The organism is Akkermansia massiliensis (assembly GCF_023516715.1).
Classification (GTDB): domain Bacteria; phylum Verrucomicrobiota; class Verrucomicrobiia; order Verrucomicrobiales; family Akkermansiaceae; genus Akkermansia; species Akkermansia massiliensis.
This window is the reverse complement of record NZ_JAMGSI010000002.1, coordinates 1,151,892-1,267,234: the sequence shown is the minus strand read 5'-3', so window position 1 is coordinate 1,267,234 and position 115,343 is coordinate 1,151,892. Positions and strand designations below refer to the sequence as shown.

The window sequence follows — 115,343 nt, the reverse complement described above, 5'->3', positions numbered from 1 at the left end:
TCCTTCGCCGTCATCCGGGAAATCGGCGTGGAAACGGGCGGTTCCAACATCCAGTTCGCCATCAACCCGGCCAACGGCCGCATGATCGTCATTGAGATGAACCCCCGCGTTTCACGTTCCTCCGCTCTGGCTTCCAAGGCCACGGGGTTCCCCATCGCCAAGCTGGCCGCCAAGCTGGCCGTGGGCTACACGCTGGACGAACTGCGCAACGACATCACGAGGGAAACGCCCGCCTGCTTTGAGCCCACCATTGACTACGTGGTGACCAAGGTCCCCCGCTTCACGTTTGAAAAGTTCAAGCAGGCGGACGAGCACCTGACCACCTCCATGAAATCCGTGGGGGAAGCCATGGCCATAGGCCGCACGTTCAAGGAATCCCTGCAAAAGGCCCTGCGCTCCCTGGAAACGGGCCGCTGGGGCTGGGGTTTCGACACGAAGGCGCCGCAGAAGCCCACCGCGGAGGAAATCACGCGGAAGCTTGCCGTCCCCACGGCGGAACGCATTTTCTGGATTCAGACGGCGTTCAGCAGCGGCTTTTCCCTGGACGAGGTGCACCAGCTCACCCAGATTGACCCCTGGTTCCTGGCCCAGATGCGGGACCTGGCGAAGGCGGGCGACCGCCTGGACGCGCTGGACCTGCGGGAAGCCAAGAAGCTGGGCTTTTCCGACAGGCAGATCGCCCTGGCCCGCGGAACTACGGAGGAAAGCATCCGCAAGGAACGCCGCGAACAGGGCATCGTGCCCGGCTACCGCCTGGTGGACACCTGCGCCGCGGAGTTTGAGGCATACACGCCTTACTTTTATTCCACGTACGGGGATGAAAACGAGGCGCGCGACACGGGCCGGAAGAAGATCCTCATCCTGGGAGGCGGCCCGAACCGCATCGGCCAGGGCATCGAGTTCGACTACTGCTGCGTGCACGCCTCCATGGCCCTGCGGGAAATGGGGTATGAAACCATCATCGTGAATTCCAACCCTGAGACCGTCTCCACGGACTACGATTCCTCCGACAAGCTTTTCTTTGAACCCCTGACGCTGGAAGACGTGCTCCACATCTGCGAGCAGGAGAAGCCGGACGGCGTCATCGTCCAGTTCGGCGGCCAGACGCCGCTGAACCTGGCCAACGCCCTGGAAGCCCACGGCGTGCCCGTCATCGGCACCAGCCCGAAGGCCATTGACCTGGCAGAGGACCGCGAACATTTCTCCGCCCTGCTGAGGGAGCTGGGGCTGAAGCAGGCGGACGCGGGGACGGCCACCAACGTGGAGGACGCCGCCGCCATTGCCGCCCGCATCGGCTATCCGGTGCTGCTGCGCCCCTCCTTCGTGCTGGGCGGCCGCGGCATGATCATCGTGTACGAGGAGCAGGAGCTGCGCCGGTACATGAACGAAGCCGTGGAGGCCTCCGAGGAACGCCCCGTGCTGATCGACCGCTTTCTGGAAAACGCCGTGGAGATTGACGTGGACGTCATCGCGGACCGGGAGCGGGCCGTCATCGGCGCCATCATGCAGCACGTGGAGCCCGCGGGCATCCACTCCGGGGATTCCGCCAGCATGATTCCCGCCATGGGCATTTCCATGAAAATGCACAAGGAAATCACGCGCGCCTCCAAGGAGCTGGCACGGCGGCTGAACGTCTGCGGGCTGATGAACATCCAGTTCGCCGTGAAGGACGAACAGCTTTACGTCATTGAAGTGAATCCGCGCGCCTCCCGCACCGTTCCGTTCGTCTCCAAGGCCATCGGCAGGCCCCTCGCCAAGCTGGCCGCGCAGGTCATGGCCGGCAAGACGCTGGAGGAGCTGGGCTTTACCCGGGAAATCACGCCGGAATACCACTGCGTGAAGGAGGCCGTCTTCCCCTGGGGCCGCTTTCCGGGCATCGACGTGGTGCTGGGGCCGGAGATGAAATCCACCGGGGAGGTGATGGGCATCGACCCGGACCCGGACATCGCCTTCGCCAAATCCCAGATCAGCGCATTCAATCCCCTGCCGACGGAAGGCAAGGTTTTCATCTCCGTGAATGACCGGGACAAGGAGCGCGTGCTCCACATGGCCCGCCAGCTGGCGGACATGGGCTTCACGCTGTGCGCCACGCGCGGCACGATGATCCACCTGCTCCAGCACGACATCGAATGCGAACGCGCGTACAAGGTGAACGAGGCGCGCCGCCCGAACATCGTGGACCACATCAAGAACGGGGACATCGATTTCATCATCAACACGCCCGGCTCCCACGACGCGCGGGCGGACGACATCATCATCCGTTCCTCCGCCATCGCCGCCAAAACCTCCTACTGCACGAACCTGGCCTCCGCACAGGCCTGCGTGAACGCCATTGAGGCGCTGAAGAACAGGAACCTCCAGGTGTGCACCATCCAGGAATACCATGCCCAGACCGTTTAACCCCATACCAAACAGCATTTTTATATCATCATGAGAGCCATTCTCGCACTGGAAGACGGAAGCGTCTTCATCGGTTCGCACTTCGGAGCTACGGGCACGGAAGTGGGGGAAGCCTGCTTCAACACGTCCATGACCGGCTACCAGGAAGTCCTGACGGACCCGTCCTACAGCGGCCAGATTGTCACGATGACCTATCCCCTGATCGGCAATTACGGCGTCAACCCGGAAGATTACGAGTCCGGCAAGGCGCAGGTCAGCGGCTTCGTGGTGGCGGAGCTGGCGAAGGTTCCTTCCAACTGGCGCGCCACGGAAGCCCTGGGCCCGTGGCTGGAAAAGCAGGGCGTGATCGGCATTGAGGGGGTGGACACCCGCAAGATCGCCAAGCACCTGCGCTCCGCGGGCGCCATGCGCGCCTGCCTCACCACGGAGCTGACGCCGGAGGAAGCCGTGGAAGCCGCCAGAAAGGCCCCCTCCATGGAAGGCTGCAACATCGTAGACAAGATCGGCTCCCATCCCATGACCCCGGAGGAAGTGGACGCGCTGGTGACGGAAGGGGTACTGCCCCCCACGGAGTACGACATCGTGGCCTTCGACTTCGGCATCAAGTACAACATCCTGCGCCAACTGAGGGAAAACGGCTTCCGTGTGACCGTGGTTCCCGCCCACACGACGGCGGAGGAAGTGCTTGGCATGAAGCCGGACGGCGTTTTTCTTTCCAACGGTCCGGGGGACCCCGCCACGCTGACGGACATCCACCGTGAAGTAGCCGCCCTGATCGGGAAGGTTCCCATGTTCGGCATCTGCCTTGGGCACCAGATCATTTCCCACGCGCTGGGGGCGAAGACCTTCAAGCTGAAGTTCGGCCACCGCGGCGCCAACCATCCGGTGAAGGACCTCCGCACGGGTAAAATCAGCATCACGTCCCAGAACCACGGTTTTGCCGTGGATCCGGACACCGTGCCGGACGACGTGGAAATCACGCTGATGAACCTGAATGACAATACCGTGGAGGGCATCGCCCACAAAACGCTCCCCGTTTTCAGCGTGCAGTACCACCCGGAAGCCGCCCCCGGCCCCAGAGACCCCCAGTACCTGTTCCGGGACTTCAAGCAGATGATTGCGGCCAGCAAACGGCAAACCGCCCGCTGACAGTGGCATTCCTCTTCCATGACCAGAGCATTTTCCTCGTCACCATGGGAAAAATGCGCTATTTATGCCCGGGCACATGAATTGCGGCTCCGGCGGAGGTTTTTCCTTTCATTCATCAACCTCCCCAACCAACAAACCATCTACACACAGCACATGAGCAAAATCGCATTAATCTCCGGCATCACGGGACAGGACGGTTCTTTTCTCGCAGAGTTCCTGATTGACAAGGGCTATGAAGTACACGGCATCCTGCGCCGCTCCTCTTCCTTCAACACGGGCCGCATCGAGCATCTTTACCTGGACGAGTGGGTGCGGGACATGAAGAAAAACCGGCTGATCAACCTCCACTATGGCGACATGACGGATTCCAGCTCTCTGATCCGCATCATCCAGACCGTGCAGCCGGATGAAATCTACAACCTGGCGGCCCAGAGCCATGTGAAGGTCAGCTTTGACGTGCCGGAATACACGGCGGAAACGGACGCCGTGGGCACCCTCCGCATGCTGGAGGCCGTCCGCATCCTGGGCATGGAAAAGAAATGCCGCATTTACCAGGCTTCCACGTCCGAACTCTTCGGGCTGGTGCAGGAAGTTCCCCAGAAGGAAACCACGCCGTTCTATCCCCGCTCCCCCTACGGCGTAGCCAAGCAATACGGCTTCTGGATCACCAAGAATTACCGCGAATCCTACGGCATGTTCGCCGTCAACGGCATCCTGTTCAACCACGAGAGCGAACGCCGCGGGGAAAACTTCGTCACCCGCAAGATCACGCTGGCGGCGGCCCGCATCGCCCAGGGCATGCAGGACAAGCTTTATCTGGGCAACCTGAACGCCCTGCGCGACTGGGGCTACGCGAAGGATTACGTGGAATGCATGTGGCTGATTCTCCAGCACGACAAGCCGGAAGACTTCGTCATCGCCACCGGGGAGATGCATACGGTCCGGGAGTTCTGCACGCTGGCCTTCCGTGAAGCCGGAATTGAGCTGGAATGGGAAGGCGAAGGCGTGGAAGAACGCGGGCGCGACAAGAAGACGGGCCATATCCTGGTGGAAGTGGATCCCAAGTACTTCCGCCCCTCCGAGGTGGAACAACTGCTGGGAGACCCCACCAAGGCCAGAACCCTCCTCGGCTGGAACCCCACCTCCACCCCGTTTGAGGAACTCGTGCGCATCATGGTCCGCCACGACATGGAATACGTCAAAAATCCCGTCAATTCCTGAGATGGAAAAAAACAGCAGAATATTCGTGGCCGGACACCGCGGCCTCGTGGGCTCCGCCATCTGGAAATCCCTGGAAGACAGGGGTTATTCTAACCTGATCGGGCGGACGCACCGGGAACTGGACCTGGAGGACCCGGCGGCCGTGCGGGAATTCTTTGACCGGGAAAAGCCGGAATACGTCTTTCTGGCGGCGGCGTTCGTGGGCGGCATCATCGCCAACTCACGGTACCGGGCGGACTTTATCTTCCGCAACCTCCAGATCCAGCAGAACGTCATCGGGGAAAGTTTCCGGCACGGCGTCTCCAAGCTCCTCTTCCTGGGGAGCACCTGCATCTATCCGCGAGAGGCACCCCAGCCCATGAAGGAGAGCGCCCTGCTCACCTCCCCGCTGGAATACACCAACGAGCCCTACGCCATCGCCAAAATCGCAGGCCTGAAAATGTGCGAGAGCTTCAACCTCCAGTACGGCACCAACTACATCGCCGTGATGCCTACGAACCTGTACGGCCCCAATGACAACTTCCACCTGGAGAACAGCCACGTGCTGCCCGCCATGGTGCGCAAGATTCACCTGGCCAAGCGCCTGATGGAAGGGGACTGGGACGCCGTGCGGAAAGACCTGGACGCGCGGCCTGTGGAACAGGTGGACGGGACGGCGCCGGAAGAAGCCATCCTGGACGCGCTGGCCAAATACGGCATCACCCCCGGTTCCGTGGAACTGTGGGGAACGGGCACGCCCCTGCGCGAATTCCTGTGGAGCGAAGACATGGCGGACGCCTGCGTCCACGTGATGGAACAGGTGGATTTCAGCCAGCTGAAAGGGGAAGACCGGGAGGTGCGGAACTGCCATATCAACATCGGCACCGGAAAGGAAATCTCCATCGGCGATCTGGCGCGCCTGATAGCCGCCACGGAAGGCTACCGGGGAGAACTGGTATTCAACGCGGACAAGCCGGACGGCACCATGCGCAAGCTGACGGACGTTTCCAAGCTGCATTCCCTGGGCTGGACCCACCGGGTGGAGCTGGAAGAAGGCGTGGAGCGCATCTACCGGTGGTATCTGGGCCAGGCGGAAGCCGCCGGAAACTAAGCCGCCCAGCATCTCCGGCAGCACGCACTCCTCCATGACCCATTTTCCAGACAGCCAGGATACGGCGCCCGTCAAACCCAGCCTGTGGGCGCTGAGCCCCCTGCTGGTTTTCTTCCTGCTTTACCTGGTCATCTCCGTAGCCGTACAGGATTTTTACGCCGTTCCGGTGACGGTGGCCTTTACGGCGGCGGCAGTCTGGGCCGTGCTCATCACCCGCGGGAAAAGCATGGCGGAACGGGTGGACCTGTTTTCCTCCGGCGTAGCCAACCGGAATATCCTGATGATGATCTGGATTTTCGTGCTGGCGGGCGCATTCGCCCAGTCCGCCAGGGACATGGGGGCAATTGACGCCACCGTGCAGCTCACGCTGCGCCTCCTGCCGGACAATCTGCTGCTTGCCAGCGTCTTCATCGCATCCTGCTTCATCTCCCTTTCTGTGGGCACTTCCGTGGGCACCATTGTGGCGCTTGCTCCCGTAGCCACGGGGCTGGCGCACGCCACGCAGGTCAGCACCGGCATGATGACGGCCATTGTGGTGGGCGGAGCGTTTTTTGGAGACAACCTTTCCTTCATTTCAGACACCACGATCGCCGCCACCCGCACGCAGGGCTGCGCCATGCGGGACAAATTCCGGGCTAACGTGAAGGTGGTGCTTCCCGCCGCGCTGCTGGCCCTGGCCTGCTACACCCTGCTCGGATGGAACGTGCAGTCCCCCTCCATGGCGGACGCTCCCATTGAATGGATGAAGGTGTTCCCCTACCTGCTGGTTCTGGTGACGGCGCTGGCCGGAGTCCACGTGATGGCCGTTCTGACGCTGGGGCTGCTCGCCACGGGACTTGTCGGAGTAGGCATGGGGTATTTTTCCTTCATGGCCTGGTTCCGCGCCATGGGCAGCGGCATGACCGGCATGGGGGAGCTGATCATCGTCACCCTGCTGGCCGGCGGCGTGCTGGCGTTGATCCGCTTCAACGGCGGCATTGCGTACATCATCGGAAAAATCACGGCCCACATCCGGAGCAGGCGCGGCGCGGAATTCAGCATCGCCGGCCTGGTCTCCCTGGCCAATCTCTGCACCGCCAACAACACGATCGCCATCATTACGGTGGGTCCCATCGCGAAGGAGATCAGCGATAAATTCCATATCGCGCCCAGGCGCAGCGCCAGTATTCTGGACACCTTTTCCTGCCTGGTCCAGGGCGTCATTCCCTACGGGGCCCAGATGCTCATGGCCGCCGGAATCGCCCAGGTTTCCCCCCTGCTGATCATGGAATACCTGTATTACCCCCTGATTCTGGGCGTCTGTTCCATTCTTGCCATCGCACTGGCTCCCGGAAAAACGGGAAAGCGCAGGAAAAGCTGAGAAGCCATAAGGAAGAAGAGGCGTCAAAGACGCCCTTTTTGTTACCGACATGTTATCCTTGTTATCCTCATGTTACTCAACATATGGGGCTCCTATGTTATCATACATGCATGAGCCTTCATATAGAACCCACAGAAGACGCAGTGGAAACCCTGCGCAAGGAAAGGCGGAAAAATTACATTGCCGCATTGGCGACATCCATTCTCTCCGTCGTCCTGGCGGGAGCCATTCTCTACTCCCTGACCATCATCATCGCCCCCCCGGAAGAACCCAAGGTCGTCGGCTACATCACGCCGGACGAAGCTCCTCCGTCGGATACGCCTCCGCCGCCGGAAGTGCAGAGGGAAACCTCCTCTTCCTCCCATGCGGAAACTCCCGTCAAAGTCGTGGTAGCCGCGGCGGCAGCCCCGGTCAGCCTCCCCAAGATCGACATTGACCCGCCGGACGAACCCGTCATGCTGGAAGAAGGAACCGCCCTGGGCATGGGAGACGGCTTCGGCCCCGACCTGGGTGACGCCACCTCCGCCTTCGGCACGTCCCAGCCCTCCGGAAGTACGCTGGTAGGCACCTTTTACGATACCAAGCAGACGCCCGGCGGACGGCCCACCAACATGACGATGGACCAGTACCGCGCCTTTCTTTCCCGCTTTGTCAACAAAGGCTGGAATGAGTCGGAGCTGAATCGTTTTTACAAGGCGCCGCAGCAATTGTACGCCGCCCAGTTCTACATTCCCAGAACTCCCGCCAAAGACGCGCCCAAGGCCTACGGATGCGACGACAAGGTGAAACCCAGCCAGTGGCTTGCCATTTACCGGGGCAAAGTGCGCGCTCCCAAATCCGGCACGTTCCGCTTCGTGGGGCTGGGAGACGACTACCTGGTAGTGCGGTTCAACAACCAGAACGTATTCGACTACGGCTGGGAATCCGCCTCCCTGGGGAAAATGACGGCGAACAACGCCAAATGGCTTGATGCCATGGAAGGCAAGCCCGGCAACGACGACCTGAAGAAGGAACTCAAGGACGCGGGCATCAACGTCCCCCCCGTCACGTTCTACAAATACGGCCCCTCCGGCCACTGGAACAACACCATGCGCGGCGTAGCCGCCGGCAAGCAGTTCACGGTGGAGCAAGGCAAGGTGTACCCCATTGAAATCCTGGTCAGCGAAGGTCCCGGCGGCGAATTCGGCATGACCCTGCTGCTGGAGGAAGTGGGAATGGCACCCATGAGCAAGGATCCCAAGACGGGAGCGCCCATCCTGCCCCTGTTCCGGACCAACTACGGTGTACCGAAACCGGACAAGAACAAGGAATATGTGCCGTTTGATGAGATCGGCATCGTATGGGAATCCATCAAATAACCGGAAACTTCCCGATTTCCCTCTCTTCATGCCCGCAGGCCTCCTGCGGGCATTTTACTTGCCCGGCCGTAAAAGATGGCCTACGCTCCCGTTATTACGATGCAGCCTTTTCGATTCCATTCCATCTATCAGCCGCGCATCTGGGGCGGCCAGCACATGAGAACCATGCTGGGCCGGGAACTGCCCAACCGGGAAACGGCCTACGGGGAAGCCTGGGAAATCAGCGACCGTCCGGAAGCCATGAGCACGGTGAGGGAAGGCGAATGGGAAGGAATGCCCCTGCACCAGCTATGGGAAGAACGGCGGGAAGAACTCTTCGGGCCCGGCTACGAACGTTTTCCGCGTTTTCCCCTGCTCTGCAAAATTCTGGACGCCCGTGAGAATCTTTCCGTCCAGGTGCATCCCCCGGAATGCACGGCGGCAGCACGGCGGGGAGAGGTTAAAAACGAGGTATGGTACGTGCTGCACGCGGACCCGGATGCCCTGATTTACGGAGGAATGGAAGAAACCGCTACGCTCTCGGACATCCGCCGGGCGGCGGAAACGGGCCAAATGGAGCAACTGATACGCTCCACCCATCTGGAAAAGGGGGAACATCTTTACATTCCCGCCGGCCTGGTTCACGCCATCGGCGCCGGGCACCTCATTGCGGAGATCCAGCAGAACAGCGACACCACCTACCGCCTTTACGACTGGAACCGGACAGACGCTTCCGGACAGGGACGGGAACTGCACATGGAACAGGCGCTGGATTCCATCGCGGAATTCCGGGAGCTCTGCCGGCAGCCCGGCTACCTGACGGAAATGCCGCATTTCACCACGGAGGAATATCGGCTGGACCAGGGAGAACGATTCACCCAGCCGGACGCCTCCCGCTTCGCCATCTTCACAGTTCTCCGCGGCTCCGTGTCCTGGGACGGGAAAACGGCGCGGCAGGGGGAATTCATCCTGTCTCCGGCAAATGCGGACGCCGTCACCGCCGTGGAACCGGATACCGTTTTGCTCTCAACAACGGTTTGAACGGCCCAATATGACAAAAAGCGTGAAGAATTCGGCACAAAGCTAAAGCTTTCACACTTTTTCGTTGCAAAGAAGAAAGGTGAATCTTAGCGTGAACTAAACTTTTCCCGCATCCGTGCTGTAAATCCCTCACCTCCCGGCCGCCGTATGAGCAATATTTCCACCATCGCCACTTATCTTGCCCGTGTTTCCGGACAGCTCCAGCCCATGCTGGAGAAAGTCCAGGGCATGGACCGCAGAACCTTCCTGCTGGAAGCCGCCGCCCTGCTGGCCCTGACCAGTTGTTCGGAACCCTCCGGCAAAGCCGGAATGGCGCCCATGATTTCCTTCAAGCCCTCCGGTGTCCCCGTGGTGAAGCGCTCTCCACGGCAGCTGCTGGCGGAATGCAACGTCCGGCCTATGTTCATGCCCCGCTCTTCCCCTCTCCGGCAGCGCTCTTCCCGGATGAAGCCGCGCTTCATCACCATGCACAACACGGAAAACCCTTCCGCAGACGCCATGCAGCACGCGCGCGCGCTGAATAACGGAGCCCTGCGCTGCAACTGGCACTACACGGTGGATCCGTATGTAGCCATGCAGCATATCCCCCTGAATGAAACGGGACGCCATGCGGACCGGGGCGGCCCCGGGGACATGTATTCCATCGGCATTGAAATGTGCGAAAAGCGGGGACAGAGCATCGTCAAGACCTTTGACCGCGCCGCCAAGCTGGCCGCCTACAACATGTACGCCCACGATATTCCCCTGCGGAACGTCGTGCCGCATTACTACTGGACCGGAAAACGCTGCCCCCACCTGCTGCTGGACAACGGCAAGCCCGGTTTCAAATGGTCCTGGTTCATTTCCCGCGTGGATTATTATTACCGCTGCATCAGCTAAGCGCCATTCCACGCCTCCCGCTGCATTCCGGATTTGAGGATGGAGGAAGACTCCTGACCGGGGTTGTTCCCTTGCTTTTTGCCGATCGTGTTAAAGCGGCGGGCACAGCTTTTTTGAATCCATCATTCGCTGCCAGCCGGCAATGCGTCCGCGACGCGGCATCATGTAAGCGGATCAGGGAATCAACAGCCTCCGCGCCGTCCCCTTCCGGTAATCTCCGCAGGGTCTGCAACCCGGCGGCATGAAAAAACAGGACGGCTTTTATCAATCCCGCCTGTCCCAACGCGCCAGGCTTTGAAACGCAGCAATCTTTCACCAAGTAAAGATGACGCCTCAAACAGGTGGACCCCGCATTTATCCGGAGTCCGCGCTATACCCCCCCACCCTTCCGAAAGAATGATGCAAGGATCCTTGCGGAAGCATGCCTTTTCCCAAACGAAACGGAAGACGCAGGAATAACAAAATCCCCGGTCTTTTTATAAGAAGACGGGGAACGCGCAGGATTTCACGAAGCAACTTGGAAACACGGCATTCCGCGAATTCCGGAGGGGGAACGGAAAAGTCCGCCAGGTCTCACAAAGCCCCTTTTGGAAACAGTTCCGGAGCGGTCCGCGTTCATCCGCAACAGAAGCCTCCATCACGCTTCCGCCGTCCGCGGCGCAGCCGCCGGAGCATAAAAAAACTCCGCAGCCGCCAGGTCCACGCACAAACCTTGACAACTGCGGAGCTGCGCTTACACACACTTATTCATCCAACAAAAATCACTCAGCGTGGCTTCCATCAGGAGTGGTGGAAGGCCGTGCCTTCTTCCGCCGTCATCGGGGAAGTGACCGGGTGTTTCTCGAAGAAGGCCAGCATGCGCTTGAAGTCTTCCAGGAACAGGTCTGCCAAGTCCTTGGTGAAGCCCTGGCGGACCATCACGCGCATCACCACCGTATCCTGGCAATTGGCAGGGAGGGTGAAGGCGGGCACCTGCCAGCCGCGGGTTCTCAGCTTGTCCGAAAGGTCGAAGAGGGTATAGTTCGTCTTGGCTCCGTCCTTGATGAAGAAACAGACGGCGGGAATGCCCTTTTCCGGATCGCCCGTGCAAATGAATTCGTACGGCCCGAGCTTGGAAACCTCATCTGAAATGTACTTGGCCACTTCATAGGCCTGGGTATGGATGTTGGTATACCCTTCCTTGCCCAGACGGATGAAGTCATAATACTGGCAGATGATCTGTCCGGCCGGCCGTGAGAAGTTAATGGCGAAGTTGGGGATTTCACCGCCAAGATAGTTGACGTTGAAGATCAACCCTTCAGGCAGGTCGGCGATGTCTCTCCATACCACCCAGCCCACTCCGAGCGGAGCCAGGCCGTATTTGTGGCCGGAAGCGCTGATGGACTTGACGCGGGGAATGCGGAAGTCAAAGACAATGTCCGGAGCGCAGAACGGGGCCAGGAAACCGCCGCTGGCGCCGTCCACGTGGATGTCCACACTGATGCCGGTCCTGTCTTCGTAATCGTCCAGGGCCTTGGCAATCTCCGCCGGCAGTTCATAAGCGCCCGTGTAGGTCACGCCGAACGTGGGAACCACCACGATGGTGTTTTCGTCAATCTGTTCCAGCATGCTGTCCACATCCATCTTCCATTTTCCGGGTGACATGGGGATTTCACGCATTTCAATATCCCAGTAGCGGCAGAACTTGTGCCAGCAGATCTGGACGGGCCCGCATACCAGGTTGGGCTTGTCAGTGGGTTTGCCGGCAGCTTTCTGGCGGGCTCTCCAGCGCCACAGGGCGGCCATACCCCCGAGCATGCACGCTTCACTGGAACCGATGGTGGAACAGCCGATGGGTTTTTCATCCTGGCTGGCGTTCCAAAGGTTGGCAATGATGGCAGCACAGCGCATTTCAATAGCGGCTGTCTGGGGATATTCATCCTTGTCGATCATATTCTTGTTAATACTGATATTCATCAGCATCCTGACCTGCTTTTCATCCCACGTCTGGCAGAAGGTGGCAAGGTTCTGGCGGGCATTGCCGTCCAGCATCAATTCATCGGACACCAACTGGAAGGCGTCCTCCGCACGCATGGCGTAATCCGGGAACTGATCCTTGGGCAGTAGGTTGTCTGCTTCCGGAGAGCCGAAAATGGAATTTTCTGCCCGGGCTGTATCGGGTTTTTGATTTGGATCAAACATGACGGTATCTATTGTTTCATCATTTCCGGGCCAGCCGTGAAAGACCGCCCGCATGAAGGATAGAAGCTTCTACGAACAAAAGTGTTCATATTTCTATTGTCATTCACCCCCGCATAACTTTTCTACAAAAATACAGGAACAAGCTTTATTTTATTATCCATGCGTTACTAAAAATCATTAAATTACAAAATTTGTTATATTTCCTGACCTACACTCATAAAACACCCTATGTATGACACAGGCCATATTTTCACAGATGAGGGGCCCGGACGTTTTCAGCTTCAACGGCCAAGCGGAATAATATGTTAGAAGAGCCTTGCGCATAGCATGACATCCGTTGAGAAAAAACGCGCTCAAAAGACTCTTATAGTTTCCAGACACCGGTGCCAGCGCGCGCAAAAGCCCCCACCCGGGCGCCCGGGCAAAAGACGGCTCAGGTCTGGTACCTAACAAAGAACCTTACCGCATACTAATGAAACCAAAATTTGCAGTATCCGCCATCCTTCTCCTGATGACAGCCTCCCTGGCGCAGACGGGAACAGCCCAACAGGCTGAAGACCTCTATCAGGGCACCGTTGTCACGCGCCAGGAGACGCAGGACAGCATCACTTACACCTTGAAGGAGGACCTGAGCTTTTCCGGATTCCGGACGGAAGACACCGTCTTCGCAGGCAGCGTCTTCTTCAATCAGCTGGCAGACCACACCCGGCCCGCCAGCGAGTCCGTCATGACATTTACCGGCACGGGAATGTCCATGAGCTTTGACGATTGTTCCTCCATCCACAGCGACCGCTGGGTCAATGACAACGAAGGGGGAGGCGCCATCCGCGGAGAAACGCTCACCTTCACGGACATGGGCGACCTTTCCTTCAACAACTGCAAATCCATCGTGAATGCGGATACGAATGCCGGGGGCGCCGTGAACGCAAGGGGTGACATCACCTTCTCCCACATGGGCAATATTTCCTTCACCAACAACATGCTGGGTGACGACAGCCAGCAGGGGCAAGCCCTCGGAGGGGCCCTGTTCACGTGGGGAAAGATCGACTTTGAAAATACCAAGTCCATCCTGTTCAGCGGAAACTCCACCGGACACTCGCCCACGAGCGCCCACTCCAACATCGGGGGCGCCATTTATGCAGGCGCGCATGATTCCACTTCTACGGCAACCAAGGCTTACATTCCCGCCGGGGAATATGCGCTGACGTTCCAGAACGTTACCGGAAACATGACCTTTGAAAACAATTCCGCATGGATAGCCGGCGCCATTTACGCTTATGCAGGCGCCGTAGACGGCTACGATAATACCGGAGGCGGCATGAAGATAGCCGGCGTCACCGGAGACGTGATTTTCAGGAACAACCGGGCGGACGCCGGGGAACTGGCCTCCGACTGGAACGGCAACTTCGGCGCAGTATACAGCGGCCAGGACCTGGACATCTCCAACATCGGCGGAGACCTGCGCTTTGAAGGCAACCAGGCCAGCAACAGCGCCGGGGCATTCGGCGTCAGCGGAAACTTCAACCTCAATAACATCGGCTCCATCACCTTCATCGGCAACCACGCGGACAAGACGTATGCCGTAGGCTGGATCAGCAAGGACTGGAACGTCACCAATACGGGAAACATCACCATTTCAGGAAACAGCTCGGACAATCAAATGGGAGGTGTAGCCGTCTTCGGCAATACCACGTTCAGCAACAATGGGGACATCACTGTGGAAGGAAACTCCACCAAGGGTTCCAACGGAGCCCTGCGCTTTTACGGAACGTTCAGCGTGACGGATGCAGGGAACATTTCCCTTTCCGGAAACAGCGCGGACCAGTACAACGGCGCCATTGAGGTGACCGGTAATACCTCGTTCACCCGGACCGGAAACATCTCCATGGACAATAATACGGCGGGCTGGCACTACGGCGTGGGGCAGTTCCACGGGAACCTGTCCTTTGCCAACACGGGAGACATCTCCATTTCCGGCAACAAATCCACGGACTACGGTTATGGCGCCCTCCTGGTGGATGGGAAAACATCCTTCGTCAATACGGGGAAGGTCACCATCTCCGGCAACTCGGCCAAATGGGACGTTGGAGCACTTCAGGGGGCCAACGGCCTGGAGTTCATCAACAACCGCGGCGGTGTGCTTATTGAGAACAACTCCGTTGACGGTGTTGCGGGAGCCATGCTCCTCTATTACAAGGATGCCGTCTTTTCCGCTGACCAGGGGGACATCATCGTGAAAGGCAACACGGAAAAACGCGGCGGGGCCAACCCTATTCTGAACTCCCTGGTGTTTGGAACCAACGGAAGCGCTTCCATGGACAGCGTGGTGCTCCGCGCGCAGGAAGGAAGGACGGTCACCTTCTACGACCCCTTCCGGAATGAAGGCGACGGAGCGGAGTATGACAACATTGTCTATGACTTCAACAAGTCCGAAGGAGTGGATACCACTCCTTACAACGGAACGGCTCCGGAATTCACCGGAACCATCCGCTTTTCCGGAGCGGAGGCGGACAAGCTGATCACCCAGGCCGCCGGAGAAACGGAAGCCGACTGGCAAAACCGGCTGGCGGAGTCCAAGTACTTCAATGTCAGCGGAAAAACCACCTTGTACGATGGTACCCTGATTCTGGAAGACGGTGTGACATACGGCAACAAGGACCTCACCAAAGACTCATCCTTCACTGTGAATAAGGGCGTTCTGGAAATCACGGGAAACAGTTCCGTGAACAGCAGGAACATCACCATTGAATCCGGCGTGACCCTGAGAACCGGAAGGGGCGCCGCCTTCCATGCGGACACGATCGACATCAGCAAGGGCGTCATCTTTGACTTCCGCCCCTTCATGGACGATTACAGCTCCGGCCTCAGCATTGAGCAAGCCAACAGCCACACCATGGGCGGCTCCATGGGAGTAGCGGATTCCCTGGAGGATTACGCCCACAAGAGATGGGCCGAGAAGCAGCGCTTCCTGGCCATGGCCATCGGGGAAGCGGCCATTCCCGGAACTTCCGGGGATTTTGACGACATCTATTCCACAGCCACCGGAACCAATACGGTCAACTCCCCCTATACCTACGAAGGGTACTGGACCAAGGAATGGGAAGACCTGGACGGAGACGGAATCAACGACCATCTGTACGCCGTCTGGAACCCCACCGCCGGCATTGAAGAGATTCTCCCGGAACTGGACGGGGCGGACATCGGCAACTCCATGTGGAGCTCCGCTTCCAACATGAAGTCCGTTTCCAATGCCGCTCTGGGCCAGGTGGGCATCACCCGGTTCCTGATGGGTCCGAAGAATAACTTCTGGATCAAGGGAATGGGAGACTTCACCTACCATGCCACCCGCGACGGCATTGACGGCTACGACTACAATGGCGGCGGCTATGCCGTGGGTGCGGACCGCAGGTTCACCCCGAACACCATTCTGGGCGCCGCCTTCGGCAACCTGTACGGCACCAACAAGAGCCGCAGCTGGCCCAGCGAAGTGGACCAGACCTCCTACGTTGCCCTGCTTTACGGAGCATGGAGAAAGCAGCTTGCCCCCAAGGACATGCTGACCATCAGCGGAACAGCCGGCTTCGGATGGACAACCAACAAGCTGGACTCCTATTATGACGGAGGGGCTTCCCACGGCAAATGGCAGAACAGAATGGGCTTCGCCACCCTTCAGGCCACGTGGGACCACAGCCTGAACAAGGGCTGGACGCTCTCCCCCTTCCTGGGAATCGAGTACACCCAGGTCAACCAGAATTCCTTCACGGAAACGGGATATGACGCCCGGCACTTCGACCGCGGGAATCTGAAGAACCTGAGCCTGCCCGTGGGCGTAGGCGTCAGCAAGGCCCTGCAATTCAGCAACGGCGTGCTGTGGGTGAACAGCCTGTCCGTAAGCTACGTGCCCGACGTGGTGCGTGACAACCCGGAAACCAGGGCCACGCGCCTGCTGAACGATTTCAGCTGGACCGCGAGGGGTTCCCGCCCGGACCGGAACGCCGTACGCGTCAATTACAACAGCACCGTCGTCATCAACCCCAAATGGACGGCCTACGCCGGCTATGAATTCGAAGGCAGGAGCAAGTCAACCTACCACCGGGTCAACGCCGGGGTAAGCTACGCCTTCTAAGTCGCGCATGACGGCAGCGGGCACGTTCCGCTGCCCTGCGCCCCCTGCCCAGTCAACGGGCTGCATTCCTCCGGGATTGCAGCCCGTTCGATTTTTTCCGGAAACCGGCAGCAACAAGCGTAAAGAACGCACTGGCCATTTCACCGGAAATGCACGCGTCCGTTGCTTTCCAGGAGGCAGAACAATTAAAAAAATGGACCGGCCGGCTACACCGGAAACCCCGTCATGGAATCATGCGTGGGAAGCTTCCCTTACATACAGCACATGCGGATACAGGACGGAATCCGGAGCTACTTTGGGATGGTTGAATTCCGCCGTCTTCCTCATTCCGGCACGCTGCATCACGGCCTGGGAAGGAAGATTCACACAGACGGTGAAGGAATACACCCGGTCAAGGCCCAACCTGGCAAAACCGTGCTCCAAACAAGCCCTGGCCCCTTCCGTGGCGTAGCCATGCCCCCAGGCTTCCGGCACAAGCCGCCAGCCTATTTCCACACAGGGCGTGAAGTCCGCTTTAAAATCCGCCCAATGAAAACCAAGGAGGCCGATGAGGGAGCCGGAAGATTTCAGCTCTACGGCGTACACCCCGTAACCCTTTTCATCCAGTTCCGCCCGCAGGCGGTTCCACATGGCGCGGGATTCCTCCTCCGTCATGACGGCGGGGAAGAAACGCATCACCCGGGGATTGGCGTTCATGGCCGCAAAAAAGGGCCAGTCCCTTTCCCCCCACGCCCGGAATGCCAGCCGTTCCGATTCCGGCAAGAGCAGTTTTCCTCCCGGCATGGCGCTAGTTGTACATGGAAAGTTCCGTTTCCAGCTCCGGACAGCGGTTCACGCGGAACCGTTCGTCCAGCTCCAGTATTTGACTATGGCCCAGGCTGTCCTTGATCGTGAGATTGACCTTGGAACGACCGGGGTACCTTTTCAGGATGTCCCGTATCTGCTCCAGATTTTTCCTCGTGTGGCGCAGGGGGCTGACAATGATATTCAGAGGGCCCTGGTCCCCGGCCTTGGACTTGCGCCTCCTGCCTCCCAGCGGGTCCACGCTCTGCGCGGCCACGCTCTTGGCGGAAGTGCGGTCATCCTCCCGGATGTTGGCGCGCACGGAGACGAAGACGCCCGGTTCCAGGCCGCCTTCCATTTCCAGGGCCTTTTCATAGACATCCGACCACAGCAGCACTTCAATGCTGCCGGTAAAGTCTTCCAGTGTGAGGATGGCGAATTTCCTGCCTGCCTTGCTGATCTTGGGGATGATGGAGCGCACCATGCCGGCGATCTGGTGCTTCTGCTTGAGTTCGTGCGACTCCAGCGCGTCAATGAGACCGATGCGGGTGTATTTTTCCGCATCAATGACGCCGCGCATGGAGTCCAGCGGATGGCCGCAGAAGTAGGCGCCCAACAGGTCCTTTTCATCCCCCATGCGCTGCTCCTTGGACCATTCCAGAACAGCAGGCTCATCCTTCACCCTGGGAGCTTCAAAAGTCATGTCAAACAGGGCGCCCTGCCCCAGGGCCTTGTCCTTGTGCACCTGGGATGCGCCGCTGAGGGCCAGGTCCACCCGCTCAAACAGGGCGCAGCGCGGTTCCAGCGTCCAGTCCAGCGCTCCCGCGCGAATCAGGGATTCCAGAATCTTCTTGTTGACGGATTTGGAATCCAGCCTGTTGCAGATGTCCTCCATGCTGGTGAATTCCCCGTTTCTTTCCCTTTCCTCCAAAAGAATCTGCATGGCTCCTTCCCCCACATTCTTGATGGCCGCCAGTCCGTAGCGCACGGCCAGCTTGCCGGAAGGCGTTTCCTCCGGAGTGAATTTGAGCATGGATTTGTTCACGTTGGGGGGCAGGATTTCAATGCCCATGCGGTTGGCTTCCTGAATGAACACGCCGATCTTGTCGTTGTTCGCTTCATTGGACATCAGGCCGCAGAGGAATTCCACCGGGAAGTGTGCCTTGAGGTAGGCCGTCCAGTAGGAAATGTGGCCGTAACAGGCGGAGTGGGATTTGTTAAAGCCGTACCCGGCGAATTTCTCAATCTTGTCAAAGATGGCCGTAGCCGTCTTTTCATCAATCTGGTTGGTTTTCCAGCACCCTTCCACGAAGTGGGCCTTTTCCTTGGCCATTTTTGCAGGGTCCTTCTTGCCCATGGCGCGCCTCAGCAGGTCGGCCCCGCCGAGCGTGTAGCCCGCCAGCAGCTTGGCCGCCGCCTGAACCTGTTCCTGGTAAATCATCACGCCGTAGGTCTCTCCGCTGACCTGTTCCAGCAGCGGGTGTTCATACACCACCTGGCGCAGCCCCTTCTTGACCTCGATCATTTCATCCATGAACTGCATGGCTCCCGGACGGTAAAGGGCCAGCAAGTCAATGATGTCTTCAATCTTCTGGATGCCGTAGCGCCGGCAGGTATCCACCATGCCGCCGGATTCCAGCTGGAACACGCCCATCGTGTCCCCCCTGTTCAGCAGGTCCAGCGTTTCCCGGTCATCCAAGGGCACGGAATCCAGCTTGAAGTCCGGCACGCGCCAGCGGGCGTATTCCTCCGCATCATGCATGACGGTCAGGGTTTTCAGACCCAGGAAGTCCATTTTCAAGAGACCCACTTCATAAATCGCGCTCATGTCGCACTGGGCGACGACGGCTGCATGAGGATCAGACAGGTCGTCACGGGTGAGCGCCACATGCTCGTCCAGCGGACGGTCACCAATCACGACGCCCGCCGCGTGCACGCCCACGTTGCGGATCAGCCCTTCCAAGCGCGTCGCATAACCCCAGAGCTCCGCGTATCCTTCATCGGAGGCGATCAGCTCCCGCAGTTCCTCACTGCTCTTGTAGCTGGACTGGAGGGTTACCTTGGGACCGGGTTCAATCAGCTTGGAAATGCGGTCTCCATCCGCGTAGGACATGTCCATCACGCGGGCCACGTCCCTGAGCACGGACTTGGCGCCCATGGTGCCGTACGTGATGATGTGAGACACGGCGCGCTCCCCGTATTTCTGCCGCACATAGTCAATCACCTCCGGACGGCGCGTCTGGCAGAAGTCAATGTCGATATCCGGAGGGCTGACGCGCTCCGGGTTCAGGAAACGTTCAAAGATCAGCCCGAACCGCAGGGGGTCGATGTTCGTGATCTTCATGGCATACGCCACCAGAGAACCGGCGGCGGAACCGCGGCCGGGCCCCACGGGAATGTCATGGTCCTTCGCCCAGTTGATGAAATCCGCCGTAATCAGGAAGTAGGAGGGGAATTTCAACTGGTTGATAATCCCCAGCTCATAATCCAGGCGGTCGCGGAGTTCCTTGTCCTTAGCCACGCGTTCTTTGCCGTACCGCTCCTCCAGTCCTTCATAGCATACCTTGCGCAGGTAATCCTCACGCGTGGAGCCGTCCGGAGTGCCGAATTCCGGGTATTTTTCCGTACTGGCGGAGTCCAGCTTGATGGTGACGTTGCACCGTTCCGCGATTTTCAGCGTGTTTTCCACGGCGTCCGGATAGTCCCTGAACACCTCCCTCATTTCCTCGGGGGATTTCAGGTAGACTTCCGTGGAGTAGCGCATGCGCTTGGGAGAAGCCAGCTTTTCGTTGGTGCCGATGCAGATCAGCACGTCGTGCATGTCGTGGTCCTCCTTCCGGAGGAAGTGCACGTCATTGGTAGCTAGAATGGGGGTATTGGTCTTGCGGGCGATGCGCACCAGCTCCGGCAGGCATTTTTTCTGCTCCTCCATGCCATGGTCCTGAAGCTCCACAAAAATGTTGTCGTCCCCGAAGATATCCTTCAGCGCCAGGAGGGCTTCCTCCGCCTTTTCAGGCTGGTCATTGAGCAGCCATTCGTTCAGCGGCCCGGCAAGACACGCCGTACAGCAAATAAGGCCTTCATGGAATTCCCGCAGGGTTTCCATGTCCACGCGGGGCTTGTAATAAAAACCTTCCAGATGGGACCGGGATACCAGCTTGACCAGGTTCTGCCAGCCGGTTTCATTTTCCGCCAGCAAAAGCAGGTGCGTATATTTGCGGCGCCCGGGAAGCTGTTTTTTCACGCCGATGGGCGTGGGGGAAAGGTACACCTCGCAGCCGAAGATGGGCTTCACCTCCTGCTTCTGCGGTCCTTCCGGATGTTCCTTGTTCCAGGCGGCCACGGATTTGTTAAGGCTGTTCGCCTCCATGACCAGCTCAATGGCTCCGAAGAGGTTGCCGTGGTCCGTGATGGCTACGGCCGGCATTCCCATGCGGGAACATTCGGCAATGAGGTCCTTGATATGGACTGCGCCGTCCAGCAGAGAGTATTCCGTGTGATTGTGAAGATGTACGAAGGAACCGGGCATGAATGAAACCTGTAGGCAGTGAATAAGGAGAATCAGGAGTTAACGGGGCATTCAGCCTTCATGGCTTCCACGCATTCCCGGATGAGGTCCGGCCCGCGGTAAATGAACCCTGTGTAGAGTTGCACCAGGCTGGCCCCGACCTTGATTTTCGCGACGGCGTCCGCGCCGCTCATGATGCCGCCTACGCCAATGATCGGGATGCGCCCCTTCAATTCGGAGGCGAACGCTCCAATGACTTCCGTAGACCGCGCCGTCAACGGCGCGCCGGACAGGCCGCCGGCTTCTTCACGGCGCGGGCTGGCTTCCACCCCGGCCCGGGAAAGCGTGGTGTTCGTGGCAATGAGGCCGTCCAGGCCTTCATCCAGGAAAACGCGGCTGAGTTCCGCAATTTGCTCATCCGTCACATCCGGCGCCACCTTCATGAAAATGGGCACATTGCGTCCGGTTTCCACAGCCAGGTTGGACTGCTCCGATTTCAGGGATGCCAGCAGGCGCGCGGCGGGTTCGGCCGCCTGAAGGTCGCGCAGTCCGGGCGTGTTGGGAGAAGAGAAGTTGATGGCAATGTAATCCGCCACGGGCCATGCCGCACGCAGGCAGGTCAGGTAGTCCTGGGCCGCATCTTCATTGGGCGTCACCTTGTTTTTTCCGATGTTAACTCCCAGGACGCCATGAAAACGGGTGGCGGAGCGGATGTTCTCCACTCCGGCGGCAATGCCTTCATTGTTGAATCCCATCCGGTTGATAATGGCCTGCTGGGGAATCAGGCGGAACAGGCGGGGTTTGTCATTGCCCGGCTGCGGCCGCGGCGTCAGCGTGCCTACTTCCACAAAGCCGAACCCGGCCTGGCCGAAGGCGTTCACCGTATCCGCCTCCTTGTCCATTCCGGCGGCGAGACCCACACGGTTGGGGAATTTCATCCCCAGGATTTCCACGGGGTCGGAAGGAACCTCCCCCATCAGAAGGGGCAGTACGCGCATCTTTTCTGCCAGGCGCAGCCCCCACAAGGTCACTTTGTGGGCGGTTTCCGGATTCATCTGGAACAGTACACTTTTAGCGGCGGAATATAAGGCGGGTGACACGATGCGGGGAGTGTATCACACCCTCCTTTAGGGTCAAGAATGGGAAGCGTCTTGCCGGGATGATTTTATCCGGTACAATTCCCTGCCATGAACAGGAAGGAACGCCTCTCATCCTGCCGGCTATACGGCATCGCGGATATGGGATATACCGCTGAACATCAATTAATCTCCGTTACGGAAAAATTGCTGGCGGGCGGTCTGGGCATCCTCCAGCTCAGGGCGAAAAACCATGATCCGGAACATATCGCGCGCATGGGTAGCCGGCTTGCCCCGCTGTGCCGCGAATACGGCTGTCTTTTCATCATCAACGACTATCCTGAAATTGCCCTGGGCACAGGGGCGGACGGCGTCCATCTGGGCCAGGACGACGGGGAACTGGCTCCCGTGCGGGCCATGCTGGGGGCGAACGCCATCATCGGGCGTTCCACGCACAGCCCGGAACAGGCTCTGGGCGCGTTCCGGGAGCGGGCGGACTACATCGGATTCGGCCCCTTGTTTCCCACGGGCACCAAGCCGGGAAGGCCGGCGATCGGCCTGGAAGACATTGCAGGCGTGCGGCGGCAATTGCCGGAAGAGTTTCCCGTCTTCTGCATCGGAGGCATTAATGGAAACACGCTGCCCTCCGTTCTGGAGGCGGGAGCAAGCAGGGTCGTCATCGTTTCCTGGCTGCTTACACACCCGGATATAACGGAAACGGTCGCGGCGCTTAGAAAAAGACTGGGAGAAGCGTGAGGAAAGACGCGCCTTCCCGGGTATTGCATTCCACTTCCGCGGTTACCCCTGTCTTTCCTCTACCTCCGGAGAAAGAGCCGGACGGGAAATCAGCAGGACCGCCGTATCTACAATCATTTGCAGGATGCGGTCCTGATCCTTCATCCACGGCTCCTTGTCATGAAGTTCCAGCCGTGTGACGTATTTCCCCAGCGTGGCATGGAAAATGGAACTCATGATATGTATGTGCCAGGATATGGAAAGCTCATCGTCCCATGGGCAGAATCGGCGAACCCTCAACGTCATCTCCCGGATGAGCGGAGCATAGAATTCATCGTAAATCTTCCTTCCCAGGTATTCCGGTTCCTGGGGCAGCCGCCACAGCAGGCGCGCGTGATCCGGACCGCCCAGATTTTTATCCAGCAGCAAACGGAAAGCGGGCTCAATGAAGGCACGGGCATACGCCCTGAGGGACGGATGAAGGTCCGCTTCTTTCAGCATTTTCATGCGCTCCTCCATCAGGGGTTCCGCATATTGCCTGAAAACGGCCAGGTACAGTCCTTCCTTGTTTTCAAAGTAGTAAACAATGGAGGCCAGATTCACCCCTGCTTCAGAGGCAATCGCCCTCATGGTCACTCCGTCAAATCCCCTGAGGGCAAAAAGTTTCTGCGCGGCACGGAGAATTTTACCGCTGGTTTCCGCAGAGCGGTCCGACTGGGATTTGCGGATGGAAGCCATCGTTTCAAAAGATCAAACGGTGCTGCCGCTTAGCGGGAGGAACGGCTTGAACCAGCGGCTTTCACCAACTGTTCCATGTCCTGGGAAGACTGGATGGGCTTGCCGTCCTTATCCACCAGAATCATCGTAGGGATGCCGCGCGGAGCCACCTTCTTGGCAAGCTCCGTCAAATCCTGCCTCAGCAGGATGGGCCAGGGCATGTTGTTGGCGGCGGCCCATTTCTGGGCGGCTTCCAGGTTCTGGTCCAGATTGCACATGATCACTTCCACATCCGGGTTGTCCTTCACCGCCTTGTTGTAGGCCTCCACGCTGTGGGGCGCATTCCGGCAGCACGGGCCGCACCAGCTTGCGCTGAAATACAGGATGAAATGCCCGGGATTCAGCTTCCCGTCCTTCTTTTCAAGCTTGCCGTTTTCCAGCATGTAGGTTTTCCCCTTCATTTCCTCCGCCACGGGGCCGGACGGCACGGAGGACCATTCCGCAACAGGCTTGCCTATCACTTCCTTGTGTTCCTCCAGCCACGCGCGGTCTTCCTCGGAAAGCTTTTCCAACGGCATGGTGATGGGCTTTTTGGCCGTAGTTACCAGCTTGACGGTCTTCATGTTCAAGGCAATAGGACGTGCCTCCACCGTACTGCCCGTGCTTTTATTCGTCCAAATGCGGAGGGACGGATCCTCCGACGCTCCGGGAGCGTCCGCAAAACAGAAGGAGGAACCCGCTACGAATGCGGACACCAGCAGAATACGCCAGGGGGAAAATTTCATGCGCATAACGCTGATATACTACTTCTTACCTTCCATGTCGAGAAGCTGATTCCAAAATCTGCCTTGCCTGCGCGTGCCCAGGATCGCGGCGCAGGGCTTCCGCGGCGGCGGCGGCGGCGTCACGGTACCGTCCGTTGCGGTAAAGCATCACCGCCAGCGTGAACGGAATATCCGCATTCTCCTTGTCCAGGGAGGAACAGTTTTCCAGGTCCTGAAGAGCCTGTTCCAGCCGTCCCACCTTTTCATTCAGCAGGGCGCGGTTGAACAGGGCACGGATGAAGGAGGGTTCTATTTTCAGAGCTTCATTAAAGGATTCCAGCGCGCCCGGCTCATCGTTGTTTTCAATCTGGCCCAGGCCCAGCAGATACCACAGATTGGCATCCTTCGGAGCCAGCCGCACGGCCTCCCTCATCTGGTCCACCGCCTCCCCGCTGCGGCCCTGGGAGGCCAGGAAAACGGCATAATCCCGGTGCACCACGGAAGAGGTGGCATCCCATTTCAAAGCCTTGGCAAACCACTGTTCTGCCGCCTTCGCATCCTTGCGGCTGATGGCTATCTGGGCCAGCTTCATCGCCCCGGACGGCTGGTCCGCCTGGTGCAGGGCGGCGGCGGTCAGCTCCTTCATGCCGGGGCTGTCCGGCGGCAGGGAATCCCGGAGGGCCCACTCCGCCTGCAGGCGCACTACCTTGAAGGGATCATTGAGCAGTTTGCCCGCGGCGGGATTGCCCGCACGGCCCATCACCTTGGCGGCGGCGGCGCGCGTCAGGGAGTCCGGATCCTTGACCGCCGCTGCAGCCAGCTCCTGAACGGCAGGTTCATGCGCCCAGGCATCCATCAGATCCAGCAGCGTCGCGCGCCATGCGCCCACTTCCTCCCGCTTGAAGCATTCCATCAGGAGGGGCAGCACATCCTCCCGCCCTTCATAGGCACGCTGCACGGCCCGGGTGCGGTCCCTGTACTGCGCCATCTTGGGCTTGGCCCCGTAATATTTTTCCACCGCTTGCGCGGCCCATTCATTACTCTTTTCCCGGTGGCACATGGTACAGGCATTCGGAATGCCCAGCTCCACGCTCAGGAGGGGATCGGGAGAATTGAAGGAATGGTCCCTGCGCGGATCGCGGGCCATGTACAGGCTTTCCGGCATGTGGCATTCCACACAGCGGGCGCCCATGCTGGACTGCGGACACGGCGTATGCCTGGCCATGTCAATGACGGGGGCTTTTACGCCGTTTACCGCCTCCCCGGTGCCGTGGCACCGCAGGCAGAGCGTGTTATCCTCCTGCGGAAGCTTCAGCGTTCCCGTATGCGGGTCATGGCAGTCCAGGCAGGTGACGCCCGCCTTGCCCATGCGGCTCAGGCGCAGCCCGGTTTCGCAATAATCCTCATCCCTCTGCATGCCGTTGGGCCAGAAAACGCCGGGCTGTACGGGAAGCACGAGCTGGAAATGGTTGTCAAAACGGTCGCCAACGGCAAAATCGTGATCGAATTCATCCCGCCGGGCATGGCAGGACGCGCAGTTGTCGTGAATTTGCTCCGGCGTCAGCTTGTTTTTGGTGGAAATCATGCATCCCGTTCCCGCCTCCGGCTTATCCAGCAAGGGGCCGTGGCACTGGATGCAGGTCACGCCGGGTTCTGTCCAGGTGGAGGCATAGCGGTCCTTGACCGGATCATAATTTTTATGGAACAGGGACATGTGGCACCACGCGCACTGCGTGTTCCAGTTCATGCCGCGGCCCGTCCAGTGCCCCCAGTCCCCTGGTTGCCGGGCATCCTTGCCAAAGATATCAAACCATTCCTTGCGGTTCACGTCCCACGCGGCGCTCAGGGTATGATAACCGCCGTCCTTGGCGGGAACCAGGTACTGCACCAGGGGGATTCTCCCCGTGGCCCAGTCCGCGCGCCAGGAGGTTGAGGACTGGCCGTCATGCACCATGCGCCCCTCTGCATTTGTGGAGAATTGAAGAATGCTGCCGTGGGCGTTCAGCTTCATGTTATGGAACGCCTCAGATTCCCACTGGTCCCCCAGCTTGCGGAACGCCCAGGCGTGATCCGATCCGGCCCACTGCCGGAATTCCTTTTCATGGCAAGCCCCGCACTGCATGGAGATGGGAACTTCATTCTGGTCCCAGTGCTCGCTGCCGCCTGAGAAAACGGCCGGCTGGGCCTCCGCGCCGGAACGCCGGTCCATCCATGCCTTCATCATCGTGCCTACCCCGATCAGCGCCCCAAGAACAACAAGGAGAACAACCCACTTTTTCATGGAGGGGCGTTTCATGGAAGCATCGGCGGACTCAGGTTGGGACATGACGGAAAATATTCTGCCATATCATACGCGCTCCACCAAGGAACTTTTGCACAAAGCAACGCGGTTCCGGCGCATTCCCGCCTGAGTCCCGCGGATTATTCCTCTTCTTCCAAAGCTTCCTCCCGCATCAGTGGAGTAATCCGGGTTACGGTGCAGCGTTCCACACCGCCGTTCTCCGTCCGGGTCACCTTGAATTCCAGGCCGCGGTAGCCCACAGTGTCCCCTTCCTCCGCCGGAGCTTCCAGCAGATTGAGAATCAGGCCGCCCACAGTATCGATTTCCTCACTCTGCAAGTCCATGTCCATGGCTTCCCCCAGCTCCTCAATACGGGCGAGTCCGGACACGTCGCAGGAGAAGCCCACTGCGTCCCGCGGCAGGTCTGTCAATACTCTGATGCGGCCGCGGTCCCAGCCCATCACCTCGGAAAACACGTCCGTCAGGGTCAGCAGGCCGGAGGTTCCCCCATGCTCGTCCAGAATGATGGCAAGGCGCACATTGTCCTTCCTCATGATCTCCACCACGTTGTCAAACTTCACCGTCTTGGGCACCTTGGGAATGGCGTGGATGTATTCGGACGTCAGGGCCTTCCCGCGCAGCATGATGCGGAACAGGTCACGGGCATGCACCATGCCCACCACGTGGTCCAGGTCCCCGCGGTAGACAGGGTAGCGGGTACGGCGGGTGCGGCGCACGATTTCCCTTATCTGCTCATGCCCAGCTCTTTCCGGAATGGCGTCTATCCTGACGCGCGGAGTCATGACCTGGTGAACATACAGGTCTTCCAGGTCAAACAGGCCGTCCATGATGCGGCCGGATTCCTGCGGCAGGGCGCCGTTTTCATGGCTTTCCTCAATGATGTACTGAAGTTCTTCCGCAGAATGGTAATGGGATTTGGATTCATTCCTGTCCACGCCCAGCAGCCTCAGGAAGAAGTTGCCCAGGGTGTTCATGCCCACCACCAGCGGATACAGGCAGAGCTGAATCACGTACATGGGCATCGTAATGATGAGGCAGAGCTTCGTGGCGTACTGGAGGGAAAGAGCCTTGGGCACCATTTCCCCGAGCACGATGTGCAGGTACGTCAGCACCGCTACGGACAGAACGCTGGCTGCGCCATGCGCCACCAGCCAGGAGGCCCAGCCGTACTGGGCCAGCCATTCGTGGAGCCATCTGGCCACGGCATGCTCCCCGTACATGCCCAGCCCCAGGCTGGCGAATGTGATGCCGAGCTGGGCCGTGGCAATGTAGCGGTCCTGCAAACGGGGCGTTTTCAATATCTGGGAAACACGGCGCGCCACCATGTTGCCGGACGCCCCCATTTGCTCAAGAGCCGCGCGGGGCGCGCCAAGCAGCGCAAATTCCGCGGCCACAAACAGGCCGTTCAGTACAATCAGCAGCAGAATAATAAAAATCGTCATCATGATTCCACCCCGCTTTCCATGGCAGGTTCATCCTCCTTTTTCTCCGGAGGCAACAGAAGGATGGAGGAAACGCGGTTGTGGTCCATCTTTTCCACCACCAGCACGCGCCCCGCAATAATCAGGCGGTCCCCCTCCTTCGGAATGCAGGACATGTGCTTGATCACGCAGCCGCCCACTGTGGTGGCGCCGTTCATCAGGAAGGGCACCAGGCATTCCGCCTTATGGGCGCGCATCATGCCGGGAATACGCACGGAACCGTCCGGCAGGTATTCCACCTTTTCCCCGGAGCGGATGAATTCCTCATCAATATCCCCCACCATTTCACCCAGCAGCCGTTCCAGCGTCACCAGCCCCACGAACTTGCCGTACTCATCCAGCACAAAGGCTTCCTTGGCCTTGTCCTCCCGCAGACGAGACATCAGCATCTCCACCGTCTGCATCTCCATCACGCACGGCACCTGCCGCAGCATGGAGCGCAGGGGGGGCAGAACACCCTTTTCCGCATACGCGGCCACCATGTCCTTGATGTGCAGCATGCCGATGACGGCCTCCCGGTTTCCTTCATACACCGGAATATGGGTATGGGGCCTGTCCGCAATCATGTTCAGAATATCCTCCTGGGTAGCGTCCACATCCAGGCAGACGAGCTGGAAACGGGGAATCATGATCTGCTCCACCGTACGTTCCGCCAGGGAAAGCGCGCTGTGCAGCCGTTCGTGTTCATCCTCCTCCAGCATGCCGCCCTGGTGGCTTTCATCCAGCAGCATGTTGATCTCCTGCTGGGAGTGGATGTGCTGGTGGCCTCCGGGGGGCAGACGGAACAGTTTAAGCAGCAGAAGACCGCTTCCGTTCAGGAAGTCAATGAACCATGCGAAGAAGGTCAGCGTCCAGCGCATGGGGTAATACGTGTACAGGGCCGCCTGCTTGGGAAACTGCAGCGCCAGGGACTTGGGCATCAGTTCCCCCAGAATCACCTGCAGGACCGTCAGGACGACCAGCACTACAATGGCGGCTACGGAATTGGCCATCACGGAATCCATGCCGCCAAACCGTTCAAACAGGGGGAGCAGGTAGGCGGACAGTTCCACCTGGCCGTACGCACCCAGAATCAGGCTGGAAATGGTAATGCCGAACTGGCAGGCCGCAATGTAGCGGTCCAGTTCCTTCGTGTTTTCCAAAATCCTCAGCAAATGGGCAGCCACCTTGCTGCCGCCTTCCGCCATCTCCCGGATCATGTTGCGGCGCACGCTCACCGCTGCGAATTCTGCGGCAACGTAAAAGGCGTTGACCAGAATCAGGAAAAGAATAACGAAGATGATAAAAAGAATCATGTATGGCGGGGGTGTCCGTAAAACGCAACGGGCATCCGCATCATAGGAACCAAAAAAATCCTGTCAAGAACGGGAAACAAAAAAATCTGCCATGCGGACCGCGCACTTCATTCCTCCAGCATTGCTTCCCGCCCTTCTTCCATGATAGGCTGGGGAATGCCTTCTATCCGCTTTTTGCTGCTTCCACTGCTTCTTTTCAACCTTTGCGTGGCCTCCATGCCGGAAACGCAGCCGCCTTTCAGCGGCCAGTCCATGGAACGTCTGGCTTCCCTGCTGGACATCCCCTCCACTTCCGGAGCGGAAGCCCCCCTCCAGCAATTCTGGCTCAAGCACGTGGCGCCCCTGGCGGACAGTTCCGGCACGGACGCGCATCAAAATGCCTGGGCTACGTTCCGCAGCCCGGACCCGGACGCACCGGAATTGCTGATAGACGCCCATGCCGACGAAGTGGGCGTTGTCATTGCAGGCATCACTCCGTCCGGCTTTCTGAAAGTAAGGCCCGTCGGCTTTCCGGACTTCCAGTCCATGCTTTCCTGCCCTTACCGTTTTGACGGGGAACACGGCCCCGTCACCGCCTTTGCCGGGGCGGTTCCCGGCTGGTGGCTGAACCGCGAGCCCCTTCCGGCAGGAGGGGAATACATCCTGTTTGACGCAGGGGCATCCAGCGCGGAGGAAGCACGGGAAATGGGCTTGAGCGTCGGCCGGCGCGGCGTTCCCTCCACCAAGCCGGAATTGCTGCACGGCACGCGCCTGATGGCCCACGGCCTGGACTGCCGCCTCAATTCCTTCATGCTGATGGAGCTGGCCTCCTTCCTGTCCCGGCACAAAAAAGACCTGAAATACCACGTCACGCTCCTTTCCTCCTCCCAGGAAGAAACAGGGCTGGCAGGAGCCACGGCGTATTGCGGCAGGAACCGTCCCAAACTAGCTATTGTTATTGACTGCACGCTGGATACCGTCCAGCTGGACGACCTGCCGCCCCGTGAAGAAAACGAGCGATTGAGCCGCCAGGCCATGGGGGAAGGCCCCGTCATTTTTACTCATGACAAAATTTTTTACCAGCCTATCACTGCCCAACTGCTCCAACTGGCGGAAGAACACGGGATTCCGTTCCAGAAGGACGCCGCTTTCCCGCCCGGCATGGCCAATTTCGTCCCCGTCAAGCTTTACGGCGGCCACGCCGCTTTTCTGGGCCCCCCCATCCGCTACATGCATTCTCCCCGGGAGCTGGCGGACCTGAAGGAAGTGAAAGCCACGCTGGATCTGCTGGGCCGCTTTCTGTGCACGCCTCCTTCTGCTGAAGTGAAAACGGCGTCCGTGCAGAAAAAGGAACATCCCTGACGTCCCGCAGGAATGCCGTACGGCAAAAAAATCTTCTTACGGAAGGAACGGCAATAACGCAGGCGCGAATCCAGCCCGCGGTCCAGAAACATACCGCTGCAAAAACAAAACCGCCTTCCGGTTTCTTCCGCAGCCTGTTCTCCTTGGCTGCCTGATTTTTCCCGGCTCCTCCCTGAAACAGCAAAAAAACATCCGGAAGATCACGCGAACAGCCCTTCCCTTCTTACAGTCAACCCCCCCCTTAAACAATCAAACAGCCCCGCTCCCGGAACAAACCGGAAACGGGGCTGGAAGTTTAAAGGCTCAATGGAAAAACCGTTATTCCGTGATGCCGGCGGCTTCCGCTTCGGCTGCCTTGGCGTCGCGCAGAGCGGCGCGCACGGACATCTTCACACGGCCCTTGTCGTCGATGCCGATGCACTTGGCAGTCACCACGTCTCCCACGCTAACGACGTCTTCCGTCTTGGCGGTGCGGCCTTCGGCCAGCTCGGAGATGTGAATCAGGCCGTCCTTGCCGGGAAGCACTTCCATGAACGCGCCGAAGGTGGTCGTGGAAACAATCTTGCCGGTGTACAGTTCACCGATTTCAATGGTCTTGAACATGCGGGTGACCAGTTCCAGCGCACGGTCCAGGCCTTCCTGCTTGGAGGCGTAGATGTGCACGGTGCCGTCTTCCTCAATGTTGATGTCGGCGCCGGATTCAGCCTGGATGGCCTTGATGTTCTTGCCGCCGGGGCCAATCAGCTCGCCAATGCGGTCGGCGGGAATCTTGGTGGTCTCAATGCGGGGAGCATTCGGGCTCATCTGGGCCGGAGCCGCAATGGCGTCATTCATGACTTTCAGCACGTCCGTGCGTCCGGCCTTCGCCACGTGGATGGCTTCTTCCAGAATGGAGAGGGGGATGCCGGGCAGCTTGAGGTCCAGCTGGTAGCCCGTCACGCCTTCAGACGTGCCGCAAAGCTTGAAGTCCATGTCACCGTAGAAGTCTTCGGAACCGATGATGTCCAGAAGGGTCTTGTACGTGGTGATTTCATGCTGGTCATTCTGTTCCGTCACCAGGCCCACGGAAATGCCCGCCACGGGGCGCTTGAGGGGCACGCCGGCCGCCAGCAGGGACATCGTGCCCGCGCAGACGGAAGCCATGGAGGTGGAACCGTTGGATTCCATGATTTCAGAAGAAATGCGGATGGCGTACGGGAATTCCTGTTCACTCGGGACAACCGGAGCGATGGAACGTTCCGCCAGGGCGCCATGGCCGATTTCACGACGGTTCTGACCGCCGAAACGACCGGTATCGCCCACGGAGAAGGGCGGGAAGTTGTAGTGCAGGATGAAGCGCTTTTCATTCACGCTGCCCGTGTAGTTGTCCATGTACTGGCGTTCTTCCATCGGAGCGAGCGTCGCCAGGCAGAGGGACATGGTTTCACCGCGGGCAAACATCGCGGAGCCGTGCACCACGGAGGGCAGCACGTTGATTTCCGCGGTCAGGGGGCGCAGTTCCTTGAGGGCGCGGCCGTCGGCGCGCTTGTCCTTGTCCATGATGGAGATGCGGAAGGCCTTCTTCTGAATGTATTCAAAGACCTGTTCCACGTCAAAATCGGTAGCTTCCGGATGGCGTTCCTTGATGGCGGCTTCCACTTCGTCGCGCAGGGCTCCCACCTTCTTCTGGCGTTCCACCTTGGAGGCGGCATAGATGGCGTCTTCAATGCGGTCACCGGCGATTTCATAGCCGATTTCCAGCAGTTCCGGCTTGGCAAGGCAGAGTTCGTAGGAACGCTTTTCCTTGCCGCAGACGGCGCGGAGCTCTTCCTGCTTTTCGCAAAGAACCTTCACGTTTTCCTGAGCCAGGCGCAGGGCGGCGATGAAGTCTTCTTCCGGCAGTTCGTTGGCGGAACCTTCAATCATGATCACCTGGTCCTTCGTCCCGGCAAACACCAGGTCAAGCTGGCTGTTTTCACGCTGGGAATTGGTCGGGTTGATGATGAACTGGCCGTCAACGCGGCCCACGCGGACGGCGCCCACGGGTTCGGCAAAGGGGAGGTCGGAAACGACGCAGGCGGCGGAAGCGCCGTTGATGCTCAGAATGTCCGGTTCATTTTCACCGTCGGCGGAAAGCAGAAGGGTGATCACCTGCGTATCATAGAAGTAGCCCTTGGGGAACATCGGGCGCAGGGGGCGGTCCGTCATGCGGCACGTCAGGATTTCCTTTTCCGTGGGGCGGCCTTCACGCTTGAAGTAACCGCCGGGGAACATGCCCGCGGCAGCGGCCTTTTCCTTGTATTCCACGGACAGGGGGAAGAAGGTCTGGCCTTCCTTGACTTTGGTGGCGCTCACCACGGTCACGAGAACGACGGTATCGCCGCTGCGGACGACAACCGCGCCGTCTGCCAGACGGGCCATTTTTCCGGTTTCAATCGTGATGGGATTCGTACCAACGTTGCATTCAACTGAATGTATGCTCATTATATTTCTTGTCTTTCAGTCACCCGCAGCCTCATCAGCCCATTCAGACCGGCTCCGGGCGGGAAGCCTGAATGGCGTCAGGTACGGGCAGTGCCTCAGGAAGAGTGTTATCCGCAGCAGCCTTTTCCCAAAAATAAAGGGGAACACTGTCCGCGCGGCAGGGCGCACATCCCAGATGGATCAAACGCTCCGGCCCAGTCTTACCGGCTTGACAGCCTGTGAAAATCCGAAAATTTCTCAAGGCATGCCCGACAGAAACGCACCGGGAAACGAGTCCCCGAACGTCGGATGCCAGCATAAGCCCTGTCAAGGAGAATGCAAGCAAATAGTTTGATAGCCCCGCTGTTCCGTGCTTTTCCCCGCCACCTGCCGGGAATGGACATCCCCTCCCTTCCCTGCCGGAAAACTTCCTCCGGAGCAGATGGGGGCATCCCCGGCGGCAAGAACCGTTCCTCATGAGGAACCGGGGCGCCGCTGCCATCCGCCGCCGAGAGCCTTGCAGAATTTGACGACGGCATTCAGCCGCATCTGCGCGGCATCCGCCATGTCCAGCTCCCCGCTCAGCAGGCTCCTGTGCGTATCCAGGGCATCCATCAGCCCCACATACCCGGCCTCATACTGCCTGGACGCAATGTCCCAGCTGCGGCGCAGGCAGTTCACTTCATCAAGCGTGGCCTCGTAAACCTCCGCGCTTTTGCGGCGTTCCACCAGGGCATCCCTGATTTCCCGGAAAGCGTTCAGGACAGCCTGCTCATACGCGGCCTGGACGGCGGCGCATTTGGCGTCCACGGCGCGCACGACGGCTCGCTTCCTCCCCCCGTCAAACAGGGTCTGGAGAATGCCCGCTCCCAATTCATAATTTCTGGAAGACTGGTTCAGCAGTTCGTTCAACTGGGTGCTGACCTGCCCCAGCTGCCCCGTCAGCACCAGGGACGGGAACCTGTCCTTCCGCGCCGCCTCCCTTCCGTAAAAGGCGGCTTTCAGCCGGGATTCCAGCTCCCAGATATCCGGACGGCGTTCGATCATGTCACCAGGGAGCCGCGCCGGAATGACCGGAGGAGAAGCCAGCAGGGCGGCATTACCCCCGCCGGGCCTTCCGCCCTTCATCACCTGCCTGGGACTGTCCCCCACCAGCACGGACAGCACGCTTTCAGCACGGGACAGTTCGTTTTCCGACAGCCTGAGCTGGGCCAGCGTTTTGGAGCGCTCCGCCTGGACGCGGCGCAGGGCAAGCTCCGGGTACTGCCCCTGCACAAACCTTTTTTCATACATGGCGCAGGTCTGTTCATAAGAGGCATGGACGCGGCGGATGATAAGGCATTTTTCCTCCCACGTGCGCACATTGATGTAGGCGGAGGCCACTTCCGCCGTCAGCCGCAGATAAACCGCATCCCGAGCGGCGGCGGAAGCCAGCAGTTCCGCCCGGGCGACCTCCGTGCGCGCCCGCAACTTCCCCCACAGGTCCACTTCATAGGAGAGCACGCCGGACATGGACCACAAATCCCTCGCCCGGTCCGGCAGGTTGTTCATATAGCGTTCACCTTCGGACAGTTCCTCGCTGCTGGCTCCAGCTTCCAGTTCCGCCCGGGGCAGCATGGCGGATCCCGCCTGCGCCGCCAGGGCGGAGGCCTGGTCCACCAAGGCGGCCGCGCGGACAAGATCGCGGTTATGAGCCACGGCCTTTTCTTCCAGGCGGTCCAGCGCACGGTCATTGAAGATGCGCCACCACCCGGTCCCCACGGGAGAAGTCCGGGCCGTTCCCTCCGGCATTTCCATGACGGGCCTTTCAAATACGGCGGGACTGCCGCAGGAAGCCAGCAGTGCGGCCATGAGAAGAAGCATCAGACGTTTCATGAAGCGGCCTTCCTTTCCTGGCCGGATTTCAGGCAGAACAGGGCAAACAGCACACCTGCCGCCCCCACGATCACGGTGCAAAGATAAAAGGTATCCACGGAGAACACCTGGCTCTGGAGCGCCACGGCCTTTTGCAGCACCGCATCCACGGATGCATGGATTTCCCGCGCCGTGCCGCCGGTTTCCGCAAAGTGCCTCTGCCACATGTCAAGCGTATGCGCCGTTCCCGGGGAATCGTCCCTTACCTGTTCCGCCATGCTGAAGCGGAACCCCGTTTTCATATGGGCCAATACCGTGCTCACACTGCTGACGTACAGGGAAATAAAGATGTAGCGCACGGTGTTCAGCGTCCGGGAGGAAGCGGCGGCGGAACGCCCCTCCACCCCTCTCAGGGCAAGCGGCGTAGCCGTATTCAAACAGAAAGCATAACCGATTCCGAACAGCCCCAGGGGCCACGCCACGTCCAGCCAGGAGCAGCCCGCGTCCAGCCGGGACAGGAAGAAGGCGGAGGCGCCCAGCGCCAGCAGCCCCGCCATCATGCCCACCCGCAGGGCCAGCCTGCCCTTCTGCATCAGGGGGAGCACCAGCGCCGCGCCGCCGCAAAATCCGGCCACCAGAACCATGAACACATAGGCAATGCCCACCGGTTCATAGTTCATGACATTGCGCATGAACTGCACCGTCCCCACCCGCACCCAGCAAATGCAGAAGATGTTGCACAGGGACGCCAGCAGGCCGCACAGGAACCGCCAGTTGCCCAGCACGCGGACATCCAGCAGGGGGGTGCGGTGGGTCATGCAGGAAATGAAGGCCAAGGCAAAGGAACAAAATCCGCCGTACATCCAGGCCAGCACGCCGGGCGCCGTCCAGCCGTCCGTCTCCCCGTAAATAAGCACCATCAGCATGCACACGCATCCCATCCCCACCGCCAGGAAGGAAAACCAATCGAATTTCCCTCCCTTGGGAATCTTCTGGTTGGGAACGTACAGCGTCGTCAGCACGGCCAGGACGGCCGCGGCCGCACCCACGATGACGAACAGCCCCCGCCAGTGCCAGTACTGCACCAGCAGGCACCCCACTACCGGGCTGGCGCAGGAAGCCAGGCCAATGGAACAAAGTTTCACGCCCATCGCCACGCCGCGGCGCTCCGGCGGCAGGGCGGCATTCACCAGCCCCGTTCCGTACACCAGCGCCAGGCCGCCTCCGGCCCCCTGAAGGAAGCGGGCCGCAATCATGAGGAAGAAATGGTCCGCCGCCAGTCCCAGCAAGGTTCCGGCCAGCATGATCAGCAGGGCCGTGCGCAGGGACCTTCTCAGCCCGATGCGCGCCCACAGATACGCCGCCACGGTAAAGGAAAGGGCAGTTCCCAGCGGACACGCCGCACCCGACCAGGAAACATCCAGGGTGCCAACCACAAATGTGCCTGACAAATCCGGTGTGGCCGCCGTGATGCAGCCCATATTCAGAAACGTCAGCATCGTGCACGCGCAGGCCATCCCCGTCAGCAGGCGCCGTTTCCACGCCGGAAACATTGTTTGCATAACCGGACCGCTCATACTTTTTCCTTAAAAATCAATGGAAACCTTTCCCTGCATTCCCGGGCGGAATACTACGCCATCCTCCGGCTTCGGCAGGCTCACCTTGACGGGAAAGCGCTGCATGACCTTGGTGAAGTAACCGCTGACGTTCTCCGTGGAAATCAGGGAGAATGTCGCATAGGTGGCCGCCCCTATTTCATAAACCGTGCCGTGAAAAACCCTGCCGTCATAACCGTCCAGCGTGAACTGCACGTCCTGACCCTGCCGGATGCGCCCTATCTTGGTTTCCTCCACGCGGACGTTGAGCCAGACGTCCCCGCCGTCCACAATAGAAAATAGCTTCTGGCCGGAACTGACCATCTCCCCGCCGTTCACCAGCTTGCGGGCCACCACGCCGTCCACGGGGGATTTAACCACGCATTCCCCGCACAGCACTTCCAACTCCTCCAGTTCCGCCCGTGCGGCTTCCAGCTGGGCCTGGGCGGATCTTTTTTCCTCCTCGCGGTAACCTTCCAGCTTGAGGGCCAGATTCTCCTGCTCCGCCTTCTCCAGCGCCTGCGCCGCCAGGTAGGTGGCCCGTACGGCGTCCCGGTCCGCGGAGCTGATGCCTGCCTGCTCCCTCACCAGCTTTTCAACGCGCTCGTAATCACGCCGCGCATGTTCCAGGCTGGCGGAGGCCTGGGCCGTCCTGGCCCGCTGGGACTCGATTTCCTGAGGGCGGAAGCCGGCCAGCATCTCGTCATGCCTGGCCTGCATCAGCTTGACGCGGGAACGCGCGGCCATCAGGCGCGCCTGCATGGTGCGGCTGTCCAGATGGGCAAGCGTCTGCCCGCGGCGGACGGTTTCCCCTTCCTCCACATCCACGCTGGTGACGCGCTCCGCCAGCTTTGATCCCACGGAAACGATGCTCGCCTCCACGCGGCAGTCGTCCGTTTTCATGGTGCGGCTCTCCCGGAAATGCCAGACTCCCCAGCCGATGGCTCCCACGGCCGCCAGGGCCATGCTGCCCAGTGATATAGCCTTCAAATGCTTGCTCATGCGCCGCAGGATGTGCATTGCCGGGAAAATCCCTGAATGAACAGGCCAATGGTCAGCTTCATGGAGGCCACCTTGTCCTGCCATGCCTTGCTGTCGTCATTCAGGCAGTACATCAGCATGTAGCCGTGCAGGGTATTGACAAAGGCGCGCACCATGAGCCCCACATCCCCCTCCCTGACCTTTCCTTTTTCCTGCATGGCGCCCATGTAGTCACACAGGAAGGAATGAAGCTCCCGCGGGTCGCGCAAAAAATCATCTCCGTTCGTATCCACGGAGTCCAGCGCGCTCAAGTAGGCCCGGAAGGCGTTCCTTTTGGCCTTCGTCGCCTGGAAGTACAGGCGCGCAGCCAGTTTCAGGTCATGCGCCAGGTCCCACGTTTTCCTGTTCTCGAATTCCTTTTTCAGTTCGCTGGCATATTCCCGGTACCGGATGATTTCATCCAGCAGGGACTTTTTGGTGGCAAAGTAGCGGAAGACGGTCTTTTCACAAATACCGGCCTTTTTCCCTACTTCCTGAACGCTGACGCGGTGGAACCCTTTTTCACTCATCAGTTCAATGGCCGCCTCCACGATTTTTCTCAGCGTGTTCTGCTGGACCCGTGTCATTTGTTCCATAGATGTCTGTCAGGCTAACAGACATTTTTTAAAGGTCAAGGCCTCTTCCGGAACAAAAATACGGGGAACCGCCCTTCCCCCCGCGGCAAAAAAACGACCGCTGCGGAAAACCGCAACGGCCGAATCAAACGGGAATATGCTCCGCCGTTTAGCGGCGAAGGCCAAGACGCTGAATCAGGCTCTGATACTGGGCCAGATCTTCACGCTTGACGTAATCAAGAAGCTTGCGGCGCAGAGCCACCATCTTCAACAACCCGCGGCGGGAAGAAACATCGTGCTTGTTCGTGCTCAGGTGGTCGGTCAGGTGGGCGATGCGCTGGGTCAGGTGGGCGATCTGGTAGCTGGAGCTACCGGAATCCTTTTCATGCATCTTGAATTCCTGCAAATTGATTTCGTTACTCATAAGTGTTTTCTTTGAATGTATTTAGCTCGTGGCAGCGGCTAATCGACACTGTGAGGGCGCCAACTATGCACCATCCGTCCCCAAAAGCAATTCAAATTTCATCATGCAGGAGAATTTGCCTCCGTTCCTGCGGTAGCGGCCTCCCCACCATTTTCCACCGCACCCCAGGCCTCGCGGTCCTTTTCCGTAATGGGCCGTATCACGCGGCAGGGGTTTCCCACAGCCACCACGTTGGCGGGAATGTCCTTCGTCACCACGCTTCCCGCGCCTATCACGGAATTGCGCCCGATGCGCACGCCCGGGCCAATGGCCGTATGGCCGCCTATCCACACCCCGTCCTCAATGGTGACGGGAAGCGCAAATTCCAGACCGTCCCGCCTCAGCCCCGGGTCCACGGGGTGCGTGGCGGTGTAAATCCCCACATTGGGGCCTATCAGCACATCACTGCCGATCGTGACGGCGGCACAGTCCAGCACCACCAGGTTGAAGTTGGCATATACGCGATCCCCCAGCCGGATATTCGTTCCATAGTCACACCGCAGCGGAGGTTCCAGATAGCAGTTTTCCCCCATGCCGCCGAAGAGCTCCCGCGCCAATTCCCGGCGCAGTTCTTCCTCCTCCGGGGCGGACTGGTTGTAACGGAAGACGAGCTTGCGCGCCCGAAGGCGCCTGGCTGTCAATTCGGAATCCTGGGCATGGTACAAACGCCCGGCCAGCATGTTATTCCAGTCCTTCGAGTCCATGGGATGAAGAGGGGGTCACGGCGTCCGCGCCGGAAGAAGGCAGCGGCGCGTTTTCCTGTTCTCCAACAGGCGGCATGGCAGCGGCATCCTTCTCTACGGACGCCTCTGACTTTACAAGCTCCTTCTTCCCGGAGGAAGCTGAATTTGCGCCAGCCCGCTGGGCGGACGGCTTATGCACCGTTCTGAAAATACCGGACGGCTTTTTCTGAAGCTCGTGAATATTCCAATCCCCGTCTCTGACAATCACGCGGGTTCCCACGGGAGCCACTTCAAACAGGTTCTTCGCCACCAGATGGGGGATGCGGATGCACCCGTGGGAGGACGGGCGGCCGGGCAGGTACCCCTCATGAATGCCTACAGCCCCGTTCACCCTCATGAAATAGGGCATCTTGGCCGGTTCAAACCTTTCTCCGGGCCGTGCGGCATCCTTCCGTATATCCCCGTCCCGCAGCTCCCCGGCGGCATTGATGAACGCGCCGTAATAGGAATGGTGGTCCGCATCCTTGGAGGCGATGCGGAAATAGCCGGAGGGCGTCATGCCGGAACTCCTTCCGGAACTGATGGGCGCATACGCGATGCGGTGCGTCCCGCGGTACACGTACATCATCTGCTTCTTCTTGTCCACCACGACCAGGAGCTTTCCGGGCAGGGACGGATCGTCCTCCCATTTGAGCAGGTGTCCCGGAATGGTTCCGCTTTCCTCAAAATACCCGGTCATTTCCTCCACCGGAACATTGGAAGAGGAAGAAGGGGAAGAGCCCCCACCCGTGGTGCCGCAGGAGGAAAACAGGAACGGAACGCACAGGCAGGGAACCAGCAGATGGAAAAGGGGTAACTTCATCTCGGGGAGTCGCATCACTGCGTTAGACAACGGAAAGCCGGAAAAAGGAACCGCTTTTTGACAAAACTGTCAACCATCAATCAAAAAAATCTCTTCCCGGCCCCGTTTTCCTTCCATCACCACATCCGTGCGCGCCTGCCGCGGCCCCGGTCATTCCCGGGCCCGTGGAGCAGTCCATGGGACCACGCCTCTGCAAATGTGCGCGCGGCATCCGCCGTATGGGAATGTCCGTCATGCACGGGGCTCTCCACCACGGAACCGCCCGCACCCGGCGGCCTGGACCTGTACAATTCCAGATGTTCCACGCCGCCGGGCTCTTCCTCTCCGCGCACGCCGCGCACCCTTTCCTGGGTGCGGGCATGGAAGAAGCTGCGCTCCAGCAGTTCCCGCAGCGTATTGATGCCGCGCCAGACGTCCGTGGTCCTGGGAACGACGCGCACGTTCGCCAATCCCAGACGTGACATGTTCTCCACGTAGGAAATGCCGTGGGCATCCCTCCGCGCGGCGTCGTGGGGCAGCAGATGGGCCGTTACCGCCACGCCGTGCGCCTTCTCCCATTCCTTCATTTTTTCCACATAATGGGCCAGGGGCTGCTGGTTGGCGGCGTAATGGTCCAGCCAGTGGAAGCTGTCCCCCATCACCTGCACAAGCCAGATGGCCGTATGATCGCTCAACCCCAGGTCCCACGCCGTGAAGGTGGGGGCGTCCGGGTCCGCCGCAAACTCCGTCCCCACGCGCCCGCGTTCCCGCAGGGCCATGATGCGGCTGCCGTAAATGCTCCCCTCCTCCCCGGTGGAGAAAGCTTCCTGCGGCGTTCCCGGGTACTCCTGCTTCATGGCCGCCCCCATCACGCGGGCCATCCTGGCGTACCACCTTTTCTGGCCCGCATCCAGCGCCACCCCGGTTTCCCGTTCCAGGGAAAGGAAGTACTCGTCCAGTTCCCGGCTCCATCTGCCGCGCCCCGGCAACGTGTACTCCTCCTGGTCAAACCAGCTAAAGAAGAAGAACCGGAAATCCAGGGGAGAAAGCTCGCTCTTGCCCATGTTCTCCATGGCCTGGCGCGTCAGTTCGTAATTCACGCCGTACCGGCCGCCCTCATGGGTGCTCTCCTTCAGGATAAAGCCGCCGGGGGGCACCGTATTGATCGCCCCCGTGCGGATTTCCCTGGCACGCCACGGGGCGTGCACGGAAACATGCGCCAGCTCGGAAACGTGCAGGAACTGCATGGTGCCCCCGCGCAGGTTCGTCCCCACGCGCACGTCGCTCCCGTTGGCGAAAGCCAGGCGGTTGCGCGCAGACGTGCAGGGCCGCCATTCCCCCTTCTTCTCCACGCCGGACAGGCTCTTGATTCTCTCTCCCAGCCGGGCCAGGGCCACATCCATCGCGGAAGGGTCGGGCGGCACGTAATCCAGATGGTCCCAGGCGAAACGCAGCTTGGCAAGCTTCTGCTGGGCGTCCGGCAGGCTCTTATCAATAATGCCGCAATGGAAATTGGACCGGAACAGGCTCATGTCCAGCATCAGCATGGCCACATACGTGGAAATGCCCAGTTGGCGCGCCTTCAGGATGTCGTTCCTGTACCACAGCCGCTCATGCAGCCGCCGCTGCGCCCTGTTCAGGGAGAAGCGCTGGAGCTGCCCGGCCTTGTTTTCTATCCAGTACAGGTGCTCCAGCCTCCAGAGCTGGCTGGACAGGACAGACTGCCAAGGCTGGCTCCAGGATTCCGTCAGATGATTAGAAGTTTCCATGTTCCTCCACTAGTTCTTTCAGCAGGACTCCCTCCCTGGTCATTCCCTTCAGGGCCTCCGTCCCCTTGTCCAGGGGCAGGCGGTAGGCCAGGGGATCGTTCAGCACGTGGGAGACGAAGCGCAGAGCCTGAACCATCACGGGATCAAGCAGGTCAAGCTCCCCCCTCAGATAGCCTGAGCGTACCCCCAGCTCTTCATACAGCCTGACGACGTCTTCCATGAAGCACCCAACGGCCTGCTCCCTGTTCCACCACCAGCGTTCCTGCGCATCCGCATCCCCCAGCGTTTCCAGAATCCGGCCCAGGGACCGGGCGCGGCTCTCCCGAGCGGTTTCCAGAGAAGGCTCCTCTCCCGCGCCTGTGAAGCGCTCCAGCGGAATATAGGAATCCCGCTCGGACGCCGCAGGCAGACCCCGGCTGTCCAGGTAAACGCCGTTCCACGCATGCACCACATACGGAGCGCGCGCCTGCCGTACGGGGCTTTCCGGAATGCCCGGCATCAGGCGAACGGTATGCCCCGGATCGTCCGGGTCACGGTAAATCACGCAGTTGGCGTACATCGCGCGCGCCTCCTCCGGATCAGGCAGGAAGGGGAGCATGCCCCCTCTCATTTCCTCCTGCCTGCGGTCCAGAACATCAATCAGGGAGGCGGCTTCATCCAGGGGAAGTTCCCGGCTCCAGGCCGTTGCCACCCCTTCGGGGGCCGTCCAGGAATCAATCCGGTAGGTTCTTCCTTGCCAGATGACGCCGGACTCCGCGGCTTCCGGCCGGGCTGCAAAATCCCGCCTCACCACGTCCAGCGTTTCCACCGCACGGATTACCTCCGGACGGCTGCGCCATGCGGCAGGGGCAGGAACGCCGCTCCTGACGGAAAAATCCTCCTCCATATACAGGGGGGCCTCCAGAACAGGTTCCGGCAGGAGTTCTCCCATGGCTTCCAGAGAAACATCCTTCGCGCGCAGGGTTCCCTTCCCGGCCTTGAACGGCCGCTTCACCAAATGCAGGTACAGGCCGGGATGCTCCGGGTCCGGACGCCATGCATTCAACTGGGGAAACTCCTGAAGCGCCCGTGCCAGTTCCGTCATGCGGTGTTCCGCCAGCCGTTCCATCCTGCGGACGGACCCGCCCTCATATCCGTCCAGCGCGGCCAGAGAACGCAGCAGGTCCTCCCTCACGTGGTCCGGCGCGGTGGACAGCAGCCTGCCGGTCATCAGGCTATGGGCGTACCTTTCCATCATGGGAAGGCGCACCTCCTCACCGCCTGCGTCCCAGGCGCGTTCAGCCCGTATCCGGTCATTCATTCCCACCGTTTCACGGAGCATGCCCATGAATTCGGCGGTTTCCGGCCCCTCCTTCAGCGTTTTCTTCAGCAGCCCGGCGCGGCGCACCAATTCCTCCAGAGGTTCCAGGGCCTTGTCCGGGCTTGCGGCCCCGTAGCGCGCCCAGGAAGCTACCGTCTCCGGCACGGCGTCATGGTCCAGATGGGCAAAAAAATACTCCTTGGAGAGCTGGGAAAGCTCTTCAATCAATTCCGTTTCTCCGGGAAGCGCCCTGCGGCGCGGCACGCGGCCCAGACGTTTCAGCATCTCCCACGCGTCCTCCGGGGAAAGCTGGTCCGTGCGCATCAGCCGGTCCCATACGACCTCCGCCTTGTCCTCAATCAAGGCCAGGGGATTCTCCGTATTATGGAGCCGCAGCCGGTGCATCACCAGTCCCTTGGCCGAGGGAACGGGCTGATTGTCCGCATCCACTCCCAGCCGCTGCACGTCCCCCACGTACTTGCCGTGGATATCCATGCGTTCCCGCAGGGCGTCATGGCTCATCAGCGTTTCAGCGGCCACGCGGCCCCTGCCCGTCACCTCCAGACGGTCCCCTGAACCCACGGCGCCCCGCACGCCGTAACCGGCCTTCAGCATATCCGCCACCGCCATGGCCGTCAGGCTGTCATACAGGCAGGAAAGCCTTTCCCCCTGCACGTTTTCCAGTCCTGCGGTCAGCCGCAGATAATTGGTATCCCATTCCGGATGCCCGCTGCGGGCGTGCCATTCCCAGCTCCGGATCAAATCCCTCTTGGCCGTGCAGGCGGGGGAAAACATCATGGAGACATTGGCCATCAGGTCCGTTCCCGCCGCCTCCTGCGAAGGATGCCAGGCCGACCACCTGCCATTGGGATATTTTACCCGCCACAGCCTTTCCCCGCCTCCGCTCCCACGCGAGGACTGGAACAGGCGCGGAGTCAGGCGGGAAAGATTTTCCACCGCTTTCTGCGTACCCGGATAAACGCGCGGAACCGCCCGCTCCGGACCGGCATGCAGCCGCGGCGCATCCAGCACGGTGGCATAACGGGCCACGTGTTCCGGTTCCACTTCCAGAAAACGGGACAGCAGCCGCCCGTAACTCTCCACCGGCGTGTAGCCGCGCCCTACATGCACGTCAAACTCCTTCATATTGGGAAGCACCTGGTACAAGCTGTTCACATCCGCCTGGGTTCCCCATACCATGCGGTTCATCTCCCGCAGCTCCGGGCTTACCCGGTGGCGTTCCCGGTCCCCCAGGGAAGCCATCATGCCGCTCATCCTGGACAGGGCGGCGGCCAGGCCGTCCGGACCGGAAGCCCCGGCCAGCAAATCCGGAGCGTTCAGCAGGGAGCTCCCTTCCTCCAGCCAGCGGCGCGCCCTGGCACAGGAACCCTCATCACGGCAAAACGACTCCCACAGGCGAAGGGCCACATGCCCGGACACCTCCTCATGGGAAGCGCCGTGCACCCGTTCCATCACTCCCTCGTAAACATTGGCGCGCGTCCGGCGCTCCATTTCCACGGTGACGGCGTCCCAGTCCCTGCCGGAAAAACCGCTACGCCCCGCTTCCTCCGGATAAGCCAGCAGCAGCATCCTGTACGGGCGGTAGGCGCGCTTCTTCAGCCTGTCTTCCACAAACGCGCGGCGCAGGGCGTCCGCCTGCACGTCGTAATCCGCCGCATTCCTCAAACGCCACGGAATTTCCCTCCCGTTCCTGTTCCTGGCCAGCCCCAGGTCTTCCTCTTCCATACGGCACAGGGCTTCATACCAGGAGGAAAGGGCCTCTTCTACCGAACTCCGGCCCCGGGTTCTCTTCATCTCCATGCCGGGGGCCGGCTCCGCCTCATAAACGCGGCGGCCATCCGCCGCGGCGGACTCTCCCACGCGGGGCAGCCCGGCCCGCAACAGCCACTTGGTCCTGGCCGCCGCATGGTCCGGATGGGGAAAAAGTTTTTTCAACACCGCTTCCGACTCCGGAAAATCCCTCATCTTCCAAGGCTTCGTGCGCACGGGAGAAGGCAGTTCCAGAAAATCCCTCACGTCCTGTTCCGTCCTTAAAAAAGGCTCCCCGGCTTCATCCAGCGCGCGGGACCATTCCAGCGCCTTTCTGGAAATGTACAGGGATCCCCACAGGGGAGAATCACGCAGGGACTTCTGCAGCAACTCCCCGGCACGGCGCATGTCCTTCTCCCGCAGGATGCGGGTTACCGCTTCATCCGGAATGCCAAACACCTTCAGAGGTTCTCCGTCCCCCAGCAAGGTTCCGGCATGGCGGAAATGGTGCAGGGAAGCCTTTCCCGCGCCGATCAGCAGGAACGGCATCATCATGGCCGCCTCCCTCAACTGGTCGTCCACGGACATCTGCCGCTCCTTCCATCCCTCCCAGTCCACGCCGGACACCCTGTCCGTCAACGCTCCCACGCCTTCCTGGGCCACCATGGGCGTCAGCTCCATCAGCTTGTTCTCCGCCGCCATCTTCACGGCATCCGCCGCCATGGCTCCCGTTCCGGAAAGAACCGCTCCCACATTCCCGGAAGCGGACCTCATGGCCCGGAACGCGCGCATCCCCTGCCCCAGCATCCGCTGGCCCAGCTTCGTCATCCCGAAGGAAAGCAGGGTGTTCATCCCCCCGGACACGACCGCGCCACCCATCTGGGCGTCAAACACGCCGTCCGGATTCATGCGCCGGGCATCCGCCATGTGGCGGCCCGTCTCCCCGGCCATCAGCAGTCCCAGCCCGGCCGGGCCGCTGAACGCCAGCGCCGTGGATGCGCCCTGCTGGGCCATGTCCACCAGCATCTCCCGGAACCAGGGGGCATCCTTTCCTCCGCGCAGGGGAGCAAACTCCATCCTGGCAAAATTCCGCAGTTCCTCAAAACTCCGGGAATACCTGTCCAACGCCTCCTTCTCCCGGCCTTCCGGGAGGGCCCAGGCCGCACCGTTCACGGCCAGATGAGCCACATTTTCCGCTGCTTCCGCTGCTCCGCGTTTCAGCGCGTTCCCCAGGGCATCCCGGAAAGCGGGCCGGGAACGCAGGTAGGGGGCCATCATGCGGAACACCTTCCGCCGGTCCCCGTCCTCCAGGGACGCCAGACAATCCACGGCGCGAACGACGTCCGGAACTCCGGCAACCGCCTTCCGGTTCACCTGCACGGCGGGAAAACCTTCCGGCGCCGGGGCCTCACTGGCTACCAGCCCTTCCAGCCCCCTGCGGATAATTCCGGCGGCGTCCGCCAGACGGTTCCTGTCATCCAGGGCGTCGGACACGGCCCTGCTCTTCAACTGGTCCGCCACGGCCTGCATCTCCTCCGGCCACGCGGAAACAGCCTCTTTCCTCCGTTCGTCCGGAGCCGTTCCACTCCCGGCCAGCGTGCGGTCATACTCCTCCTGGTACAATTCAAACAAGGTCTCCCGCTGGGAAAGGCGCACCTGGTTGTGCATGGAGACGGCCACAAACAATTCGTCATCAGACTTGCCGGACGCTCCATACTGCCGCGCCACCTCTTCCCGGATACTCTTCCAGTCCCTCCGGATGCGTTCGCGGGGGATTTCCCCCGAATCCGCCACCCATGACTGCATCACGCACGCGGCAATCCTTTCCCGGTCAGCCGTTCCCGCCGGATACATCGCTTCCGCCTTCTGCCTGACCTCCCGGGGAATGGTCATCACATCTCCCGTCAGCACGCTGTTCCAGTACTCTTCCTTCGCCGCCGCCCCCTGCTCCGGGAATTCTCCCGCGCCGGAAGGGACTGCGGATACCGCGTTCTCCTCCTGCAACCGGTTTTCCTCCATCGTTGCGGAGGCCTTTTCCGGCACGCCTTCTTCTACCAAAAATGTCCCGTCCTGTTCCTGGTTCCTCTCATCTTCCATCATCACTTGCCTTCCTTTCCGTTATTCATATTCATATCCATAAAACCTACCCAGCCTGCATCCTGGAGGCGGTTTTCCTTCTCAAAAACTTTCTCCATCTCCTCCGCCGGCTGTTCCGGAGACCTCTGCACGGCCTCCGCCAACTCCATCTGGACGCGTTTCCATTCCTCCACCGCACGGGCGTCCTCCGGCGGTCCCCAGGCTCCGTTCCGGAACATGGAGGACAGGCGGCGGGAAGCCGCGCGGCGCAGCTCCAGGGGAACATTCATCATCACCTCCCGCCGCCGGAGGAGTCTTTCCACCTGCGCCGCAGGCAGGCCGGAAGTAGCCACTTCAATCATGGCGTCCGCATCCCCCTCTCCTCCGCAATCCTCATCAATCAGGGAGGCCATGCGGCACAGCAGCATGTCGTCTCCCGGAATACTGACGCCGGAAAACTCCGCCGCCTGCCTCCGGTCCCTGGAAGCCGTATAACGCCTCAACTGCTCGGAACTGATCAAGCCGTGCTTCTCCGCATTCGCCAGCCCGTCATCCCGCAGCAGGCCGCCGCCGGATACGGTAGCCGCCACAGCATCCGCATAACGCCGCTTCAGCTCTCCATATGCCGCAGAAGCCTCTTGCGCCACTCTTCTTTCCTCCGGGGTCTGAGGCATTTCCCGCTCCCGGGAAACGAGGCGCACTGCCGCGGCCGGATCACGGCGAACCTCCTCCACCGCCCGGTTCAGCGCCACACGGGCACGAGCTTCCTCCGCCATGCGGGAGGCTTCATCTCCGGTCACAAACACGCCGCGGCCTTCTTCAATCCTGCGTTCGGCCAGGGAATCCTCCCCCTGCTCTACGGCGGACTCCACCCCTCCGGCCCAGGACCGCCGAGCCTCCTCCAACTGGCCCAGCCGGGACATCTTCTGCAAATAAATGCTTCCGGCAGTCTCCAGGTTCTCCCTCGCCAGCTCCACGCGCTCCCTCACCGGGGCGGACATCCGGCCCGGCAGGTAGGCGGGAAGCCGTTCCGCCAAAGCCTTCTTCCACTTCTCCTGAAGGCGGTCCGGCTCCCCGCCGGCCTCCAGCTCCCGCATCACGTCCTGTTCAAAGCGGTACAGGCCGTCGCGGGCCTGCGCCCACTGCCCGGCATCCCTCACCTCCTGCATCTCCTTCAGCGCGGCACCCGCCGTTCCTGCCAAATCCATCGCGCCCGCAGCCAGGTTCCGCACTCCGGCGGCCTGCGCTTCAAACGCGTTCAACGGAATCACGCCGGACAAATCCGGAGCCACATGCAGCATTCCAAAATCCTGTATTCGTATAGCCATCTTTTTATGGCCTCCAAGCTAGGGAGCGGACGGAACGCACGGCATCCATTCCAAACCGTCACCGCACGGTACTTGCCGCTTGCCAAAACCGGACCGTTCCAACACAATCGGCCCCATGCCCCGCATCCGTTTCACCACCGCGTACGATGGACGCCCCTACCTGGGCTGGCAGAGCCAGCCGGGAGGCCGCACCGTACAGGACGCCCTGGAACGCGCCTTTTCCGCCCTCTTCGGCTCCGCCGTCCGCATCCACGGCTCCGGCAGGACGGATGCCGGCGTGCATGCGCTGGGCCAGGTCTTCCATGTGGATGCGCCGGACACCCACCGCATTCCTGCGGACAAATGGCCCACCGCCCTCAATACCCGCCTGCCCCGGACCATACGGATCACCCATGCGGAATACGTTCCCCCAGGCTTTCACGCCCGGTTCAGCGCGGCGGGAAAAACCTACCGCTACTGTATCTCCCGTGCGCCTGTCCTCAGCCCTTTTGACGCCGGGCTGGCCTGGCACCGTCCACTGGCCTGGAGCACGGACATTCTGGAGCAAGCCGTCCGGCTCTTTCTGGGAACGCATGACTTTACGGCCTTTGCGGCCCTGCGCGGCAATGAACCGCGCCCCATCCCGGCGGACTACTTCCTCCGCACCATCACGCAGGCGCAGGTGGTGCAGGAGGGGGAACGTGTCTTCATCACCCTCACCGGAACGGGCTTTCTCTATAAAATGGTGCGCCTCATGGCAGGAGCCGCTCATGAAGCCGCGCGGGGAAAAATCACGCTGGACGAACTGGCGCGCCTCATTAACTACCCACGCCCGGATGATAAAAGCCCGTTCTGCGCCCCGCCGGACGGGCTCACGCTGATGCAGGTCCACTACGCGGAGGAAGCCCCCGGAAACAAGCAGGAATGAGGTAAAAACAGGCTGCTTCCCCCCCTAGCTGCGCGCCGCGCCGTACAGGCCTTCCCGCCTGATCAGGCTCTCCACCTCCGGATTCAAATGAGGCACGGGGCATACGCCCGTACGCAGATCATGCCGCACACGGGTGGAAGAAGCGGGCTCATCCCCCTCAATGAAAACGGCGCGCACCCCTTCCCTGGGCGCCGGTTCACCGCCGCGGTGGTACACGATGAACGTCACCAGCCCGGCCAGGTGCTCCCAGCGGCCCCACTGTTCCAGGGAATCCCACTGGTCCTTGCCCATCAGCCAGAACAGCTCCGCGCCGGGATAACGGTCCGCTACGCACTCCGCCACTCTCCAAGACCACGAAGGCGGCGGAAGATTCAAATCCGTCCGGTCAAGCACGGCCCAATCCAGTCCCCGAAGCGCCAGATCAATCATCCGGCAACGCTGGTCATCCGTCACGGCGGGGGCCTGCTCCTTCAGCGGAGACAGGGAGCACGGCATGAACAGCACACGGTCCAGCCCGCAGTACTCACGCGCATGCGCAGCCACACGAACGTGCCCTTCATGCACGGGATCAAACGAACCGCCGAAAATGCACAGCTTCACCGTCCGTCATCCGTCAAAAAATCAAAGTCCTTCCGTGCCCTTGTAAGGCAGGAACCCGCCGATGGGCACGCGCACCATCCTCTTTTCCAGAGGCAGGCGGCGGAAGCGGGTGATGAAATCCGTCAGGCGGCCGTAATTGCGCTCCGTCTTGGGAATACCCTGCTGGCCGCAATTCACGTCCGGATTGTAATGCAGTTCAATATGAAGGTGGGCCGGATACATGCCGCGGTTCGTGCCGATGGTGCCCACCTGGGTGCCGCGGAGCACCAACTGCCCCAGCACGACGTTAATATCATTCAAATGGGCGTAAAGCGTCTGGCAGCAAAGAACCTTTCCGGACTTGGGCTCGCGGAAGGCATGGCGGACAATCACCACCTTTCCCCACGCGCCGCGGGCGTCCGCCGCGTAAGTCACCACGCCGTGGCCCACGGAATAAACGGGATCGCCCAGATCGGAATTGCCCCCGCTGTTGCCGTTCCAGTCCTCGCCCATGTGGCGGGGGCTTTTCACGCGCAGGCCGCGGGACCGGTAATAGCCGTTGCCGTCAGGCTTGCCTACCGGAAAATCAAAACCGTCGCAAAGAGGGACGAGCGCGAACTTGCTGTCCCGCCGGGCCATGTAAACGGGAGCGCTCTCGCTGATAAACGCGGAACCGGTCAGAAGAACCAGCGCCAGCAGTAAAAAACGGAAATAGGACATGGGAACAAAAGTCCTCTGTATGCTAAACGGACCCCGGTCCCGTATCAAGCGGAATTCCCCGCATGTCGAAGTTAGAGCCTGCTAACCCCCTTCGTTCCCCTTCCACCCTCCCTTTCAACTTGACAGCCAAGCCCCCGTATGAAAGAAGGGTGGAACATTCCCCGTATTTTTTAACACACGTTTTTTCTGCATGAACAAGCTTGCCTCCCTCTTCCTCGGAACGGTTCTCTCTTCTTCAATGCTGCCCGGCTGGGCCGCAGACCCTCCCAAGCCCTACGGGGCGGTGCCAACCCCCTCCCAGGTCAACTGGCAGCGCATGGAATTCTACGGCTTCATCCACTTTGGCCTGAATACCTTCACGGGCAGGGAATGGGGCTATGGCGACGAAAATCCGAAAATCTTCAACCCTACGGACTTCAATGCCTCCGACATCGTTTCCACCTTCAAGAAGGGCGGCATGAAAGGAATGATCTATACGGCCAAGCACCACGACGGCTTCTGCGCGTGGCCCACCAAGTCCACGGACCACAACATCACCAAAAGCCCGTGGAAAAACGGCAAGGGAGACGTGGTCAAGGAATTCGCCCTGGCCTGCAAAAAGCACGGCATTAAATTCGGCACCTACCTCAGTCCCTGGGACCGCAACAATGCGGACTACGGCAAGGAAGGCTATCTGGACGTTTACTACAAGCAAATCCGCGAACTGCTGACCAACTACGGCCCCGTCTTTGAAATCTGGTTTGACGGCGCCAACGGGGGGGACGGCTACTACGGAGGGGCCAAGGAAAAGCGCAACATCGGCGACGCGGAAAAGTACTACAACTTTGAAAAAATCGTGGAGATGATCCGCAAAATCCAGCCCAACTGCATCATCTGGGGCGCGGGCCACTACGGAGACGCCCGCTGGGGCGGCTCTGAAAAGGGCCACGTCAACTACCCCCATTGGAGCACCGTGGGGCTGAACGGCGGAGGCGGAGGAACCGGCAAGCGCGGCGGAGAACGCTGGGTGCCGGCGGAAGGGGACACCACCATCAACCATTCCGGCTGGTTCTGGCACCAGGGGCAGGCTTCCCGCGTCAAATCCCCGGAAGAACTCATGCAGGTATGGTTTGACTCCGTGGGACGCGGAGCCAACCTCATCCTCAACGTGGCGGCGGACAAAACCGGCAAACTGGACCCTGCGGACGTCAAATCCCTGATGGAATTCAAGGAACTGCGCGACAAGCTGTATGCCAGGGACTATGCCCTGGGCGCCACCGTCACGGCCACCCAGACGCGCGGCAATGACAAAAAATTCGCCCCCTCCAACATGACGGACGGCAACATGGAAACCTACTGGGCCGTGGAGGACGACAACCTGACGCCCACCGCCTTCATTACGCTGCCCAAACCCGCCACCTTCGACGTCATCCGGCTGCGCGAACAGATCCGCCTGGGCCAGCGTGTGGACTCCTTCAACATTGACGCCTTCATCAACGGCAAATGGGTCTGCATCGACAATGAAGGAAAGACCATCGGCAACCAGGTCATGCGGCGTTTGAACCGCCCCATCACCGCCCAGAAGCTGCGCCTGCGCATCACGGGCAGCCAGGCCACGCCCTGCATCTCTGAATTCTCCCTCTTCCGCCAGCCGGCAGGCGCCGTGCGGCCCTCCATCTTCCGCCGCGGAGACAACCTCATCATCCTTGCGGACGGCAAGAACAAAATCCTGTACACGACGGACGGCAGCGAACCCAAGGAAGGCTCCCCCGTCTATAGACAGGGCGCCAAATTTGCGGAAAGCGGCACTGTCAAGGCTCGCTGCCAATTCTCCAACGGCAAGCTGGGTCCCGTCAGCCAGGCCAAATTCGGCATCAGCAAAACCGGGTGGAAGGTGAAAAACGCCACTTCCGGAAACGCTGCGGCGGCCATTGACGACAATCCGGAAACCTCCTGGTTCGCCAAGGCTGAGGCGCCCCAATCCTTTGTGGTGGATATGGGCAAACCCTACCAGGTCTCCAGCTTCTCCTACCTGCCCAGGCAGGATGGAAAAACCTCCGGAATGACGGACAAATACCAGTTTGAAGTGAGCCCGGACGGAAAAACCTGGACGAAGGCGGCGGAAGGGGAATTCTCCAACCTCCGCGCCAATCCCATCGAGCAATCCGTCAACCTCAAGAACGTCAAGGAACCCGTACGCTACTTCCGCTTCACCGGCACGAACTCGCTGGACGGCAACAGTGCTTCCGCTGCGGAAATCAACGTCTTCGGCACGCCCGCAGGCAAATAAAATCCATTCACTTAGCTGCATGAAGGCGTTCCGGCTTTTTCAGGCCGGAACGCCTTTCTCATGACACGGCCTGTTTGCAAACCATGTTCCGGCGTGGAAAAGAAAAGCCATTCCTTCCCGGCTGGAAAACCGGAATGGAGAACGGGACCGGAGTTCAACTCCGCTTGCGCCGCATCAGCAGGCAGGCGATGCCGAACATGCCCAGCATGGCGGAAGACGGTTCCGGAACGGCCTCCGCCTTCAGAGACGCCGGCAAACGCAGCGTCTTGGGATCGGGAGAAGACGTCGGCACCGTATTTTCAGTAAGCAGGGAATCCAGAGAAAGCTCTTCCTTCCCGGAATCAGCCACAGCCTCATCTCCGGCCGCCTCTGTCCCTCCGTCGGGCTTCCTGTCCGGAGAAACAGGCGTCTCCTTGTCGTCTGACGGCTTGGAGCTGGCCTCATTATCCGGAAGACTTGGTTTAAGCTGGTTGGCGGCAAACCCGTTTCCCCTGCCGGGAGGCCCTCCGTAAAATCCTCCGCCGCCGCCATGGGAAACCATCGCGCCGGACAAGGGGCCGTACACGGCCTCCCGCACCAGGACTTCCTCACAATGGGGCATATAGGATCTTCCATAGGAAAACATGGCTACCACTTCCCGTTCCAGCTTCCAGGATACGTCTTCATCCAGCTCTTCCCGGGCCTTTACCTGCACGGGAAGAGCCATCCCAAGGGCCTGGAGCTGGTTTCTCTCCAACACGGAAAAAGCCTGCACTACATTCCCGCGGGAGGAAACAAAACGGTACACGGTATAATAACCGGAAGGAAAAGAGGGGGAGGAAATAGTCAGGGCTCCGCCTTCATTGATCTCCTTGACCATAGCGGGAGACAAGGACATGACGCCCTTCATTTGAACCACCTTCTCCTCACCAGGGGCGGCGGCTCCGGAGGGTGAACCGGAAGGCAGGGCGGCGCATGCCAGTGGCGCCGCTAAGGATAACAGGGCAATCACAATCTTGGTCATGATAAGTGTATTGAAACCATGACCACTCCGTAGCGCACAACGGATGACCCATAAATGACAATAGCTCACGGGCCGCGCCTTTCCGCTGCCCCATCATGCGGCTATCCGGCGGCAGATATAAAAAATAGCTAATCAAATGCAATCCAAACAAACATGGGGAAATCCAACAACGTTTTTTACTCCTTGTTCCCGGACCAACCGTGGCCGCTGCCTCTTTTTACCGGGCCGGCCATTTCTGTCATACGGTGTGGACCGGCGGTTCGGAATGCTCCAGATTCCAGTGAAGGGGCATGAAAAAGGACGCATCCCTAAGGATGCGCCCTGTGCAAATCATGCTAACGGAAAAAACTTATTCCTGGCCGCTGAAATCAGGCGTGAGAATCAGGAACTGGTCACTGACATCCTTGCCCCTTCTCTTGGGAATGAAGGTGTCCTGAAGGTTGTCGTTGTCATCCAGTTCCAGAGTCTTGGCGCTCTGGGCGGTCGTGAAAATCAGAACCTTGCCGCGGAAGCTTTCCGGGTCAAAGCGGACGGCGTTGCCAGCCACGACGGTGCTGCCGTCTTCACCGGGGAGCACGGAAGTAACCATCAGGGGATATTCACCCACGGAGCTGCCAATGCCTACCTTCTTGTTATTGTCACCCTTGCGCATGACGTAGGAGAAGCCCACTTCACCGGGGGTCAGGGCCTTGCCGTCATAGATTTCACCGTCGGGAGTAACGGTGGAACCGCCGGAAGGAGTCTGCACCTTGGCGTAGAAGTTGCTTTCGGAAACGGACTCATTGCCCAGAAGCTGGCGGAAGTAGTCATTGGAGGTATCCCCCTGGAGCGCGCCCAGGCCGCTCATGTAATTGTGCTGCGCCACCACGCGGTCCGCGGTGATGTCATCGGGGAAGTTGCCCAGCTTGCTGTTGGACTTGAACTCGTTCATCGCCACACCCACGTTCTTCATGTTGGTCAGGGCCTGCATCTGGTCGCCCTTGTTGATCTGGTTCAGAATCGGACCGTACGCCACGGAAGCCAGCAGGGCGATAATGGCAATAACAACCAAAAGTTCGATCAGGGTGAACCCCCTGCGTAACTGGCGTGTTGCAAAAGATACTTTCATTGTTGGATATGATGGAATGTTTACAGTTTAAGAAAACCGTACGTGGTTATCTATGTTCGTCTCTACTATTAACGTGATTTCCCAGTCAGGACAAGCATATTCTCATAAAAATGTTGGGCCTGGAAGGGCGCCGGGATTCCTCCGCGGCCCCCGTTTGCCGGGAGCCGGAACAATCCCGCGCCATGGGAAATTCATGCCTGCCTGCCGCTGCCGAAAAAGGCGCTCAGCCCTTCCAGCGCGTCGGCGTCCGGCTTGTCCGCATCGGCGATCACCTGGCGCTGAAGCCCGGCAATCTCTTCCAGGCCCTTGCGGCCCAGTTCCAGCATCCGGCTCATCTGGTCCGCCGTAAACACGGCCTCCTCCCCGGAGCCCTGCACTTCCACAAACTCACCGCGGTCCGTCATCACCAGGTTCATATCCACCTCCGCATCCTTGTCCTCCACATAGCAAAGGTCCAGCAGGGCTTCCCCGCCCAGCATCCCCACGGAAACGGCGGAAACCAGCCTCTTCATGGGAGACTCCGCCAGCTTGCCTTGCGCCACCAGCTTGTTCACGGCAATGGCCAGGGCCACGGAAGCCCCGGTGATGGAAGCGGTCCGGGTGCCCCCGTCCGCCTGCAAAACATCGCAGTCCACCCAGATCGTGCGCTGCCCGATCTTGCCCAGGTCCACGGCAGCCCTCAGGGAGCGGCCTATCAGGCGCTGGATTTCGCTGGAACGTCCGTCCAGCTTCCCTGCCGTAATATCGCGCCGCTTGCGGTCAAGCGTGGAATAGGGGAGCATGGAATACTCCGCCGTCAGCCAGCCGCCCTCCACACGCTGAACCTTCATCCAGCGGGGGACATCCTCCTCAATCGTAACGGCGCAAATCACCTTGGTGCGGCCGAAGGTCACCAGCACGGAGGCCGTGGCATTCGGGGCAATCCCCGTTTCAAAGCTGATCGGGCGCAACTGGTCCACAAGTCGTTTATCCTGACGTTCCATGCGGGGAATCATGACGGATGCCGCCATTTTTTTCAAATGGAAAGATGGAATTCCCGCATCAAACCGCTAATATCCCTTCCATGAAACTCCCTCGCACCCGTGTGGCCGTCATTGACGTGGTGGCCCTTTCCCGCCAGATGATGGAACACATGCCGCGACTCTCCGCCTGGGCGGAGGGGAGGCGCGTTTCCTCCTTCCCCCCTGCCTTTCCGGCCCTCACCTGCTCCGCGCAGAGTACTTATGTGACGGGGCTTTCCCCGCGGGAGCACGCCATCCCCGGCAACGGATGGTACAACCGGAACATGAGTGAAATCCAGTTCTGGAAGCAATCCAACAAACTGGTGCAGGGACCGCGCCTCTGGGAAAAGCTGCGGGAACGGTACGGACCCGGCTTCACCTGCGCCAAGCTCTTCTGGTGGTACAACATGTACTCCACGGCGGACTGGACCATCACGCCGCGCCCCATGTACCCGGCGGACGGCCGCAAGGTCTTCGACATCTACACCCAGCCCATGGAACTCCGGGAGACCATTAAAAAAGACCTGGGGGAATTCCCCTTCCCCACCTTCTGGGGCCCCATGGCCGGCATCCAGTCCTCCCGATGGATAGCGGACTCCGCCCGGTGGGTGGAACGGAAACACCGCCCTGCCCTCAACCTCATCTACCTGCCCTACCTGGACTATGACCTTCAGAAATTCGGCCCTTCCTCAATGCAGGCGGCCCGGGCGGCGGAAGCCATGGACGGTTTGCTCTGCGACCTGGTCGACTTTCTGGAACAGGAAGGCGTCACCCCCGTTATCCTCAGTGAATACGGCATTTCCGACGTCTCCCGCAGCATTGCCCTCAACCGCCTCTTCCGTGAACGGGGCTGGATCGCCGTCAAACCGGAAATGGGTACGGAAATGCTGGACTGCGGCGCCTCCCGGGCCTTTGCTGTGGCGGACCATCAGACAGCCCATATTTACATCAACGACCCTTCCGTGAAGGAAGAGGTGAAAACGCTGCTCGCCGCCACCCCCGGAGTGGAGGAAACCAGGGAAACGGACTTCTCCGGCCTGAATCCTGCGGCGCAGGAACGCCTGCCGGACTTCACTGCCGTCGCGGCCCCGGATGCGTGGTTCACCTACTACTACTGGCTGGACGACGCCAGGGCCCCGGACTTCGCCCGCTGCGTAGACATCCATCGCAAGCCCGGCTACGATCCGGCGGAAATGTTCTTTGACCCGACCCTCTCCTTCCCCATGTTCCACGCCGCCGCCTTCCTGCTGAAAAAAAAGCTGGGCTTCCGCGCACTGATGAAAATCATTCCCCTCAACGGAGACCAGGTGAAAGGCTCCCATGGCAGGGACCGGGTACCCGCAAACCAGCAGCCCGTATTCATCGGCCCGGCATCCCTGCCGGAAATCCGTTCCGCGCAGGACGTGCATGAGGCCATCCTCTCCGCCTTTGAAAAAGAGTGACGGCAGGAAGCCTGCCTGTCAGCGGGCGTCCGGGCGGGGATCATATTCCAGGCCCGGAACCTCCCGGTAATGGACACCATCCCACAGGACGGGAATACAGCAGAAAAACCAGCTTCTCTGCCCGTTGTCCCCCTTCCAGTGGCCGAACACGCTGCGTATCAGTACGCGGTTCAATCCCTTGCGGAGCTTCACCTTCACGGGGGGACGGAAGAAATACCCCTCCCAGGTCAGGGGGGCTTCTTCAATGCGGCCTTTTCCCCAATCCGTCCAGGGCAGGCTCCTGAACGGCCACCTGGGCGGATTCACGCGCTTTCCGTTCAGCCACACGTCCCCGCCGGAAAAATCCCAGCTCCCCTGCTCCGGAGCACGGGCACTGCGGTACCCGCCTGAATGCCCCCACATGCCGTTCAGGCCAACCATCAGCCACACTTCCTGATCCTTCGGGCTGCGGATGGAAGTCAGCGCATAGCAGGTTCCGCTGCCCTTTCCCACGTCCCCCGACATCAGCGTGGGCCAGTGGTCCAGCCGGTACTGGTTCCGGTGCATATTGAACATCGCAAAAAGGTGCCTGATATGCACGGCTCCACCGTAAACAGGCGTCTTCTTCCACTCCAGCGTCCTGTCCCCGTCCCGGTAGAAAGGCGCAATCTTGCGCTCCGGTTCAAAGGACGTGTCATTCTTACCCCGGTGGTCGAATGGCCCTATCAGGCTCCAGGCCATATCCGCCTGCTTCACGTACGCAAAGGGAACGTCCCGGAAAAACCGGTCACGGTGGGAAGCCAGCCGTTGTTCAAACTCCCGGAACTCCGCCCATCCGGCCGTTCCCCTGGGAGGGAGCTGCGCCATGTAATCCTTCCGCTTGGTGGCGCTCCCGCGCCAGACGCGCTCCGCAAACGTCAGTACGCAGGGGTAAAGGGGATACTGTTCCAGCACCCTCTTCTCACTGCTCAGGTTCCCGTCGCACCACACGGGCATGATGGCTCCCAACGCCTTCTCATCCCCCTGCGGCACCTCGCAGGGCTGCTGGAAAAACACTTGGTATACGCCGGACTGGGAATCAGCCCAGTCAATGTAAAAGCCATTGCTGTCAATGCGCTTCATTCCCTTGTCCATCCGGGCTCCGGCCTCGCTCTCGCCCCAGCACATCAGCACGGAATCCTTATCGTGCGGGCCACCCGGCGACCACACGATCACCTCCTTGCCCTTCCCGCGGATATACTCCGCCATGCGCGGAATAAAATCCTTCATCGTAATGTGCACCTCGTCGGACCCCATGTGAAAAAACCTTCCTGGAAACAGGGCAACGGTCTCGTCCACGACATCCTTCAGTATGGAAATGCCCTTCTCCGTCTGCATGCCGGTCTTCATGGCCTTGGCGAACGGCTGGCTGTGCCCCGGCATGTCGATCTCCGGAATCACCTGGATATTCAGCCGGGCGCAATAATCCGTCAGGTCCTTCAACTGTTCCTGCGTATAAAATTTGCCCGGTAACCGTGACTTCCAGTGAAAAGCGCGGTCTGTCAAAGCCGGATACTTCTTCACCTCCAGCCTCCACGCGGGATCATCCGTCAAATGCAGATGCAGCGTATTGATCTTGTAGCGGGAAACCCGGCGCATCAGCTCCTTGATAAACGCGGGAGACATGTAATAGCGCCCCACGTCCAGCATCATACCCCGCAGGGCGAAGGCGGGTTCGTCACTGATCTGCACGGACGGCATGAAAAAACCTTCCTTCTCTTTGGAAACCAGCTGCCGCAGCGTTTGCAGGGCATTGAAAAAACCGCCAAAGTCCCCTGCCCTGACAGTTGTCTTTTCCGGCGTGACGGACAGGACATACGCTTCTCCCTCAATTCCGGCGTCCAGGCTTAACTCCCATGTCAGGGAACCTTCCTCAAAAACATCCTTGCTCACGGCAGCCGGAATGCCGGATATCCTGAATACATCCTTCATTTCCCTCACCAGGTCATCTCTGCGGGGAACATCCCGGCCCAAATGTACATGAACGCTTTTAAAACGCGTGCTACCCTTACCCCTGACGACTTTGGAAGGATAGGGAATCAGCGCAGGGGAGGAAAACTCCGGCACAGGCGCAGTTACCACCTCCCCTGCCAGCAGCTCCCACGGGAAACAAACCAGCAGGGCAATAAAAAACCGTACAGGAATGCTGAAAACTCTGGACAAAAACATTCCTTATTTACGCCCTCCCGTCTCAATTCCTGTCAAAACAGGACTTCCGGAGCTGAAAACCTGTCCCTCTCCCCTGGTCTTTTAACACTACATGCCGGTTCCTCTACGCCGCCAGTTCACACCCTGAAACGAACGGGGAGGAAAGAGCTTCTTCCCCCATCTTCTTCCATCCGTCAAACTGCTACCGTGCTCAGCGCAGGCGTTCCATCAAGGCGTCAATGTCCATGGAATCCTGCCCATGGATCAGCTCGCCGAGAATGGGCGCGTCGGAAAACTCCTCCACCATGCTCCTGTTCGTCACGCAGGCCGTATCCCATTCATCCTTCACGTTATTAAACACAATGCCCAGGCATTCCAGGCCGCGCGCCTTGACCGCATTCAGCGTCAGCAGGGCATGATTGATGGCCCCCAGCTTGTTGCCGATCACCAGCAGCACGGGCAGCTTGAAATCCGCGGCCACGTCGCTGAAATTCCGGCCGGGGCCTATCGGGACTTCCCATCCCCCCACACCTTCCACCAGCACGCATTCATGCGCGGCGGCCAGGGCGTCATAGGCGCGGCGGATGGATCCTTCATCCACCTGCGTATTCTCCAGCCGGGCCGCCACATAAGGGCAGGTGGCGTTCTTCAGGAAAACGGGATTCAGCTCGTCCAGCGTCAGCCCCTCCGGTCCTGCCTCGCGCAGAAGACGGGCATCCTGCCTGTCTCCGCAGGCCACGGGCTTGAACCCGGCGGCATTGATGCCCGCTTCTCTCAGGGCCTTGACGATCAGGCAGCTCACATAAGTCTTACCGACTTCCGTATCGGTTCCGGTAACAATGAAATTCCTCATAACGGTAAATCTTCAGGGATGGGATCTTCTGATCTCCTCAAGCTGCCCACGGGAGGGCACGCCGTCGTTCGTGGTCACCCAGTGATTGATAAAAGACCAGATGATCACGGCCAGCACCAGGCAGAACAGCTTGGCCGGCCAGTTAAGCAATAGCAGTTTTTTCATTGGAAGGAGAAATATTCAATAGCTCTTCAAGGCGGCCCTTCAACTGTTCCGGCGTCAGGTTGCGCTCCAGCTTGCCGCCCACGGCCAGGGCAATCGCCCCCGTTTCCTCGGACACCACCACCACCACGCAGTCGCTCTCCTCGGACATGCCCACGCCCGCCCGGTGGCGCAGCCCCAGGGTACGGTCGCTCATCTCCTTCTGGGAAACCGGGAACACGCAGGCCGCCGCGGAAATGCGGTCGCCGGAAATCACCACGCCTCCGTCGTGCAGGGCGGTCTTGGTATGGAAAATCGTCAGAGCCAGTTCCGGAGAAAAAATGGCGTCCAGCTTCACGCCGGAATCCTCAATGGGCTTCATGCTGATGCTACGTTCAAAGGCGAACAGGGCGCCGAACCGCTGGTTGGAAAGCTTGCTCACCGCCTTGCAGAAATTGTCCAGAAAGTCAACCCGCTGAAGCTTGGCGAAGGAGGAGAAGAACGGATGGCTGCCCAGCTTCGCCAGCCCCACACGCAGCTCCGGCTGGAAAATCACCACCAGCGCCAGCGCCAGGCCGGGGGCGAAAATGCGCGTCAGGATCCATGAAATCACGTTCAACTGGAAGAAAAAGGCCAGCACCACCAAGGCCAGGAAACAGGCGAACAGCCCCACCATGATGCGCGCGCCGCGCGTTGCATGGAAAGCGCGGTAAATCTGGTACAGGAATACCCACAGGATGAAAATTTCAACGATCGCCCGGAGCGCATCCTTGATCATAATCCAGTCCCACATGCGCAACAAGCTACACAACAACCCGCATGATTGCAATACCGATCCTCTCCTTCCACGTTGCCGTTGGAGGCAGAAGAACAATACCGCCTGCGGCAGACGTAAATTCAGGAGCGCCCAGCACTTCCATTTTGTCTATCTCATGCAAGCATGCGATAGAGGACAGCCGGATATGAAACAGTTAATCCGCACCCCGCAAGGCGCTTTCAGAAATAATATCTCATGCTTGGAAAAGAGAAGACGGAAACTTCCGGAAAGCCACATACAATAACCATACAAACCCGCGTTTTCGAAATATACCGTACATGCGGTGAGTATTTCCCGCTCGACACAGGTTTGTTCTAGTGAATCCGAAAAACCGGATCATATCAAATACGACAGAAATAAATACTATTCATGAAAACATTACCTGATCTGCTCCGGCAAGAAGCAAAAGGAATTTCAGCATTGAAAGAAAAAATAGGAGAAAAACTTCAAACTACATCTTCATTCCCCATCCCGTCAGGATGCAGTTGCTATGGTTTTTATCTGGCAAAAGACGAACTTACGCCACCTTTCAACGACATAGATACACAAGGCATTAATATCGTGGTACATAAACCGGAACAAGAAATAACCTGCTATCCCATTCAACATGCGCGTGGAGAAAAAATATACGCCGTCAGCTTTGACTTCAGCGGATGCTTCATGGCCCTGTTTGAGCAAGAGGGTATCTTGTATGCTGCACATATCACCACATCCAGCGATGGAAAGGTGGACGGAAGAACAGCCTTTCAAAACCTTATTGGGAAAGAAGGAACAAATTATATTGTATATAATCCTTATAGCGGCATGAAAGACCACACGGCAGGAATTATGGAATTTACCGATTTTGACAACTTCCATTGCTATTCCTTTGGACAAAACAATCACCTTTTCATTGAAAAAAAGGTGGAAAAAAATGATGCCAATGCATTAACGAAATCCGTATCCCAAGGTAAACAAAGTGGATGCGCTATTCTCTAGGAATATAGGGCGGACTCTTCTGAATGCCGGACACCTCCTCATGGATATATGGTTCATCAGAAATCCCCCATTCAGAGTGATGCCCACTAGGAAGAAAAGGCTTCCATGACCCGCACATATGCTTTGCCACATTGAAATTGTCACGCCTGATGCGTATTGATATAAAGGGAGCATGAAACTCCGGGTTTACCTCTCTCTGTTTTCCGCCCTGGCCATCCTCACCGTCTCCACGGGCTGCATCATTTCCCACTGCACCACCCCCGCGGCCGGCGGCGCTCCCGCCGCTGCCGTCCGCCCGGGGCTGGAGCAGGAACTGAAAAAGGACGTCCTCTACCTGGCCAAAACCTGCCACCCGCGCCCGGCGGGTTATGAAAAGAACCAGGCCAGGGCGGTCCAATACATCGCCCGGTCCCTGTCGGAATCGGGAGCCGCGGTCACGTACCAGCCTTTCACGGCGGACAAGCGCACCTTCGTCAACGTCAGCGCCGTTTTCCCCGGCAAATCCGCCAAAAGGGTCATCGTCGGCGCTCATTACGACACCTGCGGAAGCACCCCCGGAGCGGACGACAACGCCAGCGGCGTAGCCGGACTGCTGGCCCTGGGACGCATGCTCAAGGGCATCTCCCCCCATGACACCATTGAACTCATCGCGTATGCCAACGAGGAACCGCCCTACTTCGGCACGGAACAGATGGGCAGCGCGCAGCACGCCCAAAAACTTTATACGGAGCAGATAGGCGTGAAAGCCATGATCTGCCTGGAAATGATCGGCTACTTCTCGGACAGGGAAAACAGCCAGTCCTACCCCGCCGCGGGCATGGGCGCCCTGTACCCGGACAAGGGGGACTTCATCGCCATCGTCGGCAACTGGGACAGCGTCAGGCTGGCGCGGACAGTCCAGAAAAACATGCAGTCCTTCCTGCCTACCGTCCGCCTGAACCTGCCGGAAATCAAGGGCATGTGCATGGACTTCTCCGACCACCGCAACTTCTGGGCCAAAGACCTGCCCGCCGTCATGATTACGGACACTTCCTTCTTCCGGAACCCGAACTACCATCAGCCCGGAGACCTGCCGGAAACGCTGGACTACCGCCGCATGGCCCAAGTGGTCCGGGGCGTGCACCAGGCCGTCCTGCATTTGGCGGCGGACGGCAAATAAAAGGAGAGATAAAAAACTCGCAGGACCGGACGGCCTCAGACCGCCTGCCCGTCCATGATCGTGATGATGCGGTCCCCCCGGCGGGCCAGGTGTTCGTCATGCGTCACGATTACCAGCGTCTTGCGGGATTCGTCCGCCAGGCCGAACAAAAGGTCCAGCACCTCCGCGCCGTTCTTCCGGTCCAGGTTCCCGGTAGGTTCATCTGCAAAAATAATCGGGGCGTCATTCGCCAGGGCGCGGGCGATCGCCACGCGCTGCTGCTCCCCGCCGCTCAGCTCGCTGGGCAGATGGTTCAGGCGGTGGGACAGGCCCACGCGCGCCATCAGCTCCGTCACGTACTCCACGCGCGGCCTCCTTCCTATGGAGGAAGCCAGGCACGCGTTTTCCAGCGCCGTCAGCTCCGGCATCAGCAGGTAATTCTGGAAAATGAATCCCATGTTCCGGTTCCGGAACACGGACCGCGCCGTAGCGGACAAGGCGTAAATATCCGTGCCGTCAATCGTCACCTTTCCCTCCTGGGGCGTCTCCAGCCCGGCCAGCGTGTACATCAGCGTGGTCTTGCCGGCTCCGCTGGGACCGCACAGGAACACCTTCTCCCCGGCGGCAATGTGCAGGTCCACCCCGTGCAGGATCTCAATGGATTTCTTGCCGATGGAATAGCTGCGGTGGAGGTTGGCGGCGGTAATCACGGGCGCAGTATAAGGGAATCCGTGCCGGATTAAAGTTCTATATTGTCAATAAGACGCACGTCGCCAAAATAGACGGCGGCGGCCATCAGGGCCGGATTCCGGTTCTCCTCCAGCGGCTGCATCGTCTCCGCATCCACAATCTCCAGATAATCGATGCGCGTGCCGGGCACGGCCCCAATCATGGCGGCGGCATGTTCCTTCACCGTCCGGACATCCGTTCCGGCCCGGAACTCGTCCCTGGCCTGAAGCATGGCCTTCCGTATCACCACGGCCTGCTCTTTCTGTTCCGCCGTCAGCCGGGCGTTCCGGGAGGAATAGGCCAGGCCGTTCCCATGCCTCACAATCTCCGCCCCGTGGATGTGCACCGGGAAATCCAGGTCACGCACCATGCGGCGGATAATCGCCAGCTGCTGGTAATCCTTCTTGCCGAAAATGGCGTCCGTGGGCTGCACCAGGTTGAACAACTTGGCAAGCACCGTGCAGACGCCGGAAAAATGTCCGGGGCGGGACGCCCCGCACAGCGTAGCGGATAAAAAGCTCTCCTCCACGGTAATGCTGCGCTCCCCGGAATACATCTCCTCCGGGGAGGGGGAAAACACGTAATCCACGCCCGCTCCCTCGCACACCTCCAAATCCTTTTCAGGGGTGCGGGGATAGGTCTGGAGGTCGGAGGAATTGTTGAACTGGATGGGATTGACGAAAATGCTGGCCACCACCACGCCGTCTTCTCCCGCCAGCTTGCGGGCCTGTTCCAGCAGGGCGCGGTGCCCGTCGTGAAGCGCTCCCATCGTGGGAACGAGAACCACGTGGTCATGCTTGCGGTGATGCTTGAGAAGGGCCGCCTTCAACTGGGCCTTGGTGGAAAATGTTTGCATGCGCCTAAAGTGGCCCCATGATGACAAAAGTTCAATCCTGAAATATAGCTAGAAGGTTGACGCATGCCGTTCCACATGTAAACTGGCAAAGTCAGAAGACGCTAAAAATTATGAGATTCTTCAAAACAGCATTATGTGTATCAGCTGCAATGGCATTAAGCGCCACTGCCAACGCCGAACTTAAAGTAGCAACGGTGGACGTGCAGAAACTCTTCGCCGACTACTATAAGACCCATGAAGCCCAGGCAGAAGTAGACAAGGCTGCCCAGACCGTGCAGGAAACCAACAACACCCGCGCGGAAACCATCAAGAAGATGGAAGCCGACTTCAACGACATGGTCAAACAGCTTCAGGATCCCATGCTGAATGAAAAGGACAAGAAGGAGCTGGAACAGAAAGCCCAGATCAAGCGTCAGGAAGTCATCGCGCTGGAACAGGAACGCCGCGGCTTCGTGGAACGCCAGCTCAAGTCCCTTCAGGAACAGATGAAGGTGCGCTCCACCAAGATCATGGGTGAAATCACCAAGATCACGGAAGGCATCGCCACCAAGGGCAACTATGACCTCATTCTGGACAAGAGCGCCCAGGCTCTCCGTTCCAACCAGGTCTTCGTGTACACGAAGCCCAGCATGGACATCACCCCCTCCGTGATGAAGGAACTCAACAAGGACGCTCCCAAGGGCTTTGACCCCACCAAGAAAAAGACCCCGGCCGTTCCTGCCGCTCCCGCGGCTCCGGCCAACTAACCCTTGACATTACCCCCGGGAAGGCGGAATCATACTCCCATGAAGCTTACACTTGAAGCCGTGGCCGCCCTCACCGGAGGGAAAATCCTTTCTGGCGACCCCGAACTGACTGTGTTCGGGGTCGCTTCCCTTCTCGACGCATCTCATGAGGAAGCCTCCTTCCTCGGCAACGAGAAATACTTCGAAGACTTTCTTCACACCTCTGCCGGAATCGTCCTGGTGCCTCCGGCCCTGCCCGCGTACCCGGAAAACGTCGCCTTTGTGGAAGTGGACAATCCTTCCATGGCATTCAACGCCCTGGTGAAATACTTCATGGCTTCCGCCTACCGGTTCACGCCCGGCATCCATCCCACAGCCATTATCGACCCCACGGCCACCTTCAATCCGGACAAAATCCATGTGGGCGCCTATACCTGCATCGGCGCCCATTGCGTAATTGGCGACGGCACGGACATCGGCAACGGCTGCGACATCGGGGACGGCGTCACGATAGGGGAAAACTGCCGCCTGCACGCCCATGTCATCATCCGGGAACGCTGCAAGCTCGGCAGCCGGGTGACCATCCAGCCGGGGGCCGTCATCGGTTCCGACGGCTTCGGCTTCCTGATGGGAGACAACGGCCGTTACGTGGGCATTGACCAGGTGGGCATCGTGGAGCTGGGGGACGACGTGGACGTAGGAGCCAACACCACCATTGACCGTGCCAGGTTCGGCCGCACCATCGTGGGGGAAGGCACCAAGATAGACAACCTCATCCAGCTCGGCCACAACGTCGTCGTCGGCAAGCATTGCGTGATTGTCGCCCAATCCGGAATCGCCGGCAGCACCCAAGTCGGCGACTATGCAACCATCGCCGCCCAGGTCGGCATCTCCGGACACCTTAAAATCGGCTCGAAATCCGTTCTGGGAGCCAAAACGGGAGTCATCTCGGACATCCCGGAAAACGTCGCCTACTGGGGTTTCCCGGCATCTCCGTTCAAGGACGCCAGCCGCCAGTACGCCGCGCTCAAAAAGCTCCCGGCCCTCATCAAGGAAGTCCACGCTCTTAAAAGGAACCTGGAATCCCCCGGCAAGTAACGGGCTTTCCCCTCGCCGGACGCAACCAGCTCATCTGTGTCTGCAAGGCGCAGCCCTCAGGCCTGCCCCGTCCCCCAGCGGCGGTGCAGGAACCGTTCCAGCGGGGAAAACAGAATCTTGTCAGACAGCAGGCCGATCACCACGATCACGAACATGATGCCCACCACCTGGTTCATCGCGTTCAACTCCCGGCCAAAGTGCAGAAGCTGGCCCAGGCCGAAGCCGGTCAGGATGGGAACGAAAATTTCCGCCGCCATCAGGGAACGCCACGCAAAGGCCCAGCCCTGCTTCATCCCGCTCACCACAAACGGGGCGGAGGCAGGCAACGTCACGTGAATCAGGCAATAAATGGGACCAGCGCCCATGGTGCGCGCTGCGCGGGCATAAATGGGCGGAACGTTCCTCATGCCGTTGGCCGTCGCCAGAATCACGGACCACAGCGTCCCCATGATCACCACGAACAGCATGGCCCCCTCCGTCTGGCCGAACCACAGGGTAGCCAGCGGAACCCAGCATACGCTCGGGAGGGCCTGGAACCCCAGGGAAACGAGGCCCAGGGTATTCTGCATGAGCTGGAAGCGGGAACACAGCATGCCCAGGGGAATCCCCATCACCAGGCCTATTCCATACCCCATCACCAGCCTCTTCACAGTAATCCATGAAGCTTCCTCCAGAGATCCGTCCAGGAAGGAGGAGCATAAATACTCCCACACCTCCAGCGGAGAGGGAAACAAATAGGGCTTCCAGACCTTCTGGTCGCTCAAATACTGCCACAACCAGATCACGAGAATGAAAAACACGAGCGAGCAGGCATGGGCTCCCCACTTGGACCATTTGTTCCTGTTCATGCCATGGCTCCTTTCAAATCACGGGTGATGCGGGATGACAACTGCGCCAGATCGCGGCTGTTGATATCCCTGGGATGGGGGAGGTCCACGAAATACTCCTCACAGACCCGGCCCGGATGCGGAGTAAACAGCACCACGCGGTCCCCCAGGCACACGGCCTCGCGCATATTGTGCGTGACGAAAATGATCGTCATGCCGCAACGGAAATGGATATCCTGAATATCCTGGTAAAGCTGTTCGCGGGTCATGGCGTCCAGGGCGGCAAAAGGTTCGTCCATCAGCAGGATGCGGGGGCTGGTAGCCAGGGCGCGGGCAAGCGCCACGCGCTGCTTCATCCCACCGGAAAGTTCATGAATATGGGAATGCGCGCATTCCTTCAGCCCTACCAGCTCCAGATTCTTCTCCGCAATGGCGAGCCGGTCCCCCCGCGTCAGGCCGGGCGTCAGCTTCAGGCCGAACATTACGTTCCCCATCACGTCCAGCCACGGAAACAGGGCGGACTCCTGGAACATCACGGTGCGGTCCCGTCCGGGCCCCGTCACGGGAACCCCGTCCAGCTCAACCACCCCGGAAGTGGGAAATTCCAGCCCGGCGATGATATTCAGCAGGGAAGTCTTTCCGCAGCCGCTGGCCCCCACCAGGCAGACGAACTCGCCGCCCCTGATATTCAAATTGATGCCCTCCAGCGCCACCACCTTTCCGCGCCGCCCGTCAAACACCTTGCTCACTCCGGCAATGCGGAGCTTGCACCCTCCGGGGCCGCAATGTTCTTCACCCACAATCATCTTCCGGCAGCCTCCTTCACCATGGTCAACTGTTCCTCCGCCGCCTCCGGCACCACCAGGCCGCCCACGTCCGGAACCTCTTTCATGAAACCGGCCTCATGGGCGTCCCGCACAAACTGCTGGAGCTTGGGAATGGAAATCCTGTCCTTCATGACGATGCTCTTCCAGGCCTCCGCAATCAACGCCGGGTCTATCCTGGAATGGGTCAGCTCCTCCAGTTCCTTGACCACGATCGCCCGGGCCTCCTCCGGATGCTGCCTTATCCATTCATTCAGCTCTTCATGCGCCTGCACCAGGGCCTTCGCCACCTCCGGCTTCTCCTTGAGGAAATCCGCTCCGCATACCAGCACGGTGGCGATGGACTCCTTCTCGTCCACCAGCACCTTTCCCCCCGCCGTCATCACCAGGCGGCTCACCCACGGCTCCACCGTCCACACGCCGTCCAGCTTGCCCTGCCGGAACAGGCTGAGCTGCTCCGGATTGGGGGTGGGCAGAATCGTCACGTCCCCGCCGCGCTGCGTCACGTGCAGGCCGCCGCGGGAAAACCAGGCGCGGGCGGAAACATCCTGCGTATTCCCCAGCTGGGGAGTGGCGATCACTTTGCCGCGGAAATCAGCAGGCTCCTTCAGGGTGGAATCCTCCGGAACCACCAGGGCGGCGCCTCCTTCCACGGCCCCGGCAATCATCCTGATATCATCCCCGCGGGAACGCACAAACGCATTGATGGCCGGGCTTGGTCCCACGTAAGCCAGTTCAATGGAGCGGGCAAACACGGCCTCCATGGCGCTGGGCCCCGCATTGTACACGTACCAGTTGATCCTGACGTCCTTTCCGGTGGCCTCCTTGAGCCGTTCCTCAAACCACCCCTTCCCCTGCCGGGAAAAATGGTGTGCCACCAGGCCCTGCACATGCGTCACGTTGGGAAAATGGCCGAAGTTCAATTCAATGACGTTCGGATCATCCTTCTCCTTCTTTCCGCAGGAAACAGCCAGCAGGCAGAAAAACAGGGCCGGTAAAATCGTCAGGAATCTGGAATGGGACATAATCAAAAGGAATGAGTTACTGGGGCACAGCCATTTTTCCGCGCCCTTTCAGGCACCGACTAGCAGAAGAAGCCGCCCGCGGCAAGAATCCGATGGCAACAACTTTGTCACAATGTGGACAGCAGGAATGCCCATTTTGTTGAAAAACAATCCCGGTTCCGGACCTGAACCGGGCTTTATTGACAAAGCCGCCTATTCCCGTTACAAAAGGCTCCATTCCCAACCCGCCATGCAGTACCCCTCCAACCAGCCCCATTCCGGAGCATGGCTGGGCCTTCCTCCGGATGAGGAACGCCCGGTGGGCCGGGGCGCCAGGTACCGCTGCATTCTCCTGATGCTCCTGTACTGGGCTCTTCTTTCCGCCGTTCCGCAGGGCGCGGACCGCTACGCTGAAATAGGCACCGTCCTCCCCGCCTGGATGGGAGCGCTGGAACTGACGCCTTTCCTGCTGGTGCCCGCTTTCCTGTTCCTGGCGGTGCGTACGGGCGCCCAATGGAGGGCCCTGATGATCGCCGTTTATGCGGGACTGCTCCTGAACCTGCTGATGAACCTGGCGCTTCCCGCGGGAGCCATGTGGGGCGACCTCCCCGCAGCCGGCCCCTACGGCACGCTTGTCTGGCCCGGCGGGGACCACCGGGAATGGCTGGTCACGCTGCCCCGTTTCCCGCAGCTATGGGCCCTCGTCATCTACGTCTTCCTCTCCGGCAACGGAGCTCCGCCCCTGCTCCGCCTGCTGGCCCTGGGCTGGTGGTTTCTGCTCTGCGTGGCCCCTGTGAACACGGGCATGGTGGGGTATGCGGACATCCTGGGTCCGCTGGTCATCATCGCCCTCGTCCTCGGCTGCATGCACCTGGCGGAAAAACGCGCCTCCCGGCAAACCAGGAACTGAAAAAAGCCGGGGCGGCCATTCCATGGAGGAAACAGCCGCCCCAGGGTCAACGGGCATCGCCCCGCGGAAGACTGCCGCATGCGGCAGCCCCCGGCGGAACCCGTTACTTCCAGATCACTTCAAAAATATTCACGGAGCTTCCCTTCTTCCCGGTCAGGCCAAGGGCCTTCACCGGCTTCTTGACGGACTTCAGGCTGAACGTATTCACCTTCCTGCCCTTGGCCAAATTGCCCACGGGAACCCACCGTCCGTCGGCCCCGCAGGCCAGCACGGAAGCTTCCTTACCGTCGGACAGGACAATGGCGGAATTCGCACGGGGGGAATCACAGGGAATCTCCACCTTCTCCGGAGACAGCTCCACCGGGAGGAACGTAGCCAGGTTGAAATCCCCGGCGGCTCCGTTGTCGGCAGACTTTCCTCCCTTGTTGGCAAGATTCAGCTTGAACTCTTCCAGGGTCACCTCCTGTGGGGAGGATCCGGCGTTCAACAGCCTGATGCCTTTGATCACGCCGCCAATCTCCGCAGAACCGTCCGCCTTCAACGGAACCTCCGTCCAGGACTTTCCGTCCATGGAAATGTACAATTTGGCCCACTTCATGTCCGGCGTCTTCAAATTGACGGAGGCGGACTCCACGGATGCTCCCGCCGGAATTTGAAGCCCCAGGGACTTCTTCGGCGGCAGGGGATGCACCTCCATGATGCGCTTCAGGGAAATATCCTTGTCCCCGGCTTCAACCACAGCAGTCTTGAACGCCGGAGCGTCCGTCAGCACGGAAGGAGCGGCGGGGGCATTCACCTTGAAATCCCGGATGGCCGTCCACACGTCGGACTTCCCGCCCGGAACACCCTGCGCCGTAGCACGGTAGCGTACAAAACGGCCCTTCTTGCCATTTCCCTGGTACTCCACGCGAAGCCCGCTGGACTCCGGCATCAGGGGCGACCAGGACTGCCCGTCCATGGATACCTCAAGCTGGCCCTTGTTCACGGCATCCGTATCGGAATCATTGCGGCCCATCACGATGGAAACGGTGCGTATCTCCCGCGGAGCGCCCAGGTCCACGCCGAAAAAGTCGCCCTTCTTCTGGACCTCCTTGCAATAATAGAAGGACTCGGGATCGTCATCCAGCATCTTCTCGATCCCTCCCTTGGACTTGGTGGAAACATAAGGCTTCACACGGCCAACGGCCTGTCCGCTCACACGGGAAAGCACGGGGGTGGACCCCATGTCCAGCAGCTCCCGCACGGCAGGGGCCATCACCAGTTCGGACGGCTTGACGGCGGTCTGCCACGGGGAATTTTTCTTGGTCACCTCCGTCACGTGCTTGTTGATGGCCTTGCTGATCTCCTTGCTGTAACGCTGCATCTCGGCAAGCAGGCAGGCGGCCTCCATGGCGTAATTCAGCGCTCCGGAGGCATTTCCCGCCTCCGTGGCCTCAATCATCTGCATGCTGTTCATTCCAGCTTTGCCCAGGGACTCGAACTGGATGAGCCACGGCTCTACCTCTGCGACGAAAGCGGGATTGTTCGATTTCGCCCGGATCATGTCCGGAGCCTGGGCCATCTTCGCAAACTCGGCCTTCAGGCGGTCAAACGCCTTGCTTTCAGACACCTTGGCGCCGCGGCGGCACAATTCCAGCACCTGCTCCACCACGGGGGCAATCTCTACGGACTCCTCCTTGCGGTAATTGTGCCCGCTGGGCCCCCCGTCGCTGTTATGGTCGGCAAACGTCTGCATGGCGGAGGCACAGCCGGGGAACAAAATCCGGATGCTGTCCTTCCATGTCTTGTCGGAATCATAGGCCTTGGCATTCCAGGTCATGTTAGCCACGCTGAACAGGGAAATCTTGGAGGCCTCCGGCTTGTCCATCGGATTGGAAGCAAACCCCTGCATGAACGGCATCGCGTCCGCATCCACGCCATAGGTGCGCCCCAGGAACAGGGCGTGGCGCACGTAATCCGTCACCGGGAAATTCCACCAGATGAACGCCGGCCGCTGCAAATACTTGTTGATCCCCTTCAAGGCCGGGGTCCGGATATCGCTCACGATGCTGGACCCGGTCCACATGATGCCGATGTCCTTGTCCAGATGTTCCCCCATCACCTCGTGGTAGCGGCCACCTCCGCCGGAATACGCCGTGGGGCACACGATCAGCGGAGTCACGTCTGGCTTCTTGTGGATAAACTCCTTGTTCAGGTAATTCAGGAACTCCACCTGGCCTTCCGGTTTGGCGCCCTCCCCGCCGATGTCGTCAAAAAACACGGCAAAGGAGCGGAACCCCAGGTCATACATCATCTCAAACTTCTTCACGGCGGCTTTCCGGTCCGCCTCCCCCCAGTGAATGTCCGCTCCGGGGTGCACCGCCCAGACAAAATTCACCTTGTTCTGCTTCGCGACCTTCACCAGCTCTTTCAGGTCCTTCGCCATGTCCGCGGGATACGGCTCGCGCCAACGCTTGGAAAAACCGTGGAACACGTCGTCCTTCGGGCCGTAGATGTAAGTATTCATCTTGTACTTCCCGTAAAACTTGAACTGGCTGATGCGTCCTTCCTGCCCCCAGGGCAGGCCGTAAAAGCCTTCAATGGTGCCGCGGAAGGGAACGTCCGGCCAGTCCAGAACCTCCACCACAGGCACCGTTACGCCGGAAGGAGTCTTCTCCGCCAGTTGAAGCAGCGTCTGGGCCGCGTAAAACAGGCCTTCGTCGTCATAGCCCGTCATCCGGATGCCCTGCTGCGTGACGCTCAGGGAATAAGCCCCGGCCTTCTGCGGAACATTCCCGGCGGCCTTTTTGCTTCCCTTGATGATGGACATCTGCACGGGCAGCCCGTTCGGAGCGATGGAAAACATGCTCTTCAGCGCATTCACGGTAGGTTCGTCCCGCGCTCCCGACAGCTTCAGGGCCGGAACCGTCACGGAACCGCCGCTCCTGGTCATCTTCTGCGGGATGGGATACACCGGCATCTTGGCCGTTTTTTTGGCGCGGGAGGCCGCAGGCGCGGAGGAAGAGGCCGGAGAAGAGGACTGGGCGAACACCGGAAGGGCAAGGCCGGCTCCCAGCGCCGTAACCGCCATCATGGATCGGAAGGAAATCAAGTTCATATGTGCAAAAGTAAAAAGCCTGTACAGGACAAGTCCACGAAACTACGGACCAATCGCCCCACTTCTAACAGGGCGCTCCCCGTATGTCAAATTACTTCGCCCCATTCGGGAAGTTGCCTCTTCCGGGGATAAGTCATTCAGGAATCCGGTTGTTCCCGCAAACACCGCCGGATTCCCAACCCGGCTCTCCGTTTCCCTCCTTCATGCCCGGTTCCACATCGCGACGGCCGCCGCTGGAGGAGCAGCTCCCGGGACGGGAAAAGCGGGAATGTGCTAAAACACGGGAACGACCGGGCAGACAGCCGGGGACGGCACGCCATCAAGAGTTGCAAAAGAACGGCCTCCCCTATTCTTCACGATTGAAGAATCCGGAAATATCGAAATAGACGACCAGCTCCTTGCCTTTTTTCGTCCTGATCGTGACCAGGTCATAATACTTGCCTCCTTCCTTGACGAGCGCCTGCTTGAGCTTTTCGTAATTTCCGTACTTCTTCTTGAGCCATTTCCGTTCGGCAGGAACGCCATCCATCGAACTTTTCGCTCCGGCAATCACGACGGCCTTCTCAAAGCTGGAGCCGTCTCCGCCCTGATAGGTAATGCGGGTGGCCGCTTCTCTTTTTTCCAGCCGCTCGGGCATGGCCGGCTCTGCGGTTTTGGCAGCGGCGCACAGGCCAGGAAACAACGCAATCAATAACAGGGGTAGCAAGGGTTTCATCCTATTGGATAGATAAGAAATATTCATTCCCTTGTAAAGCTTTCTTTTTGAAGCAGGAACATCCATCATTACATCCCGGCGGCCGGAACACGGGGAGGGCTGACAGGGCAGTCCTGAGCAATCACTCCCAAGCTTACAGCCACGCCGCTACTTCTTCCAACGCCTCCACACGGGCTGTGGCGAGAGTCGGGACATCTTCCGCGGAAAAAAGGAAATTCCGCCCCACTCCGGCGGCAAGCGCAGCGCGAATGTCTCGCTCCCGGTCACCCACGGACACGCAAGCCGCCATATCCAGTCCATGGGCGGCGGCGGCTTTCAAAAACAGGCCGGGATTCGGCTTCCGGTCAGGATGGCCGTCATCCACGCTGGGACAGTGGAACACATCCGCTATCTCCGCTCCGGCGGCGCTGAACGCGCCTTTCATATGCTCCGTCAGCCGGGTGAAATCCCCTTCCGTAAACATGCCGCGGCCTATGCCGGACTGGTTGGTCACCACCAGCACCAGATACCCCTTCTCCTTCGCCCGGCGGCAAAGGTCCAGAATACCGGGAACCAGCTGAAAATCCTCAATGCGGTGCACGTAGCCGCCGTCCACATTGACCACGCCGTCCCGGTCCAGAAACAGAGCCTTAGCTGCCATACATTTCCTGCTCAACCAGCTCGCAGACCAGATGGCCCACGGCAATGTGCATCTCCTGGATATTGTTCGTGGCATCGGAAGGAACGGCAATGCAGAAATCCGCCACGGTTTTCATCTCCCCGCCGCCCTGGCCCGTCAGGGCCACGGTCCTGACGCCCATGCGGCGCGCCAGCTCCATCGCCAGGACGATGTTCTGGCTATTGCCACTCGTGGAAAGCCCCACCAACAGGTCACCGGAACGGCCTAATCCCTGCAATTGCCTGGAAAAGACCGTTTCATACCCGTAATCATTCCCTACGGCGGTCAGGATGGAAGTATCCACCGTCAGGGCCAGCGCATTCATGGCGGGACGGTTCAGCTTGTAGCGGCCCACCAGCTCGGCGGCCAGGTGCTGGGAATCCGCGGCGGAGCCTCCGTTGCCGCAGAACATGATCTTGTTCCCGGCCTTGAGGGTATCCGCGCAGACGCGGGCGACCTGTTCAATCTCTCCGGCCATGGCGGCCAGAGCCTTGAAATTATCCGCTATTCCTAAAATCTGATTCCTGATGTACTCGCTCATTCCGGACTGTTCTTCATGCGGTTGATGATATTGGTGGAGGAAAAGCCCTCCAGGCGGGGAAGCTCAAGAGCCTGTCCCCCGTAAGATGTGACGTACTGCCCTTCCGGCCAGCGTTCCAGAGGATAGCCCTCCTTGGCGATCACGTCCGGGCGCAACTTCTCAATCAACGGCAGCGCCGTATCCTCGTCAAACGGCACCACGTAATCGATAAAATCCAGGGAGGCCAGCAGCAGGGAACGCATCTCCTCATTATTGATCGGCCTGTCCTCTCCCTTCAACCGCTTGATGGAGGCGTCCGTATTCAGCCCCACGAAAAGCACGTCGCACGCTTCCCGCGCCTTCATGAAGGAATGCAGGTGCCCCAGGTGCAGCAGGTCAAAACAACCGTTTGTAAACCCCACCACCTTCTTCTCCCGTCGGAAACGCTCCGCCAGCTCCGCCGCGGCTTCCGGCGTCAGAATATTGTTCCGGTGATGCCAGGAGGATGCCTTGAGGGCCTTCTCCTCCAGCGCCTTCTTCAGCTCCGCTCCGGTCACGCTGGCCGTTCCGAACTTGCCCACCACGATTCCGGCGGCCACGTTGGACACCACCAGGGCCTCCGGCACCGTAGCTCCGGCCGCCAGCGCCGCGCCCAGGCTGGCGAGGGAGGTATCCCCCGCTCCGGACACGTCAAAAACCTCACGGGCCTCCGTGGGAATGCAGACAAAATCGGAAGGATTGGAGGAAGGAATGAAAATCATGCCGTGCTCGCTCAGGGTGACGAGCAAATTCTCAATGCCGAACTCGGAAAACAGCCGTTGCGCCCCTGCGATGGCATCCCTTTCCCAGCCTGTCGCGGAAGGATTCAGCGTCACCCCGGTCGCCTCCTGGAACTCCTTCATATTGGGCTTCACCAGCGTGGCCCCCTTGTAACGGGAGTAATCCGAACCCTTCGGATCCACAATCACGGACTTGCCCGCCGCACAGCACCGGGCGATCACGTCAGGGGTTGTCTGCCCGTCAAACAGCCCTTTCCCGTAATCGGACAAAAGAACAAGGTCGGCCTCCGGCAGGCAGGCGTCCACCCGTTCCAGAAAACGGGAGGCCAGCTCCGGAACCATCCGCAGCGGCTGTTCCTGGTCCGCCCTCAGCAAATGGTGCTTCCCCGCCACAAAACGGACCTTCACGGTCGTCTCATACCCTTCGCACTCCACCAGCTCCGGAACGCAGCACGTCTCTTCCAGAAAACGCCTTACCTGCCGTCCATGGCCGTCATTCCCCACCACGCTGACGAAGGTGGTGCGGCATCCCAGTGCGCACAGGTTGGTCACCACGTTGCCCGCGCCGCCCAGCATGCGCGTCTCCCGGTCCATCTTCATGATGGGAACCGGAGCCTCCGGGGAAATCCGGCTGACGCTCCCGTACAGAAACTTGTCCAGCATTACGTCACCGATGCAGAGAATCCGCACGCGGGGAAATCCGTCAATCAATGTATGCAGCCGATTCATGGGAGACGTTCCTTTCTACCATGCCCCATACCGTAAGGCAAGGACAGTTGAAGCCCGTTCCGGAGCCGGAAAACGGCGCAAGACAGGCTGTCCCCTCCGCCCCGGGCACCGGAACCCTTCTTTCAGAGGCAAAAAATGGGTCAGCCATGATAAAAATCTTGACCTGTAAGCAGGAAAGCACTACGTATTGTCTCCCGTTCCCGGACGAATAGAAAAAGGAAAACAAATCATGCGTGAAGTTACCGTAAGAAAAGGTGAACCTATCGACCGCGCTCTTAAGCGCCTCAAAACAAAACTGGATGTTGAAGGCATTCTGGATGAAATGCGCCGCCGCCGCGCCTTTGAAACCCCGATGGACGAACGCCGCCGCAAGGCCCGTTCCGCCAGCAAGCGCAACAAGGTAAAATGGCGTTACAGCAACAAGAGCGAAGAAGCCGCTCCCGAAACCGCTGAAGCTCCCGCTTCCGCTCCTGAAGCTTAAATCAGTATTGGTTCGGGAATAGAACCCATTTCAATGAGGGCAACCCTTTCTCAAGGTTTGCCCTTTTTGCTTCCCTCAGCACATGAATCAATCCGCCCAGCTCTTCTCCCGCGCGCGCGCCGTCATCCCCGGCGGCGTCAACTCCCCCGTCAGAGCCTTCCGCAACGTGGACGGCGACCCTTTCTTTGTCCAATCCGCCAAGGGAGCCTACATCACTGACGCGGACGGACGCCAGCTCATTGACTACATCGGCACCTGGGGCCCGGCCATTCTGGGCCACGCTCCGCAGACCGTTCTGAACGCCGTCCATGCCGCCGTGGACAGGGGGCTGGGCTACGGCATCCCCGCGCCGGCGGAGGTGGACATGGCGGAAATGATTACGGGCATGGTGCCCTCCGTGGAAAAAGTGCGCATGGTCAACTCCGGAACGGAAGCGACCATGTCCGCCATCAGGCTGGCGCGCGGCTACACCGGACGCCGCAAAATCATCAAATTCATCGGCTGCTACCACGGCCATGTGGACTCCCTGCTGGTGGCGGCGGGCTCCGGGGCGCTCACCTTCGGAGAACCGGACAGCGCAGGCGTACCCAGGGAAATGACCCAGCTCACCATTACGGTGCCCTACAACGACCGGGAAGCGGTGAAAAAAGCCTTTGAACTCCATGGGAGCGACATCGCCGCCGTCATCCTGGAGCCCTTCCCGGCCAACGCAGGGCTTTACTTCCCGCAGAACGATTTTCTCCATTTTCTGCGGGAAATCACGCTCCGGCACGATTCCCTGCTCATCTTTGACGAAGTCATGACGGGCTTCCGCGTCGCGCCCGGCGGCGTGCAGCAGCTTCACGGCATCACTCCGGACCTCACCTGCATGGGAAAGGTCATCGGCGGCGGCCTCCCCGTGGGGGCCTTTGGAGGCCGTGCGGAAATCATGGACTGCCTCTCCCCGATCGGCCCCGTGTACCAGGCGGGCACCCTCTCCGGCAACCCCGTCGCCATGGCGGCGGGCCTTGCCCAGCTCCGGGAGCTCCTGGACGGAAACGCCTACGACCGCCTGGAACAGCTCGGCGCGCGTCTGGAAGAAGGCATCCGCGAGGCCATCCGGAAGCACGGCAGGAACTACACCTTCCACCGCGCAGGCTCCATGTTCTGCCTCTTCTTCACGGAGCAGGAAGTCTATGACCTGGACTCCGCGCAAAAAGCCTCCAAGGAACTCTTCAAACCCTTCTTCTGGAACATGCTGGAACAGGGCGTCTACTTTGCCCCCTCCCCGTATGAAACGGGCTTCATCTCTACGGCCCATACGGAAGAAGACATTGACCGTACGGTGGAAGCAGTCCATGTCAGCCTCTCCAAACTGGGATAATGCCCCTTATTTGAAGTGACAGGCCACTTTCCTTCCCCTATAAGGATGCCATGAGACAAATGACAGGGTCCATGCTGCTTCTGTCCGCAGCAGCCGTCGCAGCCGCCCCCCTGGCGGATGCGGAGGAAAGGACGATCCAGCTCACGGAAGCGGAAAAACAGGAAATCCAAGCGGCAAATGAAAAGCTGCTGGGACTTACCCTCCGCTTCCTGCACGACTCCTGGCCCCTGGAAATCATGTTCGCCGGAGAGGCTCAACAGGAATTCCACTCCATCCTCCAGTGCTACCGGATGCTGGAGCAATTCCGGGAGACTGGCAACCTCATGCTTCAGGCTCCGGACCGCAACACGCCCCTGCACCTCTGCATTGCCCTGGGATTGAATCAACTGGCCATCCGGATGATAGAAGCGGGCGCTCCCGTCAACGCCCAATCCATCTTCATGCATGACGGCACTAAGGAACCGGGAGACACCCCCCTCACCTGGGCCTGCCTCTCGGGCCTTTACATGAACTCCACGGCGGAAGACAGGCTGCCGCTGGTGCAGTCCCTGCTCAAGCACGGGGCCGACCCGGACCAGCCGGGACCGTGGGGCGTCACCCCGTTCATGTACTCCGCCGCCCTCAATGACTCTGATCCGGGACAGGAAAAAATAGCCCTGGCCCTGCTGGACGCCGGTTCTCCGGACCTCAAGCGCAGGTTAAACGCCCAGGCGCGCGGAGTCGGCTTCCTCAGCCTTTCCCCTGCCATTTACGAACGGCTCATCAAGGCAGGCTGCGACGTCAACGAACGCTTCTTTGAAAGCAAGCAGTCCCCCCTGCATCTGGTCTGCACCAAGGAAAAACCGGCGGAACGCCTCATCCCCCTCATTGAACTTCTCATCAAGGCGGGAGCGGACCCCAACCAGCCGGACGTGGACGGCCTGACGCCGCTGATGGCCTGCAACTCTCCGGAGATAGCCGTTTGCCTCATGGACAACGGCGCCAATCCCGCCCTTCGCAACGATGACGGCCAGACCGCCTATGACTTCCACATAAAAAACGGGTATCCCCCCATTGCGGAAGCCATTAAAGACTGGCAGGCCAAACAGAAAAAAGCACCGCGTACCGAGTAGCGCCATCTTCCTTTCCAGTGAAAGCGGAAAAAGGGGTCTGGCCGTTCCCGTCCGCCATGGGTCTTTCAAGCGAGCCGCAGCAGAGCCTTGGCCTGCTCGTTCCTGGATTCATCCCCGGACCTCTCCGGTACAAAAGAGACCTTACGCAAGCCGCCTCTTCCGGTCTTTAAACACGCCCGGCATGCTCCTTCCGGAAATGCCGGAAGCCCGGAACAGCCAGGTTTCCGGAGCCATGGAGCAAACATTTTCCTCTGGCGGAACATGAAAAAGCCGCCCCCCGGACGGGGAGGCGGCTTTGAAAACCACAGGAGGGAAGATTATTCTTCCGCTTCAATGCCTTCACCGATCATCTTGAGATCTTCCGGCATCTTGCCTGTTGTGAAGTAGCCTTCGATTTCCTCCAGGGAACGGCCCTTGGTTTCAGGCAGGAAGAAGGTCACCGTAATGAAGTACAGCACCGTAATGCCGCCCAGCGTAAAGAACACGCCGGAATAGCCGCAGCTTCCCACCCACGGAAGGAAGGAACCGGCAATGATCGTGGAAACAAGCTGGTTGATCAGCAGCGCAATCGCCATGCCGTTGGAACGGATGCGGGCGGGCATCAGTTCGGACAGGGCCAGCCAGACGCACACGCCGGGGCCAGTGGCATAAAACGCGATGAAGATGATGAAGAAGGCGGTCACGCCCCAGCCCATGGAGGTATCCGGCTTCTCGCCCAGTTCCGCCTTCAGGATGGAAACGGGCTTCATGGCATAGCCGTCCTTGCCGTTCACCACCATCTTGTTGGTGGAATCCGGAACGGCCTTGATCACGGCCAGGGAAGCCTTGTCCTCTTCCTTCTTGATATCCTTGGCATCCTTGGTCAGCTCGGAAAATTCCACCACGGAAAGCTGGGTGGAAGAACCCATCAGGAACTGGTACCAGGCGGGATTGGCTTCCGGCTGGTCATAGGTGATGATGAGCTGCATCCTGTTGATGTCCTTGTCGCCCATGCCGTTCTTGGCAAGCAGGTTCTTGACGAAGGGGGAATCGGGCGTGCGTTCCAGCTGCAGCGTGCGGATGGAGCCTACGTCCTTGCCCTGGTCAAACTCCTTCTGGACGGAAGGGCTCTGGGCGGCCAGCAGGGCGGCCACGTCCGTGGTCACGTCCTTGCGGGCTTTTTCCACATTATTGAACAGGAACCCGGTGCCGAGCAGACCCACCACAATGCCGGCAGTGCCGATCTTGAGCAGGAACTTGCGGCCCTTGCGGTCCACCAGGATCATGGCGACGATGGTCATCAAGCAGTTCACCACCTTGATGGTGAAGTCCGCCCAGTTGGCGGTGGTGCCTTCCAGGCCGGCCTGCTGGAACACCTTCACGGAGTAATTCAGCACGGAGTTGATACCCGTGGCCTGCGTAAACGCCAGGACGAGGACCGCCAGAACAAAGGGATACACATACTTGCGCTGAAGAAGGGATTCACCGGAAGAACTCTGCTTCTTGAGCTCTTCAGCCTTCTGCTTCTCTTCCTCTTCAATGTGGACCATTTCATCAAACACCTCCTTGGCGCGCACATCTCCATAACTGCGCACCAGCACGGCCATGGCTTCATCCTTGCGGCCGCGGCGGAACAGGTAGCGGGGGGATTCACTCAAACGGAAGGAACCGAAAAACAGGAAAAGGCCGGGAACGGCGCAAACCCAGAAAATGGCCTGCCACGCAAAAATCTTGGCGGAAGTCAGCGTTTCCTCGCTCGCGCCGGAATTTTCCACGCCGCCCACATAACTGGCGGCAAGCAGACCGACTACGGCGGCGAACACCAGGCCCACCGTCAGCAGGAACTGGAACATCCCCGTCCCTTTGCCACGGGATTCCGCGCTCAAACACTCAGCCAGGTACAGGGGAACCACCACGCCTACAATACCAGCGCTGGCGCCCTGGAGAATACGGCCCAGCAGCATGATGCCGAACACTTCCTGGGACAGGCAGATCACGGGAATACTCACCGTGAACAGGGCGGCGGCTACGGTAATCAGCGCCTTGCGTCCCAACTTGTCCGCCAGATACCCGGCAAACAGGGAAGAAAGCACGCTGCCGAACAGCACGGCCGCCACCACCTGGGAAAGCTGGGAGGGATTGAAACCAGCCGTCTGCTCAATGTAGGGGAGCGCCGCAGCAATCACGCCGACGTCCACACCGTAGAGCAGGCCGCCCAAACCGGCCATGATGAGGAGGTAGCGCATGTATCGCCTGGCCGCATCCGGAACGGCGGCCTTCATGTTTTCTTGGTCTGTCATGGTCGTTGCATTCTAGTAAATTGGCTTTTCTCCGCAACCAAAAAAGAGACGCTTCCGGGACAAAAACAACTTTCCTCCCCTCAAATGCGCCCAAATGGTAAAAATATCACAAAAGAAACAACTAGGAAGCCGTACAGGAAAGGAAGATCGTTTAAAATGACTCCAAAAACACCTCTTGCCATTTTCCCCGCATCTTCATGAAAAAACAGCCGCAAAAGAAAAAAACGCGGCCGCCTTCCCTCCGGCCCCGTGAACCATTCAGCTGAAAAAAGAGCGGTGCGACGCGTCCCAATCAGACCGGGCATAAAAAACCTCCCGCCCTCTTCCGGAAACGGATGCCGTCCCTACTGGGGGTTCTTCGCGGAAGAATCTATCCCCAGCCGCTTTTCAATCAGGTTTACGGACAGCTCCGCGCACAGGCGCAATTCGTTGTCGGCGTCATGGGTGAAAGCCTTTAGCGCGGACAGGGAAGCCTCCGAACCGATTTCCCCAAGAATACGGGCGGCGGAACGTTTCAGCACAAAATCGTCCGACTCGTTCATCAGCCGGATAATGTCGGCTTCCCCGGTGGGACCGACGGCCTTGCACTCGTCCTCCCACTTCTGGGGATCCTTTTTCCATTCATCCAGAAGCAGCGCAAAGCTCTTCTTCTCCGGACCGTGCAGCAAAAACCTGACCAGAGAGGCAGGAATCTCGCAGTCCGCCTTCTTCAACTCCGTAGCCACATAGTAAACCACGCGCTGCGCCTCCGTGTTATCCGGCTCCGCCCACACGACGAGGGCGGAAGCCAAAGCGGTCACATACTCCGCATCACGCCCCCACGGCTCCCGGAGAAGCTCCACCAGCTTGGCGGAAACTTCATGGCGCATCTTGTCCGGCTTCACGGAAGCCAGACGCTTTGCCGCGGCAATCACGCGCCGGATGTCCAGACAGGACAATTCCTTCAAATTGGCCAGTACGAAATACTGGTGGCGTTCATCCTGCAACGCGGCGGAAGCCGGGCGCGCTTCAAACTTGTCCCGGTTCAGAACCACTTCCACAAAGAAATGCTCCTTGTCCTGCAAAGTCACGTTCCCCATCTTGGCTACCACGTCCACAAACTCCTTAAACGTGATGGGAGTAGGAGTAATAACGAACAAGCCGCCGCCCGTGCCTTTGCGGTCATAAAAAATCGGCTCGTCTTCAGACTGGGCCATCCTCTTCAAATACGCCTTCACCATGTCCCGGTTGGCCGCATTCACCCCGACCACCCACACGCCCAGAACACCCTGGGCCTCTTTCCGGTCAATGGCGGCAAACAGGGGCTTCAAATCCCCTTCCCCGTAATTCTGAACGGAAGCGTTCTGTTCGGCCAGTTGTTCCAGGCTCATGCTGGTAAAGCCGGAGACGCCTTCCTCCTCCTCAGCCTGGGCGACCGCTTCCTTCCCGCCGAGCAGGGAGGGATTCATTTTGACCGGATACACGAAAGGCAGGGAGGCAATGCCCCCCGCCACCAGAAAGCCCAGCAAAATGAAAACAATCTTGTGCCTGCGTCCGGCGCAGGCCATCAAGCCCCCCGCAAGACAGGCGAAAAACAGGGCGAACGCCTTTTGCTGAGGCTGCTGCAGCATGGAAAGGAAAAAGGTCCCGTCCATCTCGGAAGAGGCATTGTAAAAAAGCCAGACGCAGCCGGCGGCGATGACCAGGGAGGCGCAAAGGCACATCAGTTGAATCAGCCCCGTTTCCATCAAGGCGCTCTGAATGGCCTCCCGGCGGTCTTTGGGGGTATGCACGGTAACGGCCTTCTTCGCCCTGGCAAAAGGCTTCTTGGGGATCAGCTTTTCCCTGTCGCAAAGAAACTCATGGCCGCATTTGCTGCAATTCACCATGGAACCCTCCGCAGCGGAAGGAACATTGATATGTCGTTTGCACTGTGGACAATTCAGATTCACCGGAGTTCAATATGCACGTTTTTGATTCTTTTGCAATACCTGTCTTTCAAACTTTCCTTTTGCCGGTTATTCTGCATAAATTTTCAAGGATGTCCCATTGAACTCCAGCTCAGCCGCTTTCCCGAACCATCCTGTTCCACCTCTTTTTTCCTGAACTTTAAATTTAACCTAGGTATCTTACATTTAAAATATTCTATAACTGACAACCATTCCTCAGAACCTTGAACACAAGGCGAAGCGGCCGACAACATTTTTTCCTAGTAAAAGACTGGGGATTTTTTAGCCAACCTTCATCAGAAATCCACATTCCCAAACATTCCTATATATAAATTATTTAAATTTTATAACCGGTGCCTTCCGGGAAAAGATAAAAAACTCTCTTTATCCGCCGTATTCCTCCCCATGTCATTCCGAGTGAACACGCTTGCAGAGAAGGAAATTTGGTAGTAGAATTTTCGCCATGTCATTGCAGCCTGCCGAACGCCGAGATTTCATCCGCGATATGATTTCTGATGACCTTGCCTCCGGCAAGCATCAGGCACCGGTAACCCGCTTTCCTCCGGAACCCAATGGTTACCTCCATATCGGACATGCCAAATCCATCTGCCTCAATTTCGGTATCGCCCAGGAATTTCCGGGCGCGCGCTGCCACCTGCGCTTTGACGACACCAACCCCAGCAAGGAAGACCAGGAATATGTGGACAGCATCCAGGAAGACATCCGCTGGCTGGGCTTCGACTGGGGGGACAATCTCTTTTTTGCCAGCAACATGTTCGATTTCTTTTACGAATGCGCCGTCGCCCTCATCAACAAGGGACTGGCCTACGTGGACGAACAGACGGTGGAGGAAATACGCGCCCAGCGCGGCAACGTGAACGTGCCCGGCCAGGAATCCCCCTACCGGAACCGTTCCGTGGAAGAAAACCTGGCACGCTTTCAGGCCATGAAAAACGGGGAAATCCCGGAAGGAAAAGCCATTCTGCGCGCCAAAATAGACATGGCCTCCAGCAACATGAACATGCGGGACCCCGTGCTGTACCGCATCATGTTCGCGGAACACCACAACACGGGCGGCACATGGTGCATCTATCCCATGTACGACTTCGCCCACCCGCTGGAGGATGCCTACGAGCACATCACCCACTCCCTCTGCACGCTGGAATTTGAAAACCACCGTCCCCTGTACGACTGGGTGATTGAAAACTGCCCCGTGCCGGCACGCCCGCGCCAGACGGAATTCGCCCGCCTCAACCTCACCTACACCGTCATGAGCAAGCGCAAGCTGCTCCAGCTGGTGCAGGAAGGGCACGTCAGCGGCTGGGACGATCCCCGGATGCCCACCGTCTCCGGCATGCGCCGCCGCGGCTACACGCCCGCCGCCATCCGCAACTTCTGCCAGACCATAGGCATCACCAAATTCAACGGCTTCACGGACGTGGCCCTGCTGGAATACAGCGTAAGGGAAGACCTGAACGCCAACGCTCCGCGCCGCATGGCCGTGCTCAATCCCCTCAAGGTAACCATCACTACTCTGCCGGAAGGCTCGGAGGAAATGGCGGAAGTGCTGAACAATCCGGAAAAACCGGAGGAAGGAACCCGCCGTCTTCCCATCACCCGGGAAGTCTGGATTGAACGGGACGACTTCATGCTGGACCCGCCCAAGAAATACTTCCGACTGGCTCCCGGCCGCACAGTGCGCCTCCGCGGCGGCTACTGCATCACCTGTACGGACTACCGGCAGGATGCGGACGGAAACATCACGGAAATCTTCTGCGAGCATATCCCCGGCACCATCGGCTCCAACCCTCCGGAAGGAATCCAGTGCCGGGCGGCCATCCACTGGGTAAGCACCAGGGACGCCGTGGACGGTGAAATCCGCATCTACGACCGCCTCTTCACGGAAGAAAACCCGGATGCCGCGGAAGAAGGTTTCCTCTCCGTCATGAATCCCAGCTCCCTGACCGTCATCACGAACGCCAAGCTGGAACCATCCCTGGCTGAAGCGGAACCTGAATTCCGCTGCCAGTTTGAACGCCTCGGCTACTTTGTGGCGGACCGCAGGGACCATGTACCGGGCAAACGCGCCGTCTTCAACCGCACCGTGGCCCTTAAGGACTCCTGGGCCAAAAAGCAAAAATAACCTCCTCTCCTTTCACCCCCTTTATGGACAACCAACTTCAATTCTGCACCGTTGACGAAGCCGTGGAAGAAATACGGCAGGGACGGATGATCATCGTTACGGACGACCCCGGTCGTGAAAACGAGGCTGACCTCATCATTGCCGCCGAATTCGCTACGACGGAAGCCATCAACTTCATGGTCACCCACGCCAGGGGCCTCGTCTGCGCCCCGCTTTCCCCGGAACGGGCGGACGCCCTCCAGCTCCCGCTCATGACCTCCGTCAACCGGGAAAACATGTCCACCGCCTTCACCGTCTCTGTGGATGCGGCCCATGACATCACCACGGGCATCAGCGCCGCGGAACGCGCCCTGACCATCCGCACGCTGGCGGACCCCAAGGCCACCGTCAATGACTTTGTGCAGCCAGGCCATACCTTCCCTCTCCGAGCCGTTCCCGGCGGGGTGCTGCGCCGCGCCGGCCATACGGAAGCCACCATCGACCTCGTGCGCATGGCGGCCCTCCAGCCTGCCGGCGTCTGCTGTGAAATCATGAAGGAAGACGGCACCATGGCCCGCACCGGCGACCTGGGCGGCTTCCAGAAAAAACATGGCCTGAAAGCCTGCACCGTGGCCCAGCTTATCGAATACCGCCGGGCCAAGGAAAAGCAGATACGCCTGGTGGAAACCGTCAAGATGCCCACGGACTACGGCGACTTCATTTGCCACCTCTATGAATCCCATCTGGACGGAGCCCTTCACCTGGCCCTGGTGCACGGGGAAATCTCCCCGGACAAGCCCACGCTGGTGCGCGTGCACAGCGAATGCCTTACGGGGGACGTCTTCGGCTCCCGCCGGTGCGACTGCGGCAGCCAGCTCCACACCGCCATGCGCCGCATTGCGCAGGAAGGCGGCGTGCTCCTCTACCTGCGCCAGGAAGGCCGCGGCATCGGCCTGGCGGCAAAACTCAAGGCCTACAAGCTCCAGGAACAGGGGCTGGACACTGTGGAAGCCAACCTCAAGCTCGGCTACCCGGACGACCTTCGCGACTACGGCATCGGCGCCCAGATTCTGCATGACCTGGGAGCGGACCAATTGCGCCTGCTCACCAACAACCCCCGGAAAATCGTGGGGCTGGAAGGCTTCGGCATTAAAATCACGGAACAGGTTCCCCTCGTCATCCCCCCCAACGAACAAAACAGCAAATACCTGGCTACCAAAAAATGCAAGCTGGGCCACATCCTGTAAACTCCCACTCCATCCCATCCCTCCATGTCCACGGAACTTCCACGCCGCCAGCGCGCCACGGGCACGCGCGCCAAAATCAGCATCGTCGCCTCGGAATACAATGAGCAATACACCCAGGCCCTGGTAGACAACTGCTCGGAAGAACTGGAAGCCGTGCTCCCCGCAGTCCGGCTGGAAATCATCCGCGTACCGGGAGCCTTTGAAATCCCGGTCACCATCAAATCCGTTCTCTCCCGCTCTCCGGAAAAACGCCCGGACGCCGTGGTGGCCCTGGGAGTCATCCTGCGCGGCAGCACGGACCACGCGGACCTCATCGGGTCCACCATCACGCAGGCCCTGATGCGGCTCGCGCTGGAATTCACCACGCCCGTCATTCATGAAGTCCTTCTCCTGAACGATGAAAAGCAGGCCTTTGCCCGCTGCATCGCCTCCCAGCTCAACCGCGGCCGGGAAGCGGCCCGCACCGCAGCCCGCATGGCGGAACTCTTCCTCAACTCCCTCTCCCGGCAATAAGGCACATCCTCCCTCTCTCTTCTCTACCGCCATGCTCTCACGCAACCAAATCAGACAAGCAGCCCTCCAATACCTCTACGCCACCTCCCAGACTCCGGAAGAGGAGCAGGAACAGGACGAAGGCATCTGGGACATCCTGATGGAACCCTTCCGCGGGGACTACTGCAAGCTCAGGGCCAAGGCCGTCTCCGGCCACCTGACCCGGGACTATCCGGACAAGCTGCGCCTCTTCGTCACCCGTGCGCGGGAAACGGCGGACAAGCTTCAGCACGACCCCCTCACCCTGCCCGTCCGCGACCTGCTCCAGGACCTGCTGGTCAAGGAAGGGGAATTCAACGCCTCCCTGCTCCAACTGAAAAAAAACCTGTACGAAGACCCCTCCAATGACAAAGGCGCGCTTTCCGCCGCCTGTGACGCCGCGCAGGAACTCAACACCACCCTGATGCAGATGCGCCGCCGCCTGCTGGATGCCCTCAAGGACTTCCCTGCCTACAACGGCATCTGGGCTCCCCTTGTTTCCTCCTGCAACAAGCTCCAGGAAATCAACGACCGCATCAACTGCCTCATCCACCCGGACGGCCGCCCCTCCCTGGCGGAAATGAAAAAAGTGGTGGAAGCCGGAAAGGATGCGGATGAACTCTACCGTGAAGCCAAAGCCCTGGGAGAAGACATTCTGCGCCGCCGGGACGAACTGGACGCCGCCATCAACGGCACCCTGGAAAACTACTCTCCGGAACGCGTCAGCGCCATTGACCGCGCCATCCTGCGCCTGGGCGCCTACGAACTCCTTCACCGCAAAGACCTGGCCGCCCCCATCGTCATCTCGGAAGCCATCCGCCTGGCGGAACGCTTCTCCTCCGCGGAATCCCCCCGCTTCGTCAACGGCGTGCTGGCCGGCATCTCAAAAACGGAACGCCCGGCGTAACCACTACCCTGTACCATGGCTGGATTCTTTAAAAAACTCTTCACCAAATTCTCCCGCGGTTCCCGGATAGACTGGGATGAACTGGAAGCGGACCTGGTTACTGCGGACATCGGCATCCGGCGCGCCATGAACATTGCGGACCAACTGAGGGAAAGCAAGGGACTGGATGCGGAAAACCTGGTGGAAGCCACCCGTGAAGTCCTCCGCCAGGCCTTTCCTGCTACCGCTCCGTCCCTGCCCGCTCCTCCGGAGGGAAAGCCGCTGGTCATTCTGGTCGTAGGCGTCAACGGCACGGGAAAAACCACCTCCGCCGCCAAACTGGGCCACCTGCTGCAAAAACAGGGCTCCCGCGTTCTCCTGGCCGCGGCGGACACCTTCCGTGCCGCCGCCGTGGAACAGCTCCAGAGCTGGGCGGACAAGCTGGGAATTCCCATCTACAAGGGAGCGCCCAACCAGGACCCGGCCTCCGTTTGCTATGAGGCTCACACTCAGGCCATCCGGGAAGGCTTCCAATACCTTATCTGCGATACCGCGGGGCGCCTGCACACGCGCCACAACCTTATGGAGGAACTCTCCAAAATCCGCCGCACCCTCGCCAAGCAAGATGCAGCGGCCCCCCACCGCACCCTGCTGGTGGTGGACGCCACCACGGGCGCGAACGCCCTGGCCCAGGCCAGGGAATTCCACAAGGCCACTCCCCTGGACTCCGTCATTATCACCAAGATGGATGGCTCCGGAAAAGGCGGCGTGGCCGTAGCCATCATGGATGAAATGCACATCTCCCCTGCCTTTCTGGGAACCGGGGAAGGAGCTGAAGACTTTGAACCCTTCAACCGGGACCGCTACGTGGATTCCCTGCTGTAACGGGTCCGTTCAACCCCATGCCCTCTCTTCCCCTCATTACTGCCCAGACGGAGGAAAAGCTGCTCGCCTTCCTGACGGAACGCGGCCACACCAAATTCCGTGCCCAGCAGGTCCTGGACTGGGTATGGCGCAAACGCGTCACCTCCTTTGACGCGATGACCAACCTTCCCCCGGCGCTCAGAAACCTGCTGTCGGAAAACTTCCGTTTCCACACACCGGAAATCGTGGAAGTCCACGGCTCTGCGGACACCACACGGAAATTCCTGACCAGAATGGAAGACGGCAGTCTGGTGGAATCCGTCATCATTCCCGCCGCCGCTGCGGAAAACGGGGAACAGGCGGACCGCATCACCCTCTGCGTTTCCTCCCAGGTGGGCTGCGCCTTCGGCTGCAAATTCTGCGCCTCCGGCCTGCTGGGCCTCAAACGCAACCTCACGACCGGGGAAATCATCGGGCAAATCCTCTCTGCGGAAACCATCGCCGGAAAACGGGTCAACAACCTCGTCTTCATGGGCATGGGGGAACCGCTCTCCAACTTCGACAACCTGGAGGACGCCCTGGAAATCATCACCTCCCACCGCGGGCTGGAAATAGGCGCGCGCCACATCACCATCTCCACGTCAGGCTTTGTTCCCGGCCTGAAAAAACTGGCCGCCTATCCCAGGCAAATCCGTCTGGCCGTCTCCCTGCACGGAGCCACGGACGAGGTGCGCGACCAGATCATGCCAGTCAACAAAAAATGGCCCCTCTCCCAGCTCATTCCCGCGTTGGAGGAATGGGGGAAGGACAGGAACCAGATGCCCACGCTGGAATACATCCTCATCCGGGACGTGAACGACTCCCTGAACGACGCATCCCATCTCGTCCGGATCGCCAAGCGCCTGCATGCCAAGGTCAACCTCATTCCATACAACACTGTGGAGGGGCTCCCATGGGAACGCCCTGCGGAGAGCCGCTGCCGCGCCTTCCGGGACGCCGTCCACAAGGCGCGCATCCCCGTTACCATGCGGTATGAAAAAGGCCATGACATCAACGCCGCCTGCGGCCAGTTGAGACTGAGGAAGGAACGGGAAAACAACGGTGGAACGTCCCTCTGACGGAACGAGGCTTTTCTGAATTTACGACGTTGCCTATTGCCCGCCGCCCTTCGTTGTGCTATTCCTTTCCAGCCGGATGCCACCCATCCCGCCGCCGCATCATGGAAACTACGGAAACCATCACCGCCGCCTCCCCGCTGGAACTGACCAAGGCCCCCCGCAAAGCCCCGGCCCTGGACCTCAGGGACATTCCGCAGGCTCCTGGCCCGGAAAAAGGCGTGCTGGCCCTCATGGCCATGGACCCCGCCACCTACGTGGGCCAGTGCGTGACCATCGGCATGACGGAGGACTACTTCTACCTGCCCGCGCATAAACTGCTCTGGCGCCTCTTCCAGACCCGTTACAATAAAAACGAGCCCATCGACATCGTTTCCATCACCCAGGCCCTGGAAGACATGCACCAATTGGAAGCGGTGGGCGGAAGCGCGGGCCTGGCAGAAATCTACACCTTCACCACCACCGGAGCCTACTTTGAGCACTACCTCAACGTCCTGAAGGACAAATTCATTCTCCGCTCCATCATTGACATCGCCACCCGGTCCACCACCCAGGCCTTTGACAATCCGGACGACGTGGCGGAACTGCTGGACTCCGTGGAAACCCACATCTTCCAGATACGGGAACGCTACAACAGCGCCAAGGACGAACAAAGCCTGGCAAGCATCCTCAAGCAGGCTGTCACCAACTTTGAAAAATTCATTGCCAGCAAGGGACAGATCCAGGGGCTGACCACGGGTTTTGAAGAACTGGACAAAAAAAGCAACGGCCTCAAGCCTGGGGACATGTTCATCATCGCCGCCCGTCCCTCCATGGGTAAAACCTCCTTCCTGCTCAACATCGTCGAGCACATTGCGCTGAATGAAAAAAAGCCCACTCTGCTCTTCTCCTGTGAAATGCCCGCGGTCCAGATCGTGGAACGCCTTCTCTTCGCCCGCTCCGGGGTCCGCAGCCGGGAAATCATCAAGAGGGGCAACCTCACCCAGCTTGAAATGAAGCACTTCAAGCAGGCGGTCAAGGAAGTGGGGGCCTCCCAGCTTGTCATTGACGACACGGCTGCCATCTCCATCAACGAACTCCGGGCCAAGGCGCGCCGCGTCATGCGGGACCAGGGCGGCCTGGCCGCCATCGGCGTGGACTACCTCCAGCTCATGCGCTCCCACTCCAAGCAGGCCGCCAACAGCCGCGAACGAGAAGTGGCGGAAATCTCCGCCGGCCTCAAGGCCCTGGCGAAGGAACTCAAAGTGCCCGTCATCGTCCTGGCCCAGCTCAACCGCGGACCGGAAAGCCGTACGGGCGCCAGCCTGGGCGTGCCCCGCATCTCCGACCTGCGTGAATCCGGCTCCATCGAACAGGATGCCGACATGATCGGGCTACTCTACCGCTCCGCCTACTATGCGGAAGATGAGGAAAAACGCCAGCAGATGGCCGGACGGGCCAACCTGCACCTGGCTAAAAACCGCAACGGCCCCACCGGGGACGTGCCGCTCCACTTTGAAGCGGAACTCATGCGCTTCTCCACCCGTGAAGCGGATGAACACGACCAGGAAAACGAATAAAATCCCTTCCGAGCTTCAAATTTCTGCGGATTTACAATCCGGAGTCAAGCTGTGATTCTAAGGGAAAAGAACTTGCGATGACGCCCCTCCGCCTATGAGGAGCTGTTTATAAGAGATGGGGACCCGTCGGGAGCTGTCGGACTGGGGCGAGGAATGCCGCAGGCTTCTGCGGCATTTGAATTTGAAAGGGAGCGTTAGCGAACTCTCTTTCCTGGAAGCCGGTACGTCCTGACGGGCACACGTATTTCAATTGCCGCAAGGTATGCGGTACTCCCTGTAAGGAGATGGACATTTCTCCGGTTTCAGACCGTGACGGATTGTAAATCCGGTAGCCTCATTGCAGCGCCAGCGTCTCTTCTGGGCTTACTTATCAAGTCATTTCTGTTTTAATATGAAAAAAACCTTATCTATCGCCGCCCTGCTCTGCGGATTGTGCGTTTGCGCCAATGCCGCCAGCATGGTCACGGAATGGACCGGTGGGGCCGGCCCTACGGAAGGCAACACCTATGAACTGGGCAACGCGGGCAACTGGAGCAACGGCATTCCCAGCCGCGGCAACGGCCAGGGCCCGGATGTCATCTTCAACAATGCCGGAACCGTCAACGTCAACGGCGCCATGGTGGACACCTCCGACGGCGGCGGCATCACCGTTACGGGCAACAGCAACGTTACCGTCGGCGGCACCCGCTATACGGGGAATGTAACGGTCGGCTCCGGTTCCACCCTGAACCTCGGGCAAGTGGACTTCAAAAGCAGTGACATCACCCTTGACGGAACCCTCAACCTCACCGTCTGCGGCATTGATCCCGGCGGCAATGGCGCACGGCTTGTCTTCGGTATTGGAGGCATCATGAACGTCAACCAGAAAATCTGGGGCGCGTCCAGCTTCTCCGTCTCCGGACTGCTGGCCACCACATCCACGGACCTGACTGTGGGAGAATTCCAGTTCGTTACCCGCACGCTGGTCACCTCCGCCGGTTTTGACGGCGGGTCCATCTCCCTGGGGGACTTTACCGCTGAAGACGGCAGCGCGCTGACCAAGGCCTCCGGCCTCATGGAAGGAAATGCAGCGGACTATCAGGGCCAATACTACCTCTACACGGAAAACGGAGACGTCAAGGTGCAATACGTAGTAGCGGGCGTCGTGCCGGAACCCGCCACGGCTACCCTCAGCCTGCTGGGGCTGGCAGCTCTGATGCTGCGCCGCAGGCGCGCCTGATTTCCGGAATCCCATTTTTTCTTCAAGAGGCTGTACGCTAATGCGTACAGCCTCTTTTGCATTCGCCGGGCGGGTGACGGAAACGTCACGGAAAATATCTTCACGCCATTGCCGGAGGCCGTAACATCTTTCCATTACCCTTTATTCAGCATTATGCAAGCTCACGCAAAATCACTCAACGAGCGCTTCCGCACACTCATCTCACTCCTCTTCGGCCTGGCTATCGGCTGCGCCCTGCTCTTTGGAGAATCCCGGTGGGAAATGTCCCCGCTCATAGAAGAAAGCCTCATGCTCCTGGCCTGTTTCATGGCCGGCATAGGCGCCTTCGGGCGCATCTGGTGCTCCCTCTACATTGCTGGTTATAAAAACAACGTCCTTGTCATTGAAGGGCCGTACTCCATGTGCCGCAACCCGCTTTACTTCTTCAGCTTCATCGGCGGCATAGGCGTAGCGTGCGCCACGGAAACCTTCACGGTCCCCCTGCTGACGGCATTGGCCTTCGGCATTTACTACCCGTCCATCATCAGGAAGGAACAGGAACGGCTCATCTCACTCTTCGGAGACGCCTACCGGAACTACTGCCGGAGCGTCCCCTCCTTCATTCCCTCCCTATCGCGGCTGAAGCCGCCGCCCGCAACCTACTCCGTTAATCCTGCCACCTTCACGCACAACATCGTGGACGCGCTGTGGTTCATCTGGTTCATCGGCATCTTTGAATTCATCAGCGGGCTACATGAAGCCGGAGTGCTCCCTGTGTGGTTCCTCATTCCGTAACCTGCTCCCTTCTTCTGGCGTCCAGAAGCCCCGCCAGGGCCTTCTGGGAAACCATCTGCCGGAAAGACCCTCGGTCCCGCGGATAAAGCATCATCTCCGTCCGCGTCTCTCCCCCCCGGAAAGCCCAGGCGAGCCATACGGTACCCACAGGTTTTTCCGGCGTGCCGCCTCCCGGCCCCGCAATGCCGCTGACGGCAACCGCCACACCGGCACCGGAACGGTCCAGGGCCCCCTTCGCCATCGCTTTCACCACGGGTTCGCTTACCGCTCCGTGAAGCTTCAGGATATCCTCCGGCACCCCCAGCATCTTCGTCTTTGCCCGGTCGGCGTAAGTCACCCAGCCGAACTCAAAAACGCCGGAGGAACCCGGCACATCCGTAATCCTCTTGGCAATCAGGCCGCCGGTGCAGCTTTCCGCCGTCGCCACCTTCAACCCCTGTTCCGCCAGATGGAGCACCACCGCCTTCTCCAGGGATACTCCCGCGGGAGTCAGCATATACGCTCCTGCCAGGATGCGCAGGCGCGCCTCCCCCTGTTTCAGCGCCACTTCACTGCCCACCAGGCGCACATCCACCTCTCCGATGCGCGCGCAATACGCCACCTCCAGTCCCTCCACCTGGTGCAGGGAATCATCCACCAGCTCCTGAAGGTCGCTCTCCCCGATTCCTACCAGCCGGAAAACGCGCAGATGTGGAATATCCTCATCCGCCAGATCTTCCAGAAGCGGCATCACTGACTGCTCCACCATCGGTTTCAACTCCGACGGAGGTCCGGGCAGCAGGATGAACATGGGAAGGGAACCGCTGGCAGGCATCACCAGGCCGGGCGCCGTGCCGTTGGAATTCTCCAGCACCGCGGCGCCGTCCGGAACCATGGCCTGTTTGAAATTGCATTCCGCAATGGAAATCCCCCTGCGTTCAAAATAGCTCTTCAACCTCTCCGCCACCTGCTCGTCACGATGCATGTCCACGCCGCACACGTCGCACAGGGCTTCTCTGGTCACATCGTCGCTCGTCGGTCCCAGGCCTCCGCTCACAATCACGATATCCGCCCGCCGGGCGCTCTCCCTCATGGCCTCGTTAATGGCATAGCCATCGGGAACCACGGTCTCCCTCTCCACACGGAATCCGGCCTCAAACAGCCTGTTGCCCAGCCACGCGGCATTCGTATTCACAATGCTCCCCAGTAAAATTTCCGTCCCGGTGTTGATCAATTCAACCCTGATCTGCTTCATGCCGCCAGTATGCTCCCGCATCCGCTCCGTGACATGCAACAATCCTGCCATGTACCACAAAAAACTTCATTTGAACGTCCCGTAAGATACAGTATGGGCACTGACAAAGACCATGAGCACACCTTCCCGGCCCCGCGCCACCAAAATCATCTGCACCATTGGACCAGCAACAGACACTTCCGACATGCTGGGCCAGCTTATTGAAGCCGGAGCCAACGTTTTCCGGCTCAACATGAGCCACTCCAAACACGACTGGGTCCGGGAAGTCGTCTTCCGCATCCGCCGGAAAGCCGCAGAGCTGCAGGCGAACATAGCCATTCTCTTTGACCTCCAGGGGCCGTCCATCCGCACCGGGGACCTGCCCGAACCCTACCATCTGAAAAAAGGGGACACGCTGGAAATCCGCCTGAGCACGGCCAAGCCGGAACTCCCCTTCTCCACCACGGTGAACTATGACGGGCTCCTGCAGGACGTCCAGGTAGGCCATACGATGGTGGTGGACAACGGAGGCATTCTCATGCGCATTGAGGAAGTGCGCCCGGACAGGCTCATCTGCAAGGTGCTCACGGAAGGAGTATTCGGCTCCCGCCGCCACATCAACCTCCCCGGCGTGGCCCTGCGGCTCCCCGCCCTGACGGAAAAAGACCTGGCGGACCTGGCCGTAGCCGTGGAATGCGAGACGGACTACGTAGCCATGTCCTTCGTCCGGGACGCCGCCCACATTGCCCAGCTCCGGGAGCATATCGACAACCTTGGAGGAAGGGCCCAGATTGTCGCCAAAATCGAGGACCAGCAGGCCATCCGCCACATTGACGACATCATCCTGGCTGCAGACGTCATCATGGTCGCGCGCGGCGATCTGGGCATTGAAGTCAGCATTGAGGAACTTCCCATCATCCAGCGCCGCATTATTCGCCACTGCCACAGGCTGGGGCGCCGCTGCATCGTCGCCACGCACATGCTGGAATCCATGATCACGCAGCCCACCCCCACCCGTGCGGAAGTCACGGACGTTTCCAACGCCATCTTTGAACAGGCGGACGCCGTCATGCTCTCCGGAGAAACCTCCGTAGGCCATTATCCCGTGCGCTGCGTGGAGGTCCTGGACTCCATCGCGCACCGCATGGAGCGCTCCGGCAACCTTAACTTTGCCGCCTCCGCCATCCTGAACGGAGACAGGCAGAAGGCCACCAAGGCAGCCATCTCCCTGGCGGACTCCGTGGAAAACGCCTGCATGGTCATCTTCACCCGCCGCGGCCTGGCCGCCACGCAGGCAGCCGTCCTCAGGCCGGAACGGGCCCCCATCTTCGCCTTCAGCAATGACCCCGTTGTCGTCCGGCAGCTCGCGCTGGCACGCGACGTGACCGCCTTTGAATCCCCCTTCCTGAAAGACCCGGCCCGCATGATCTCCACCGCTCTGAACCTGCTGAAGGAAAAAGGGCTTATCACCTCCGGCCAGCCCGTCGTCATCCAGGGGGACAGCCTGCAAGGGGAACTGCTGGCGGACTCCATCATCTTCATGCGCGCGGAATGATGGCCCCTGCCTTCCATGTGGCGCAGGAAACAGCCGTGTGGCCTCCGCCCCCTCCCCTCAGGGAACTTCTGCTGGATGCCGATCCGGACGAACGGCAGGTAGCGGACCATCTGGCCCACGGCGAACTTTACGTCGCACGGAGCCGCGGAGCTGCCGCCGGAGCTATCGTCATCCGGCAAACGGGGGAAGACACATGGGAAATCATGAACTGTTCCGTAGCCCCTGAATACAGAAGGCACGGTTGCGGAACCGCTCTGGTGCTGCACGCCCTGCACATCATCAGGAACAAGGGGGCAAGATATGCGGAACTGGGAACGTGCGATGCCTCCCCGGGCCCAATGGCCCTGTATGAAAGCTGTGGCTTCCGGATTTCAGGCGTCGTCAAAAACCACTTTACGGACAACTACCCGGAACCCGTCTGGGACAACGGCGTGCAGTGCATTGACATGATCCGCATGCGTGCGGACCTCTTCCCGCAGGAGGGGGAAACACCTCCAACTGGTCAGAAGCTATAAACCAGGCTGACGCCCGTCACCCAGCTATTGCCCTTCACCAGCGTTCTCCCATACACCCGGTTCACTCCGTGGGCTCCCTTGCCGAGCCAGTGCAGCCCCACAAACGGCTCCACAAAAATATTCCCGAACAAACGGTAATTCGCCGTCACCCTGACGTACAGGGACTGCCAACCGTTGCTGCCGGAAGGCCAGTAGGAGGAACTCAGCACCGCGCCGAACTTGAAACCCATGTAAAGGTTTTCCGTCATCCGGAAATCCGACCCGGTGCACATGTCAAACCACCAGCCCGTAATGCCGTAAAAGGAATAAGCGGCGCTTCCCTGCGCATAAAAACCGGGCAGGAAGCCCAGATCATGGCGCAGAATCAGCGCCGTTTCATACGTTGTCCCACCGTTGCCGAACAAATGTTCGGAGGCAAACCCCGCCAAACCGCCGTCATTCGCACGGAAGGATAATGCGGCGTAAGTGGCCTTCCCGAACTTCCTTTGAAGCCCAAGATCAGCCATTGTCTCATTCTCCAAGTCAACCGCCGGATGCCCCAGGAAAATTTCCTCCTTCAACGCCAGAATCAGGGAATACCGGTCATTCAGGTCGCTTCTCCAGTCCAGACGCAAGGGGGCCGTGGGATTACAGCCGCCGGGAATCAGGCCGCGGAATTCGTAATTCGTGGAATAGCCCGCCTTCAAGCTGCCGCTCACGGGTCTCAGAGGCGGATCGGAAGGAACATCCGGAATGCGTGACTCCGCCAGGGAAATTGAAATGGAAACGGCCAGAACCGCCCCAAGAGCAGAAAAAAAGGAAAAACTCATAAACTTGGAACTCCTGTTCCGCGGCATTCTGAATAAAAATACTGCCTCTGGCAACAAGCAAAAAAGGAGCGGAGCAATTCTCCTTTACCCCGGAAAGTCAATTCCTCCGCAAGCCGCTCATCCTGCAAGGAATAAAAAAATCCGCCCTGCCGCTGCCCCAAATTTTCCAGCCAGTGCAGCAGCAGCCATATCCGTGACGGCTTTTCCTAAGCCATCACCGGCCGGAACAGGAACAATGGCCGGATCTTAGTCCCCGCCTTAATCGGCAATTTCTCCTTCCTCCATCCGGAACATGAAAGAAAAAGAGCGGCGGATTGCTCCGCCGCTCTTGAAACATGATTCAATCGTAAGCCGGACGGCTTAGAAGGAATAGACGAGGTTGGCGCCAGCCACCACGCCGAAGTTCTTGTAAGGCTTGGAACCTGCGTCCACGCCCTTGTTAGCCTTCAAGGCGCCGTTGCCGGCCCAGTTGAAGCTGACGAAGGGAACCACGGCCAGATTCTTCACGCCCAGCTTGACAGGCAGTTCAGCCTTCACCCACCAAGCTTGCGCGCCGTTGGACATGAAAGCGGACTTGCTGTCGAAGTAGCCGGCAGTGGCAGACATGCCGCCCGTGATCACGATGTCCGTGGCGGGGCAGATGGAAGCCTTCCAGCCCACATACGGCTGGAACCACCATCCGGTCATTCCCTGGAAGCCATAGCTAGTGGTCACACCGGCGAACCAGTTGCTGCACAGGTCATAGTTCAGGTTCAGATAGAATTCCTGAGCCACGGAGTGGGCATGACGCTGGCCAACGACGCCGTTTGCAAGGAGGTTGCTGTAATCATACTTGGCAAAGTTGCCGAGCAGACCGCCATGAATCAGATTCCAGCCGAGGGTGGTGGACAGGTTCTTCAGCAAACCGTCCTGGTTCTTCCAGCCAAGGTTGAAATTGGTTTCATTGTGGAAAGCAATATCTTTCATGCCAAGCAGCTCGTGACCGGAGGTCAGGGAGGTGTAGGAAGCGGCACCCACAATGGAGTTGGCGTCGCTCAGCTTGTAATTCAGATTTACACCGGCAGGGATAACGCTATCCCCTCCCACCAAGGCGTGGGAAGCCACGATGCCGCGGCTGGTGTAATTGGAGGCATAACCGGCGTAGATATCGCCGGACAGCGGGCTGACAGTCGCCACGGGAGTGGGAACCGGAGTCGGAGCAACAATCTTGACGGGAGTGCCCGCAAGAGCAGCGCCGGCAAAGGATGCCACAGCTGCCGCAACACTGATGATGTTCTTGGTTTGCATGACTATTACTTGGTTAGGGTATTAATTGTTGATTTGCTAACAAGGAAAGAAAAGTATCTTTTCCCCCTTGTTAAGGAAAGTGAAACATTTCCGTCACAAATGTAAAGCCTTTTCTCCCCCACAGTTAGCTAATCATTGATTTTCTAACATTTATATTTACCATCCCCATGACAAAAAGAGCAATCTTCCAGATCTTGCCAAGCTTTCCTCTCCATGGCCGGGCAGGATACAGGCATTCCGCCCCGGCCAGGCGTTCGTCTTCCTTCAGGGAAGGAGAAGGATTCACCAGGACCCTTTGTCCGCAGGAAAGCAGCATGGGCATATCCGCGCCACTGTCGCTGTAGGCGGCGGCGTTATCCAGAACGCCGTGCTCCGGCAGCACCTTCCGCTCGCGCAGGCGCTCCACCTTTATCTGTCCCTTGTTGTTGCCGTTCGGCAATTCCGGCATCGCCGGCATGCGGCCGTCCAGAAGCACGTCCGTTCCCAGAACGCCGTCAAATCCCAGCAGCTCACCCAGAGGTTCCGCGTAAAAGGTTGGGGAGGCGGAAACCATGAGGCACAGATCCCCCTTCTTCCGGTGTTCCTCCAGCCGTTCCTTCAGTTCCGGATAAATCCATTCCTGTGCCAGAGAGCCGAATTTCCTTCCATACTCCCGCACCGTTTCTGCGGGGAGTCCCCACAAATAAATGAGATAGGCCCTCTTCATCCGGTTTTCATCCCATATCCTCAGAACATAAAGAGGAATGCAGGCCAGGAAAAGAAGCACCAGCAGGCGCCGCCATGGATGGAGCCTCAGCACGAAACAGGAAAAAACGTATTGCGTATCCCAGGGCAGCAATGTTCCGTCCATATCAAAAAGGGCCACTCCCCTTTCGCTCAAATCATCCGTCATACCCCCATCCTATACTCTCAACCCTCAACTCTCAACCCTCAACTCTCAACCCTCAACTCTCCATCCTCTTCCCTTAAACGCCCAAAACCCCGGCCGCCAAAAGGCAACCGGGGTTTTGAAGCAAATCCAGAAGGAAATAAGATTAACGGGAGTAGAATTCCACGATGAGCTGCTCATTGACGATGGGAGCAATCTCTTCCTTGGAAGGTACGCGAGCAATCTTGCCCGTGAGCTTGTCACGGTCGCATTCCAGCCAATCCGGAACCACAGTGGCCTGGGTCAGGTCAAGGAAACGGGTAGCCAGCTGCTGGGAGGAGGCCTTTCCACCGACGGCGATCACATCGCCAGGGCGGCAGGAGTAGGACGCAACGTTCGTCTTTTTGCCGTTCACGGTGATATGGCCGTGGGAAACGAGCTGACGGGCGCCGGCGCGGGTGTTGCTGAAACCGAGACGGTACACAACATTGTCCAGACGGAGTTCAAGGAGCTGAAGCAGGATGTCGCCGGTAATGCCGCGGCGGCGGGCGGCTTCTGCATAATACTTGCGGAACTGGCCTTCAAGCACACCGTATTGGAAACGCAGCTTCTGCTTTTCAGCAAGCATCACGCCGTAGTCGGACTTCTTCTTGCGGCCGGCGCGCATGCCATGCTGGCCGGGGGGGAAGGGGCGCTTTTCAAGAGCCTTGGTGGAACCGAAAAGAGCAACGCCAAAACGGCGGGACACTTTATCGCGGGGACCGGTATAACGAGCCATGATATATTTGATCTATAGGTAAAAGGATTCAATTAGACGCGGCGGGCCTTCGGGGGACGGCAGCCGTTGTGGGGAATGGGGGTCACGTCCTTGATGGAGGTGATTTCAATACCGATCGTCTGCACGGCACGCACGGCGGATTCACGACCGGAACCCGGTCCCTTCACACGCACTTCCACTTCACGCAGACCGTGGCCCATGGCCTGGCGGCAGGCGTCCTGGCAAACCACCTGGCCGGCGTAAGCCGTGCTCTTGCGGGAGCCCTTGAAGCCCATCTTGCCGGCGGAGGACCAGCCGATCACGTTGCCGCGCTGGTCGGTGACGGTCACGACGGTGTTGTTGAACGTGGAGGAAACATGAACCACGCCGGAGGAAACGTTCTTGCTGCCCTTGGCCTTCAGGATTTTGGGCTTGTCATCATCGCCGCCCAGACCGAGTTCCGCAAAAATGTCCTTGCGGGGTTCGGGCTTCTTGACTTCTTCAGGAGCGGAAACAGCGGCGGCCGGAGTTTCAGCAGCGGGAGCGGGAGCTGCCGCTTCCACGGGCTTTTTGGCGGTTTCGTTGGTGATTTCTTCGCTAGCCATAGTAAAGCTATATAGTAAAATTCAGGTTGCCGGATTACTTCTTCTTGGCCTGCGCGCCAACGGTCTTCTTCTTGCCTTTACGGGTGCGGGCATTCGTGCGGGTACGCTGGCCACGGACCGGAAGGCCGCGGCGGTGGCGCTGACCGCGATAGCAGTTGATGGAGGTCAGACGCTTGAGAATGGATTGCTTTTCACGACGAAGGTCACCTTCAATCAGGATTCCGTCAGTGGTGATCACTTGAACAATCTTCGTGAGTTGTTCGTCGGTAAGCTGTCCCGTACGGATGTCGGGATTGATGCCTGCTTGTTCCAGGATTCTCTTAGAAGTCGAGTGCCCGATTCCGTAAATATACGGAAGGGAAGCCTCGATGCGCTTCTCGTTGGGTATTTCTGTACCGAAAAGGCGTGCCATAATGGATTGGATTTGCTAGCTGTTATTTTTCTCTGCCTCGCGCAGAGCTATTGCTTGGGGCAAGATGGATACCATAAATTGAGGTTTTGACAAGAGCAAAACGTCATTTTTTCTATTTTTAATCTCTTGCGCCGCTTGAACATGCATGCCGCCCGTGGCGGCGCAGGATGCGTTCCACCGCCCAGGAAGCATGCTCCGCCACGAGGGGGGACTCCCCGGAAAGCGCCTTCAGAAAATCAATGTCATCCGGAGTTCCCGCATTCCCCAGCACAATGCAGCCGTTGCGCAGCAGCCCCTCCCTCTTGATTCTTTTCAGGGGGGAATTCCGGAACAGGTCCGCAAAGCCGCCGGCATCCAGGGCAAGCAGATCGCGCAGCGGAATGGAGGCCAGCAGGCGGGACATGCGGAACCGCTCATCCGCCTCCGGCAGGGGCTTCCCGTTCCAGGGGCAGACCGTCACGCAGGTGTCGCACCCGTACAGCCGTGTCCCTACCAGGGGGCGTATTTCCTCCGGAATGGATCCCCGGTGTTCAATCGTCCAGTAGGAAAGGCAGCGTCCGGCATCCACCTGGCCGTTTTCCATGATTGCGCCCGTCGGGCACAGGTCCGCACAGCGCCGGCAGCTTCCGCACCCGTGGGAGACCGGAGTGTCCGGCTCCAGCTCCAGCGTGGTCAGCAGGGTGGCGATGAAAAAGCGCGAGCCTCCCTTCCTGCGAACGATCAGGCCGCTTCTTCCGCGCCATCCCAGGCCGCACGCTTCCGCGTGGTCCCGTTCCATGACGGGTCCGGCGTCCACATATCCCTTTTGCTCGCCACCGTAAATGGAAAGCAGTTCCTGCAAATCCGCCAGCTTCTCTTCCAGAATTCCGTGGTAGTCCCTTCCGTGGGCGTAAAGGCAGATGCTTCCCTCCCCCTCCGGACGCATGGCGGGGCTGTCATAGTCATAGGACAGGCAGATGACGGAACGGCAGCCGGAAAGCACCTCCGCAGGGTCCGCCCTCCGCTCCGGAGAACGCGCCATCCATTCCATCCCGGCGTGCCAGCCCCGTTCCAGCCATTGGAACAATTTTTCCGCATGCGGGCTCCTTCCCGCACGGGCCACCCGGCAGCCGGAAAACCCAAGCTGCCGGGACACGGCGCACAGGGAATCTTTAATAACAGCGGGATCCGGCGTCAGCACGCCCGCATCATGGACAAGAGCGCCCCTTCCACCAAGAATTTTCTTCAATCCGGTGGAAATTGGATTGCCTGCACCCTGCCGCCGCTTCATAATAGACCTATATGAACATCCGGATTCTGAGCGATGGGAAACAGGGCCATCTCAACCAGTCCCTGGGACTGGCGCAGGCTCTGATTGCCAAAGCAGGGGGGGCCGTGGAAACGGTGGACCTGCAGGGACTTTCCCTTCTGGGGAAAATCCGGAAGGTCGTCTCCGGCAGCGACACGCCGCAGCCGGACCTGTTCATCTCCGCCGGACACGCCACGCACATCCCGCTCATCTGCGCCCGCCATCATTTCAAGACCCGGGCTGTCCTCTGCATGAAGCCCACGCTTCCCTGCACCTTTTTTGACCTCTGCCTCATTCCCCGCCATGACTTGCGCCCCGGGCGCGACTATACGGATACGGGCATCTTTCCCACCCATGGAGCGCTTCACCCCATGAGGCCTGATCCCTCCATCCCGAAGGACATCACCCTGATCCTCATCGGAGGTCCCAGCAAGGATTTTGACTGGGATGACGAAGCCATGCTCAACCAGCTCTCGGACATCAGCATCAACACCCCCGGCAACATCGTGCTGACCACCTCGCGCCGGACGCCGACGGGCTTTGCAGAGAAAATCCAGACGGCCGTTCCGGAGATCACCGTCGTTCCAGTGGAGGAAACGCAGCCGGGGTGGGTAGCGCGGCATCTGGCGCACGCCTCCGCCACCTGGGTCAGCCAGGACAGCGTCTCCATGGTATATGAAGCGCTGGGCGCGGGCGCGCCCGTAGGCGTCCTGGCTGTCCCCCGCCGCCACGGCAACCGTAAATCCCGCATCCTGTCCGGCCTGGAAATGCTGGAAAAGGAAGGCTTGGTCACCGGATACCGGGACTGGAAAAAGCAGGGCTTCCGCCTGGCAGCGCCCGGAGCCCCCCTTCTGGAGGCGGACCGCGCCGCAGACTACATCCTCACCAGATTCTTTCCCCAACTCCACGCCTTATGAAAATAGTACATCTCGTCCCCTCCATGGAATCCGGAGGCGTGGAACAAGTCGTCATGGAACTGGGCAGCGGCCTTTCCGCCCGGGGCGTGGAAAACATCGTCGTCTCCGGCGGCGGACGCCTGGTTCCCCGGCTGGAAAAGGAAGGCTCCCGCCACATCCTGATGCCGATCGGCAAAAAAAGCCTCGCCACCTTCTTCCGCATCGGCGCCCTCCGCGCCTTGCTCCAGGCCGTCAGGCCGGACATCCTGCATCTTCATTCCCGCGTTCCCGCCTGGGTAGGCTACCTGGCATGGAAAAAACTGCCGCCGGAAGACAGACCCGGCCTCGTCACCAGCGTGCACGGCTTCTACTCCGTCAACCGGTACTCCGCCATCATGAGCCGGGGGGAAGGGGTGATTGCCGTTTCCAACTGCATCCGGGACTACATCCTCACCCATTATCCGTCCACTCCCGAGGACCATATCAGAATCATTCCCAATGCCATTTCCCCAGACCAGCACCACCCGGACTACTCCCCTTCCCGGGAATGGCTCACGGGCTGGCATATGTCCTATCCCGAGCTCAAGGGAAAATTCACCCTGTGCCTGCCAGGCCGCATCACGCGCCTGAAAGGGCAGCTGGACCTGATTCCCATTGTAAGACAGCTTCTGGAACGGGGAATTCCGGCCCACGCCGTCATCGTGGGAGAGACCAAAAAGGGAAAGGAAGAATATAAAAACGAAGTCCTCCGGGAAATTGAGCGGGCCGGCGTCTCCCACGCCTTCACCTGGACCGGCCACCGCCAGGACCTGCGGGACATCATTTCCACTTGTTCCGTCACTCTTTCCCTGACCAAAAGCCCGGAGGCCTTCGGCAAATCAACCCTTGAGGCGCTCGCCCTGGGCAGACCCGTTGCCGGGTACGCCCACGGCGGAGTCAAGGAACAACTGGACGCCTTCCTGCCGGAAGGAAACATCGCCGTGGGGGACGCTTCCTCCATGGCTGCCCTGCTTTCCCGCTGGTACGCCCAGCCCCCTCCCCTGCCCCGTCACATACCCTCCCCTTACAAGATGGAGGATATGATTCAGGCCCATCTGGACGTTTACCAGGAACTGACCCCTTATTCATGACGCCCCGGGAAGCCGCCATAACCCTGAACCTGATACCGGGGCTGGGCCCTGTCAGGGTCATGCGCCTCATGCAGGTATTCGCCTCTCCGGAACTGGTTCTGGAAGCTCCGGCCTCCATGCTGATGGATATTCCCGGCATCGGGGCACAGCTGGCTCGCCACATCTCATCCTGGCGGAGCATCGTCAATCCGTACCGGGAGCTGGAACTGGCGGATAAGGCGGGGGCCACGGTCACCACGGTCTTTGACGCCTCCTATCCCGCCGCCCTGCGCGAGCTGACGGACGCGCCCATCGTCCTTTATTCCTGGGGATCCTGGACCGCGGGGGATTCCGAACGCTCCATCGCCGTCGTCGGTTCACGCATGGCCACCCACTACGGCAGGCTATGCGCCAGAACCGTCTCTCATGACCTGGCGGAGGCCGGGGTAACCGTCATTTCCGGACTGGCGCGCGGCGTGGATACGGAGGCCCATACGGGAGCCCTGGATGCGGGGGGACGCACCGTCGCCGTCATCGGAGCGGGCCTCAGCAAGCTGTATCCATGGGAAAACAGAAACCTGGCGCAGCGCATTGCGGACGGCCATGGAGCGGTAGTCTCCGAATTCCCGATGGAGCTGCCCCCCTCCCGCACCACCTTTCCCATGCGCAACCGCATCGTGAGCGGCTGGAGCCGCGCGACGCTGGTGGTGGAAGCCTCCGGACGCAGCGGAGCCCTGATCACGGCGCGGACGGCAGGGGAACAGGGACGGGAGGTCTTCTGCATTCCCGGCCCGGTTGACCGGCATTCCTCCGACGGCTGCCACGCCCTCATCCGGGACGGAGCCACGCTGGCCGCCGGAGCCTCCGACATCCTGCATGACATGAAATGGACCGCCCCGGAACAGGGTCTGCCCCTTTTTTCCCCATCCTCCCTTTCCGCCGCTGCACCTCCGCTGCCTCCCACTGCGGAGGAAAAGGAAATCCTCCATGCCGTCAGGATGGGCTTCAATACCATTGACACCCTCTGCGCCTCACTGGGGAAACCGGCATGCGCCATTACGCCGCTTCTGTCCAGAATGCAAATTGCAGGGCAAATCACGCCGGATGCAGGCGGATACTTTTCCATCAACCACAAGGGACACTAAACAGTTCTCCTCCCTTTCCGGAAATGTCTCAACAGCAGGCAGGGCGCCCCCGGACGGCGGCAGCCCGCGTCAGCCCGGTTAAAGGAACAGAAAAAGCTCCTACTGCTTAACCTCCTTGCGCACGGCATCAATCCAGGCGGAAATCGTCTCCGCCTGCTCCCACTTGACTGGGGCGGCCAGCTTCTTCTTGGACACGGGATCGGAAACTTCAAAAATCACTCCATATACAAACTTGATGTCGTCCGGGTTTCTTTTCTTCTGAAAGCGGCCTTCCTGCTGGGCCTTGAAATCTATCTTTTCATAGGACGCCAGGAAAAGCGCCAGCATCAAGCCGTCCTCTCCCTTGATCGGAGAAACGAGCGGCACCACCGGGCATTTCACCTCCTTGCCCCGGATAATGGTCTTGACCAGCCTCGGTTCCACCTTCTTCAAAATATCAAGCTTCTTTGAAATATTCTCCTTGGCAAATGCCTTTTCAAAAACGGCCAGGTTACTGTAATCGTTCTTGTCCCGGAAGGGAATCATTGCCTCCATGCTGTTCTCCCCGTCCAGCAGCTTCACTTCAACGCACGTTTCCTTCTGCTCCATGGACACGGAGGACTTGGCGCTGTCAGCGCATCTCTTGGTATCAAAAGAGGGCGTCTTGAACGGAAGAACTTCGGCGCAGGCCATGCAGGAGGCTACCAGTGACAAAAACAGGACGGAAACTTTCATGATGATTCAAATTTATGGTAAGGAACCATAATCGTCTATGCTCCGCAATGACTTTTTTCTTTGCTTCCGGGCTGCTTCCGGCAAAAAAAACTTTCTTCTCATGATGCAAAACAAATACCCTCAAACATCTAAAACAGCCGTCAAGCTACCTCCTAACAGTTATTATTCCAGAAATTAAATATGTCAACAAGGGAAGATCCCTCGCGCTTCAAGGCCTGCGGAAGAACTCTCATGCCTGCAACAGACAGTACATGCAGGGCCAAAACCCCATAACGTGTTTATATTAATGCAAACATAAAAACATGCAGAAATATTTCTTAAAAAAATAACCGTTTACGGACATATTTTGAACATCTTTTTGCGGGATAAAGTCTCACCCTTCACAAGATCTATCCGACGGGTGGGAAAAGTAACTCAAAATCCGTCCAGGGTGGTTTTTGGTTCCATAGGTAGTTAATAGAGAGAAAAGGCCGCGGATCAAACAACCCGCGGCCTTTTTTTGTCCAACTCCCTTTCAAATGCGGAGTTTGGGCTTGATGAATGAAACTTCTTACTGTAGCAACAAGACATGCGTTTGTTCGCCCTTCTCGCAGGATTCACCCTTTGCCTGAGCTCCACGAGCTGCCAATCGTATGGGGATTCAAGTGATTACATCCCCCTGGCAACGCCCGTTCCCCCGCAGCTTTCCCAGCCGGTAGCCAACGCCCTTCCCCGCCCCGCCAACTTTCCCACGCGTCCGGTAGCCATTCCGCCGAGCGCCCCCCGCACGCCCCGCTGTGCCAGCGCCTGCGTCATGGACGCCCTCACCGGAAAAGTGCTTTTCTCCCACAACGGACTCCAGCACCGCCAAGTAGCCAGCACGCAGAAACTCGTGACGGCCATGGTCGTCCTTGAACACGGCAGCCTGGACAGGAAGGTGGTTATCCAGCCTTCCGACACCAAGGCGGATCCCACCAAGCTGGGCTTCCGCGCCGGAGAAGTCTATTCCCGCCGGGAACTGCTCAATGCCCTGATGATCCGCAGCTTCAATGACGTAGCCGTGGCCCTGGCCCGCGACACGGCGGGGTCCGTTCCCCGTTTCGCCCAGTTGATGAACGCCAAGGCGCGCCAGATGGGCATGTACAACTCCCGCTTCGTCAACCCCAACGGTCTCCCCGCGGACCAGTACTCCACCGCTATTGACATGGCCCGCTGCGCCTATTACGTCTACCGCAATCCGGAACTGCGCAACATCATCTGCAAACGCCAGTACGCCTTCACCCGCGCCAACGGCAAGACGCTTCTGCTGAGAAACACCAACAAGCTGCTCACCCAGCACCCGTGGGTCACCGGCATGAAAACCGGCTACACGAACGCCGCCGGCCGCTGCCTGGTTTCCTCCGCCGGCTTCAACGGCCGCCATGTCATCGTCGTCGTTCTCGGCTGCCATCCGTCCCGCATCTGGGCGGAATCTGAAAACCTGCTCAAATGGGCCCTGGGTGACGCCGCATAAATGCACGGCGGCAATTGGTATTTGACTTTCACGGCGTGAGCCGCTATCAGTCCTGCCTATGTTACAGGCAGGTATTGTAGGTCTCCCCAACGTCGGCAAGTCCACCCTCTTCAACGCGGTCACCAGAACCCGCAAGGCCCAGGCGGCCAATTATCCCTTCTGCACCATTGATCCGAACGTGGGCATGGTCACGGTGCCGGACTCCCGCCTGCAAGTGCTTTCCGACATGTCCGGCTCTGAAAAAATCATCCCCACGCTCATTGAATTCGTGGACATTGCCGGCCTGGTCAAGGGCGCCTCGGAAGGAGCCGGACTGGGCAACCAGTTCCTGGCGAATATCCGTGAAGTGGACGCCATCGTGCAGGTGGTGCGCTGCTTTGACAATGACGACATCATCCACGAGCTTGGTTCCGTGGACCCCCTGCGCGACATTGAAATCATCAATTCGGAGCTCATTCTGGCGGACATCGCCACCATGGACAAAAGGCTTTCCTCCCGGGAGCGCAAGGCCCGCAGCGGAGACAAGGAAGCCAAGGCGGAGGTGGCCCTCATCACCAAGCTGCTGCCCCACCTGAATGAGGGCAATCCGGCCCTCACCTTTGAATCGCAACTGGATGACGACGAACGCAAGCTGCTCCATTCCTTCCAGCTCCTTTCGGACAAAAAAAGCATCTTTGCCTGCAACGTCAATGAAGACGAACTGGCGGACGCCATCAACAATCCGGACGCGCACCCCTACGTCTCCCAGGTGAAAAAATACGTGGCGGAACACCACAACGCGGAGGCCATTGTCATCTCCGCCCGGATTGAAGAAGAACTCATCGACGTTTCGGATGAAGAAGCCCGCGAATTCCTGGAATCCCTGGGCGTGCAGGATTCCGGCGTTTCCGACCTCATCCGCGCCGTGTACCACCTTCTGGGCCTGCGCACCTACCTCACCACAGGAGTCAAGGAAACGCGGGCCTGGACCATCCCGGCCGGGGCCAAGGCCCCCCAGGCGGCGGGCGTCATCCACACGGATTTTGAACGCGGCTTCATCGCTGCGGAAGTGGTGCATTACGACGACCTGGTATCCTGCGGCGGCAAGGCCGGAGCGCGGGAGCACGGCAAGCTGCGCATTGAAGGAAAGGAATATGTCGTCAAGGACGGAGACGTGGTCGAATTCCGCTTCAATGTTTAGCCCAAAGCTTTACCGGAATTCCATTGACTTTTCCTGATGCAGAGAGCAGATTGCTCATAACCTTCACATCGCCTCATGACTGATCCCGACGTCAAATCCACCCCTTTGGCAGCCAAGCACGTTGAACTGGGAGCCAGAATGGTTCCCTTCGCCGGCTGGAACATGCCGGTGCAGTACACCGGCATCCTGGACGAACACAAAGCCGTGCGCGAAGCCTGCGGCATCTTTGACATCTCCCACATGGGCCAGTTCACGGTGGCCGGCGCCGCAGCGGCTGCATGGCTGAACTCCATGCTGACCAATGACATCAATAAACTGGACATCGGCCAGGGGCAATACTCCATCATGCTCAATGACCGGGCCGGAGTCATTGATGACCTCATCCTGTACCGGATGGAGCCGGAAACCTTCTTCGTGGTGGTGAACGCCTCCAAGATTGACGAAGACTTCGCGTGGCTCTCCGCCCACAAGCCCGCGGACGTGGTCCTGGAAAACCATTCCGACGAATATGTGGGCCTGGCCGTCCAGGGCCCCAAATGCGGAGAAATCTTCGCCCGCGTCATTCCCGGCGTGGAGCTCCCCCCCCGCAACGGCATCTCCCGCATCACGGTGGACGGAACGGACCTCCTCGTCTGCCGCACCGGCTATACCGGGGAAGACGGCTTTGAATTCTTCTGTCCGGCCCGGGAAGGCGTCAAATGGTTTGAAGCCTTCCTTGACGCAGGCGCCAAGCCCTGCGGCCTGGGCGCGCGCGACAGCCTGCGCCTGGAAATGTGCTATCCTCTGAACGGTTCCGACCTCGCTCCGGACAAAACGCCTCTGGAAGCCGGGCTCGGCTTCTTCTGCGCGCTGGATACGGACTTCACCGGCGCCGACATTCTTCGTGAACAGAAAGCCAACGGCCTCACCCAGCGCCTGGTGGCTATTGAATACACCGGCAAGGGAGCTCCTCCCCGCGCCCACTATGCCGTTCACGTTCCCGGAGGAGAAGCCATCGGAGAACTTACCAGCGGCGTGCTCTCTCCTTCACTGATGAAGGGCATTGCCCTGGCCTACCTGCCTGTCGCCCATGCCAAGGTCGGCACCGAGCTGGAAATTGACGTAAGGGGAAGGAAATTCCCTGCCGTGGTAGTTAAAAAACCCTTTTATAAGAAAGGTTGACACTACGGCGCAAAAATAAACTGACAAACACTGCATTTTACTACACTCTCACCTCAAACAATTACATCTTATGCACGACGTACCAGAAAATCTGCTGTATTCCAAGGATCACGAATGGATTGAAATTGACGGGGACATCGGCACCATCGGCATCTCAGACCATGCACAGGCCGAACTCTCCGATGTAGTCTTTGTAGACCTTCCCGAAGTAGGCGCCACCGTTGCCGCCGGCGACCCCGTCGCCGTCGTGGAATCCGTCAAGGCCGCCAGTGACGTGTACACCCCGGTTTCCGGTGAAATCCTGGAAGTGAATGAAGAACTTTCCAATGATCCCTCCCTCATCAACTCCGATCCCTACGGAGCAGGCTGGCTGTACAAAATCCGCCTGGACGTTCCCACGGAAACGGAAGACATGATGAACGCCACGGACTACGAGGAATACTGTTCCTGACCCGTTCCTCCCTCCCCCGCCCCGGTGATTCCATCCCGGGGCATTTTGAATTTAACCCGGCCCCCGCGGCCGGGCTCCATTACCTGCCAGATACCACATGAATACCCACTCAGACTTTGCCAGACGGCACATCGGCCCCCAGGGGGAAGAACGCCGGGAGATGCTTGACAGCCTCGGCTACCAAACTCTTGATGAACTCATTGCGGACATCGTTCCCGCAGACATCCGGATGCAGGATCCCCTGGACCTGCCCGCAGCCAAATCGGAAACGGAAGCCCTGGAGGAACTCCGTTCCATCCTCCGGAAAAACAAGCTTCTGAAAACCTTCATCGGCCAGGGCTACTACGGCACCATCACGCCCTCCGTCATCCTGCGCAACGTACTGGAAAATCCCGGCTGGTATACGGCCTACACGCCCTATCAGCCGGAAATCGCCCAGGGACGCCTGGAAATGCTCATGAACTTCCAGACCATGGTCTCCTCCCTGACGGGCCTGCCGGTGGCGAACGCCTCCCTGCTGGATGAAGGCACCGCCGCCGCGGAAGCCGTCACCATGTGCCGGAACGCGCGCCCCAAGGCAAACACCTTCTTTGTGGCGGACACCTGCCACCCCCAGACCATCAGCGTCATCCGCACCCGCGCCGCCTTCCAGGGCGTCAACATCCTGGTGGGGGACTGGACCTCCTTTGACCCCGCCTCCGTCGGCGCGGATCTAGCCGGGGCGCTCGTCCAGTATCCGGACACGCTCGGCCGCATCTGCGACTACACGGACTTCTTCTCCCGCGTGCATGCCACGGGCGCGCTCTGCGTCGTGGCGGCGGACCTGATGGCCCTCACCGTCATCCGGGAACCCGGCGCCTTCGGGGCTGACATCTGCATTGGCAACACGCAGCGTTTCGGCGTTCCGATGGGCTTCGGCGGCCCCCACGCCGCCTACATGTCCTGCACGGACGCCCTGAAGCGCCGCATGCCCGGCCGCCTCATCGGCATGTCCATAGACACCCAGGGCCGCCCGGCCTACCGCCTGGCCCTGCAAACGCGGGAACAGCACATCCGCCGCGACAAGGCCACCTCCAACATCTGCACCGCCCAGGTGCTTCTGGCCGTGCTGGCCGCTTTCTACGCCGTATACCACGGGAAGGAAGGCCTCAAGCGCATCGGCACGGAAATCCACCGGAAAACCAAAAGCCTGTACAAGGCGCTCACGAACGCCGGCATCACCATTGAAAACAAGGACTTCTTTGATACCCTGCTGCTGACCGTCCCCGGCCAGGCGGACGCCATGGTCCGGAAAGCCCTGGAAGCGGGTTACAACATCCGCAAGGTGGATGCCGGCCACGTCACCATTTCCCTGGATGAAACCGCTACCTGCGCAGACGTAGCGGCGCTGGCCTCCGCCCTTGCGGGCGCGGAAACCTCCGCCCCCTGCTGCTGCGAGACTCCCGCCTGGGCCCCAGTCCATACGCGCCAGACGCCCTTCTGCACGGAAACGGCCTTCAACTCCTACCATTCCGAAACGGAAATGATGCGCTACATCCGCCGTCTGGAATCACGGGACCTGGCCCTGAACGAAGCCATGATCCCTCTGGGCTCCTGCACGATGAAGCTGAACGCCGCTTCCGAGATGATCCCCATCACGTGGCCGGAAACCAGCTCCCTGCATCCCTTTGTTCCGGCGGACCAGTCGGAAGGCATCCGGGAAATGCTCTCCGTCCTGTCCGACCGCCTGGCGAAAATCACGGGCTTTGCCGCCGTCTCCCTCCAACCCAACGCGGGCGCGGCGGGGGAATACGCCGGCCTGCTGGCCATCCGCCGCTACCAGAAGCACGCCGGGGAAGGCCACCGCGACGTCTGCCTCATCCCGACCTCCGCCCATGGAACGAACCCCGCTTCCTCCGCCATGGCGGGCCTCAAGGTGGTGCCCGTCAAATGTGACGAAGGCGGCAACATCGACATGGAGGACCTGAAAGCCCAGGCGGAAACCCACCGGGACAACCTCTCCTGCATCATGGTCACCTACCCCTCCACGCACGGGGTGTATGAACAGACCATCAGGGAACTCTGCGACATCGTCCACGCCAACGGCGGCCAGGTGTACATGGACGGCGCCAACATGAACGCCCAGGTGGGGCTGACCTGCCCCGGCTGCATCGGCGCGGACGTCTGCCACCTGAACCTGCATAAAACCTTCGCGATGCCGCACGGCGGCGGCGGTCCCGGCATCGGGCCCATCGGCGTGGCGGAACACCTCGTTCCCTTCCTGCCCGGCCACCTCACGCTGGGCCATGAGGAAGGAGCTGTGGCCTCCGCAGCATGGGGAAGCGCCTCCATTGCCGCCATCTGCTGGATGTACCTGTCCATGATGGGACCGGAAGGCCTCAAGGAAGTCACGGAAATGGCTATCCTGAACGCCAACTACATCGCTAAAAAACTCGGCCCCCTCTTCCCGGTCCTCTACTCCGGAAACAAGGGGCTGGTGGCCCATGAATGCATCCTGGATCCGCGCCAGCTCACCCATGACGCCGGCCTCACCGTGGATGACATCGCCAAGCGGCTCATGGACTACGGCTTCCACGGCCCCACCATGTCCTTCCCTGTTCCGGGAACCCTGATGGTGGAACCCACGGAATCGGAACCCAAGGAGGAACTGGACCGCTTCATCGAAGCCATGGAACACATTCATGCGGAGATCACGGCCGTCATCAACGGCACGGCGGACAAGGAAGACAACGTCCTGAAAAACTCCCCCCATACCGCGGAAATGGTCTCCGCCGACGAATGGCGGCACCCCTACTCCCGCAGTGAGGCGGCCTATCCGGTATCCGGCCTGCGCATCCATAAATTCTGGCCGTACGTGGGCCGGGTGGACAACGTCTACGGGGACCGGAACCTGGTCTGCACCTGTGACACGGTGGAGGAATTCTCCAAAGCCGTGGAAGCGTAACGCCAAATATAACTTTTAACCTAGAAGGGGCTGTTCCATTCATTGGGGACGGCCCTTTCTATTTCCACAGAACAAGACCGCTCCTTCGAGGAAAATCTCTTCCCTGGGCATCGCGCCACCAACGGGCAACCCGGACCTCACTTGATAAACTCAAGTACAAACCGATTGACCAGCTCGTGCTGTTTCTCCGTTCCGCCCCCTCCCATGCCGCTATGCGTAACTCCCTCCAGCTTCACCACCCTCATATGAAACTCCTCCTGCTCCTTTATACCGGGCAGCACTCCCTCGTCCGCCTCATAATCACATCCCCTCAAGGTATACAGCCGCGGTTTCCGGATTCTCGGCATCTTCATCCTGCGGTGATCCA

The 115,343-nt window shown here is 59.6% G+C and carries 94 protein-coding genes (2 of these 94 cut by a window edge); 42 read left to right on the top strand and 52 right to left on the bottom strand.

The window, feature by feature from the left end; all coding sequences use genetic code 11:
• From carB to M8N44_RS12935, 8 genes are all read left to right on the top strand, one after another.
• Positions 1 to 2,400, top strand: partial view of a carbamoyl-phosphate synthase large subunit gene (gene carB, locus M8N44_RS12970; RefSeq protein ID WP_102728474.1) — the 3' portion only. Its footprint begins 804 nt before the window's first position; only the last 2,400 of its 3,204 coding nucleotides appear in the window; its start codon lies beyond the left edge, outside the window; its stop codon occupies positions 2,398 to 2,400.
• 30 nt (positions 2,401 to 2,430) lie between these two features.
• Complete coding sequence (gene carA / locus M8N44_RS12965) at positions 2,431 to 3,549, top strand: glutamine-hydrolyzing carbamoyl-phosphate synthase small subunit (protein WP_102726599.1); 1,119 nt, start codon at positions 2,431 to 2,433, stop codon at positions 3,547 to 3,549.
• A gap of 153 nt (positions 3,550 to 3,702) precedes the next feature.
• Entirely contained in the window at positions 3,703 to 4,770 is a 1,068-nt protein-coding gene (gmd, locus tag M8N44_RS12960) for a GDP-mannose 4,6-dehydratase (protein ID WP_102721901.1), read from the top strand.
• A 1-nt stretch (position 4,771) separates the two neighbouring features.
• Positions 4,772 to 5,860, top strand: a complete 1,089-nt coding sequence (locus M8N44_RS12955) for a GDP-L-fucose synthase family protein (protein ID WP_102728473.1) — start codon at positions 4,772 to 4,774, stop codon at positions 5,858 to 5,860.
• 34 nt (positions 5,861 to 5,894) lie between these two features.
• Positions 5,895 to 7,220 (top strand): Na+/H+ antiporter NhaC family protein, encoded by a 1,326-nt coding sequence (locus tag M8N44_RS12950; protein ID WP_102728472.1) that lies wholly within the window; start codon positions 5,895 to 5,897, stop codon positions 7,218 to 7,220.
• 110 nt (positions 7,221 to 7,330) lie between these two features.
• Positions 7,331 to 8,578: a hypothetical protein gene (locus M8N44_RS12945; protein ID WP_022396583.1), complete on the top strand. Its 1,248-nt coding sequence runs from the start codon at positions 7,331 to 7,333 to the stop codon at positions 8,576 to 8,578.
• A gap of 75 nt (positions 8,579 to 8,653) precedes the next feature.
• On the top strand, positions 8,654 to 9,598 hold the full coding sequence (locus M8N44_RS12940) for a type I phosphomannose isomerase catalytic subunit (RefSeq protein ID WP_102728471.1): 945 nt from the start codon (positions 8,654 to 8,656) through the stop codon (positions 9,596 to 9,598).
• Positions 9,599 to 9,745: 147 nt separating this feature from the next.
• Positions 9,746 to 10,477, top strand: coding sequence for a peptidoglycan recognition protein family protein (locus tag M8N44_RS12935; protein ID WP_022396581.1), 732 nt, complete (start codon positions 9,746 to 9,748; stop codon positions 10,475 to 10,477).
• A gap of 780 nt (positions 10,478 to 11,257) precedes the next feature.
• On the opposite strand, the gene gad is transcribed toward M8N44_RS12935, so the two are convergent.
• Positions 11,258 to 12,658 carry a glutamate decarboxylase gene (gad, locus tag M8N44_RS12930; protein WP_102728561.1) on the bottom strand — a complete coding sequence of 467 codons (1,401 nt, stop codon included), beginning with the start codon at positions 12,656 to 12,658 and terminating at the stop codon, positions 11,258 to 11,260.
• A 472-nt stretch (positions 12,659 to 13,130) separates the two neighbouring features.
• Here gad and M8N44_RS12925 point away from each other — a divergent pair, with 472 nt between their 5' ends.
• A complete protein-coding gene (locus tag M8N44_RS12925) occupies positions 13,131 to 16,784 on the top strand; it encodes an autotransporter outer membrane beta-barrel domain-containing protein (RefSeq protein ID WP_022396579.1) in 3,654 nt (1,217 codons plus the stop codon).
• Positions 16,785 to 17,015: 231 nt separating this feature from the next.
• Here the strand turns inward: M8N44_RS12925 and M8N44_RS12920 are convergent, their stop codons facing one another.
• From M8N44_RS12920 to M8N44_RS12910, 3 genes are read right to left on the bottom strand one after another with little or no spacing between them, the layout of a single operon-like run.
• The gene (locus tag M8N44_RS12920) at positions 17,016 to 17,567 is read right to left on the bottom strand and encodes a GNAT family N-acetyltransferase (RefSeq protein WP_102728470.1); all 552 of its coding nucleotides are present in this window, start codon (positions 17,565 to 17,567) and stop codon (positions 17,016 to 17,018) included.
• Positions 17,568 to 17,571: 4 nt separating this feature from the next.
• Positions 17,572 to 21,096 (bottom strand): DNA polymerase III subunit alpha, encoded by a 3,525-nt coding sequence (gene dnaE, locus M8N44_RS12915; protein ID WP_102728469.1) that lies wholly within the window; start codon positions 21,094 to 21,096, stop codon positions 17,572 to 17,574.
• A gap of 32 nt (positions 21,097 to 21,128) precedes the next feature.
• Positions 21,129 to 22,175, bottom strand: coding sequence for a quinone-dependent dihydroorotate dehydrogenase (locus M8N44_RS12910; protein WP_102728468.1), 1,047 nt, complete (start codon positions 22,173 to 22,175; stop codon positions 21,129 to 21,131).
• An 87-nt stretch (positions 22,176 to 22,262) separates the two neighbouring features.
• Between M8N44_RS12910 and thiE the strand changes: the two genes are divergently transcribed.
• The gene (thiE, locus tag M8N44_RS12905) at positions 22,263 to 22,907 is read left to right on the top strand and encodes a thiamine phosphate synthase (RefSeq protein WP_102728467.1); all 645 of its coding nucleotides are present in this window, start codon (positions 22,263 to 22,265) and stop codon (positions 22,905 to 22,907) included.
• A 42-nt stretch (positions 22,908 to 22,949) separates the two neighbouring features.
• Here thiE and M8N44_RS12900 read toward each other — a convergent pair whose 3' ends face one another.
• From M8N44_RS12900 to M8N44_RS12880, 5 genes are all read right to left on the bottom strand, one after another.
• Positions 22,950 to 23,624, bottom strand: a complete 675-nt coding sequence (locus M8N44_RS12900) for a TetR/AcrR family transcriptional regulator (RefSeq protein ID WP_022396574.1) — start codon at positions 23,622 to 23,624, stop codon at positions 22,950 to 22,952.
• A 29-nt stretch (positions 23,625 to 23,653) separates the two neighbouring features.
• Complete coding sequence (locus M8N44_RS12895; RefSeq protein ID WP_180971037.1) at positions 23,654 to 24,388, bottom strand: thioredoxin-like domain-containing protein; 735 nt, start codon at positions 24,386 to 24,388, stop codon at positions 23,654 to 23,656.
• A gap of 25 nt (positions 24,389 to 24,413) precedes the next feature.
• Positions 24,414 to 26,693, bottom strand: coding sequence for a tetratricopeptide repeat protein (locus M8N44_RS12890; RefSeq protein ID WP_102728466.1), 2,280 nt, complete (start codon positions 26,691 to 26,693; stop codon positions 24,414 to 24,416).
• Positions 26,694 to 26,788: 95 nt separating this feature from the next.
• Positions 26,789 to 28,114, bottom strand: coding sequence for a hemolysin family protein (locus M8N44_RS12885; protein WP_102728465.1), 1,326 nt, complete (start codon positions 28,112 to 28,114; stop codon positions 26,789 to 26,791).
• Entirely contained in the window at positions 28,111 to 29,445 is a 1,335-nt protein-coding gene (locus M8N44_RS12880) for a hemolysin family protein (RefSeq protein WP_022396570.1), read from the bottom strand. Before M8N44_RS12880 ends, M8N44_RS12885 begins: the two co-directional genes overlap by 4 nt.
• A 156-nt stretch (positions 29,446 to 29,601) precedes the next feature.
• Between M8N44_RS12880 and M8N44_RS12875 the strand changes: the two genes are divergently transcribed.
• Positions 29,602 to 30,786, top strand: a complete 1,185-nt coding sequence (locus M8N44_RS12875; protein ID WP_180975190.1) for a zinc-binding metallopeptidase family protein — start codon at positions 29,602 to 29,604, stop codon at positions 30,784 to 30,786.
• Between the two features lie 318 nt (positions 30,787 to 31,104).
• Here M8N44_RS12875 and M8N44_RS12870 read toward each other — a convergent pair whose 3' ends face one another.
• From M8N44_RS12870 to M8N44_RS12820, 11 genes are all read right to left on the bottom strand, one after another.
• Complete coding sequence (locus M8N44_RS12870) at positions 31,105 to 33,249, bottom strand: polyribonucleotide nucleotidyltransferase (protein ID WP_022396568.1); 2,145 nt, start codon at positions 33,247 to 33,249, stop codon at positions 31,105 to 31,107.
• 453 nt (positions 33,250 to 33,702) lie between these two features.
• Positions 33,703 to 35,103: an efflux transporter outer membrane subunit gene (locus M8N44_RS12865; RefSeq protein ID WP_102728463.1), complete on the bottom strand. Its 1,401-nt coding sequence runs from the start codon at positions 35,101 to 35,103 to the stop codon at positions 33,703 to 33,705.
• A complete protein-coding gene (locus M8N44_RS12860) occupies positions 35,100 to 36,644 on the bottom strand; it encodes an MFS transporter (protein ID WP_180975189.1) in 1,545 nt (514 codons plus the stop codon). Before M8N44_RS12860 ends, M8N44_RS12865 begins: the two co-directional genes overlap by 4 nt.
• Before the next feature lie 24 nt (positions 36,645 to 36,668).
• Positions 36,669 to 37,679 (bottom strand): HlyD family secretion protein, encoded by a 1,011-nt coding sequence (locus M8N44_RS12855; protein ID WP_180975188.1) that lies wholly within the window; start codon positions 37,677 to 37,679, stop codon positions 36,669 to 36,671.
• Positions 37,676 to 38,293, bottom strand: coding sequence for a TetR/AcrR family transcriptional regulator (locus M8N44_RS12850; protein ID WP_102728460.1), 618 nt, complete (start codon positions 38,291 to 38,293; stop codon positions 37,676 to 37,678). The genes M8N44_RS12855 and M8N44_RS12850 overlap by 4 nt, the downstream gene beginning before the upstream one ends.
• Before the next feature lie 148 nt (positions 38,294 to 38,441).
• Entirely contained in the window at positions 38,442 to 38,696 is a 255-nt protein-coding gene (rpsO, locus tag M8N44_RS12845) for a 30S ribosomal protein S15 (protein ID WP_022396563.1), read from the bottom strand.
• Positions 38,697 to 38,797: 101 nt separating this feature from the next.
• On the bottom strand, positions 38,798 to 39,439 hold the full coding sequence (locus tag M8N44_RS12840; protein ID WP_102728459.1) for a sugar O-acetyltransferase: 642 nt from the start codon (positions 39,437 to 39,439) through the stop codon (positions 38,798 to 38,800).
• Complete coding sequence (locus M8N44_RS12835; protein WP_180975187.1) at positions 39,417 to 40,280, bottom strand: L,D-transpeptidase family protein; 864 nt, start codon at positions 40,278 to 40,280, stop codon at positions 39,417 to 39,419. The genes M8N44_RS12840 and M8N44_RS12835 overlap by 23 nt, the downstream gene beginning before the upstream one ends.
• Positions 40,281 to 40,396: 116 nt before the next feature.
• A complete protein-coding gene (locus M8N44_RS12830) occupies positions 40,397 to 42,028 on the bottom strand; it encodes a hypothetical protein (protein WP_102721919.1) in 1,632 nt (543 codons plus the stop codon).
• Complete coding sequence (locus M8N44_RS12825; RefSeq protein ID WP_102728457.1) at positions 42,015 to 47,198, bottom strand: hypothetical protein; 5,184 nt, start codon at positions 47,196 to 47,198, stop codon at positions 42,015 to 42,017. The genes M8N44_RS12830 and M8N44_RS12825 overlap by 14 nt, the downstream gene beginning before the upstream one ends.
• Positions 47,198 to 48,502, bottom strand: coding sequence for a hypothetical protein (locus M8N44_RS12820; protein ID WP_146018205.1), 1,305 nt, complete (start codon positions 48,500 to 48,502; stop codon positions 47,198 to 47,200). The genes M8N44_RS12825 and M8N44_RS12820 overlap by 1 nt, the downstream gene beginning before the upstream one ends.
• A gap of 115 nt (positions 48,503 to 48,617) precedes the next feature.
• Here M8N44_RS12820 and truA point away from each other — a divergent pair, with 115 nt between their 5' ends.
• On the top strand, positions 48,618 to 49,409 hold the full coding sequence (gene truA / locus M8N44_RS12815; protein ID WP_102728456.1) for a tRNA pseudouridine(38-40) synthase TruA: 792 nt from the start codon (positions 48,618 to 48,620) through the stop codon (positions 49,407 to 49,409).
• Positions 49,410 to 49,433: 24 nt separating this feature from the next.
• On the opposite strand, the gene nadD is transcribed toward truA, so the two are convergent.
• Positions 49,434 to 50,009: a nicotinate (nicotinamide) nucleotide adenylyltransferase gene (nadD, locus tag M8N44_RS12810; RefSeq protein ID WP_102728455.1), complete on the bottom strand. Its 576-nt coding sequence runs from the start codon at positions 50,007 to 50,009 to the stop codon at positions 49,434 to 49,436.
• Between the two features lie 21 nt (positions 50,010 to 50,030).
• Positions 50,031 to 50,708, bottom strand: coding sequence for a M23 family metallopeptidase (locus M8N44_RS12805; RefSeq protein WP_022396555.1), 678 nt, complete (start codon positions 50,706 to 50,708; stop codon positions 50,031 to 50,033).
• A gap of 190 nt (positions 50,709 to 50,898) precedes the next feature.
• Between M8N44_RS12805 and M8N44_RS12800 the strand changes: the two genes are divergently transcribed.
• The gene (locus tag M8N44_RS12800) at positions 50,899 to 52,977 is read left to right on the top strand and encodes an alpha-L-fucosidase (protein ID WP_102728454.1); all 2,079 of its coding nucleotides are present in this window, start codon (positions 50,899 to 50,901) and stop codon (positions 52,975 to 52,977) included.
• Between the two features lie 154 nt (positions 52,978 to 53,131).
• Here the strand turns inward: M8N44_RS12800 and M8N44_RS12795 are convergent, their stop codons facing one another.
• From M8N44_RS12795 to rph, 3 genes are all read right to left on the bottom strand, one after another.
• Positions 53,132 to 53,980 (bottom strand): PEP-CTERM sorting domain-containing protein, encoded by an 849-nt coding sequence (locus M8N44_RS12795; RefSeq protein ID WP_102726618.1) that lies wholly within the window; start codon positions 53,978 to 53,980, stop codon positions 53,132 to 53,134.
• Positions 53,981 to 54,329: 349 nt separating this feature from the next.
• Positions 54,330 to 55,088, bottom strand: a complete 759-nt coding sequence (locus M8N44_RS12790) for a type II secretion system protein (RefSeq protein ID WP_022396552.1) — start codon at positions 55,086 to 55,088, stop codon at positions 54,330 to 54,332.
• A 191-nt stretch (positions 55,089 to 55,279) separates the two neighbouring features.
• A complete protein-coding gene (rph, locus tag M8N44_RS12785; protein ID WP_102726619.1) occupies positions 55,280 to 56,098 on the bottom strand; it encodes a ribonuclease PH in 819 nt (272 codons plus the stop codon).
• 53 nt (positions 56,099 to 56,151) lie between these two features.
• On the opposite strand from rph, the gene M8N44_RS12780 reads away from it, so the two are divergent.
• Positions 56,152 to 57,531 (top strand): alkaline phosphatase family protein, encoded by a 1,380-nt coding sequence (locus M8N44_RS12780; RefSeq protein WP_249853118.1) that lies wholly within the window; start codon positions 56,152 to 56,154, stop codon positions 57,529 to 57,531.
• An 18-nt stretch (positions 57,532 to 57,549) separates the two neighbouring features.
• Here M8N44_RS12780 and M8N44_RS12775 read toward each other — a convergent pair whose 3' ends face one another.
• The 4 genes from M8N44_RS12775 to cdaA all read right to left on the bottom strand — a co-directional run bounded on the left by M8N44_RS12775 (position 57,550) and on the right by cdaA (position 61,484).
• A complete protein-coding gene (locus tag M8N44_RS12775; RefSeq protein ID WP_102728452.1) occupies positions 57,550 to 59,718 on the bottom strand; it encodes a family 20 glycosylhydrolase in 2,169 nt (722 codons plus the stop codon).
• A gap of 190 nt (positions 59,719 to 59,908) precedes the next feature.
• The gene (gene bioD, locus M8N44_RS12770) at positions 59,909 to 60,550 is read right to left on the bottom strand and encodes a dethiobiotin synthase (protein WP_102728451.1); all 642 of its coding nucleotides are present in this window, start codon (positions 60,548 to 60,550) and stop codon (positions 59,909 to 59,911) included.
• Between the two features lie 12 nt (positions 60,551 to 60,562).
• Complete coding sequence (locus M8N44_RS12765) at positions 60,563 to 60,715, bottom strand: hypothetical protein (RefSeq protein ID WP_012419453.1); 153 nt, start codon at positions 60,713 to 60,715, stop codon at positions 60,563 to 60,565.
• Complete coding sequence (gene cdaA, locus M8N44_RS12760; RefSeq protein ID WP_022396547.1) at positions 60,693 to 61,484, bottom strand: diadenylate cyclase CdaA; 792 nt, start codon at positions 61,482 to 61,484, stop codon at positions 60,693 to 60,695. Before cdaA ends, M8N44_RS12765 begins: the two co-directional genes overlap by 23 nt.
• A 393-nt stretch (positions 61,485 to 61,877) precedes the next feature.
• Between cdaA and M8N44_RS12755 the strand changes: the two genes are divergently transcribed.
• Both M8N44_RS12755 and M8N44_RS12750 read left to right on the top strand, forming a co-directional pair.
• Positions 61,878 to 62,486 (top strand): hypothetical protein, encoded by a 609-nt coding sequence (locus tag M8N44_RS12755; protein ID WP_146021129.1) that lies wholly within the window; start codon positions 61,878 to 61,880, stop codon positions 62,484 to 62,486.
• Positions 62,487 to 62,658: 172 nt separating this feature from the next.
• Entirely contained in the window at positions 62,659 to 63,645 is a 987-nt protein-coding gene (locus M8N44_RS12750) for a M28 family peptidase (protein WP_102721932.1), read from the top strand.
• Positions 63,646 to 63,680: 35 nt separating this feature from the next.
• On the opposite strand, the gene M8N44_RS12745 is transcribed toward M8N44_RS12750, so the two are convergent.
• Together M8N44_RS12745 and panC are read right to left on the bottom strand one after the other, a co-directional pair.
• Entirely contained in the window at positions 63,681 to 64,334 is a 654-nt protein-coding gene (locus M8N44_RS12745) for an ABC transporter ATP-binding protein (protein ID WP_022396544.1), read from the bottom strand.
• 29 nt (positions 64,335 to 64,363) lie between these two features.
• Positions 64,364 to 65,209: a pantoate--beta-alanine ligase gene (gene panC, locus M8N44_RS12740; protein ID WP_102721933.1), complete on the bottom strand. Its 846-nt coding sequence runs from the start codon at positions 65,207 to 65,209 to the stop codon at positions 64,364 to 64,366.
• Between the two features lie 149 nt (positions 65,210 to 65,358).
• Between panC and M8N44_RS12735 the strand changes: the two genes are divergently transcribed.
• Complete coding sequence (locus M8N44_RS12735) at positions 65,359 to 65,955, top strand: OmpH/Skp family outer membrane protein (protein ID WP_022396542.1); 597 nt, start codon at positions 65,359 to 65,361, stop codon at positions 65,953 to 65,955.
• Between the two features lie 39 nt (positions 65,956 to 65,994).
• A complete protein-coding gene (lpxD, locus tag M8N44_RS12730; protein ID WP_102721935.1) occupies positions 65,995 to 67,032 on the top strand; it encodes a UDP-3-O-(3-hydroxymyristoyl)glucosamine N-acyltransferase in 1,038 nt (345 codons plus the stop codon).
• Positions 67,033 to 67,088: 56 nt separating this feature from the next.
• On the opposite strand, the gene M8N44_RS12725 is transcribed toward lpxD, so the two are convergent.
• From M8N44_RS12725 to M8N44_RS12715, 3 genes are read right to left on the bottom strand one after another with little or no spacing between them, the layout of a single operon-like run.
• Positions 67,089 to 67,880 (bottom strand): ABC transporter permease, encoded by a 792-nt coding sequence (locus M8N44_RS12725; protein ID WP_022396540.1) that lies wholly within the window; start codon positions 67,878 to 67,880, stop codon positions 67,089 to 67,091.
• Complete coding sequence (locus M8N44_RS12720; RefSeq protein WP_102721936.1) at positions 67,877 to 68,665, bottom strand: ABC transporter ATP-binding protein; 789 nt, start codon at positions 68,663 to 68,665, stop codon at positions 67,877 to 67,879. The genes M8N44_RS12725 and M8N44_RS12720 overlap by 4 nt, the downstream gene beginning before the upstream one ends.
• On the bottom strand, positions 68,662 to 69,708 hold the full coding sequence (locus M8N44_RS12715; RefSeq protein WP_102721937.1) for an ABC transporter substrate-binding protein: 1,047 nt from the start codon (positions 69,706 to 69,708) through the stop codon (positions 68,662 to 68,664). The genes M8N44_RS12720 and M8N44_RS12715 overlap by 4 nt, the downstream gene beginning before the upstream one ends.
• Before the next feature lie 127 nt (positions 69,709 to 69,835).
• On the opposite strand from M8N44_RS12715, the gene M8N44_RS12710 reads away from it, so the two are divergent.
• Complete coding sequence (locus tag M8N44_RS12710; protein ID WP_102721938.1) at positions 69,836 to 70,597, top strand: hypothetical protein; 762 nt, start codon at positions 69,836 to 69,838, stop codon at positions 70,595 to 70,597.
• Between the two features lie 103 nt (positions 70,598 to 70,700).
• On the opposite strand, the gene M8N44_RS12705 is transcribed toward M8N44_RS12710, so the two are convergent.
• The 5 genes from M8N44_RS12705 to M8N44_RS12685 form a co-directional block, all read right to left on the bottom strand.
• On the bottom strand, positions 70,701 to 73,670 hold the full coding sequence (locus M8N44_RS12705) for a glycoside hydrolase family 84 protein (protein WP_180972884.1): 2,970 nt from the start codon (positions 73,668 to 73,670) through the stop codon (positions 70,701 to 70,703).
• Positions 73,671 to 74,040: 370 nt separating this feature from the next.
• Positions 74,041 to 74,409 (bottom strand): hypothetical protein, encoded by a 369-nt coding sequence (locus M8N44_RS12700; RefSeq protein WP_022396535.1) that lies wholly within the window; start codon positions 74,407 to 74,409, stop codon positions 74,041 to 74,043.
• A gap of 133 nt (positions 74,410 to 74,542) precedes the next feature.
• Positions 74,543 to 75,049: a D-glycero-alpha-D-manno-heptose-1,7-bisphosphate 7-phosphatase gene (locus M8N44_RS12695; protein WP_022396534.1), complete on the bottom strand. Its 507-nt coding sequence runs from the start codon at positions 75,047 to 75,049 to the stop codon at positions 74,543 to 74,545.
• The gene (gene gmhA, locus M8N44_RS12690; protein ID WP_102721941.1) at positions 75,039 to 75,608 is read right to left on the bottom strand and encodes a D-sedoheptulose 7-phosphate isomerase; all 570 of its coding nucleotides are present in this window, start codon (positions 75,606 to 75,608) and stop codon (positions 75,039 to 75,041) included. Before gmhA ends, M8N44_RS12695 begins: the two co-directional genes overlap by 11 nt.
• Positions 75,605 to 77,095, bottom strand: a complete 1,491-nt coding sequence (locus M8N44_RS12685) for a PfkB family carbohydrate kinase (protein WP_102721942.1) — start codon at positions 77,093 to 77,095, stop codon at positions 75,605 to 75,607. The genes gmhA and M8N44_RS12685 overlap by 4 nt, the downstream gene beginning before the upstream one ends.
• A 229-nt stretch (positions 77,096 to 77,324) precedes the next feature.
• On the opposite strand from M8N44_RS12685, the gene rpsU reads away from it, so the two are divergent.
• The 3 genes from rpsU (at position 77,325) to M8N44_RS12670 (ending at position 80,051) form a co-directional block, all read left to right on the top strand.
• Positions 77,325 to 77,576, top strand: coding sequence for a 30S ribosomal protein S21 (gene rpsU, locus M8N44_RS12680; RefSeq protein WP_022396531.1), 252 nt, complete (start codon positions 77,325 to 77,327; stop codon positions 77,574 to 77,576).
• An 82-nt stretch (positions 77,577 to 77,658) separates the two neighbouring features.
• On the top strand, positions 77,659 to 78,939 hold the full coding sequence (gene hemL, locus M8N44_RS12675) for a glutamate-1-semialdehyde 2,1-aminomutase (protein WP_102728448.1): 1,281 nt from the start codon (positions 77,659 to 77,661) through the stop codon (positions 78,937 to 78,939).
• Positions 78,940 to 78,989: 50 nt separating this feature from the next.
• A complete protein-coding gene (locus M8N44_RS12670; protein ID WP_022396529.1) occupies positions 78,990 to 80,051 on the top strand; it encodes an ankyrin repeat domain-containing protein in 1,062 nt (353 codons plus the stop codon).
• Positions 80,052 to 80,368: 317 nt separating this feature from the next.
• Here the strand turns inward: M8N44_RS12670 and M8N44_RS12665 are convergent, their stop codons facing one another.
• The 3 genes from M8N44_RS12665 to M8N44_RS12655 form a co-directional block, all read right to left on the bottom strand.
• The gene (locus M8N44_RS12665) at positions 80,369 to 82,330 is read right to left on the bottom strand and encodes an MFS transporter (RefSeq protein ID WP_022396528.1); all 1,962 of its coding nucleotides are present in this window, start codon (positions 82,328 to 82,330) and stop codon (positions 80,369 to 80,371) included.
• A gap of 80 nt (positions 82,331 to 82,410) precedes the next feature.
• The gene (locus M8N44_RS12660; protein WP_146021128.1) at positions 82,411 to 82,635 is read right to left on the bottom strand and encodes a hypothetical protein; all 225 of its coding nucleotides are present in this window, start codon (positions 82,633 to 82,635) and stop codon (positions 82,411 to 82,413) included.
• A 39-nt stretch (positions 82,636 to 82,674) separates the two neighbouring features.
• Complete coding sequence (locus tag M8N44_RS12655) at positions 82,675 to 84,198, bottom strand: HEAT repeat domain-containing protein (RefSeq protein WP_102728446.1); 1,524 nt, start codon at positions 84,196 to 84,198, stop codon at positions 82,675 to 82,677.
• Between the two features lie 523 nt (positions 84,199 to 84,721).
• Between M8N44_RS12655 and M8N44_RS12650 the strand changes: the two genes are divergently transcribed.
• The 9 genes from M8N44_RS12650 to M8N44_RS12610 all read left to right on the top strand — a co-directional run bounded on the left by M8N44_RS12650 (position 84,722) and on the right by M8N44_RS12610 (position 94,575).
• Complete coding sequence (locus M8N44_RS12650) at positions 84,722 to 86,401, top strand: glutamine--tRNA ligase/YqeY domain fusion protein (RefSeq protein WP_102728445.1); 1,680 nt, start codon at positions 84,722 to 84,724, stop codon at positions 86,399 to 86,401.
• A gap of 23 nt (positions 86,402 to 86,424) precedes the next feature.
• Entirely contained in the window at positions 86,425 to 87,627 is a 1,203-nt protein-coding gene (locus M8N44_RS12645; protein WP_022396525.1) for a bifunctional 3,4-dihydroxy-2-butanone-4-phosphate synthase/GTP cyclohydrolase II, read from the top strand.
• A gap of 24 nt (positions 87,628 to 87,651) precedes the next feature.
• Positions 87,652 to 88,140 carry a 6,7-dimethyl-8-ribityllumazine synthase gene (gene ribH, locus M8N44_RS12640; RefSeq protein WP_102728444.1) on the top strand — a complete coding sequence of 163 codons (489 nt, stop codon included), beginning with the start codon at positions 87,652 to 87,654 and terminating at the stop codon, positions 88,138 to 88,140.
• Between the two features lie 31 nt (positions 88,141 to 88,171).
• Positions 88,172 to 89,065: a transcription antitermination factor NusB gene (gene nusB, locus M8N44_RS12635; protein WP_102728443.1), complete on the top strand. Its 894-nt coding sequence runs from the start codon at positions 88,172 to 88,174 to the stop codon at positions 89,063 to 89,065.
• Positions 89,066 to 89,080: 15 nt separating this feature from the next.
• Entirely contained in the window at positions 89,081 to 89,929 is an 849-nt protein-coding gene (gene ftsY, locus M8N44_RS12630) for a signal recognition particle-docking protein FtsY (RefSeq protein WP_022396522.1), read from the top strand.
• A gap of 17 nt (positions 89,930 to 89,946) precedes the next feature.
• The gene (gene rlmN, locus M8N44_RS12625; RefSeq protein WP_102728442.1) at positions 89,947 to 91,026 is read left to right on the top strand and encodes a dual-specificity RNA methyltransferase RlmN; all 1,080 of its coding nucleotides are present in this window, start codon (positions 89,947 to 89,949) and stop codon (positions 91,024 to 91,026) included.
• Positions 91,027 to 91,127: 101 nt separating this feature from the next.
• A complete protein-coding gene (dnaB, locus tag M8N44_RS12620) occupies positions 91,128 to 92,582 on the top strand; it encodes a replicative DNA helicase (RefSeq protein ID WP_022396520.1) in 1,455 nt (484 codons plus the stop codon).
• A 391-nt stretch (positions 92,583 to 92,973) separates the two neighbouring features.
• A complete protein-coding gene (locus M8N44_RS12615) occupies positions 92,974 to 93,801 on the top strand; it encodes a PEP-CTERM sorting domain-containing protein (RefSeq protein ID WP_102749484.1) in 828 nt (275 codons plus the stop codon).
• A 153-nt stretch (positions 93,802 to 93,954) separates the two neighbouring features.
• Positions 93,955 to 94,575 (top strand): methyltransferase family protein, encoded by a 621-nt coding sequence (locus tag M8N44_RS12610; RefSeq protein ID WP_215451144.1) that lies wholly within the window; start codon positions 93,955 to 93,957, stop codon positions 94,573 to 94,575.
• On the opposite strand, the gene M8N44_RS12605 is transcribed toward M8N44_RS12610, so the two are convergent.
• The gene (locus tag M8N44_RS12605; RefSeq protein ID WP_102728714.1) at positions 94,565 to 95,860 is read right to left on the bottom strand and encodes a competence/damage-inducible protein A; all 1,296 of its coding nucleotides are present in this window, start codon (positions 95,858 to 95,860) and stop codon (positions 94,565 to 94,567) included. The genes M8N44_RS12610 and M8N44_RS12605 overlap by 11 nt on opposite strands.
• Before the next feature lie 61 nt (positions 95,861 to 95,921).
• On the opposite strand from M8N44_RS12605, the gene pyk reads away from it, so the two are divergent.
• Positions 95,922 to 97,343 (top strand): pyruvate kinase, encoded by a 1,422-nt coding sequence (gene pyk / locus M8N44_RS12600; RefSeq protein ID WP_022396515.1) that lies wholly within the window; start codon positions 95,922 to 95,924, stop codon positions 97,341 to 97,343.
• Positions 97,340 to 97,858, top strand: coding sequence for a GNAT family N-acetyltransferase (locus M8N44_RS12595; protein WP_022396514.1), 519 nt, complete (start codon positions 97,340 to 97,342; stop codon positions 97,856 to 97,858). Before pyk ends, M8N44_RS12595 begins: the two co-directional genes overlap by 4 nt.
• Here M8N44_RS12595 and M8N44_RS12590 read toward each other — a convergent pair.
• Complete coding sequence (locus M8N44_RS12590; RefSeq protein WP_146021154.1) at positions 97,846 to 98,556, bottom strand: hypothetical protein; 711 nt, start codon at positions 98,554 to 98,556, stop codon at positions 97,846 to 97,848. The two genes, M8N44_RS12595 and M8N44_RS12590, sit on opposite strands and share 13 nt — an antisense overlap.
• A 34-nt stretch (positions 98,557 to 98,590) precedes the next feature.
• Between M8N44_RS12590 and M8N44_RS12585 the strand changes: the two genes are divergently transcribed.
• Positions 98,591 to 98,917 (top strand): hypothetical protein, encoded by a 327-nt coding sequence (locus M8N44_RS12585; RefSeq protein WP_146020102.1) that lies wholly within the window; start codon positions 98,591 to 98,593, stop codon positions 98,915 to 98,917.
• A gap of 110 nt (positions 98,918 to 99,027) precedes the next feature.
• Here the strand turns inward: M8N44_RS12585 and M8N44_RS12580 are convergent, their stop codons facing one another.
• From M8N44_RS12580 to queG, 6 genes are all read right to left on the bottom strand, one after another.
• Complete coding sequence (locus M8N44_RS12580; protein WP_022396512.1) at positions 99,028 to 99,954, bottom strand: hypothetical protein; 927 nt, start codon at positions 99,952 to 99,954, stop codon at positions 99,028 to 99,030.
• Positions 99,955 to 100,078: 124 nt separating this feature from the next.
• On the bottom strand, positions 100,079 to 100,846 hold the full coding sequence (locus M8N44_RS12575) for an HAD family hydrolase (RefSeq protein WP_102728715.1): 768 nt from the start codon (positions 100,844 to 100,846) through the stop codon (positions 100,079 to 100,081).
• 142 nt (positions 100,847 to 100,988) lie between these two features.
• Positions 100,989 to 101,600 (bottom strand): 30S ribosomal protein S4, encoded by a 612-nt coding sequence (gene rpsD, locus M8N44_RS12570; protein ID WP_022396510.1) that lies wholly within the window; start codon positions 101,598 to 101,600, stop codon positions 100,989 to 100,991.
• Positions 101,601 to 101,632: 32 nt separating this feature from the next.
• Entirely contained in the window at positions 101,633 to 102,184 is a 552-nt protein-coding gene (gene rpsK / locus M8N44_RS12565) for a 30S ribosomal protein S11 (RefSeq protein ID WP_102728716.1), read from the bottom strand.
• A 34-nt stretch (positions 102,185 to 102,218) separates the two neighbouring features.
• On the bottom strand, positions 102,219 to 102,596 hold the full coding sequence (gene rpsM, locus M8N44_RS12560) for a 30S ribosomal protein S13 (protein ID WP_022396508.1): 378 nt from the start codon (positions 102,594 to 102,596) through the stop codon (positions 102,219 to 102,221).
• A gap of 118 nt (positions 102,597 to 102,714) precedes the next feature.
• Positions 102,715 to 103,824, bottom strand: a complete 1,110-nt coding sequence (gene queG / locus M8N44_RS12555) for a tRNA epoxyqueuosine(34) reductase QueG (RefSeq protein ID WP_180971603.1) — start codon at positions 103,822 to 103,824, stop codon at positions 102,715 to 102,717.
• A gap of 53 nt (positions 103,825 to 103,877) precedes the next feature.
• Here queG and M8N44_RS12550 point away from each other — a divergent pair, with 53 nt between their 5' ends.
• The 3 genes from M8N44_RS12550 to dprA are packed head-to-tail and all read left to right on the top strand — an operon-like array spanning position 103,878 to position 107,034.
• A complete protein-coding gene (locus tag M8N44_RS12550) occupies positions 103,878 to 104,801 on the top strand; it encodes a mitochondrial fission ELM1 family protein (protein WP_022396506.1) in 924 nt (307 codons plus the stop codon).
• Entirely contained in the window at positions 104,798 to 105,910 is a 1,113-nt protein-coding gene (locus M8N44_RS12545) for a glycosyltransferase family 4 protein (RefSeq protein ID WP_102728718.1), read from the top strand. The genes M8N44_RS12550 and M8N44_RS12545 overlap by 4 nt, the downstream gene beginning before the upstream one ends.
• Positions 105,907 to 107,034 (top strand): DNA-processing protein DprA, encoded by a 1,128-nt coding sequence (gene dprA, locus M8N44_RS12540; protein WP_022396503.1) that lies wholly within the window; start codon positions 105,907 to 105,909, stop codon positions 107,032 to 107,034. Before M8N44_RS12545 ends, dprA begins: the two co-directional genes overlap by 4 nt.
• A gap of 99 nt (positions 107,035 to 107,133) precedes the next feature.
• On the opposite strand, the gene M8N44_RS12535 is transcribed toward dprA, so the two are convergent.
• The gene (locus M8N44_RS12535) at positions 107,134 to 107,748 is read right to left on the bottom strand and encodes a hypothetical protein (RefSeq protein ID WP_022396502.1); all 615 of its coding nucleotides are present in this window, start codon (positions 107,746 to 107,748) and stop codon (positions 107,134 to 107,136) included.
• Between the two features lie 568 nt (positions 107,749 to 108,316).
• Between M8N44_RS12535 and M8N44_RS12530 the strand changes: the two genes are divergently transcribed.
• The 5 genes from M8N44_RS12530 to gcvP all read left to right on the top strand — a co-directional run bounded on the left by M8N44_RS12530 (position 108,317) and on the right by gcvP (position 114,976).
• A complete protein-coding gene (locus tag M8N44_RS12530; protein ID WP_022396501.1) occupies positions 108,317 to 109,240 on the top strand; it encodes a D-alanyl-D-alanine carboxypeptidase family protein in 924 nt (307 codons plus the stop codon).
• A 58-nt stretch (positions 109,241 to 109,298) separates the two neighbouring features.
• The gene (gene ychF / locus M8N44_RS12525) at positions 109,299 to 110,420 is read left to right on the top strand and encodes a redox-regulated ATPase YchF (RefSeq protein WP_022396500.1); all 1,122 of its coding nucleotides are present in this window, start codon (positions 109,299 to 109,301) and stop codon (positions 110,418 to 110,420) included.
• 75 nt (positions 110,421 to 110,495) lie between these two features.
• Positions 110,496 to 111,581, top strand: coding sequence for a glycine cleavage system aminomethyltransferase GcvT (gene gcvT, locus M8N44_RS12520; protein ID WP_102726640.1), 1,086 nt, complete (start codon positions 110,496 to 110,498; stop codon positions 111,579 to 111,581).
• 70 nt (positions 111,582 to 111,651) lie between these two features.
• A complete protein-coding gene (gene gcvH / locus M8N44_RS12515) occupies positions 111,652 to 112,032 on the top strand; it encodes a glycine cleavage system protein GcvH (RefSeq protein ID WP_012419500.1) in 381 nt (126 codons plus the stop codon).
• A 97-nt stretch (positions 112,033 to 112,129) separates the two neighbouring features.
• A complete protein-coding gene (gene gcvP, locus M8N44_RS12510; RefSeq protein WP_102728719.1) occupies positions 112,130 to 114,976 on the top strand; it encodes an aminomethyl-transferring glycine dehydrogenase in 2,847 nt (948 codons plus the stop codon).
• Between the two features lie 137 nt (positions 114,977 to 115,113).
• Here gcvP and M8N44_RS12505 read toward each other — a convergent pair whose 3' ends face one another.
• Positions 115,114 to 115,343, bottom strand: the 3' end of a protein-coding gene (locus M8N44_RS12505; RefSeq protein ID WP_102728720.1) for an alpha/beta hydrolase. The gene runs 502 nt beyond the window's last position; only the last 230 of its 732 coding nucleotides appear in the window; its start codon lies off the right edge, out of view; it ends in the stop codon at positions 115,114 to 115,116.

Coding starts and splice junctions, on each gene's coding strand:
- carA (WP_102726599.1), top strand. CDS start 2,431: ATGAGAGCCATTCTCGCACTGGAAGACGGAAGCGTCTTCATCGGTTCG.
- gmd (WP_102721901.1), top strand. CDS start 3,703: ATGAGCAAAATCGCATTAATCTCCGGCATCACGGGACAGGACGGTTCT.
- M8N44_RS12955 (WP_102728473.1), top strand. CDS start 4,772: ATGGAAAAAAACAGCAGAATATTCGTGGCCGGACACCGCGGCCTCGTG.
- M8N44_RS12950 (WP_102728472.1), top strand. CDS start 5,895: ATGACCCATTTTCCAGACAGCCAGGATACGGCGCCCGTCAAACCCAGC.
- M8N44_RS12945 (WP_022396583.1), top strand. CDS start 7,331: ATGAGCCTTCATATAGAACCCACAGAAGACGCAGTGGAAACCCTGCGC.
- M8N44_RS12940 (WP_102728471.1), top strand. CDS start 8,654: ATGGCCTACGCTCCCGTTATTACGATGCAGCCTTTTCGATTCCATTCC.
- M8N44_RS12935 (WP_022396581.1), top strand. CDS start 9,746: ATGAGCAATATTTCCACCATCGCCACTTATCTTGCCCGTGTTTCCGGA.
- gad (WP_102728561.1), bottom strand. CDS start 12,658: ATGTTTGATCCAAATCAAAAACCCGATACAGCCCGGGCAGAAAATTCC.
- M8N44_RS12925 (WP_022396579.1), top strand. CDS start 13,131: ATGAAACCAAAATTTGCAGTATCCGCCATCCTTCTCCTGATGACAGCC.
- M8N44_RS12920 (WP_102728470.1), bottom strand. CDS start 17,567: ATGCCGGGAGGAAAACTGCTCTTGCCGGAATCGGAACGGCTGGCATTC.
- dnaE (WP_102728469.1), bottom strand. CDS start 21,096: ATGCCCGGTTCCTTCGTACATCTTCACAATCACACGGAATACTCTCTG.
- thiE (WP_102728467.1), top strand. CDS start 22,263: ATGAACAGGAAGGAACGCCTCTCATCCTGCCGGCTATACGGCATCGCG.
- M8N44_RS12900 (WP_022396574.1), bottom strand. CDS start 23,624: ATGGCTTCCATCCGCAAATCCCAGTCGGACCGCTCTGCGGAAACCAGC.
- M8N44_RS12895 (WP_180971037.1), bottom strand. CDS start 24,388: ATGAAATTTTCCCCCTGGCGTATTCTGCTGGTGTCCGCATTCGTAGCG.
- M8N44_RS12890 (WP_102728466.1), bottom strand. CDS start 26,693: ATGTCCCAACCTGAGTCCGCCGATGCTTCCATGAAACGCCCCTCCATG.
- M8N44_RS12885 (WP_102728465.1), bottom strand. CDS start 28,114: ATGATGACGATTTTTATTATTCTGCTGCTGATTGTACTGAACGGCCTG.
- M8N44_RS12880 (WP_022396570.1), bottom strand. CDS start 29,445: ATGATTCTTTTTATCATCTTCGTTATTCTTTTCCTGATTCTGGTCAAC.
- M8N44_RS12875 (WP_180975190.1), top strand. CDS start 29,602: ATGCCTTCTATCCGCTTTTTGCTGCTTCCACTGCTTCTTTTCAACCTT.
- M8N44_RS12870 (WP_022396568.1), bottom strand. CDS start 33,249: ATGAGCATACATTCAGTTGAATGCAACGTTGGTACGAATCCCATCACG.
- M8N44_RS12865 (WP_102728463.1), bottom strand. CDS start 35,103: ATGAAACGTCTGATGCTTCTTCTCATGGCCGCACTGCTGGCTTCCTGC.
- M8N44_RS12860 (WP_180975189.1), bottom strand. CDS start 36,644: ATGCAAACAATGTTTCCGGCGTGGAAACGGCGCCTGCTGACGGGGATG.
- M8N44_RS12855 (WP_180975188.1), bottom strand. CDS start 37,679: ATGAGCAAGCATTTGAAGGCTATATCACTGGGCAGCATGGCCCTGGCG.
- M8N44_RS12850 (WP_102728460.1), bottom strand. CDS start 38,293: ATGGAACAAATGACACGGGTCCAGCAGAACACGCTGAGAAAAATCGTG.
- rpsO (WP_022396563.1), bottom strand. CDS start 38,696: ATGAGTAACGAAATCAATTTGCAGGAATTCAAGATGCATGAAAAGGAT.
- M8N44_RS12840 (WP_102728459.1), bottom strand. CDS start 39,439: ATGGACTCGAAGGACTGGAATAACATGCTGGCCGGGCGTTTGTACCAT.
- M8N44_RS12835 (WP_180975187.1), bottom strand. CDS start 40,280: ATGAAGTTACCCCTTTTCCATCTGCTGGTTCCCTGCCTGTGCGTTCCG.
- M8N44_RS12830 (WP_102721919.1), bottom strand. CDS start 42,028: ATGGAAACTTCTAATCATCTGACGGAATCCTGGAGCCAGCCTTGGCAG.
- M8N44_RS12825 (WP_102728457.1), bottom strand. CDS start 47,198: ATGATGGAAGATGAGAGGAACCAGGAACAGGACGGGACATTTTTGGTA.
- M8N44_RS12820 (WP_146018205.1), bottom strand. CDS start 48,502: ATGGCTATACGAATACAGGATTTTGGAATGCTGCATGTGGCTCCGGAT.
- truA (WP_102728456.1), top strand. CDS start 48,618: ATGCCCCGCATCCGTTTCACCACCGCGTACGATGGACGCCCCTACCTG.
- M8N44_RS12805 (WP_022396555.1), bottom strand. CDS start 50,708: ATGTCCTATTTCCGTTTTTTACTGCTGGCGCTGGTTCTTCTGACCGGT.
- M8N44_RS12800 (WP_102728454.1), top strand. CDS start 50,899: ATGAACAAGCTTGCCTCCCTCTTCCTCGGAACGGTTCTCTCTTCTTCA.
- M8N44_RS12795 (WP_102726618.1), bottom strand. CDS start 53,980: ATGACCAAGATTGTGATTGCCCTGTTATCCTTAGCGGCGCCACTGGCA.
- M8N44_RS12790 (WP_022396552.1), bottom strand. CDS start 55,088: ATGAAAGTATCTTTTGCAACACGCCAGTTACGCAGGGGGTTCACCCTG.
- rph (WP_102726619.1), bottom strand. CDS start 56,098: ATGGCGGCATCCGTCATGATTCCCCGCATGGAACGTCAGGATAAACGA.
- M8N44_RS12780 (WP_249853118.1), top strand. CDS start 56,152: ATGAAACTCCCTCGCACCCGTGTGGCCGTCATTGACGTGGTGGCCCTT.
- M8N44_RS12775 (WP_102728452.1), bottom strand. CDS start 59,718: ATGTTTTTGTCCAGAGTTTTCAGCATTCCTGTACGGTTTTTTATTGCC.
- bioD (WP_102728451.1), bottom strand. CDS start 60,550: ATGAGGAATTTCATTGTTACCGGAACCGATACGGAAGTCGGTAAGACT.
- M8N44_RS12765 (WP_012419453.1), bottom strand. CDS start 60,715: ATGAAAAAACTGCTATTGCTTAACTGGCCGGCCAAGCTGTTCTGCCTG.
- cdaA (WP_022396547.1), bottom strand. CDS start 61,484: ATGTGGGACTGGATTATGATCAAGGATGCGCTCCGGGCGATCGTTGAA.
- M8N44_RS12755 (WP_146021129.1), top strand. CDS start 61,878: ATGAAAACATTACCTGATCTGCTCCGGCAAGAAGCAAAAGGAATTTCA.
- M8N44_RS12750 (WP_102721932.1), top strand. CDS start 62,659: ATGAAACTCCGGGTTTACCTCTCTCTGTTTTCCGCCCTGGCCATCCTC.
- panC (WP_102721933.1), bottom strand. CDS start 65,209: ATGCAAACATTTTCCACCAAGGCCCAGTTGAAGGCGGCCCTTCTCAAG.
- M8N44_RS12735 (WP_022396542.1), top strand. CDS start 65,359: ATGGCATTAAGCGCCACTGCCAACGCCGAACTTAAAGTAGCAACGGTG.
- lpxD (WP_102721935.1), top strand. CDS start 65,995: ATGAAGCTTACACTTGAAGCCGTGGCCGCCCTCACCGGAGGGAAAATC.
- M8N44_RS12725 (WP_022396540.1), bottom strand. CDS start 67,880: ATGAACAGGAACAAATGGTCCAAGTGGGGAGCCCATGCCTGCTCGCTC.
- M8N44_RS12720 (WP_102721936.1), bottom strand. CDS start 68,665: ATGATTGTGGGTGAAGAACATTGCGGCCCCGGAGGGTGCAAGCTCCGC.
- M8N44_RS12715 (WP_102721937.1), bottom strand. CDS start 69,708: ATGTCCCATTCCAGATTCCTGACGATTTTACCGGCCCTGTTTTTCTGC.
- M8N44_RS12710 (WP_102721938.1), top strand. CDS start 69,836: ATGCCCATTTTGTTGAAAAACAATCCCGGTTCCGGACCTGAACCGGGC.
- M8N44_RS12705 (WP_180972884.1), bottom strand. CDS start 73,670: ATGATGGCGGTTACGGCGCTGGGAGCCGGCCTTGCCCTTCCGGTGTTC.
- M8N44_RS12700 (WP_022396535.1), bottom strand. CDS start 74,409: ATGAAACCCTTGCTACCCCTGTTATTGATTGCGTTGTTTCCTGGCCTG.
- M8N44_RS12695 (WP_022396534.1), bottom strand. CDS start 75,049: ATGGCAGCTAAGGCTCTGTTTCTGGACCGGGACGGCGTGGTCAATGTG.
- gmhA (WP_102721941.1), bottom strand. CDS start 75,608: ATGAGCGAGTACATCAGGAATCAGATTTTAGGAATAGCGGATAATTTC.
- M8N44_RS12685 (WP_102721942.1), bottom strand. CDS start 77,095: ATGAATCGGCTGCATACATTGATTGACGGATTTCCCCGCGTGCGGATT.
- rpsU (WP_022396531.1), top strand. CDS start 77,325: ATGCGTGAAGTTACCGTAAGAAAAGGTGAACCTATCGACCGCGCTCTT.
- hemL (WP_102728448.1), top strand. CDS start 77,659: ATGAATCAATCCGCCCAGCTCTTCTCCCGCGCGCGCGCCGTCATCCCC.
- M8N44_RS12670 (WP_022396529.1), top strand. CDS start 78,990: ATGAGACAAATGACAGGGTCCATGCTGCTTCTGTCCGCAGCAGCCGTC.
- M8N44_RS12665 (WP_022396528.1), bottom strand. CDS start 82,330: ATGACAGACCAAGAAAACATGAAGGCCGCCGTTCCGGATGCGGCCAGG.
- M8N44_RS12660 (WP_146021128.1), bottom strand. CDS start 82,635: ATGCCCGGTCTGATTGGGACGCGTCGCACCGCTCTTTTTTCAGCTGAA.
- M8N44_RS12655 (WP_102728446.1), bottom strand. CDS start 84,198: ATGGTGAATTGCAGCAAATGCGGCCATGAGTTTCTTTGCGACAGGGAA.
- M8N44_RS12650 (WP_102728445.1), top strand. CDS start 84,722: ATGTCATTGCAGCCTGCCGAACGCCGAGATTTCATCCGCGATATGATT.
- M8N44_RS12645 (WP_022396525.1), top strand. CDS start 86,425: ATGGACAACCAACTTCAATTCTGCACCGTTGACGAAGCCGTGGAAGAA.
- ribH (WP_102728444.1), top strand. CDS start 87,652: ATGTCCACGGAACTTCCACGCCGCCAGCGCGCCACGGGCACGCGCGCC.
- nusB (WP_102728443.1), top strand. CDS start 88,172: ATGCTCTCACGCAACCAAATCAGACAAGCAGCCCTCCAATACCTCTAC.
- ftsY (WP_022396522.1), top strand. CDS start 89,081: ATGGCTGGATTCTTTAAAAAACTCTTCACCAAATTCTCCCGCGGTTCC.
- rlmN (WP_102728442.1), top strand. CDS start 89,947: ATGCCCTCTCTTCCCCTCATTACTGCCCAGACGGAGGAAAAGCTGCTC.
- dnaB (WP_022396520.1), top strand. CDS start 91,128: ATGGAAACTACGGAAACCATCACCGCCGCCTCCCCGCTGGAACTGACC.
- M8N44_RS12615 (WP_102749484.1), top strand. CDS start 92,974: ATGAAAAAAACCTTATCTATCGCCGCCCTGCTCTGCGGATTGTGCGTT.
- M8N44_RS12610 (WP_215451144.1), top strand. CDS start 93,955: ATGCAAGCTCACGCAAAATCACTCAACGAGCGCTTCCGCACACTCATC.
- M8N44_RS12605 (WP_102728714.1), bottom strand. CDS start 95,860: ATGGCAGGATTGTTGCATGTCACGGAGCGGATGCGGGAGCATACTGGC.
- pyk (WP_022396515.1), top strand. CDS start 95,922: ATGAGCACACCTTCCCGGCCCCGCGCCACCAAAATCATCTGCACCATT.
- M8N44_RS12595 (WP_022396514.1), top strand. CDS start 97,340: ATGATGGCCCCTGCCTTCCATGTGGCGCAGGAAACAGCCGTGTGGCCT.
- M8N44_RS12585 (WP_146020102.1), top strand. CDS start 98,591: ATGCGTGACTCCGCCAGGGAAATTGAAATGGAAACGGCCAGAACCGCC.
- M8N44_RS12580 (WP_022396512.1), bottom strand. CDS start 99,954: ATGCAAACCAAGAACATCATCAGTGTTGCGGCAGCTGTGGCATCCTTT.
- M8N44_RS12575 (WP_102728715.1), bottom strand. CDS start 100,846: ATGACGGATGATTTGAGCGAAAGGGGAGTGGCCCTTTTTGATATGGAC.
- rpsD (WP_022396510.1), bottom strand. CDS start 101,600: ATGGCTCGTTATACCGGTCCCCGCGATAAAGTGTCCCGCCGTTTTGGC.
- rpsK (WP_102728716.1), bottom strand. CDS start 102,184: ATGGCTAGCGAAGAAATCACCAACGAAACCGCCAAAAAGCCCGTGGAA.
- rpsM (WP_022396508.1), bottom strand. CDS start 102,596: ATGGCACGCCTTTTCGGTACAGAAATACCCAACGAGAAGCGCATCGAG.
- M8N44_RS12550 (WP_022396506.1), top strand. CDS start 103,878: ATGAACATCCGGATTCTGAGCGATGGGAAACAGGGCCATCTCAACCAG.
- M8N44_RS12545 (WP_102728718.1), top strand. CDS start 104,798: ATGAAAATAGTACATCTCGTCCCCTCCATGGAATCCGGAGGCGTGGAA.
- dprA (WP_022396503.1), top strand. CDS start 105,907: ATGACGCCCCGGGAAGCCGCCATAACCCTGAACCTGATACCGGGGCTG.
- M8N44_RS12535 (WP_022396502.1), bottom strand. CDS start 107,748: ATGAAAGTTTCCGTCCTGTTTTTGTCACTGGTAGCCTCCTGCATGGCC.
- M8N44_RS12530 (WP_022396501.1), top strand. CDS start 108,317: ATGCGTTTGTTCGCCCTTCTCGCAGGATTCACCCTTTGCCTGAGCTCC.
- ychF (WP_022396500.1), top strand. CDS start 109,299: ATGTTACAGGCAGGTATTGTAGGTCTCCCCAACGTCGGCAAGTCCACC.
- gcvT (WP_102726640.1), top strand. CDS start 110,496: ATGACTGATCCCGACGTCAAATCCACCCCTTTGGCAGCCAAGCACGTT.
- gcvH (WP_012419500.1), top strand. CDS start 111,652: ATGCACGACGTACCAGAAAATCTGCTGTATTCCAAGGATCACGAATGG.
- gcvP (WP_102728719.1), top strand. CDS start 112,130: ATGAATACCCACTCAGACTTTGCCAGACGGCACATCGGCCCCCAGGGG.